This is a genomic window from Porphyrobacter sp. THAI-01a, from assembly GCF_056868655.1.
This window is the reverse complement of the sequence record NZ_CP180579.1, coordinates 110,551-222,803: the sequence shown is the minus strand read 5'-3', so window position 1 is coordinate 222,803 and position 112,253 is coordinate 110,551. Positions and strand designations below refer to the sequence as shown.

108 protein-coding genes and 2 pseudogenes (2 of these 110 only partly in view) are annotated in these 112,253 nt (G+C 66.7%); 41 read left to right on the top strand and 69 right to left on the bottom strand.

Annotation, left to right across the window (positions count from 1 at the left end):
- Positions 1–344, bottom strand: partial view of an HAD family hydrolase gene (locus ACMX37_RS01080; RefSeq protein WP_483147126.1) — the 5' portion only. It extends 277 nt beyond the left edge of the window; the window shows 344 of its 621 coding nt (coding positions 1–344); the start codon lies at positions 342–344; its stop codon lies off the left edge, out of view.
- A complete protein-coding gene (locus tag ACMX37_RS01075) occupies positions 341–577 on the bottom strand; it encodes a DUF3572 family protein (protein ID WP_088912681.1) in 237 nt (78 codons plus the stop codon). The genes ACMX37_RS01080 and ACMX37_RS01075 overlap by 4 nt, the downstream gene beginning before the upstream one ends.
- 95 nt (positions 578–672) lie before the next feature.
- On the opposite strand from ACMX37_RS01075, the gene ACMX37_RS01070 reads away from it, so the two are divergent.
- Both ACMX37_RS01070 and ACMX37_RS01065 read left to right on the top strand, forming a co-directional pair.
- Positions 673–1,035, top strand: coding sequence for a response regulator (locus tag ACMX37_RS01070; RefSeq protein ID WP_483147125.1), 363 nt, complete (start codon positions 673–675; stop codon positions 1,033–1,035).
- Positions 1,036–1,120: 85 nt separating this feature from the next.
- The gene (locus tag ACMX37_RS01065; protein ID WP_483147124.1) at positions 1,121–2,050 is read left to right on the top strand and encodes a hypothetical protein; all 930 of its coding nucleotides are present in this window, start codon (positions 1,121–1,123) and stop codon (positions 2,048–2,050) included.
- Between the two features lie 3 nt (positions 2,051–2,053).
- On the opposite strand, the gene ACMX37_RS01060 is transcribed toward ACMX37_RS01065, so the two are convergent.
- Positions 2,054–2,629 carry a Pycsar system effector family protein gene (locus ACMX37_RS01060; RefSeq protein WP_483147123.1) on the bottom strand — a complete coding sequence of 192 codons (576 nt, stop codon included), beginning with the start codon at positions 2,627–2,629 and terminating at the stop codon, positions 2,054–2,056.
- 134 nt (positions 2,630–2,763) lie between these two features.
- On the opposite strand from ACMX37_RS01060, the gene ACMX37_RS01055 reads away from it, so the two are divergent.
- Positions 2,764–3,006: an acyl carrier protein gene (locus ACMX37_RS01055; RefSeq protein ID WP_483147122.1), complete on the top strand. Its 243-nt coding sequence runs from the start codon at positions 2,764–2,766 to the stop codon at positions 3,004–3,006.
- Between the two features lie 2 nt (positions 3,007–3,008).
- Positions 3,009–4,247: a serine palmitoyltransferase gene (spt, locus tag ACMX37_RS01050; RefSeq protein ID WP_483147121.1), complete on the top strand. Its 1,239-nt coding sequence runs from the start codon at positions 3,009–3,011 to the stop codon at positions 4,245–4,247.
- A gap of 38 nt (positions 4,248–4,285) precedes the next feature.
- Here spt and ACMX37_RS01045 read toward each other — a convergent pair whose 3' ends face one another.
- Positions 4,286–4,555: an usg protein gene (locus ACMX37_RS01045; RefSeq protein WP_483147120.1), complete on the bottom strand. Its 270-nt coding sequence runs from the start codon at positions 4,553–4,555 to the stop codon at positions 4,286–4,288.
- A 275-nt stretch (positions 4,556–4,830) separates the two neighbouring features.
- Here ACMX37_RS01045 and ACMX37_RS01040 point away from each other — a divergent pair, with 275 nt between their 5' ends.
- From ACMX37_RS01040 to ACMX37_RS01025, 4 genes and pseudogenes are all read left to right on the top strand, one after another.
- On the top strand, positions 4,831–5,310 hold the full coding sequence (locus tag ACMX37_RS01040) for a hypothetical protein (RefSeq protein WP_483147119.1): 480 nt from the start codon (positions 4,831–4,833) through the stop codon (positions 5,308–5,310).
- A pseudogene (locus ACMX37_RS01035) lies at positions 5,307–5,750 on the top strand (terminase large subunit domain-containing protein); the annotation flags it as partial. The gene ACMX37_RS01040 and the pseudogene ACMX37_RS01035, both read left to right, overlap by 4 nt.
- A 64-nt stretch (positions 5,751–5,814) precedes the next feature.
- Positions 5,815–6,174, top strand: a complete 360-nt coding sequence (locus ACMX37_RS01030) for a DUF2793 domain-containing protein (RefSeq protein WP_483148435.1) — start codon at positions 5,815–5,817, stop codon at positions 6,172–6,174.
- Positions 6,175–6,342: 168 nt separating this feature from the next.
- Positions 6,343–7,479 (top strand): OmpA family protein, encoded by a 1,137-nt coding sequence (locus ACMX37_RS01025; protein ID WP_483147118.1) that lies wholly within the window; start codon positions 6,343–6,345, stop codon positions 7,477–7,479.
- Between the two features lie 233 nt (positions 7,480–7,712).
- On the opposite strand, the gene ACMX37_RS01020 is transcribed toward ACMX37_RS01025, so the two are convergent.
- From ACMX37_RS01020 to ACMX37_RS00990, 7 genes are all read right to left on the bottom strand, one after another.
- A complete protein-coding gene (locus ACMX37_RS01020) occupies positions 7,713–9,272 on the bottom strand; it encodes a spinster family MFS transporter (RefSeq protein WP_483147117.1) in 1,560 nt (519 codons plus the stop codon).
- 51 nt (positions 9,273–9,323) lie between these two features.
- Complete coding sequence (gene queC / locus ACMX37_RS01015) at positions 9,324–10,016, bottom strand: 7-cyano-7-deazaguanine synthase QueC (protein WP_483147116.1); 693 nt, start codon at positions 10,014–10,016, stop codon at positions 9,324–9,326.
- 45 nt (positions 10,017–10,061) lie between these two features.
- On the bottom strand, positions 10,062–10,484 hold the full coding sequence (locus ACMX37_RS01010) for a DUF3617 domain-containing protein (protein ID WP_483147115.1): 423 nt from the start codon (positions 10,482–10,484) through the stop codon (positions 10,062–10,064).
- An 86-nt stretch (positions 10,485–10,570) separates the two neighbouring features.
- Entirely contained in the window at positions 10,571–11,473 is a 903-nt protein-coding gene (hslO, locus tag ACMX37_RS01005) for an Hsp33 family molecular chaperone HslO (protein WP_483147114.1), read from the bottom strand.
- A gap of 54 nt (positions 11,474–11,527) precedes the next feature.
- A complete protein-coding gene (argF, locus tag ACMX37_RS01000) occupies positions 11,528–12,478 on the bottom strand; it encodes an ornithine carbamoyltransferase (protein ID WP_483147113.1) in 951 nt (316 codons plus the stop codon).
- Entirely contained in the window at positions 12,475–13,674 is a 1,200-nt protein-coding gene (locus tag ACMX37_RS00995; protein WP_483147112.1) for an acetylornithine transaminase, read from the bottom strand. The genes argF and ACMX37_RS00995 overlap by 4 nt, the downstream gene beginning before the upstream one ends.
- Positions 13,675–13,807: 133 nt before the next feature.
- Positions 13,808–14,581, bottom strand: coding sequence for a cold-shock protein (locus tag ACMX37_RS00990; RefSeq protein WP_483147111.1), 774 nt, complete (start codon positions 14,579–14,581; stop codon positions 13,808–13,810).
- A 259-nt stretch (positions 14,582–14,840) separates the two neighbouring features.
- Between ACMX37_RS00990 and ACMX37_RS00985 the strand changes: the two genes are divergently transcribed.
- From ACMX37_RS00985 to ACMX37_RS00970, 4 genes are all read left to right on the top strand, one after another.
- Positions 14,841–15,272, top strand: a complete 432-nt coding sequence (locus ACMX37_RS00985; RefSeq protein ID WP_483147110.1) for a protein tyrosine phosphatase family protein — start codon at positions 14,841–14,843, stop codon at positions 15,270–15,272.
- 11 nt (positions 15,273–15,283) lie between these two features.
- On the top strand, positions 15,284–15,703 hold the full coding sequence (locus ACMX37_RS00980) for a hypothetical protein (RefSeq protein ID WP_483147109.1): 420 nt from the start codon (positions 15,284–15,286) through the stop codon (positions 15,701–15,703).
- On the top strand, positions 15,696–16,673 hold the full coding sequence (locus ACMX37_RS00975; RefSeq protein WP_483147108.1) for a sterol desaturase family protein: 978 nt from the start codon (positions 15,696–15,698) through the stop codon (positions 16,671–16,673). Before ACMX37_RS00980 ends, ACMX37_RS00975 begins: the two co-directional genes overlap by 8 nt.
- Positions 16,674–16,967: 294 nt before the next feature.
- On the top strand, positions 16,968–18,557 hold the full coding sequence (locus tag ACMX37_RS00970; RefSeq protein WP_483147107.1) for a GMC family oxidoreductase: 1,590 nt from the start codon (positions 16,968–16,970) through the stop codon (positions 18,555–18,557).
- Between the two features lie 271 nt (positions 18,558–18,828).
- Here the strand turns inward: ACMX37_RS00970 and ACMX37_RS00965 are convergent, their stop codons facing one another.
- The 12 genes and pseudogenes from ACMX37_RS00965 to ACMX37_RS00910 all read right to left on the bottom strand — a co-directional run bounded on the left by ACMX37_RS00965 (position 18,829) and on the right by ACMX37_RS00910 (position 31,271).
- Entirely contained in the window at positions 18,829–20,184 is a 1,356-nt protein-coding gene (locus ACMX37_RS00965; protein WP_483147106.1) for an ammonium transporter, read from the bottom strand.
- A 12-nt stretch (positions 20,185–20,196) separates the two neighbouring features.
- A complete protein-coding gene (locus ACMX37_RS00960) occupies positions 20,197–20,535 on the bottom strand; it encodes a P-II family nitrogen regulator (RefSeq protein ID WP_073973884.1) in 339 nt (112 codons plus the stop codon).
- A gap of 185 nt (positions 20,536–20,720) precedes the next feature.
- Entirely contained in the window at positions 20,721–21,284 is a 564-nt protein-coding gene (locus tag ACMX37_RS00955) for a pyridoxamine 5'-phosphate oxidase family protein (RefSeq protein WP_483147105.1), read from the bottom strand.
- A 263-nt stretch (positions 21,285–21,547) separates the two neighbouring features.
- Positions 21,548–22,417, bottom strand: coding sequence for an alpha/beta fold hydrolase (locus ACMX37_RS00950; protein WP_483147104.1), 870 nt, complete (start codon positions 22,415–22,417; stop codon positions 21,548–21,550).
- Between the two features lie 123 nt (positions 22,418–22,540).
- Positions 22,541–24,061 carry a peptide chain release factor 3 gene (locus ACMX37_RS00945; protein WP_483147103.1) on the bottom strand — a complete coding sequence of 507 codons (1,521 nt, stop codon included), beginning with the start codon at positions 24,059–24,061 and terminating at the stop codon, positions 22,541–22,543.
- Positions 24,058–24,810, bottom strand: coding sequence for an SDR family NAD(P)-dependent oxidoreductase (locus ACMX37_RS00940; protein WP_483147102.1), 753 nt, complete (start codon positions 24,808–24,810; stop codon positions 24,058–24,060). Before ACMX37_RS00940 ends, ACMX37_RS00945 begins: the two co-directional genes overlap by 4 nt.
- Positions 24,807–27,197 carry a phenylalanine--tRNA ligase subunit beta gene (gene pheT / locus ACMX37_RS00935; protein WP_483147101.1) on the bottom strand — a complete coding sequence of 797 codons (2,391 nt, stop codon included), beginning with the start codon at positions 27,195–27,197 and terminating at the stop codon, positions 24,807–24,809. The genes ACMX37_RS00940 and pheT overlap by 4 nt, the downstream gene beginning before the upstream one ends.
- Positions 27,194–28,294 carry a phenylalanine--tRNA ligase subunit alpha gene (gene pheS, locus ACMX37_RS00930; protein ID WP_483147100.1) on the bottom strand — a complete coding sequence of 367 codons (1,101 nt, stop codon included), beginning with the start codon at positions 28,292–28,294 and terminating at the stop codon, positions 27,194–27,196. The genes pheT and pheS overlap by 4 nt, the downstream gene beginning before the upstream one ends.
- A gap of 91 nt (positions 28,295–28,385) precedes the next feature.
- Complete coding sequence (locus ACMX37_RS00925) at positions 28,386–29,315, bottom strand: helix-turn-helix domain-containing protein (RefSeq protein WP_483147099.1); 930 nt, start codon at positions 29,313–29,315, stop codon at positions 28,386–28,388.
- Positions 29,316–29,448: 133 nt separating this feature from the next.
- Complete coding sequence (gene rplT, locus ACMX37_RS00920; RefSeq protein WP_482782866.1) at positions 29,449–29,808, bottom strand: 50S ribosomal protein L20; 360 nt, start codon at positions 29,806–29,808, stop codon at positions 29,449–29,451.
- Between the two features lie 49 nt (positions 29,809–29,857).
- On the bottom strand, positions 29,858–30,061 hold the full coding sequence (gene rpmI, locus ACMX37_RS00915; protein WP_026092007.1) for a 50S ribosomal protein L35: 204 nt from the start codon (positions 30,059–30,061) through the stop codon (positions 29,858–29,860).
- 461 nt (positions 30,062–30,522) lie between these two features.
- Positions 30,523–31,271 (bottom strand): annotated as a pseudogene (locus ACMX37_RS00910) (MauE/DoxX family redox-associated membrane protein).
- Positions 31,272–31,341: 70 nt separating this feature from the next.
- On the opposite strand from ACMX37_RS00910, the gene ACMX37_RS00905 reads away from it, so the two are divergent.
- The 4 genes from ACMX37_RS00905 to ACMX37_RS00890 are packed head-to-tail and all read left to right on the top strand — an operon-like array spanning position 31,342 to position 34,781.
- On the top strand, positions 31,342–31,770 hold the full coding sequence (locus ACMX37_RS00905; RefSeq protein WP_483147098.1) for a MerR family transcriptional regulator: 429 nt from the start codon (positions 31,342–31,344) through the stop codon (positions 31,768–31,770).
- A 6-nt stretch (positions 31,771–31,776) separates the two neighbouring features.
- Entirely contained in the window at positions 31,777–33,483 is a 1,707-nt protein-coding gene (locus ACMX37_RS00900) for a copper resistance system multicopper oxidase (RefSeq protein ID WP_483147097.1), read from the top strand.
- On the top strand, positions 33,480–34,373 hold the full coding sequence (locus ACMX37_RS00895; protein ID WP_483147096.1) for a copper resistance protein B: 894 nt from the start codon (positions 33,480–33,482) through the stop codon (positions 34,371–34,373). Before ACMX37_RS00900 ends, ACMX37_RS00895 begins: the two co-directional genes overlap by 4 nt.
- A 24-nt stretch (positions 34,374–34,397) precedes the next feature.
- Positions 34,398–34,781 carry a copper resistance protein CopC gene (locus ACMX37_RS00890; RefSeq protein ID WP_483147095.1) on the top strand — a complete coding sequence of 128 codons (384 nt, stop codon included), beginning with the start codon at positions 34,398–34,400 and terminating at the stop codon, positions 34,779–34,781.
- A gap of 4 nt (positions 34,782–34,785) precedes the next feature.
- On the opposite strand, the gene ACMX37_RS00885 is transcribed toward ACMX37_RS00890, so the two are convergent.
- From ACMX37_RS00885 to ACMX37_RS00845, 9 genes are all read right to left on the bottom strand, one after another.
- Positions 34,786–35,985 (bottom strand): glycosyltransferase family 87 protein, encoded by a 1,200-nt coding sequence (locus tag ACMX37_RS00885; RefSeq protein ID WP_483147094.1) that lies wholly within the window; start codon positions 35,983–35,985, stop codon positions 34,786–34,788.
- A 96-nt stretch (positions 35,986–36,081) separates the two neighbouring features.
- Positions 36,082–36,852 carry a histidinol-phosphatase gene (hisN, locus tag ACMX37_RS00880; RefSeq protein WP_483147093.1) on the bottom strand — a complete coding sequence of 257 codons (771 nt, stop codon included), beginning with the start codon at positions 36,850–36,852 and terminating at the stop codon, positions 36,082–36,084.
- Positions 36,849–37,454, bottom strand: a complete 606-nt coding sequence (locus tag ACMX37_RS00875) for a hypothetical protein (protein WP_483147092.1) — start codon at positions 37,452–37,454, stop codon at positions 36,849–36,851. Before ACMX37_RS00875 ends, hisN begins: the two co-directional genes overlap by 4 nt.
- Positions 37,441–37,806, bottom strand: a complete 366-nt coding sequence (locus tag ACMX37_RS00870; RefSeq protein ID WP_483147091.1) for a ribose-phosphate pyrophosphokinase — start codon at positions 37,804–37,806, stop codon at positions 37,441–37,443. Before ACMX37_RS00870 ends, ACMX37_RS00875 begins: the two co-directional genes overlap by 14 nt.
- A complete protein-coding gene (locus ACMX37_RS00865; protein ID WP_483147090.1) occupies positions 37,803–38,213 on the bottom strand; it encodes a bleomycin resistance protein in 411 nt (136 codons plus the stop codon). The genes ACMX37_RS00870 and ACMX37_RS00865 overlap by 4 nt, the downstream gene beginning before the upstream one ends.
- Before the next feature lie 11 nt (positions 38,214–38,224).
- Positions 38,225–39,160: a ribose-phosphate pyrophosphokinase gene (locus ACMX37_RS00860; protein WP_017665012.1), complete on the bottom strand. Its 936-nt coding sequence runs from the start codon at positions 39,158–39,160 to the stop codon at positions 38,225–38,227.
- Between the two features lie 81 nt (positions 39,161–39,241).
- Positions 39,242–41,263, bottom strand: coding sequence for a TonB-dependent receptor (locus ACMX37_RS00855; RefSeq protein WP_483147089.1), 2,022 nt, complete (start codon positions 41,261–41,263; stop codon positions 39,242–39,244).
- Between the two features lie 251 nt (positions 41,264–41,514).
- A complete protein-coding gene (locus ACMX37_RS00850) occupies positions 41,515–42,804 on the bottom strand; it encodes a glycoside hydrolase family 16 protein (protein WP_483147088.1) in 1,290 nt (429 codons plus the stop codon).
- 414 nt (positions 42,805–43,218) lie between these two features.
- A complete protein-coding gene (locus tag ACMX37_RS00845; protein ID WP_483147087.1) occupies positions 43,219–43,827 on the bottom strand; it encodes an HNH endonuclease in 609 nt (202 codons plus the stop codon).
- 143 nt (positions 43,828–43,970) lie between these two features.
- Here ACMX37_RS00845 and gluQRS point away from each other — a divergent pair, with 143 nt between their 5' ends.
- The 5 genes from gluQRS to ACMX37_RS00820 all read left to right on the top strand — a co-directional run bounded on the left by gluQRS (position 43,971) and on the right by ACMX37_RS00820 (position 47,178).
- Positions 43,971–44,801, top strand: a complete 831-nt coding sequence (gene gluQRS / locus ACMX37_RS00840) for a tRNA glutamyl-Q(34) synthetase GluQRS (RefSeq protein WP_483147086.1) — start codon at positions 43,971–43,973, stop codon at positions 44,799–44,801.
- A 25-nt stretch (positions 44,802–44,826) separates the two neighbouring features.
- Positions 44,827–45,057 (top strand): hypothetical protein, encoded by a 231-nt coding sequence (locus ACMX37_RS00835; protein ID WP_088912726.1) that lies wholly within the window; start codon positions 44,827–44,829, stop codon positions 45,055–45,057.
- Positions 45,058–45,070: 13 nt separating this feature from the next.
- Entirely contained in the window at positions 45,071–45,646 is a 576-nt protein-coding gene (locus ACMX37_RS00830) for a cob(I)yrinic acid a,c-diamide adenosyltransferase (protein ID WP_483147085.1), read from the top strand.
- Between the two features lie 90 nt (positions 45,647–45,736).
- A complete protein-coding gene (locus tag ACMX37_RS00825) occupies positions 45,737–46,606 on the top strand; it encodes a 3-hydroxyacyl-CoA dehydrogenase NAD-binding domain-containing protein (protein ID WP_483147084.1) in 870 nt (289 codons plus the stop codon).
- A gap of 86 nt (positions 46,607–46,692) precedes the next feature.
- A complete protein-coding gene (locus ACMX37_RS00820) occupies positions 46,693–47,178 on the top strand; it encodes a hypothetical protein (protein ID WP_483147083.1) in 486 nt (161 codons plus the stop codon).
- 21 nt (positions 47,179–47,199) lie between these two features.
- Here ACMX37_RS00820 and ACMX37_RS00815 read toward each other — a convergent pair whose 3' ends face one another.
- Positions 47,200–47,586, bottom strand: a complete 387-nt coding sequence (locus ACMX37_RS00815) for a hypothetical protein (RefSeq protein ID WP_483147082.1) — start codon at positions 47,584–47,586, stop codon at positions 47,200–47,202.
- A 26-nt stretch (positions 47,587–47,612) separates the two neighbouring features.
- The gene (gene mutS / locus ACMX37_RS00810) at positions 47,613–50,276 is read right to left on the bottom strand and encodes a DNA mismatch repair protein MutS (protein WP_483147081.1); all 2,664 of its coding nucleotides are present in this window, start codon (positions 50,274–50,276) and stop codon (positions 47,613–47,615) included.
- A 152-nt stretch (positions 50,277–50,428) separates the two neighbouring features.
- On the opposite strand from mutS, the gene ACMX37_RS00805 reads away from it, so the two are divergent.
- Positions 50,429–52,702 (top strand): NADP-dependent malic enzyme, encoded by a 2,274-nt coding sequence (locus ACMX37_RS00805; protein WP_483147080.1) that lies wholly within the window; start codon positions 50,429–50,431, stop codon positions 52,700–52,702.
- 45 nt (positions 52,703–52,747) lie between these two features.
- On the opposite strand, the gene ACMX37_RS00800 is transcribed toward ACMX37_RS00805, so the two are convergent.
- A complete protein-coding gene (locus tag ACMX37_RS00800) occupies positions 52,748–53,248 on the bottom strand; it encodes a DUF892 family protein (RefSeq protein ID WP_483147079.1) in 501 nt (166 codons plus the stop codon).
- Between the two features lie 144 nt (positions 53,249–53,392).
- On the opposite strand from ACMX37_RS00800, the gene ACMX37_RS00795 reads away from it, so the two are divergent.
- From ACMX37_RS00795 to ACMX37_RS00785, 3 genes are all read left to right on the top strand, one after another.
- Positions 53,393–53,797: a hypothetical protein gene (locus ACMX37_RS00795; RefSeq protein WP_483147078.1), complete on the top strand. Its 405-nt coding sequence runs from the start codon at positions 53,393–53,395 to the stop codon at positions 53,795–53,797.
- 76 nt (positions 53,798–53,873) lie between these two features.
- Positions 53,874–55,220 carry a metal-dependent hydrolase family protein gene (locus ACMX37_RS00790; protein WP_483147077.1) on the top strand — a complete coding sequence of 449 codons (1,347 nt, stop codon included), beginning with the start codon at positions 53,874–53,876 and terminating at the stop codon, positions 55,218–55,220.
- Positions 55,221–56,252, top strand: a complete 1,032-nt coding sequence (locus ACMX37_RS00785; RefSeq protein ID WP_483147076.1) for an endonuclease/exonuclease/phosphatase family protein — start codon at positions 55,221–55,223, stop codon at positions 56,250–56,252.
- 3 nt (positions 56,253–56,255) lie between these two features.
- On the opposite strand, the gene trmB is transcribed toward ACMX37_RS00785, so the two are convergent.
- The 6 genes from trmB to lptB form a co-directional block, all read right to left on the bottom strand.
- A complete protein-coding gene (gene trmB, locus ACMX37_RS00780) occupies positions 56,256–56,957 on the bottom strand; it encodes a tRNA (guanine(46)-N(7))-methyltransferase TrmB (RefSeq protein WP_483147075.1) in 702 nt (233 codons plus the stop codon).
- Between the two features lie 31 nt (positions 56,958–56,988).
- Entirely contained in the window at positions 56,989–57,309 is a 321-nt protein-coding gene (locus ACMX37_RS00775) for a hypothetical protein (RefSeq protein WP_483147074.1), read from the bottom strand.
- Between the two features lie 6 nt (positions 57,310–57,315).
- On the bottom strand, positions 57,316–57,522 hold the full coding sequence (locus tag ACMX37_RS00770) for a hypervirulence associated TUDOR domain-containing protein (protein WP_483147073.1): 207 nt from the start codon (positions 57,520–57,522) through the stop codon (positions 57,316–57,318).
- 247 nt (positions 57,523–57,769) lie between these two features.
- On the bottom strand, positions 57,770–58,465 hold the full coding sequence (gene ctrA / locus ACMX37_RS00765) for a response regulator transcription factor CtrA (RefSeq protein ID WP_483147072.1): 696 nt from the start codon (positions 58,463–58,465) through the stop codon (positions 57,770–57,772).
- Between the two features lie 212 nt (positions 58,466–58,677).
- Positions 58,678–60,177 (bottom strand): RNA polymerase factor sigma-54, encoded by a 1,500-nt coding sequence (gene rpoN / locus ACMX37_RS00760; RefSeq protein WP_483147071.1) that lies wholly within the window; start codon positions 60,175–60,177, stop codon positions 58,678–58,680.
- 130 nt (positions 60,178–60,307) lie between these two features.
- The gene (lptB, locus tag ACMX37_RS00755; protein ID WP_483147070.1) at positions 60,308–61,087 is read right to left on the bottom strand and encodes an LPS export ABC transporter ATP-binding protein; all 780 of its coding nucleotides are present in this window, start codon (positions 61,085–61,087) and stop codon (positions 60,308–60,310) included.
- A 252-nt stretch (positions 61,088–61,339) separates the two neighbouring features.
- On the opposite strand from lptB, the gene ACMX37_RS00750 reads away from it, so the two are divergent.
- Positions 61,340–61,717, top strand: a complete 378-nt coding sequence (locus ACMX37_RS00750; RefSeq protein ID WP_483147069.1) for a hypothetical protein — start codon at positions 61,340–61,342, stop codon at positions 61,715–61,717.
- 252 nt (positions 61,718–61,969) lie between these two features.
- Here ACMX37_RS00750 and ppa read toward each other — a convergent pair whose 3' ends face one another.
- A complete protein-coding gene (gene ppa / locus ACMX37_RS00745) occupies positions 61,970–62,503 on the bottom strand; it encodes an inorganic diphosphatase (RefSeq protein WP_483147068.1) in 534 nt (177 codons plus the stop codon).
- A 129-nt stretch (positions 62,504–62,632) separates the two neighbouring features.
- Here ppa and hisS point away from each other — a divergent pair, with 129 nt between their 5' ends.
- The 7 genes from hisS to ACMX37_RS00710 all read left to right on the top strand — a co-directional run bounded on the left by hisS (position 62,633) and on the right by ACMX37_RS00710 (position 71,149).
- Complete coding sequence (gene hisS / locus ACMX37_RS00740; protein WP_483147067.1) at positions 62,633–63,883, top strand: histidine--tRNA ligase; 1,251 nt, start codon at positions 62,633–62,635, stop codon at positions 63,881–63,883.
- A 94-nt stretch (positions 63,884–63,977) separates the two neighbouring features.
- Positions 63,978–65,060 carry a peptide chain release factor 1 gene (gene prfA, locus ACMX37_RS00735; protein ID WP_483147066.1) on the top strand — a complete coding sequence of 361 codons (1,083 nt, stop codon included), beginning with the start codon at positions 63,978–63,980 and terminating at the stop codon, positions 65,058–65,060.
- A gap of 110 nt (positions 65,061–65,170) precedes the next feature.
- The gene (gene prmC, locus ACMX37_RS00730; protein WP_483147065.1) at positions 65,171–65,992 is read left to right on the top strand and encodes a peptide chain release factor N(5)-glutamine methyltransferase; all 822 of its coding nucleotides are present in this window, start codon (positions 65,171–65,173) and stop codon (positions 65,990–65,992) included.
- A 262-nt stretch (positions 65,993–66,254) separates the two neighbouring features.
- Positions 66,255–66,980, top strand: coding sequence for a DUF4167 domain-containing protein (locus ACMX37_RS00725; RefSeq protein ID WP_483147064.1), 726 nt, complete (start codon positions 66,255–66,257; stop codon positions 66,978–66,980).
- Positions 66,981–66,985: 5 nt separating this feature from the next.
- Positions 66,986–68,599, top strand: a complete 1,614-nt coding sequence (lnt, locus tag ACMX37_RS00720) for an apolipoprotein N-acyltransferase (protein WP_483147063.1) — start codon at positions 66,986–66,988, stop codon at positions 68,597–68,599.
- Positions 68,600–68,697: 98 nt separating this feature from the next.
- Positions 68,698–69,933 carry a methionine adenosyltransferase gene (metK, locus tag ACMX37_RS00715; protein ID WP_483147062.1) on the top strand — a complete coding sequence of 412 codons (1,236 nt, stop codon included), beginning with the start codon at positions 68,698–68,700 and terminating at the stop codon, positions 69,931–69,933.
- Positions 69,934–69,955: 22 nt separating this feature from the next.
- The gene (locus tag ACMX37_RS00710; RefSeq protein ID WP_483147061.1) at positions 69,956–71,149 is read left to right on the top strand and encodes a DUF418 domain-containing protein; all 1,194 of its coding nucleotides are present in this window, start codon (positions 69,956–69,958) and stop codon (positions 71,147–71,149) included.
- On the opposite strand, the gene ACMX37_RS00705 is transcribed toward ACMX37_RS00710, so the two are convergent.
- From ACMX37_RS00705 to ACMX37_RS00685, 5 genes are read right to left on the bottom strand one after another with little or no spacing between them, the layout of a single operon-like run.
- On the bottom strand, positions 71,146–72,297 hold the full coding sequence (locus tag ACMX37_RS00705) for a CaiB/BaiF CoA transferase family protein (RefSeq protein ID WP_483147060.1): 1,152 nt from the start codon (positions 72,295–72,297) through the stop codon (positions 71,146–71,148). The genes ACMX37_RS00710 and ACMX37_RS00705 overlap by 4 nt on opposite strands.
- Before the next feature lie 4 nt (positions 72,298–72,301).
- Positions 72,302–73,186, bottom strand: coding sequence for an alpha/beta hydrolase (locus ACMX37_RS00700; RefSeq protein ID WP_483147059.1), 885 nt, complete (start codon positions 73,184–73,186; stop codon positions 72,302–72,304).
- The gene (locus tag ACMX37_RS00695; RefSeq protein ID WP_088912749.1) at positions 73,186–73,839 is read right to left on the bottom strand and encodes a CoA transferase subunit B; all 654 of its coding nucleotides are present in this window, start codon (positions 73,837–73,839) and stop codon (positions 73,186–73,188) included. Before ACMX37_RS00695 ends, ACMX37_RS00700 begins: the two co-directional genes overlap by 1 nt.
- The gene (locus ACMX37_RS00690) at positions 73,836–74,870 is read right to left on the bottom strand and encodes a hypothetical protein (RefSeq protein WP_483147058.1); all 1,035 of its coding nucleotides are present in this window, start codon (positions 74,868–74,870) and stop codon (positions 73,836–73,838) included. Before ACMX37_RS00690 ends, ACMX37_RS00695 begins: the two co-directional genes overlap by 4 nt.
- Positions 74,870–75,592, bottom strand: a complete 723-nt coding sequence (locus tag ACMX37_RS00685) for a CoA transferase subunit A (protein ID WP_483147057.1) — start codon at positions 75,590–75,592, stop codon at positions 74,870–74,872. The genes ACMX37_RS00690 and ACMX37_RS00685 overlap by 1 nt, the downstream gene beginning before the upstream one ends.
- A gap of 552 nt (positions 75,593–76,144) precedes the next feature.
- Here ACMX37_RS00685 and ACMX37_RS00680 point away from each other — a divergent pair.
- On the top strand, positions 76,145–78,451 hold the full coding sequence (locus tag ACMX37_RS00680) for a CDC48 family AAA ATPase (RefSeq protein WP_483147056.1): 2,307 nt from the start codon (positions 76,145–76,147) through the stop codon (positions 78,449–78,451).
- 165 nt (positions 78,452–78,616) lie between these two features.
- Here the strand turns inward: ACMX37_RS00680 and polA are convergent, their stop codons facing one another.
- Positions 78,617–81,469 (bottom strand): DNA polymerase I, encoded by a 2,853-nt coding sequence (gene polA, locus ACMX37_RS00675; protein WP_483147055.1) that lies wholly within the window; start codon positions 81,467–81,469, stop codon positions 78,617–78,619.
- Positions 81,470–81,696: 227 nt separating this feature from the next.
- On the opposite strand from polA, the gene ACMX37_RS00670 reads away from it, so the two are divergent.
- A complete protein-coding gene (locus ACMX37_RS00670; RefSeq protein WP_483147054.1) occupies positions 81,697–81,984 on the top strand; it encodes a hypothetical protein in 288 nt (95 codons plus the stop codon).
- Between the two features lie 94 nt (positions 81,985–82,078).
- Here ACMX37_RS00670 and ACMX37_RS00665 read toward each other — a convergent pair whose 3' ends face one another.
- On the bottom strand, positions 82,079–83,110 hold the full coding sequence (locus tag ACMX37_RS00665; protein ID WP_483147053.1) for a serine hydrolase: 1,032 nt from the start codon (positions 83,108–83,110) through the stop codon (positions 82,079–82,081).
- A gap of 278 nt (positions 83,111–83,388) precedes the next feature.
- Between ACMX37_RS00665 and ACMX37_RS00660 the strand changes: the two genes are divergently transcribed.
- Both ACMX37_RS00660 and ACMX37_RS00655 read left to right on the top strand, forming a co-directional pair.
- The gene (locus ACMX37_RS00660) at positions 83,389–85,677 is read left to right on the top strand and encodes a DUF305 domain-containing protein (protein WP_483147052.1); all 2,289 of its coding nucleotides are present in this window, start codon (positions 83,389–83,391) and stop codon (positions 85,675–85,677) included.
- An 80-nt stretch (positions 85,678–85,757) separates the two neighbouring features.
- Positions 85,758–86,372 carry a M23 family metallopeptidase gene (locus tag ACMX37_RS00655; RefSeq protein WP_483147051.1) on the top strand — a complete coding sequence of 205 codons (615 nt, stop codon included), beginning with the start codon at positions 85,758–85,760 and terminating at the stop codon, positions 86,370–86,372.
- A gap of 252 nt (positions 86,373–86,624) precedes the next feature.
- Here the strand turns inward: ACMX37_RS00655 and ACMX37_RS00650 are convergent, their stop codons facing one another.
- Both ACMX37_RS00650 and ACMX37_RS00645 read right to left on the bottom strand, forming a co-directional pair.
- Positions 86,625–87,524: a response regulator gene (locus ACMX37_RS00650; RefSeq protein WP_483147050.1), complete on the bottom strand. Its 900-nt coding sequence runs from the start codon at positions 87,522–87,524 to the stop codon at positions 86,625–86,627.
- Between the two features lie 239 nt (positions 87,525–87,763).
- Entirely contained in the window at positions 87,764–88,156 is a 393-nt protein-coding gene (locus ACMX37_RS00645; protein ID WP_483147049.1) for a helix-turn-helix domain-containing protein, read from the bottom strand.
- 646 nt (positions 88,157–88,802) lie between these two features.
- Between ACMX37_RS00645 and ACMX37_RS00640 the strand changes: the two genes are divergently transcribed.
- A complete protein-coding gene (locus ACMX37_RS00640; RefSeq protein WP_483147048.1) occupies positions 88,803–89,342 on the top strand; it encodes a heme NO-binding domain-containing protein in 540 nt (179 codons plus the stop codon).
- Positions 89,343–89,350: 8 nt separating this feature from the next.
- Positions 89,351–90,880, top strand: coding sequence for a response regulator (locus tag ACMX37_RS00635; RefSeq protein WP_483147047.1), 1,530 nt, complete (start codon positions 89,351–89,353; stop codon positions 90,878–90,880).
- A gap of 6 nt (positions 90,881–90,886) precedes the next feature.
- Here ACMX37_RS00635 and ACMX37_RS00630 read toward each other — a convergent pair whose 3' ends face one another.
- Positions 90,887–92,107: a sensor histidine kinase gene (locus ACMX37_RS00630; RefSeq protein ID WP_483147046.1), complete on the bottom strand. Its 1,221-nt coding sequence runs from the start codon at positions 92,105–92,107 to the stop codon at positions 90,887–90,889.
- A gap of 131 nt (positions 92,108–92,238) precedes the next feature.
- On the opposite strand from ACMX37_RS00630, the gene ACMX37_RS00625 reads away from it, so the two are divergent.
- Both ACMX37_RS00625 and ACMX37_RS00620 read left to right on the top strand, forming a co-directional pair.
- Positions 92,239–94,236 (top strand): sensor histidine kinase, encoded by a 1,998-nt coding sequence (locus tag ACMX37_RS00625; RefSeq protein ID WP_483147045.1) that lies wholly within the window; start codon positions 92,239–92,241, stop codon positions 94,234–94,236.
- Complete coding sequence (locus ACMX37_RS00620; RefSeq protein WP_483147044.1) at positions 94,236–94,625, top strand: response regulator; 390 nt, start codon at positions 94,236–94,238, stop codon at positions 94,623–94,625. The genes ACMX37_RS00625 and ACMX37_RS00620 overlap by 1 nt, the downstream gene beginning before the upstream one ends.
- 17 nt (positions 94,626–94,642) lie before the next feature.
- Here ACMX37_RS00620 and ACMX37_RS00615 read toward each other — a convergent pair whose 3' ends face one another.
- The 17 genes from ACMX37_RS00615 to ACMX37_RS00535 all read right to left on the bottom strand — a co-directional run.
- Positions 94,643–95,443, bottom strand: coding sequence for a tetratricopeptide repeat protein (locus ACMX37_RS00615; protein ID WP_483147043.1), 801 nt, complete (start codon positions 95,441–95,443; stop codon positions 94,643–94,645).
- Positions 95,443–96,099 carry an OmpW/AlkL family protein gene (locus tag ACMX37_RS00610; protein ID WP_483147042.1) on the bottom strand — a complete coding sequence of 219 codons (657 nt, stop codon included), beginning with the start codon at positions 96,097–96,099 and terminating at the stop codon, positions 95,443–95,445. The genes ACMX37_RS00615 and ACMX37_RS00610 overlap by 1 nt, the downstream gene beginning before the upstream one ends.
- A 2-nt stretch (positions 96,100–96,101) precedes the next feature.
- The gene (locus ACMX37_RS00605) at positions 96,102–96,659 is read right to left on the bottom strand and encodes an OmpA family protein (protein WP_483147041.1); all 558 of its coding nucleotides are present in this window, start codon (positions 96,657–96,659) and stop codon (positions 96,102–96,104) included.
- Positions 96,656–97,939 (bottom strand): Tol-Pal system protein TolB, encoded by a 1,284-nt coding sequence (gene tolB / locus ACMX37_RS00600; protein WP_483147040.1) that lies wholly within the window; start codon positions 97,937–97,939, stop codon positions 96,656–96,658. Before tolB ends, ACMX37_RS00605 begins: the two co-directional genes overlap by 4 nt.
- 26 nt (positions 97,940–97,965) lie before the next feature.
- Positions 97,966–98,838 carry a cell envelope integrity TolA family protein gene (locus tag ACMX37_RS00595; RefSeq protein WP_483147039.1) on the bottom strand — a complete coding sequence of 291 codons (873 nt, stop codon included), beginning with the start codon at positions 98,836–98,838 and terminating at the stop codon, positions 97,966–97,968.
- Positions 98,835–99,302, bottom strand: coding sequence for an ExbD/TolR family protein (locus tag ACMX37_RS00590; RefSeq protein ID WP_483147038.1), 468 nt, complete (start codon positions 99,300–99,302; stop codon positions 98,835–98,837). Before ACMX37_RS00590 ends, ACMX37_RS00595 begins: the two co-directional genes overlap by 4 nt.
- Positions 99,303–99,331: 29 nt before the next feature.
- On the bottom strand, positions 99,332–100,018 hold the full coding sequence (locus tag ACMX37_RS00585; RefSeq protein WP_483147037.1) for a MotA/TolQ/ExbB proton channel family protein: 687 nt from the start codon (positions 100,016–100,018) through the stop codon (positions 99,332–99,334).
- A gap of 39 nt (positions 100,019–100,057) precedes the next feature.
- Entirely contained in the window at positions 100,058–100,666 is a 609-nt protein-coding gene (locus ACMX37_RS00580) for a peptidoglycan-binding domain-containing protein (protein WP_483147036.1), read from the bottom strand.
- Between the two features lie 151 nt (positions 100,667–100,817).
- The gene (locus ACMX37_RS00575; RefSeq protein ID WP_483147035.1) at positions 100,818–105,392 is read right to left on the bottom strand and encodes a beta strand repeat-containing protein; all 4,575 of its coding nucleotides are present in this window, start codon (positions 105,390–105,392) and stop codon (positions 100,818–100,820) included.
- 125 nt (positions 105,393–105,517) lie between these two features.
- A complete protein-coding gene (locus tag ACMX37_RS00570; RefSeq protein WP_483147034.1) occupies positions 105,518–106,888 on the bottom strand; it encodes a CsgG/HfaB family protein in 1,371 nt (456 codons plus the stop codon).
- Between the two features lie 5 nt (positions 106,889–106,893).
- Positions 106,894–107,427, bottom strand: a complete 534-nt coding sequence (locus tag ACMX37_RS00565; RefSeq protein ID WP_483147033.1) for a hypothetical protein — start codon at positions 107,425–107,427, stop codon at positions 106,894–106,896.
- Between the two features lie 41 nt (positions 107,428–107,468).
- Positions 107,469–108,446 (bottom strand): EAL domain-containing protein, encoded by a 978-nt coding sequence (locus ACMX37_RS00560; protein WP_483147032.1) that lies wholly within the window; start codon positions 108,444–108,446, stop codon positions 107,469–107,471.
- A 1,059-nt stretch (positions 108,447–109,505) separates the two neighbouring features.
- Complete coding sequence (locus ACMX37_RS00555; protein ID WP_483147031.1) at positions 109,506–110,369, bottom strand: sterol desaturase family protein; 864 nt, start codon at positions 110,367–110,369, stop codon at positions 109,506–109,508.
- Positions 110,370–110,463: 94 nt separating this feature from the next.
- The gene (locus tag ACMX37_RS00550; protein ID WP_483147030.1) at positions 110,464–110,850 is read right to left on the bottom strand and encodes a nuclear transport factor 2 family protein; all 387 of its coding nucleotides are present in this window, start codon (positions 110,848–110,850) and stop codon (positions 110,464–110,466) included.
- 5 nt (positions 110,851–110,855) lie between these two features.
- Complete coding sequence (locus ACMX37_RS00545) at positions 110,856–111,092, bottom strand: biotin/lipoyl-containing protein (protein ID WP_483147029.1); 237 nt, start codon at positions 111,090–111,092, stop codon at positions 110,856–110,858.
- A complete protein-coding gene (locus tag ACMX37_RS00540) occupies positions 111,092–112,078 on the bottom strand; it encodes an alpha-ketoacid dehydrogenase subunit beta (RefSeq protein ID WP_483147028.1) in 987 nt (328 codons plus the stop codon). The genes ACMX37_RS00545 and ACMX37_RS00540 overlap by 1 nt, the downstream gene beginning before the upstream one ends.
- Positions 112,078–112,253, bottom strand: partial view of a thiamine pyrophosphate-dependent dehydrogenase E1 component subunit alpha gene (locus ACMX37_RS00535; protein WP_483147027.1) — the 3' end only. The gene runs 793 nt beyond the window's last position; 176 of the gene's 969 nt are visible here — the last part of the coding sequence; the start codon falls outside the window, past its right edge; it ends in the stop codon at positions 112,078–112,080. The genes ACMX37_RS00540 and ACMX37_RS00535 overlap by 1 nt, the downstream gene beginning before the upstream one ends.

Below are 112,253 nucleotides of genomic sequence, written 5' to 3'. Positions count from 1 at the left end.
ATCCCGACCTTGGCGAGCTGCTGCGCCCGCGCATCGCGGTGATGGTCGACGAGGTTGGTGAGGATCACAACGTCGGCCTTTTCGGCCAGCGTGTTGATCCCTTCGACCGCGCCGGCGATCGGTTTCTGCGAGTCCATCTCGTTGTCGAAGAAGAGCCGCAGCATCTTCCAGATATCGGGCGGGGCGAGCAGTTCGCCGCTGTCCTGCCAGCGCAGGGCCTCGGCGAAATTGTGGCCTTCGAGGTGGAAACTGACACCCTGGCTCGTCTCCAGCCAGTCCTTGAAGGGCGCGACCATGTGCAGCAGCACTTCGTCGCAATCGGAGATGATGAGCGGGCGGGTCATGCTGTGAGAGCGTCCTTGGCGGCGACCAGTTCCTCGGGCGTGACGGCAAGGGCCTCGGCCGCGCGGATCAGATCGGGTTCGTGGTTGGCGAGAAATTCGAGCGCCGAGGCGAGGATCACGGGATCGCCGAGACCGGTGCGCAGAGAATCGGGATCGAGACCGGTGAGTTCAAGATAGCGCGCGGCACGATCCTCGGATTCCAGCACCCAGCCGAGCGCGGCGAGCGCCAGCATCTCGGGATTGGCGGGCTCGGATGGGGGACGATGCGGGATTGTCCTGTCCTTCGGCTGCGGGTAACTGACGGAACGGGTGGCAAACGGGGCGTTCAGTGACAAAGCGGATCATGGTTGTCGAGGACAATGACCTCAACCGGAAATTGTTCTGCGATGTGCTCAGGGCCAACGGCTTCGATGTGGAACCGGTGGCCGAGGGCGATAAGGTGCTGGACACGGCGCGCGCGGTCTCTCCCGATCTCATCATCATGGACATCCAGCTCGGCGGCGTCTCGGGCGTCGACCTGATCGAGGCCGCCAAGCGCGACCGGCGGCTGGCGGCGATCCCGGTGCTGGCGGTGACAGCCTTCGCTGCCAAGGGCGACGAGGAACGCATCCGCGCGGCGGGGGCCGAGGGCTATCTCTCGAAGCCGGTGTCGATCGGACCGTTCATGAGCGCGGTCAATGCCCTGGTGTGAGCGGTCAGGGACCGGAGTTCATTGGCCATTCAGCCTTCCGCTGCTAAAATTATCTACATAAATTAGCATATTACGGGAGGTTCGAATGCGCGCCGCAGCACACGGGATCCTTGCTCTTGCTGCGGCGGTGCTGACCCATCCCGCCGCGCTGTCTGCCCACGATCAGGCTGGCCGATCCGAACAGGACATCACCGAGATCGAAGTGCTCAGCCAGCGCGAGATGGCCCGCCAGGTGTTCAAGGACAACCTGCGGCAGATGACCGAGCGTCTGAGCGTTTTCGAATCCATGCCGCGCTTTTTCCAGCCGCTGTGCATCGAGGTGGCAGGGCTGGAACCGGATCAGGCCCGCTTCGTGGCCGATCGCATCCTTGCCACCTCGCTCGAACTCGGCCTGGGAGAGCCACGTGCCGGATGTCGGGCCAATGCAGTGGTAATCGTGGTCGATGACCCTGAAAGGATGTACAAGCGGCTGGTGAGCAAGCGGCTCGATCTCGTCGGGGTGCTGCCCTTACGCGATGTGCACACCCGCCGGATCGAGAGCGAGGTGCGCGGCAAGCGGCCGGTGGTGTGGTGGAGCGTGCTCGCCACCGCCAATGCGCAAGGAGTGACCTTCAACGACCTCGGCCTCGTCGTCTCACAGAGCACTGCGGCGTCCCGCACCGCCTCGTCGACCTACCGCCCAAAGACCCTGTCAGTGGTGATGTATGATGCAAACCAGCTCGGCGGCGCAACGCTGGGGCAGATCGCTGATCATGCCGTGCTCCACATCCTCGGCATGCCCCGCCGCCAGATCGATTTCGGCGGCATCGGCCTGCCCTCGATGCTGAGCTTGTTTGCCGATGGCCCGGACCTGGCCCCTCAGGCGCTCACGGATTTCGACCGCGCCTATCTGCAAGGGCTTTACAGCCTCGGCCCGGGCGCGTTCCAAGTGCGGGTGCCGCGGGCCGTGGTCGCGGCCTATGCGGCGCAGTGCGAGGCCGACCAGAGCGACTGCCGGATCAAGTTGCAGAACTGACGCTCAGGCGATCGGCGCCGCATATTCCAGTGCGAAGGTGATCACCGTCAGCACGAGCCCGGCCATGAAGCTCTTGTAGGCATAGGCGAGGTACTTGTACTTCTTGCGCTGGAGCACCTGCCCGTTCTGGTAGATGTCGTGCAGCATGGTGCGGAACACGGTTTCGTCGGCATGGAGTTCATCGAGGATACTCTCGGCCCATTCGCGCTCGTCCATGTGGGTGAAGTAACCGAAAAACAGCTTGTTGGGCACGCCGTCATTGAGCTTGGCCGAGGCCGGACTGCTCACCGAAGGCAGCACCGCGAACACCGCGCACATCGCCGAGATGAAGGCGAACAGGGCGAGGACGGCAAGCGAGACGGGCAGCGTCCCGCCCCGCGCCTGTCCGACCGCGATGGTGAAGACGAGAAAGGTCGCCCCCATCAGGATCGAGGCCTTCTGGTCGGCCATCTGGCTCAGGGCGAGGTTGATCTGCTGCGCGGTACGCACCAGATGGATCGCATGGTTGGAATAGCCCGAGGGCGAAGGCAGCGAAGGCGCGGCCTTGGGCGTTTCGGACTGCACGGGTTCTTCAGCCATCATCCCCCCGGATCGGCTGCCGCATCCCGGATGGGCGCGGCGAAAACTTGACAAGCTGCATCATCCGCCGCTTTGCAGCCGTAATACCGGGCTAAGTCCCGCGCGACAACCGATCCGAAGAAAGCAGACCCGCCATGACCCCCGCAGACGTCGATGCCGCCATCCGCAATCTCGTCGAGCCCTTCAACAAGAAGGGCATCGCCATCGAGGACGCGACCACCTTTGCCGGCGATCTCGAATTCGACAGCCTCACGGTGATGGATTTCGTCGCCGCGATCGAGGACGAGTTCGACATCATCATCAGCATGAACCAGCAGGCCGAGATCGAAAACTGGGGCCAACTGGTGGCGGCAGTCCACAAGCTGCAGGATAGCTGATAATGGCAACCGCTATGAACGAGACCCTTGCCCAGACCGAGCCGGTCGATCTGCTCGCCAAGTTCGATCCCATCATCCAGACCCGCGAGGCGCTGCTTGCCGCAGGGGTGGAGGATCCGTTCAACCTCGTCATGGAAAAGGTGCTCTCGCCCACGCAAGCGATATGCAACGGGCGCGACACGATCCTGCTCGGCACCTACAACTACATGGGCATGACCTTCGACGATGACGTCATCGCGGCGGGCAAGCAGGCGATGGAGGATTTCGGCGCCGGCACGACCGGAAGCCGCGTCCTCAACGGCACCTTCCGCGACCACCGCGATGTCGAGGCCGCCCTGCGCGAATTCTACGACATGGACCACGCGATGGTCTTCTCGACCGGCTATCAGGCCAATCTCGGGATCATCTCGACGCTGGCGGGCAAGGGCGACTACATCATCCTCGACATCGACAGCCACGCCTCGATCTATGATGGCTGCGCGATGGGCAAGGCCGAGGTCGTGCCGTTCAAGCACAACGACGTCGAGGCGCTGGAAAAGCGCCTGAAGCGCATCCCCGAGGGCGCGGGCAAGCTGGTCGTGCTGGAAGGCGTCTATTCGATGATGGGCGACGTCGCCCCGCTCAAGGAGATGGTCCGCATCGCCAAGGCCCACGGGGCAATGGTGCTGGTCGACGAGGCGCATTCGATGGGCTTCATCGGCGAGCACGGCCGCGGCGTCGCCGAAGAGCAGGGCGTGCTCGACCAGGTCGATTTCATCATCGGCACCTTCTCCAAGAGCGTCGGCACGGTCGGCGGCTTCTGTGTCTCGAACCACCCCAAGTTCGAGGTGCTGCGGCTGGTCTGCCGTCCCTATGTCTTCACCGCCGCCCTGCCGCCGAGCGTGATGGCGAGCTCGGCCACCTCGATCCGCAAGCTGATGCACGGCGGCAACAAGCGCGCGCATCTGTGGGAGAACAGCCGCACGCTCCACAAGGGCCTGCGCGATCTCGGCTTCAAGCTCGGCACCGACGAGCCGCAAAGCGCGATCATCGCCGTCATCATGCCCGATCTGGAACGCGGCGCGATGATGTGGGAGGCGCTGCTCAAGGAGGGTCTCTACGTCAATCTGGCCCGTCCCCCGGCGACCCCGGCGGGGATGACCCTGCTGCGCTGCTCGCTGTGCGCGGAGCATTCCGCCGAACAGGTGCAGACCATTCTCGGCATGTTCGAACGTGCCGGCAAGGCGATCGGGATTATCTGAGGTCCGGCGCGGGGCGGCGATCGGCCCGCCCTTTCGGTTCAGTGGATCGAAATGATCCCGTCGACGGCGCGCCATTCCTGCGGGCCGATCAGGTGCTTGTGCGCCACCCGCACCGAATGCAGCACCGCGTCGATCTCGCGCCGCCAGAAGGCGAGGAAGCGGTCGAGCTCGGGAAACTGGGGCGCGACGTCATATTGCTGCATCACGAACTGCTGCAGCAGGTTGCGGTGATCGGGCATCCAGTAGTGGATCTCGACCGTCGACAGGCCGTAGCCTGCCATCTGGGCCAGGAACGCGCGATCTGTCATCACCTCTCCTTTCGTTGACATGACAGGAAGGGGGCGTTCGAAAAATCGCACATTCCTGTTTGTGGTCAATGGGGCAACCGCAGCTGCCGGCTCCGGCGTCCACGCGGAATCGCCGCGCGCCGCACCCTCAGTTTAACCGTATCGGTTATTTTTCTTGACATCGTGACGCTATCTGGTTATCAGAAGGCATCATCGGAAAATTGCGATTCGCCAGAAGGCGGCCCTCCGGACCGGAGCGCCGCCTTTTCGTTGTCTGCGGTCGAGGAGTATCCGCCATGGCCAAACCGCCCGGCAAGCGCATCGTCATCCGCCCCGCCCTGAAGGTCGGGGAAAGCGGGCCCATCAACAACAACTGGCGGCGCCTGTTCCTCGATCACCTCGCCGAAAGCTCGAACGTCACGGCATCGGCGGAAAGGGCCGGGATCAGCGTGAGCCGCGCCTACAAGGTGCGGCGCGAGGAACCCGAATTCGCCCGCCAGTGGCTCGACGCACTGGCCGAGGGCTATCTGCACCTCGAAATGGATGTCGTCCGGCGCCTGCGCGAAGGCGACGCGCGGACCGCCGATGACGGCAAGTTCGACTTCGCCAACGCCATCCGCCTGCTGGCCGCCCACCGCAACGCGGCCGCGCGCGGGGCCAGCGAGGTGCAGGATGTCAGCGCCGCGGAGGTGCGCGCCTCGATCGACCGCAAGATCGAGGACATCCGCAAGCGCATCGCCCGCCAGCGGGCCGCCGCGGAAGCCAGACGCATATGACCGGCCCCTTCGACGACATGATCTCCGACTTTTCGGAAGACGGGGACAAGCTGCGCCGCCAGGTCACCGAGGCTCTGGACCGGAACGAGCGCAACAGCTTCGCCTATCTGTGGGAATACACCGCGCGCAAGAACCAGCTCCCGCCCGAGGGTGACTGGCGCATCTGGATGATCATGGCGGGGCGCGGCTTCGGCAAGACCCGTTCGGGGGCCGAGTGGGTGCGGATGATCGCCGATGCCAATCCCGACGCCCGGATCGCGCTGGTATCCTCCTCGCTGGCCGAGGCCCGCGCGGTGATGGTGGAAGGCGAGAGCGGGCTGCTCGCGATCTGTCGCCCGGGGCACAAGCCGCAGTTCGAACCCTCGCTCCACCGTATCCGCTTCCGCAGCGGGGCGCAGGCGCAGCTGTTCTCGGCGGCCGAGCCGGAAAGCCTGCGCGGCCCCCAGCACAGCCACGCTCGCCGGTCAGGCGCAGAAGGAGTTCTTCGTCAATCAGGCGCTCTGCCTGCTGGACTCCCTGCAAGCCCGCGCGGTCGTCGCCTCGCGGCCGTCGCCACCGGCCGCCGCTACGGAGGGCGAAAGCTATCGGGTGACCGCGCCGGCCACGGGCGCCTGGGCCGGTCGCGAAGACAGGATCGCGGTCCGGATCGGTGGTGACTGGCACTTCGTCGAGCCGGCGGACGGCATGCTCCTGTTCGATCGCCACGCCGGCCGGATGATCATGTTTCGATCGCAATGGGAGGTCGCGACAGCCCCGGCCATGCCCTCAGGCGGTGCGGTCGTGGACGCGCAGGCGCGGTCCGCGCTGGCGGTCCTGATTCAGGCCCTGATGGCAATAGGGATACTCGGACCCGCCACACCCTGATCCGGAGAAATGGCGGAAACACGCCCATTTCGTACAAGTATTTTCAGAAGCGCCGCTTTAGCGCGACATTCTTGCAACACCGAAACGGCATTGATCGCTTGCCTCCCGTCAGGGGAAAAGATAGAGACGACCGGTGCCTCAAGTCTAACGCAAAGGGGAAATTTGGAAATGCGCAAACTCGTCATTGGGGTGGCGATGGCTTCGACCGCGCTGACCACGCCTGCCATGGCCCGTGATGGCCAGTGGTACATTCAGGGCGATGGCGGCGTGATGCTCGTCGAAGATCAGAGCCTCGACGTCAACGGCGCGCCGGACAATGCCGCCGCCAATTACGACACCGGCTACGATTTCGGCGGTATCGTCGGCTACGACTTCGGCGCGTTCCGCCTCGAAGCCGAAGCCAGCTACCGTGCAGCCGATCTGGAAGACGTGACGGCCGGCAACCAGGGCCTCGCTCTCAACCCCATCCCGGGCGGCAGCTTCAGCCGCTTCAACGGCACCCGCGAGGCGCTCGGTGAAGTGAACGCGCTGAGCTTCATGCTCAACGGCCTGTTCGACTTCGGTCCGGACGATGGCCTGCAGGCCTTCGCCGGCGGTGGTATCGGTGTGGCCCGCGTGGACATGGATGGCCGCGTGAACGCCAACGGCCCGGGCGTCTGGAACGATTCGGACACCGGCCTGGCATGGCAGCTGCTCGCGGGCATCCGCGCTCCGCTCAGCGACTCGTGGGACGTCGGCCTGAAGTATCGCTACTTCAACGTGCCGGACATCGGCATCGTCGATCCGTTCGGCCGCGCGCTGGACACGAAGCTGACCAGCCACTCGGTCCTCGGCACCATCACCTACAACTTCGGTGGTGAAGAGCCGGCTCCGCCGCCGCCCCCGCCGCCCCCGCCGCCGCCGCCTCCGCCGCCGCCGCCTCCCCCGCCGCCCCCGCCGCCGCCGCAGGCGCCGTGCAACACGGGCCCGTACATCGTGTTCTTCGACTTCGACAAGTCGGACATCACGTCGGAAGCCGCCGGCATCCTCAACAGCGCCGTCACCGCCTATGCGAACTGCGGCACCGCGAGCGTCATGCTGGCCGGTCACACCGACCGTGCGGGCAGCGCGAAGTACAACGAAGGGCTGGCCGAGCGTCGCAACACCTCGGTTCGCAACTACCTGACCGGCCGCGGTATCCCGGCTGCCCGCATCACCGGGCAGGCCTTCGGTGAAACCAAGCCGCGGGTCCCGACCGCCGACGGCGTGCGCGAAGCGCAGAACCGTCGCGTGGAAGTGACCTACGGTCCGGGCTCGGGCATGTAAGCCCAGCCTTCGAGGCTACAGAAAGAGGGGCCGGAGAAATCCGGCCCCTTTTTTTTGGCCGGAGCATGGTCGGGCACGGGAGCGCGTGTCCCAACCTTGCTTGCGGCCGCCGCCTATAGCCCATCCCCATCGGCCGATGGGCGCACAACAGCATGAAACGGAAGAGCGCGCCGCAGCACGGGTCAGTCCCGAGCTGCGGCGCGCTTTCTCGTGCGTGTGGAACGCCGCGTTGACTAGGCCGCCGCAGCTGCCGCGGCGCGCTCGGCGATGGTCGCCTCGGCCCTGGGCAGGGCGCGATAGGCCCAGATCAGCAGCGCCAGCGAAATCGGTGCCACGCCGATCAGCGACAGCACCCCGATCCGCATGCTCCCGCTCAGCTCCGAAATCTGGCCGACCATGTAGGGCCCGAGCCCCAGCCCGACGAGCGTCGTCGCCAGGAAGAATGACGCCGTGGCCGTGCCCCGCATATGCGGCAGGACGAGATCCTGCGTCGTGGCGGCAGCTGCGCCCAGCGCGGTCGCGGCAAACATCCCGGCCAGGAAGTTCATCACGTAGAACACCAGCGCACTCTCGGTGGTGAAACCGACCCAGATCGGGATCACCGGGGCGAGAATGCCGAACATGATCACGAGGATCCGCCCCGAAGGATTGCGGGCGCGCAGCCAGTCGGACATGCGCCCGCCGAGGATCACCCCCAGAAAGCCCGACACGGCGCCGTTGCCTCCGAGCACGAGGGCCAGTTCGGCCTTCGGCAGCGCGAGCACGGTCTCGGCATAGGGCGCCGCCCAGAAGGCCAGCGCATAGGCGCCGAGCGACACCAGCCCGTAGCCGAGCGCGGTGCAGATGAAGGCCGGCGTTCCCCAGATCAGGCTGAACGTCGCCGGATCATGTCGGCGCAGCGTCGCCGCCCAAGAGAACACCGCATAGTAGCCGAAGGCGATTGCCGACCATTGCGGCAGGTTGCCCGTCAGCTCGATCATCACCAGCGCAAGGACGGTCATCGCGGCCGCCATGGCGATGTTGACGACCAGCGCCTTCGGTCCGCGCTGCATCGCGTGGTAGAAGGTGAGCGGCGGCAGCAGCATCGACAGGTCGACGAAGAAGTCCGCCAGCGGGTGCCGCCCCTCCTTCCGGCCCGCATCCGGCGCACGCACAGGCTCGCGCAGCGAGGCCACCCACACGGCCAGCAGCAGCCCCGGCACGCCCACGGCGATGAACGCCGCCTGCCACCCGACCAGCCCCGCCAGACCGCCGCCCGGATAGGCTGCGTCCCACAGCTGCGAGATCTTCGCGCCGATCAGCAGCGACACCCCTCCCCCGAGATACAGGCCCGAGGAATAGATCGCGAGCGCGGTTGCCCGCTGGCGCGAAGGGAAATAGTCGGAGATCAGCGAATAGGCCGTCGGGCTGGCGGTCGCCTCGCCTACGCCCACACCCATGCGGGCGAGCGACAGCGTCAGGTAATTGCGCGCCAACCCCGAAAGCGCGGTCATCGTCGACCACAGCACCAGGCCGATGGTCAGCAACCGCACCCGGTGCCAGCGATCCGCCAGCCTGCCGAGCGGCACCCCGAACAGCGCGTAGAAGACCGCGAAGGCCGCACCTCCGAGAAAGCCCAGCTGCCCGTCGGTCAGCTCGAGGTGACGCTTGATGTCGACGGCGAGGATCGAGAGGATCTGCCGGTCGATGAAGTTGAGGATGTAGACCACCACCAGAACGCCCAGCACATACCAGCTGTAGGCGGATGCAGGTTGTTCGCTGCGGCTGGCGGCAGCCGTCGTGTCCTCGGTCAATGCTGATCCCCTCTCTCGGATAATCCCATGGCCCGGACGGGCCGCGCCGTGTCAGACGTTGTAGGCGGTGCTATCGACAATCCCCGCCTCGGCAAAACCCTTTTTCCGCAGCCGGCAGGAATCGCACAGCCCGCAGGCGCGTCCCTCGGGCGTCGGGTCGTAGCACGACCAGCTCCACGCCGGATCGAGCCCCAGCCGCGCGCATTCGCGGGCGATATCGGCCTTGGTCATGTGCTGGAGCGGTGCGTGGATCGTGAAGGGTGCGCCCTCCACCCCCGCCTTGGTGCCGAGCCGCGCGGTCTCGGCGAAACTGGCGATGAACTCCGGCCGGCAATCGGGATAGCCCGAATAGTCCAGCGCATTGACCCCGATGAACACGTCGCGCGCCCCCGCCGCCTCGGCGCAGGCGGTGGTCAGCGCAAGGAACACGAGGTTGCGCGCCGGCACATAGGTCACCGGGATGTCGTCCCCCACCCCGCCCTTGGGCACATCGATCGCATCGGTGAGCGCCGAGCCCCCGAAGGCACGCAGGTCGAGCGCGATCTGGGTGTGACGGGCAAGGCCCAGCTGCCCGGCGATGCGCGCGGCGGATTGCAGCTCGAGCTTGTGGCGCTGTCCGTAATCGACCGTCAGCGCGTGGACGGCAAAGCCCGCTTCCTGCGCGAGCGCCGCCGTCACCATCGAATCCAGCCCGCCCGACAGCAGCACCACGGCCAGCGGCTTGGTTTGTCCTGGTTCACTCATGCGCGCGGCCCTAACACGGCGGCGGGCAAAGGCAATGGAGCCGCCTCAGCACGGTCCGGTGCGGCGGGCCTCGGCGGTCATCTGGAACGGCATCCCGTCGTGGATGCCCTGGCTTTCGAGCTGCACGAGCGCGCCCGTCTCGCGGCGGATGCTGGTGCGGCCATAGCCGTTGCCGGGGCAGGTGTACTGCACCGTCACCCGCGCCGCGCCGTCCTCGACCACGAAACGGCTGCACCCGCTCTCGCGGTGCATCAGTTGAATCAGCTCGGCCCCGGACTTGAGGCAGATCTTCCGGTCCGCCGCGCCGCCGCGCTGCTTGATCGTCCATTCGCCCTTGGTCAGCGTGCCGAGCATGGCGAGCCCGGCACCCTGCGCGAGCACAGGCACGGCGAGGCACAGCGCCGCGCCGGCAGCCGCGAGGCCCCACGGCGCCAGCCTGCGCATCCGGGTTGTGTTTGCGTCGGTCATCCCGTTCCTCTTGCCAGCTTTCGGCAGCTGCGAATTGCAAAAATTGGCCTGCCGGCACGAAAATGCCCGGCCTTTTCGACGAAGGTTCAGATCGCGAGGGCGAAGGTCTTCGAGCAGAAGGCGCAATCGACCGCGATCACGCCGTCGGGGCCGCGCATGTCCTCCTGTTCCTCGGGCGGGAAGCGGGCGATGATCGCCTCGTAATGCGCTGCGGTGCAGCGGCATCCGCGCGAAAGCGCCGCGCCGGGCAGCACCCGCACTTCCTCCTCCTCGTGAAACAGTCGCCAGGCGATCGCCTCGAGCGACAGGTCCGGATCGAGCAGCTCGTCGTGGCTGATCGAGCCCGCCATCACGGCGACGTGTTCCCAGTCGGGATGATCCATCCGCACGTGGAGCCGTTCACGCCCTTCCTCGCCGTCGGGCAGGTGCTGGACCAGCAGGCCCGCCGCCGCCCGCCCGCCAGCGCCTGCACGGCTGGCGACCCGGATCAGCGTCGGGATCTGTTCCGACTGGCCGAAATAGCTCTCGCACGCCTCGGCGAGGCTGTCGCCCTCGAGCGGGACGATCCCCTGATAACGCTGGCGCCCCTCGGTCTCGAAGGTGATCGCGAGATAGCCTTCCCCGAACAGCGCCGGAAGGCTCGGGTTCGCGCCCAGTGCGGCCAGCCGCTCGCCATCGAACTCGGCATAGCCGCGCACCGCGCCGGCGCGATAGTCGCACACCAGCAGGCTCACGATCCCGCCACGGGTCTGGGCCTGCATGGTCATCTGCGCCTCTTCGCCCTTGAGCAGCCCGCCCATCAGCGCGCCCAGCACCAGCGCCTCGCCCAGCAGATGCGTGATCGGCGCGGGATAGTCATGGGCCGAGAGCACCTGCTCCAGCACCCTGTCCATCCGCACGATCCGCCCGCGCGCATTGCGCCCCGGCAGGGTGAAGCCCATCAGCGTGTCGGCGAAGGTCTCGGCAATATCGGTCGTCGTGTCAGCCATGACGCGCCATATGGGGATGCTTCGTGTCAGGCGAAAGACCCCGCTTGATCGCGCTCAGTCGCCAAGCAGCCCGAAACTCCACAACAAGACGGATTTCTGCGCGTGGATGCGGTTCTCCGCCTCGTCGAACACCACCGACTGCGGGCCTTCGAACACGTCCCCGGCCACTTCCTCGCCGACATGGGCGGGGAGGCAGTGGAGGAACACCGCGTCGGGCCTGGCCAGCGCCATCAAGTCGGCATTGACCTGATAGGGCGCCATCGCCGCGAGCTTCGCCTCGGCGTGGGCCTGCCCCATCGAGATCCAGGTGTCGGTGACGATCACGTCGGCCCCGCGCGCGGCGGCCTCGGCATCCTGCGTCAGCGTCACCACCGCCCCGCGTTCGCGCGCGAGTGCGACGAAGGCCGGATCGGGTTCGTAGCCCGCAGGAGTCGCGACGCGGACATTGAACTTCATCAGCCCCGCCGCCTCGAGGATCGAGTGCAGCACGTTGTTGCCGTCTCCGAACCACGCGACTTCCAGCCCGGGGAGCGCCTTGCCGTGCTCGATCACCGTCAGCAGGTCGGCGACGATCTGGCAGGGGTGCGACATGTCGGTGAGGCCGTTGATCACCGGCACCGTCGCGTGGGCGGCCATTTCCTCGATCTTGGCGTGATCGTCGGTGCGCAGCATGATGCCGTCGACCATCCGGCTGAGCACGCGGGCGGTGTCGGCGATGCTCTCTCCCCGTCCCAGCTGGCTCGAAGCCGAATCGAGCAGCAGCACCGTGCCGCCCAGCTGGCGCATCGCGATGTCGAAGCTGACTCGGGTGCGGGTCGAGTTCTTCTCGAACACCAGCGCCAGCACGCGGCCCGCGAGCGGCGCATCGGCATCGGGTGCGCCCTTCGGCAACCCGGAACGCGCCGCCTTGCGGTCCAGCGCGTCGCCCAACATGGCCGCGATCGCATCGCCCCCGGCATCGCCGAGGTCGAGGAAGTGGCGATAGTGCCCCCCTGCGCCGCTCATGCCGGTTCCGGCACCTTGAAGCTCGCCGCACCGGCGGAAAGCTTGTCGAAGAACTCGTCGATCTCCGCATCGCCGATCACCAGCGGCGGGATGATGCGGATGGTGTTGTCGCCCGCCGCCACGGTCAGCAGCTGGTGGTTGTCGCGCAGGTGCACGTAGAAGGGGCGGCTCTCCATCTTCATCTTGAGGCCGAGCATCAGGCCCTTGCCCCGCACCAGCTCGAACAGCTCGGGATAGTTGCCGATGAACTGTTCGAGCCGCGCGCGCAGGCGCTCGCCCTTTTCGGCGACTTCGGTGAGGAAGGCCTCGTTCGCCACGGCCTCCATCACCGCCGTCCCCGCCGCCATCGCCAGCGGGTTGCCGCCATAAGTCGATCCGTGGGTGCCGAAGGTCATGCCGCGCGCGGCCTTCTCGGTGGCGATGCAGGCGCCGAGCGGAAAGCCGCCACCGATGCCCTTGGCGGTCGCCATGATGTCGGGGGTGATCCCGTAATGCTCGTAGGCATAGAGCTTGCCCGTGCGCGCGACGCCGCACTGCACCTCGTCGAGCACCAGCATCAGGTCATGCTCGTCGGCGAGCGCGCGCAGGCCCTGCATGAATTCCTGCGAGGCGGGGCGGATGCCGCCTTCGCCCTGGATCGGCTCGACGAGGAAACCCGCCGTATGCGGGCCGATGAGGGCCTTGGCCGCTTCCAGATCGTCGAAGGGGGCATACTTGAACCCGTCGAGCAGCGGCGAGAAGCCGTGGTGCATCTTGGTCTGGTTCGAGGCGCTGATGGTCGCCATCGTCCGGCCGTGGAAGGCGTTGTGGAAGGTGATCAGCTCGTAGCGGTCCGGGTTGCCCGCATCGCCCGCGTTCTGGTGATAGGCGCGCGCGGTCTTGATCGCGCACTCGACCGCCTCGGCCCCCGAATTGGTGAAGAACACCGTGTCGCCGAAGGTGGTGTCGACCAGCATCTGCGCCAGCTTCTCCCCCTGCGGGCTGCCGTAGAGGTTCGAGACGTGCATCAGCGTCGCGGCCTGCTGCTGGATCGCGCCGATCAGCCCTTCATGCGAATGGCCGAGCAGGTTGACCGCGATGCCGCTCGCGAAATCGAGGTAGCGGGTGCCGTCCTCGTCGATGAGATGGCAGTGCTCGCCGCGCACCGGCCGGACACCGCAACGCGGATAGACGGGCATGAGCGGAGTGATCGACATGATGCTGTTTCCTGAGATTGAGAATCGCGGGTCTGAAACGCAAATGGCGGCCCTGAACCAGAGCCGCCATCTGCATTCCGTTTAATCTTCCGGCTCCCCCTGGTCAAACCGCGGGGAGCGGGTTGCGGCCGGGTCAGCCTTCGATCGGTGCCAGATTGACGGCGGAGTATTTTCCGCGTCGATCGACTTCGAGATCGAATTCGTAGCGTTCGCCCTCGTTGATGCCCGAAAGGCCCGAACGCTCGACCGCGCTGATGTGGACGAAGGCGTCCGGCTGGCCGTCATCGCGCACGAGGAAGCCGAAGCCCTTCATCGCGTTGAAGAACTTGACCGTCCCCTTGGCGCGCTCGCCGGTCAGCTCGCGCTGCGGCGCGGCGGGCTTGGCCGCCACGGCAATCACGTCGCCGACGATCTGGAGGTCCTGCGCCGACACCTTGCCGCCGCGATCCACGAGGTTGTACTGGAGCTCCTGCCCCTCGGCGAGACCTTCGAGGCCGGCACGCTCGACCGCGGAGATGTGAACGAACACATCCTCGCCGCCGCCTTCCTGCTGGATGAAGCCGAAGCCCTTCTGGCTGTTGAAGAACTTCACCGTGCCCTTGCCGGTGCCGACGATCTGGGCGGGCATGCGGCTGAAGCCGCCGCCACCGCCACCACCGCCGCCACGCGGGCCGCCGCCGAAGCCGCCGCCACCGCCGCGCGGGCCGCCGCCGCCGCCACCGCCGTAGCGATCGCCGCCACCGCCGCCGCCGTAGCGGTCACCACCGCCGAAACGGTCGCCGCCGCGGTCGCCGAAGTCGCGCGGGGGCGGAAAACCGTCCATCCCGCCGCCAAACGGATCGAAGCCATCTTCACCGAAACCGTCGCGCTTGTCTCGGCCGCGCCGGCGTCCCCTATCGTAACCCATAGATCAGTACGTACCTTGCCACACTGCCCGTCCTCCATTGTGCCGATGTCGTGGACAGTGAGCCGCACCGGACACAGACGCGCCGATCTTGTGGTCCGGAGCGCACGTTCATGGAGGTATAGCGCACAAAAGCTTGCTTTGCGAACGAAATCACCGGGCGGCCATCGGCACCGCGCCACGCCCGGCCGGCGACGCTTGTGCAAGGGGCGCGCTTTGGGCATGAACGGGGCGAGACGCCCGGTCACAAGCAGGACACAGCATGAGCGATTTCCGCCGCATCAACGAGAATGTGTTGGTCAGCCCGCAACTTGCGCTGGCGGATATCGCCGCCGCCGCAGCACAGGGCGTGACGACCATCGTCAACAACCGCCCCGACGGCGAGGAGCCTTCGGCACCGCAGGGCGACGAGATCGAAGCCGCCGCCGCCGCCGCCGGTCTGAACTATGTGGCCATTCCCGTGGGCCACGCCGGCTTCAGCGAGCCGCAGGTCGACGCCATGATCGCCGCGATTGAGCAGGCCGAGGGCCCGATTCTCGCCTATTGCCGATCGGGCACGCGATCGACCCTGCTGTGGGCGCTGGCGAGCGCCAAGCAGGGCGAGGACCCGGACGCCATCGCCCGCGCCGCCGCGCAGGCGGGCTACGACGTGAGCCCGATTCGCACCATGATCGACATGCTGGCCGCGCGCTGAGGCGCCTGCCTGTGGACTTGCTGGTCCAGACCGCCGGTTCTCTGGTCGCGATCCTCGCGCTGGCGGGGCTGGCATGGTGGCTGAAGCTCGGCGGGACGCCGCGGCTGGACAGCGAGGCGGCGGTGGCCCGCGCGGCCGGCGAAATCGAGGACGGGTTCACCCCCTCCACCATCGCCTGCGATGCCGAGGGCGCGAGCGCGCTGGCGCGCGACACCGCGGGGCGGATCATGGTGATCAAGCGCCACGGCAACCGCTTCGCCGGGCGCGTGCTCGGCCGCGGCGCGCAGGCGCGGCTGTGGCGCGACCTCGGCGAGACCGCGCTCGAGGTCGATCCCGGCGAGGCGCGCTTCGGCAAGGTCTTCCTCTCGATCCCCGACGCGCAGGCTTGGGCCGAGGCGATCAATCGGGTAGAAGCGCGGCAGGATGCCTGACTTCAATCCCACCCAATATGCCGTGCCGCTGTTCGTGGTGGCCGTGCTGGCCGAGATGATCTGGGCCAAGTTCCGCGCGCCCGAGGCCTACGAGCCGAAGGACACGCTCGTCAGTCTTGCCTTCGGCCTCGGTTCGACCGTGGCGGGCGCGCTGCTCGGCGGCTTTGCGCTCGCCCTGTTCATCAAGGCCTACGAATACCGCATCTTCGACTTCGGCCCCGAATGGTGGACCGTGTGGTGGGCATGGCCCGTGTGCTTCGTCCTCGACGATCTCAAGTATTACTGGGTGCACCGTGCCGGCCACCGCATCCGCTGGATGTGGGCGAGCCACGTGAACCACCACTCCAGCCAGCACTACAACCTGTCGACCGCGCTCAGGCAGACCTGGACCGGATCGCTGACCTTCGGCTTCCTGTTCGCGGTGCCGCTGGTGCTGCTCGGCTTCCATCCGGCGATGATCGCGATCTGCGGCGGGTTCAACCTCATCTACCAGTTCTGGATCCACACCGAGGCGATCCACAGGATGCCCGCGTGGTTCGAGGCGGTGATGAACACGCCCAGCCACCACCGTGTCCACCACGCCACCAACCCGCGCTATCTCGACCGCAACTATGCGGGGGTGTTCATCGTCTGGGACCGGATGTTCGGCACCTTCACGCCCGAGGTCGACGACGAGCCGATCCGCTACGGGATCGTCAAGCAGCTCGGCAGCTTCAACCTCCTCTGGGCGGTGTTCCACGAATGGATCGGGATGATCGCCGACATCGCCCGCGCGCCGTGGCGGCACAAGCTTTCCTACCTGCTGCGCGAACCCGGCTGGAGCCATGACGGCAGCCGCGAGACCTCCGACATGATCCGCGCCCGCTGGGAATCGAGATCGCGGCAGGCGCGGAGCGGCGCTCAGGTTGCACCACTCGCAACTTCAGTAGCTGATCGAAACGCGATTGCGGGCGGCGCGGAAGCTGCCTAAACCTTTCCCAACGAGCACGTCCCGGCCACTCCGTGTCACCGTGACGGAGCGGAATCCGGCGCAGTGCAAGGCGCGAGGAGGGAGCGATGCTGATGCATCGTGACCGACGAGCAACGCCGCAATGCGCCGGATTACGCCCGCCGCGAAGCGGTTGCGCCAGGGAGCCCGCTGGACGGCGTTGCGGCGATTGCGGGGGCAACCAGCCCCTGCTGCACGTCGCGCCTTGCCAGCGGACTCCCTGACGCAATCACGGTAACACGGAGTGGCCGGGACGTGCTCTGAAAGGGAGAGATCATGGAAAGCTTCGACTACATCGTCATCGGCGGTGGCAGCGCGGGCAGCGCTGTCGCAGGGCGTCTCGCGGTGGACGGCACGCGCCGGGTGTGTCTGCTGGAAGCGGGCGGCACCAACGACAACGTCTGGATCAAGACGCCGGGCTTCATGCCCTTCATTCCCGAGAAGTCGAACTACAAGTACGAGACCGTTCCCCAGAAGGGCCTGAACGGGCGGACCGGCTACCAGCCGCGCGGGCGGGGCCTTGGCGGCTCCTCGGCGATCAACGCGATGGTCTATATCCGCGGCAACCGCTGGGATTACGACAACTGGGCGGCCGAGGGTGCGACCGGCTGGGCCTATGACGACGTGCTCCCCTACTTCAAGCGCGCCGAGGCGAACGAGCGCGGCGGCGACGACTACCACGGCCACGGAGGCCCGCTGTTCGTCGAGGACCAGAAGCATGCCAACCCCGCCTCCCACGCCTTCGTCGACGCGGCGGCGGCGTTGCAGCTGCGCACCAATCCCGATTTCAACGGCGAGCGCCAGGAGGGCTTCGGCCTCTACCAGGTGACCCAGCGCAAGGGCGAACGCTGGTCTGCGGCGCGCGCCTATGTGGAGCCGATCCGCGATGCAGGCAACTTCGCCGTGCGCACCGACACGCTGGTCGAGAAGCTGCTGATCGAGGGTGGGCGTGTCACCGGCGTGCAGGTTCGTCGCGGGGGCGTTGTGCAGTCGTTGCTCGCCCGTCGCGGGGTCATTCTGTCCGCAGGCGCCTTCAACTCGCCCCAGATCCTGATGCTGTCAGGGATAGGCCCCGCCGCGCATCTCAAGGCCCACGGCATCGAGGTGGTGCTCGACCGCGCGGGCGTCGGCGGCAATCTCCAGGACCATATCGACTACGTCTCCGGCTGGGAGACCGAGAGCAACGTGCTGATCGGCGGAACGCTGCGCGGCACGCTGAAGATGGCGGCGGCCATGGTCGAGCACCGGCTGAAGCGCACGGGCGTGATGACCACCTGCTATGCCGAAGCCGGCGGGTTCTGGACCGTCATGCCCGATAGCCCCGCCCCCGATGTGCAATGGCACTTCGTCCCCGCCGTGCTCGAGGACCACGGGCGCGAGAAGGTGAAGGCGCACGGCTTCTCGCTCCACGCCTGCGTGCTGCGCCCCGAGAGCCGGGGGACGGTGCGCCTCGGGAGCGCCGATCCGGCAGCGGCTCCGGTGATCGACCCCAACTTCCTCGACGACGAGCGCGACATGGCGGTTCTGCGCGCTGGCGTGCGCCTGTCGCACCGCATCGCAGAGGCCCCGCCGATGCAGGCCTTCGGACCGAAGGACCGCCATCCGGTCGACCTCCATGACGACGCCGCGCTCGACGCATTGATCCGCAACCGCGCCGACACGGTCTATCACCCGGTCGGCACCTGCCGGATGGGGAGCGATGCGGATGCCGTGGTCGATCCCACGCTCAGGCTCAACGGGCTGGACGGCCTGTGGGTGGCCGATGCGAGCGTGATGCCCAAGATCGTCAGCGGCAACACCAACGCCCCGAGCATCATGATCGGCGAGAGGTGCGCCGACTTCGTGATGGCAGCGGAGCGGGTCTAACCCCACCGCAATAGACGCGCTGATCCGGCCCGCCGAAGGACGGGCCGCGAGCGCACGCGCGCGAGCCGCAGGCGATCAGGCCCGCAGGGCCTGAGACTCGCCGAGGGCGACCCCGCGGAGGCGGGGTCGCAAACAAGAAACTCAAACAAAAAAAGGCCGGAGACGCTCTGGGCGGCTCCGGCCATGTTCAGTCTGTTCGTTCGCAGGAGGAACAAGGTGAGGCGGGGGGAGGGGAGAGGGAGAGAGAGGCCTCCCCCCGCCAAACTGGAGATTAGTTGTAGGCGCGCTCCCCGTGTTCGGAGATGTCGAGGCCGTTGACTTCGCTTTCCTCGTCGACCCTGAGGCCGGTGACAGCCTTGGCGATGAAGATGGCGATCGTGGTGCCGACCGCGGCGAGGGCGATGGTGAAGGCCGAGGCGAAGGCCTGGACGCCGAGCTGGGAGACCATGTCGTAGTCCTCGCCGCCCGGACCGCCGAGGGCAGGCGAGAAGACGATGGCGGTGCCGATCGCGCCGACGATACCGCCCACCCCGTGGATGCCGAAAGCGTCGAGCGCATCGTCATAGCCGAGCGCCGGCTTCACCTTGGCGACGAAGAAGTAGCAGACGATCGAGGCGATCGCGCCGAGCAGGATCGCGCCGAAGGGGCCCGAGTTGCCCGCCGCCGGGGTCACCGCGACGAGGCCGGCGATCACGCCCGAGCAGAAGCCCAGTGCCGAGCCCTTGTGGCCCATCGCCCGCTCGGTCAGCATCCAGAACAGGCCGCCCGCCGCCGTGGCAACGAAGGTGTTGATCATCGCGAGCGCCGCCGAGCCGTTGGCTTCCAGCGCCGAGCCGGCGTTGAAGCCGAACCAGCCCACCCACAGCAGGCCCGTGCCGACCATCGTCAGCGTCAGGCTGTGCGGCGGCATCGGCTCGTTGGGGTAGCCGCGGCGCTTGCCGAGGATGAAGGCCGCGACCAGCGCCGAGATGCCGGCGTTGATGTGCACCACCGTGCCGCCCGCGAAGTCGAGCGCGCCCATCGCGAAGAAGAAGCCGCGCGCTTCCCACACCATGTGGGCGATCGGGAAGTAGACGATCGTCAGCCAGACCAGCGTGAACACCATCGTGGCCGAGAACTTCATCCGCTCCACCACCGATCCGAGCACCAGCGCGGCGGTGATCGCGGCGAAGGTCATCTGGAAGCTGATGAAGATGTATTCGCTGATGACCTCGTCGGTGAAGGTCGCCGCGGTCGAATCCGGAGTGACCCCGGCGAGGAAGAACTTGCCCCAGCTGATCCACTCGTTGCCTTCCGGACCGAAGGCGAGGCCGTAGCCCCACATCACCCACACCAGCATCGCCAGCGATGCGGCCGCGCCGATCTGGGTCATGGTCGAGAGCATGTTCTTCGACCGGGTGAGGCCGCCGTAGAACAGCGCGAGGCCGGGCAGGATCATCAGCAGCACGAGGACGGTCGCCGTCATCATGAAGCCGTTGTTGCCGGGGTTCGGCAAGGCGGGTGCGGCTTCGGCCACTTCGGCGACGACTTCGGCCACCTCGGCCGCAGGAGCAGCAGCGAGCGCGGGCGCGGCCAGCAGCAGGGCCCCCGTCATCAGGGCTGCGGTCTTAACGAGAAAACGCTTCATGAACTTGCCCCCTCAGAGCGCGGTTTCGCCGGACTCGCCGGTGCGGATGCGGGTTGCGGAGGCGAGATCGAGGACGAAGATCTTCCCGTCGCCGATCGCGCCCGTGTTGGCGGTCGCCTGGATGGTTTCGACCACCTGCGCGGCGATCTCGTCGCTGGCGGCAATCTCGAGCTTCACCTTGGGAAGCATGTTGGTGGAGTATTCGGCCCCGCGGTAGATTTCCGTCTGGCCCTTCTGCCGGCCGAAGCCCTTGACTTCGGTGACGGTCATTCCGGCGATGCCGATGCCGCTCAACGCCTCGCGCACGGTGTCGAGCTTGAACGGTTTGATGATGGCGATGATGAACTTCATCTGTGGCCCCTGTTGCGCCGGATTTTTCCGGCCATCGGAGACACAGCAACAAGCGTGCCAGATTTGTGTAACGCGTTTGACGCAATGGAATCAGCGCGATTCTTCGCAACTGCGGTAGAATGCGTGCCTAAATTTTCACCATGTGATTAACTTATGAGCAATTCCTGCGGTGAAACGCGCCGCAATCAGCCCTCGGCGTCGGCGATGAACCTGTCGGTGGCGCGGGTCGGGAGGCCGTCGATGCTGCGGGTGCGTCCGGCCATCTTGGCCGTCCATGCCGTGGGATCGGACTGGCGGTGCGCCTTCTTCAGCGTGTCGCGCTCGCCCTCGAGCGTCATGAAGGGCACGCCCCAGCCGCAGGAGGACTGCACGCTCTCGACCGCGATGTCGAAGATCTGGCGGGTTCCGGCAATCATGGTGAAATGGCCGGCGAGCTCCTCCCAGCCCGCGTCCTGCGGAAGGACAGGCCTACCCCGACCGTAGATCCGCAGGATCAGGGCCGGTTGCCGGAAGTTGCAGAACATCACCGTGATGCGCCCGTCTGCGGCAAGGTGGGCATGGGTCTCGTTCCCCGATCCGCCGAGGTCGAGATAGGCGACCCGGTCCGGCGCGATCACGCGGAAGGCGTCATAGCCCTTGGGGCTGAGGTTGATCCGCCCCTCCGCCGAGGCCGTGGCCACGAAGAACACCGGCTGGGCGGCGATCATGGCGATGTGCTTTTCGGTCAGCGTGTCGGTGAAATCGGCCATGCGAACCCTCCTCGCGCCGGCCCTAGCACAGGTGCGCGCGCGCGACAGGAGCCTTTCCTACAGCAGGTGGCGCGCGTTAGGCCGCGCGCGGCTCTTTCGCATTGTCGACGCCCCGGCAGGACACGCAAACGCCGCGCACAGTGTCAACTTCGGTTTTGCGGTCTATCGCATAGAAAGATAAAGAGAATTCCTGTAGGATTGCAAAGTTCACAGTGTCAACTTTGTAAACTTAGCGGAGCCTGTCGCCTCGCCTCCCGGCGCCATCACAGGAATTCGCGCAAGGTCGCGATGAAGCGGTCGAACTGGTCGTGATGGAGCCAGTGGCCCGCCTTCTCGAACTCGATCACCCGAGCGGTGTTGAAGTGGGCGATCCGCCCGTCCTTCTCCGGGTTCGAAGCCCAGGAGTCCGCCCCGTAGAGCAGCAGCGTCGGGCAGGTGATCGCACCCCAAAGCGCCTCGATGAATTCATCGCCGATGTCCTCGACCGGCCAGACATTGAGATGCGGATCGAACTTCCAGCTGTAGGTGCCGTCCTCGTTGCGGTTGACCCCGTGAACGGTGAGGTGGCGGGCCTGATCCTCGGTGAGGTAGGCGTTCTCCTCGATCATGCGGGCGAAGGCGGCCTCGATGCTCTCGTATTTGCGCGGGGTGCGGCCGGCGGCCTTGCGCTTCTTCTCGATCCATTCGGCGAGGCGCTCGGGATAGGGCTGGCTGCGCTGCTTCTCGCGCCATTCGGGCGAGGGGCCGAGACCCTCGATCGCGACGAGCTTCGTCACCATGTCGGGGAAGGCGCCCGCGTAGCGCAGCGCAACGTTCCCGCCCATCGAGTGCGCCACCATCCTGACCGGCCCCACGCCGAGCTGATGGATAAGCTGGGCGAGGTCATAGACCATGTCGGCGGCGGAATAGATCCCGTCCGATACCCAGTCGGAATCGCCATGCCCGCGGTGGTCCATGGCGATGACGTGGTAATCCTCACGCAGCGCCTCTGCCGTCCAGTCCCAGCTTCGGGCATGGTCCCGCCCGCCGTGCACCAGCACCAGCGGAGGCTTCCCGCGCCCTCCCCAGTCGAGATAGTTGAGGCGAAGGCGCTGCGAGATGAAGGTCTGCGAGGTCGGGCCGGCGGTCTGCATGGATGATGCTTTGGCCAAAGCTTGCGCTTTGGGCAAGTCACCCGCGCTCCCGCTCGTGTCGAGCGCAGTCGAGACACCCCGAACAAGCCTCTCGACTTTGCTCGAGGCGAATGGGGGCGGGTTCTACCGTTCCTTGGTCGCCGAGAAGGTCAGCTCAGGGTTCTTCTCCACCTGGTAGCTCACGTCCCACGGGCTCTTGGCCATGAACACGAGGTCGCCGTCGCGGTCCTTGGCGAGGTTCGCGCGGTTGAAGCTGGCGAAGTCGTCCAGTGCCTTCCCGTCACCCTTGATCCACCGCGCGGTGGCGAAAGGCGAGGGTTCGAGCACGGCCTCGACCTTGTATTCCGCCTCAAGCCGGCTGATCAGCACCTCGAGCTGTAGCTGGCCGACCACGCCGACGATGTGGGCCGATCCGATCTCGGGGTAGAAGACCTGGATCACGCCCTCTTCGCTGAGGTCGTCGAGTGCCTTCCGCAGCTGCTTGGTCTTCGTGGGGTCCTTCAATTGCACCCGGCGCAGGATCTCGGGCGCGAAGTTGGGCAGGCCCGTGAAGCGCACCTGGTTGCGCTCGGACAGGGTGTCGCCCACCCGCAGGGTGCCGTGGTTGGGGATGCCGATGATGTCGCCCGCTTCCGCCGTGTCGGCCAGCTCGCGGTCCTGCGCGAAGAACAGGATCGGGGAGTGGACCGCGATGGGCTTGCCCAGCCCGCTCGGGGTCAGCTTCATACCCCTTTTGAAGGTGCCCGAGACCTGCCGCATGAAGGCGATGCGGTCGCGGTGGTTGGGGTCCATGTTGGCCTGCACCTTGAAGATGAAGCCGGTCACCTCGTCGCGCTCCGGGCTGATCTGCTCCTCGCCCGCCGGCTGGGGACGCGGCGGGGGCGCGAAGCGGGCGATGGCGTCGATCAGCTCGGTGACGCCGAAATTCTTGAGCGCGGAGCCGAAATAGACCGGCGTCAGGTCGCCGTGGCGGAAGGCCTCGAGGTCGAATTCGGGATAGCCGCCGCGCGCCAGCTCGATCTCGTCGGCGAAGCGCTGGGGAATGGCGGCCGTGTCGCGGGTGCCGAGGAACTCGCGGCTCGGGCCTTCGGGGCGGCTGATGGTTTCGGTGGCGAAATCGAGCAGCCCCTCGAACTCGCCGCCCATGCCGATCGGCCACATCTGGGGCGAGACATCGAGCGCCAGCATGTCGGCGACCTCGTCCAGCGTCTCGAAGGGATCGCGGCCCTCGCGGTCGACCTTGTTGACGAAGGTGATGATCGGCACGCTCCGCAGGCGGCAGACCTCGAACAGCTTTCGGGTCTGCGGCTCGATGCCCTTGGCCGCGTCGATCACCATCACTGCCGAGTCCACGGCGGTCAGCGTCCGGTAGGTGTCCTCGGAGAAGTCCTCGTGGCCCGGGGTGTCGAGCAGGTTGAAGACGATCCCGTCCTTCTGGAAGGTCATCACGGAGGAGGTGACCGAGATCCCGCGCTGCTGCTCGATCTTCATCCAGTCCGACCGCGCCCGCCGCGCAGCCCCACGCGCCTTGACCTCGCCCGCAAGGTGGATCGCGCCGCCCTGGAGCAGCAGCTTCTCGGTCAGCGTGGTTTTCCCTGCGTCAGGGTGCGAGATGATCGCGAAGGTGCGGCGATTGGAGGTCACTGGTTGTCGCGTGCGACGCGGAAGCCCGCGAAGTCCTGGTTGACCGGCATCAGCTCGATCCGGTTGATGTTGAGATGCGGCGGCAGGCTGGCGATCCAGCCGATGGTGTCGGCGATGTCCTCGCCGGTCATCGGGTTGACGCCGGCGTAGAGCTTGTCGCTGGCCTCCTGGCTGCCGGTGCGCACCAGGGTGAACTCGGTCTCGACCATGCCCGGCTCGATGCTGGTCACGCGCACCCCCGTGCCATGCAGGTCGGCGCGCAGGGCGAGCGTGAAGTGGTTCACGAAGGCCTTGGACCCCGCATAGACGTTGCCGCCCGGATAGATGTAGCTCCCCGCGACCGAACCGATGGCGATGATCGCGCCCTTGCGTTCGATCAGCCCCGGCAGGAGCTTGCGGGTCAGCACCACCATCGCGGTGATGTTGGTGTCGATCATGGTCTGCCAATCGTCGAGACTGGCGTTCTGCGCGGCGGAGAGACCCTGTGCGAGGCCGGCGTTGTTGACCAGCAGGTCGATGTCGCGGAAGCCTTCGGGGAGCGATGCCAGCGCGGCATCGAGCGCGGGCGTGTCGCGCACGTCGAAGCACAGGGCATGGACCTTGTCCGCGCCCAGCTCCGCGACCAGCGCATCGAGCCGCTCCTGCCGCCGCCCGGTGGCGACGCAGCGCCAGCCGTCGGCGACGAGGCGGCGCACGGTGGCAAGGCCGATCCCGGCGGTGGCGCCGGTGACGAAGGCGGTCTTGCTCATCCGCGCAGCTCCCCGCCCAGCTTGGCGGCCGCGGCGACGACCTTCTCGGCGATGGCCTTGAGGTCGGCGTCCTTGAAGCTGGCCTCGCCCGGCTGGAGCGTGACTTCCACCGCGATAGACTTCTTGCCTTCCGGCACGCCCTGCCCGGCAAAAACGTCGAACACGCGCACGGCGGTGATGAACCTCTTGTCCGCGCCCTGCACCGCGCGCACGAGGTCGCCCGCCGCCAGCGTTGCCGGGACGAGGAAGGCGAAATCGCGGGTCACGGCCTGCAATGCCGGCGGCGTGAAGCCCGGACGCGCGAAGGCCGCGCCCTTCTTCGCCGAGATCGCGTCGAGAAACAGCTCGACCGCGGCGATCGGCCCTTCGGCGTCGAAGGCCTTGAGCGTCGCCGGATGCACCATCCCGAAGCGCGCCAGCACGACCTTGGGGCCGAGGCGCAGGGTGGCCGACTGGCCGGGGTGGAACTGCGGCCCCGCCTCGCCCATCACCATCAGGTTGGCGACCGGAGCGCCGGCCGCTTCGAGCAGCTGGAGCGCGAGCGCCTTGGCATCATAGGCGTCGAACGCCTTGGCCTTGCCGCTCTGCCAGCCGCGCGGGGTCTTCTCGCCCGCCAGCACGATGCCGAGGGTCGGCTTCTCGTCGCTGAGGCCGTTCGGCCCGCGGAAATAGCGCCGCCCGATCTCGAACAGCCGCGAGGAGGCCGCGCCGCGATCGGCGTTGCGCTTGGCCGCCATCAGCAGGCCGGGGAGCAGCGAGGGGCGCATCGCCTTCATGTCCTCACTGATCGGGTTGGCGAGCACCCAGGGCGTGTCGTTGCCGTCGGAGAAGTGGTTCGCAGCCCATTCGGGGAGGAAGGACCAGGTCACCGCTTCGTTGAGGCCGCTGGCGGCGGCGGCACGGCGCAGGCCGCGCTCCAGCTTCTGCTGCGGCGTGGCGGTGGGGCGGGCGACGCCTTCTGTGCGGGGGAGCGCGACGCTCGCGACCTTGTCGAGACCGTGGATGCGTACGACTTCCTCGACCAGATCGGCCGGGCCCTCGATGTCGTGGCGGCGCAAGGGGCAGGTGACCTGCCAATCGGCACCAACCGTGAACCCGAGGCCTTCGAGGATGCGCTTCTGTTCGCCCTCGGGCACCTCCACACCGCCGAGGCGGGTGGTAAGGGCCGGGTCGAAGGCGACGACCTTCGCCTGCGACGGGGGCGAACCGGCGCGCACCCCCTCGCTGGGCTGGCCGCCCGCAAGCTCGACGATGAGGCCGGTGAGGAGGTCTAGCCCGCCGTCGAGGAACTCGGGGTCCACCCCGCGCTCGAAACGGGTGCGAGCGTCGCTGGAAAGCCCCAGCTTGCGCCCGGTCGCGCCGATCCGCGGGGGATCGAAATAGGCGATCTCGAGCAACACATCGGTGGTCGTCTCCGACACGCCCGAATGCTCGCCGCCCATGATCCCGGCGATGTCGTGCACACCCGCGTCGTCGGCGATCACGACCATTTCGCTGTCGAGCGTGTAGGTCTTCTCGTTCAATGCCAGCACCTGCTCGCCCTTGCGCGCGCGGCGGGCAACCACTGCGCCCGAAAGCTTGGCGAGGTCATAGGCGTGGGCCGGGCGCCCGAAGCCGAGCATCAGGTAATTGGTGAGATCGACCAGCAGCGAGATCGGGCGCTGGCCCGCGCTCTTGAGCCGGGCCTGAAGCCAGTCGGGCGAGGGACCATTCTTCACCCCCGTGATCACGCGCCCGTAGAAGGCCGGGCAGCCCTCCGGATCGTCGGTGCGAATCTCCACCGGACACGCGCCGCTCGCGCTGAACGCGGGCGTGGCAATCGGCTTCAGCGTCCCCAGACCCTTTGCCGCCAGATCGCGGGCGATGCCGTAGACGCCCATGCAATCGGGGCGGTTGGGAGTCACGGCGACCTCGATCACCGGGTCGGAGCCGTGGTAGTCGGCAAAGCTGGTGCCGACCGGCGCATCGTCGGGCAGTTCGATGATCCCGTCGTGATCCTCGCCCAGTTCGAGCTCGCGGGTCGAGCACATCATGCCGTTGCTCTCGACCCCGCGGATCGCGCTCTTGCGCAGCACCATGCCGTTGGCGGGCACGGTCGCGCCGGGGAGCCCCAGCACGCCCTTCATCCCCGCGCGTGCATTTGGAGCACCGCAGACGACTTGCAGCGGCTGGCCGTCACCCGTGTCGACGGTGAGCACCTGAAGCTTGTCGGCATCGGGGTGACGCGCAGCGGTCAGCACCTTCGCGACGCGAAAACCGGCGAGCTTCTCCGCCGGGTCCTCCACCCCCTCGACCTCGAGGCCGATGGCGTTGAGCGCGTCGCAGATCTCCGCCACCGAAGCGGTGGTCTCGAGGTAATCCTTGAGCCAGGTCAGCGAGAACTTCATGCGCGTGCTCCCACGCCTGCGGAAAGCGTCGGCTGGTCGAAGGGCGAGAAGCCGTAGTGCTGGAGCCAGCGCGGATCGCCGTCGAAGAAGGCGCGCAAGTCGTTCATCCCGTATTTGAGCATTGCGATGCGGTCGATCCCGAGGCCGAAGGCGAAGCCCTGCCACTCGGCCGGATCGAGCCCGCCCGCGGCGAGCACGCGCGGGTTCATCATCCCGCTACCGCCCAGTTCCATCCACGCATGGCCCGGCGCATCGCCGTGCCCGCCGACGACCCGGCGGCCACCCTCGTTCGAATAGCCGACATCAACCTCGACGCTCGGTTCGGTGAAGGGGAAGTAGCTTGGGCGCAGGCGCAGCACGATGTCCTCGCGCTCGAAGAAGGCCTTGAAGAAGGTCTCCAGCGTCCACTTGAGGTGGCCGAGGTGGATGCCCTTGTCGATCACCATGCCTTCGACTTGGTGGAACATCGGGGTGTGGGTGGCATCGCTGTCGGAACGGTAGACGCGGCCCGGCGCGATCACGCGGATCGGCGCGCCCTGCTGGATCATCGCGCGGACCTGGACGGGCGAGGTGTGGGTGCGCAGGAGGATGTCCTTCCCGTCCGCCGTCTTGTCCGGGAAATAGAAGGTGTCGTGCATCGCCCGCGCGGGGTGGGTCTCGTCCATGTTGAGCGCGGTGAAGTTGTGCCAGTCGTCCTCGATCTCGGGGCCGGTGGCGACCGCGAAGCCGAGGTCGGCGAAGATCTCGGCGAGCTCGTCCATGACCTGCGAGACGGGGTGCACCGAACCCTTGGGAGCGGCCTGGGCCGGAAGCGTCAGGTCGATCGTCTCGCGCGCCAGCTGCTCCTCGAGCGCGGCGGCTTCCAGCGCGGCCTTCTTGGCGTCGAGCGCCTCGACGATGGCGGCGCGGGCGGACTGGATCGCGGGGGCGGCGGCGGTGCGCTCCTCGGGGCTCATGCCACCGAGGGTCTTGAGGGCGAGGCTTACCCAGCCCTTCTTGCCGAGGGTTTCGAGCCGCTCGGCCTCGAGCGCATCGAGGCTGTCAGCCGCAGCGATCGCGGCCAGCGCGGCCTGTGTCTGGGATGTGATGTCGGTCATGGTTTTCGAATGTTCCGCCCGCGGGATTTCGCCGCCGCCCGCTAGCGGCAAATCGCCACGATTGCAAAGCGCCAGTGCCGCGCCGGCGCGGTCAGCGCGGCGAGGGGGGCGGAGGCGGGTCGAGCGTCTGCGCCGCGCTCCCCCAGACCCGCGCGCGGGCCTCCATGAACGAGGTCAGGATCGGATGGTCGAGCGCGGCATATTCGCTCGGGTTCATGGTCATGAACTCGCGGAACTCGCGCGTGAACTGCGCCTGGTCGTGGTAATGGGCGTCCATCGCCTCGGTCCAGCGGGTGCCGCGGTGGAGCATGAAGGTCGTCAGGCTGCGCATGAACCGCTGGCGGCGCATCAGCAGCTTGGGCGAGAAGCCGAAATAGCGCGCGCAGATCCGCTCGAGCGTGCGGATGCTCATCGCGCAGGCATCGGCAAGATCGTGAACCGAGGCGTGATCGCCACTCACCAGCCCGGCGTGGACGCGCGCGATGCGCGGCTCGTCGCGGTTGCGGCGCATCGCGGCCGTCATCGCGGCGACGATCGCGTCATATTGCTCGTCGAGCGTCGCCTCGGGGTCGCACAGCACCTCGGCAAGGCCGTCGAAATGGGCGAAGGCGGGGTGCGCTGCGCCGTCGCAGACGATGTTCGCGCAAACACTGGCATCGGCATCGAAGAACCGCGCCCAGCCGAGCGGCAGGAAGCCCACCCCCCACATCCGCACCGGGCCCAGCGCGAACCGGCACGGCAACGCGCTCGGTCCGGTGCCGACGAAACGCGCGCCGCTCACCCTGCTTGCGGCGATCTCGGCCTCGGGCGGGGTGCCGCAGAAGAAGCGGATGTTGGCCCATTCCGGCTGGAGGTAATCGGTGACCCGCGCCGCGCCTTCGGGAAGGTCGAGCGTCAAGTGATAGAAGGTCGTGAAGCAGCCCGCGAACTCGGGCGGCGGCTCGCGGAACTCGGCTGACAGCCGATAGGCCTGTAGTGACGCGAGGCGCCGCGCGGCACGCTGGTTAATTCCATCCCCCATGGATGCAGATAGCCGCAGATGGCGCGGTTTTACAAGAGGAGTGACGGGTTTCTACAAGGCGCAAGCGAAAGGGGCAGGCTCCCCGCGGGAACCTGCCCCTGATCTGCGTGCCGGGCCGAAGCCACGGAACCGCTTACGCGGGCAGAGCGGCCTTCGCCTGCTGGATCACGGCCTTGAAGGCGCCGCCTTCGTTCATGGCGAGATCGGCCATCGCCTTGCGGTCGAGCTCGATGCCGGCGAGCTTGATGCCGTGCATGAACTGCGAATAAGTCAGGCCTTCCATGCGGACGGCAGCGTTGATGCGCTGGATCCAGAGAGCGCGGAAGGTCCGCTTCTTCACCTTGCGGTCGCGGTAGGCGTACTGCCCGGCCTTCTCGACCGCCTGGCGGGCGATGCGGATGGTGTTCTTGCGGCGACCGCGATAGCCCTTGGCCTGGTCGAGAATCCGCTTGTGCTTGGCGCGGGTGGTAACACCGCGTTTGATGCGAGGCATATCAGTATATCCTTATCTTGAGGACGCTTGGGCCGTCAGGCCGCTCGCATCAATCCAGCCCGTAGGGCGCCCACTTCTTGATCGTCGGCGTATCATTGGCCGACAGGACCGAGGTGCCGCGGTTGGTGCGGATATACTTGGCGTTGTGGCTGATCAGGCGGTGACGCTTGCCAGCGACGCCGTGCTTGACCTTGCCGGTGGCGGTGATCTTGAAGCGCTTCTTCACACCGCTCTTGGTCTTCAGCTTGGGCATTTTCATCTCCTGCAAGAGACACGTCGGAACCGGCCATGGCAGCCCTTGTCGCCAGGCTGGCTGATTGATTCGTGTCGGTGAAGTGCGCGCGCTTAGGCGGGAAGGACGCGAAAGGCAAGGCAAATGGCGAGGGGGCACGGGCCGGCGATGCCGTGACCGTGCGGCCGGTCCGGTGAACCCCGGAGCCTGCCGCCGCTCCGCTCGCACAGGGGCGTTCACCAGACCCGCTTTCGGTATACCGCTAATTTACCATCGTCGCGTTGACGCTCGTCACACAGGCGGCCGCCGCGACGCCATCATCGCCAATACCGCCTACTGAGACGCCAGCAGATAGGACTCGCAAGGTTTTCCCGTCCTGCCCCAGCGCAGTCCGATCCGTTCCGCGACGCCGTTGCGCGAACGCGCCGGAGAGGCAGGGCTGGACGCTTGCCAGGGCAGCGGCGAACGGCGGCATCAGGGCGCTACATGCCGTACGCAACCAGCATCCAGATCGCCATCGCGATCATCATCAGGTTCTCGGTCAGCGATACGAAGCCGAGCGGCACGTTGCTGTCTCCGCCGACGCAAGCACATTTGAGTTCGCGCCTGTCGAGATAGACCGCCTTGAACACGCTCACCCCGCCGATCGTGCCGATGAACAGCGCGACCGGGACCGACACCCAGTGGAGCACGCCTGCCACCATCAGCACGCCGCCAGCCCTTCGGCAAAGGGATAGATCCGCGCATAGGGCACCCAGCGCGCCGCCAGCAGATCGTAGTTCAGGAACATAGTCGCGAACTTTTCGACGTTCTGGAGCTTGAGCAGCGCCAGCGCACACATCGAGAAGGCGACGAACCACTCGCCTGCTCGGATGGAGAGCGCGGTGCCGTCCGCTGCATAGCTCGCCGCCATTGCCATCAGCGCGGTCATCGTGAACAGGGCGATCACCGGGCGGTAGGTGGTGGCCGAGGGGTCGGCGACCTTGAGGCCGAAGAACCGCCGCAGATCGTCGTAGCCGCCGATGCGCACCCCATTGATGAAGGTCTGCGGGGTGGTCGCCACGCCGTGCTCGGCCTTGAAGCGGTCAGTGTCCTCGCGCGTGGCGAGGTGGTGATCCTCGACCTCGTAGCCGCGCGAGCGCAGCAGGTGGCGGGCCTTGAGGCCATAGGGGCAGGTGTGCCCGGGCATCACCATGCGGTGGAGGACGGCAATGCGGGGTGCGGATTTCATCTCGATTCTTCCCTTGATACCTATCGGATGACCCGTATATAAGTCCCGTACTGCAGTACGGTTTCAAGAGGTGAATGTGAAGATCGGCGATCTGGCACGTGAAGGCGGTGTCTCGGTCGAGACCATCCGGTTCTATCAACGCCGCGGCCTGCTGGCCGAGCCGCCGCGCGGGAATGGCGTGCGGCGCTACACCGAAAGCGATCTCGAACGGCTGCGTTCGATCCGCGCGGCGCAGACGGCGGGTTTCACGCTCGACGAGATCGCGACGCTGCTCGGGCTCGATCCGGACGACCGCGCCGCCGCGCGCGCGCTCGCCGAGGCGCGGATTGCCGCAATCGACGAGAGGATCGCGACCCTCAAAACCATGCGGGCCGCGCTCAAGAGCCTCGCTGCCGACTGCGCGCGGGGCGGAGACGGACCATGCCCGATCCTCACCGCATTCAGCATGCCGGCCGCCACCCGCGCGGGCAGCAACCAGGCGCGAACCCGCCGCGTATAGGACCCGATGACCTTTTCCCCGATCTCCCGCCGCGGCTTCGTCCGTGCCGCCGGCGCCGCCTCTGCCTTCGCGGCCATGCCCGCCTGGGCGCAGGGCCATTCCGTGCATCGCCGCCACGGCGGCGCGCCGATCCGCGTCGGCTTCGACACCGTGTCGGGGCCGATCATCGACCTGTCGGTCGGCGAGGGACGGCGCATCGTGCAGGGGCGCAAGGGCCACGGCATCGCCGTCAACGGCTCGGTGCCGGGGCCGCTGATCCGCCTGCGGGAAGGCCAGAACGTCCGGCTCAACATCACCAACCACCTCGATGAGGACACCTCGATCCACTGGCACGGGCTGCTGGTGCCCTTCCACATGGACGGGGTGCCGGGGATCAGCTTCCCCGGGATCAAGCCGGGGCAGACCTTCACCTATGAATTCCCGATCCGGCAATCGGGCACCTACTGGTATCACAGCCATTCCGGGCTTCAGGAACAGCAGGGCCATTACGGGCCGCTGATCATCGATCCCGCCGGCCCGGAGCCGGTGGAATACGACCGCGAGTTTATCCTGCTGCTGAGCGAGTTCACCCCGCTCCACCCGCATTTCATCATGGACCGGCTGCGCAAGGGCGAGGGCTATTTCAACTACCAGCAGACCAGCTGGGCGGACGACTATCCCCTCACCGCGGCCGACCGCCGGATGTGGGCCGAAATGCGCATGCCAGCGACCGACATCGCCGACGTGACCGGCTCCACCTACACCTATCTCGCCAACGGGCGCGGGCCGAAGGAGGGGCTGGAATTCCTGTTCACCCCCGGCGAGCGCATCCGCCTGCGCGTCATCAACGGTGCGGCGCAGACCTTCTTCAACCTGCGCATCCCCGGCCTTCCCATGACGGTGATCGCGGCCGACGGGCAGAACGTGAAGCCGGTCGAGGTCGACGAATTCCAGATCGGCACGGCCGAGACCTACGACGTGATCGTGGAGCCGCGTGCCGAGGCCTACACCATCGTCGCCGAGAGCATGGACCGCTCGGGGCTCGCGCTCGCCACGCTGGCGAGCCGCCCCGGCGCGCGGGCGGCGATTCCCCCGCCGAGGAAACCCCCGCTGCTCGATATGGGCGACATGGGGATGAACCACGGAGATCATGGTTCGGGTCACTCGATGGACGGCATGAAGATGCGCGACACGCTGCTGCTGCCGCCCGACGTGAAGGTGGGGCCGGGGATCGACATGGTCTCGATGGCCCCGGTCGACAAGCTGGGCGACCCCGGGCTGGGCCTGCGCGATGTGGAGCACAGGGTGCTCAATTACCGGATGCTGTCGGCGCTCGAACCCAATGCCGACACGCGCGAACCGTCGCGCCTGCTGGAGCTGCACCTCACCGGCAACATGGAACGCTACATGTGGTCCTTCGACGGCGAGATGTATTCCGCCGTCTCCGACAAGCCGATCCGCTTCGCGTGGAACGAGCGGGTGCGGGTGAAGCTCGTCAACAACACCATGATGGCGCACCCGATCCACCTGCACGGCATGTTCTTCACGCTGGTCAACGGCGAGACGCCCGCGCACCAGCCGCGCAAGAACATCGTCATCGTCCAGCCGGGGGCGAGCGCGCAGTTCGATCTGACCGCCGACGAGCCGGGCGACTGGGCATTCCACTGCCATCTGCTCTACCACATGCACGGCGGGATGATGCAGACCGTGACGGTGATGGGGCCGGACGCATGAAGGCCGCGCTTGCCCTGCTCACGCTGACGGGCGCTGCGCCGCTCGCAGCGCAGGACGAGCATGCGGGCCACGCCATGCCCGCACCCGACCCGCACGCCGGGCACGACATGGCCGACACCGAAGCAGACCCCTCGCCCGGCCCATTGATGGAGACCCAGCCCCCGCCCGAGGCCGGCAGCGGGCCGCCACGCGCCGCCGACGCGATCTGGGGCCCCGAGGCGATGGCCGCCTCGCGGGCTGACCTGCGCCGCACCCACGGCGATTTTCCGGTGTTCTGGTTCCAGGGCGACCGGATCGAGACGCAGGTGCGCGAAGGCGCGGACCTCTACCTCTGGGACATACAGGGCTATTACGGCGGCCCGACCGAGCGGCTGTGGTTCAAGTCCGAGGGCGAAGGCGAATGGGGCTCGGACCCGGACGAGGCCGAAGTCCAGGCGCTCTATGCCAGGGCCTTCAAGCCCTTCTGGGACTTCCAGGCCGGCATCCGCCACGATATCGCCGGGCCGGACACCACCCATGCCGTGATCGGGGTGCAGGGCCTTGCGCCCTACATGTTCGAGATCGACGCCGCGCTGTTCCTCTCTCACCGCGGCGATCTCACCGCCCGGATCGAGGCCGAGGTCGACCAACGCATCACCCAGCGCCTGATCCTCCAGCCAAGGATCGAGGCGAACCTTTCGGCGCAGACCATTCCCCAGCTCGGCATCGGCGCGGGCCTCGACCGGATCGAGGTGGGCGCGAGGCTGCGCTACGAGTTCCGGCGCGAGTTCGCGCCCTATATCGGCTTCGAGCAATCATGGCGCACCGGCAAGGGCGCGGATTTCGCCCGCTTGCGCGGCGAGGACCCTTCCGCCACCAGCCTTATCGCCGGCATCCGTTTCTGGTTCTGATCAACACGAAGGACGTTACCCCCCATGCGTATCCCTGCCCTTCTCGCCGCTCTCGCCCTCGCCGCGCTCGCCCAGTCCGCGCCGCTCATGGCGCACGTCAAGCTGGCGGCATCGACCCCGGCGGCGGGTGCCAAGGCCAAGGCGACCAAGACGGTCACGCTCACCTTCAGCGAGAAGGTCGATCAGGCCAAGGCCACCGCCGCGATCGTGATGACCGCGATGCCGGGCATGGCGAACCATGGCGAAATGCCGATCCGCAACTTCACCGCCAGCTGGTCGCCCGACGGCAAGACGATGACGCTCTCGCTCAGGCAGGCCCTGCCGAAGGGCACCTACGAGGTGCGCTGGCAGGCCGCCGCGGGCGATGGTCACGCGATGAGCGGGACGGTCGAATTCGTGGTGAGCTGACCGCTCACGCCGGCTGGGCCAGCCTGCCTTCGGACGCGGGTCGCCATTCTCCCGGCACCCGCGCGCCCTCGATCGACCCGCGGTTCCAGATCAGCGCGACCATCGCCAGCGCGGCGATCGGCATGAGGTTGATCTCCAGCGGCAGCGCCGCCGCGCGGGTGGCGAGCGGGGCGAGGTAGAGACCGGCTACCAGCAGCTTTTCCCAGGGCCGCCAGCCGCGCGCGCGTCCGTCGGCGATCAGCCAGAACACCGGCACGGCGAGGAACGGCAGGTCGTAGGAGAACAGGTAGGGCGAGGCGACCGCCGTGGCCGCGAGCATCAGCGCCCCGCTCGCGAGGCTGTCGCTGGTGCGGCGGGCGAAGATCATGGTCAGCGCCAGCATCGCCAGCGTGATTGCGGCCTGCACCGCCATCGCGACCTCGGGCGTCGCGCAATAGCGCAGGGCGGCGTAGGGCGTGGTCATGCGCAGCCAGAACACGCCCTGTCCCTGCGCCATCAATTGCCGGCTGACCTCGAACACCTCGGGATAGGCAAGCCACGCCGCCGGGCCGAACACGGCGAGGCTGGCGAGGATCATGCCGCCCGCCCCCAGCACTCCGCCCGCAATCGCCTTCCAGTCGCTCCGCGCCAGCAGCCAGAAGGGCGCGAGCAGTGCGAGGTGCGGCTTGATTACCAGCATCCCCAGCAACACGCCCGCCAGCCACGGCGAGCGGCGCAGCGCCAGCACCGCACCGGCCAGCAGCGCACCGGTGACGAAGCCGTTCTGCGCATGGGCTGCGGCGAGGAAGGCGGCGGGAAAGGCCAGTAGCGGCCAGGTGAGATCGCCCCGGAACTCGCGGTGCATGGCGCCGAACCAGACGGCGAAAGTCACCGCTGTCCACACGATCCACGCGGCACCGAAGGGCAGCACCGCCAGCCAGAACACGAAGAAAAGGAAAGGCGGCGGGTTCACATAGGCGATCATCGCATCGAAGCCCGCCTCCTTCTGGACCGCGCGCTGAAGATCGAGATCGAAGGCCGCGGCCGGGCCGTGATCGGCAAGGATGCGCGCGGCGGACCAGAAGGCCTGGAAATCCGTCCCGTCCTTGTAGATCGCAAGGTAGTTGACCGTCAGCATCGCCAGGAAGGCGAGCGCGAGCATCGTCGCATAGGCGCGCACGCGCCGGGCGTTCAGCCAGTGTGCGTCGCGCAGGAAGGCGTGCATCGCGTCTCGGTCCCGTGAAACTGTCGGAGACCGGCTTAGCCGCGCGCCTCTTTAGGAAGTGCTAACCCTGTTTGCGCTGGGCCAGTCCCCCCGACCTCAGCCCATCGCCTCGAGCACGTCCTCGAGCCGCGCCGGATCGCCGAGCGCGATCACGGTGCCGTCGGACCCGGCATCGAGCGGGTTGCCCTGCCAGTCGGCCATCATCCCGCCCGCGCCTTCGACCACCGGGACAAGCGCGGCGTAATCGTGGAGCTTCAGGCCCGCCTCGATCACGATGTCGACATGGCCCGAGGCAACGAGGCCGTAATTGTAGCAGTCCCCGCCGAACACGATCTTCTTCTCCGCGACCGTCTTTGCGACTGACATGAAGGCGTCCGCCTCCTCGTTGGTGAAGAGGTGCGGGCTGGTGGTGGCAAGCACGGCGTCAGCGAGGTCCTTCAGGGGCTTGGTATGTGCAGGCTTGCCGTTGAACAGGGTCGGTTGGCCGATGCGGCCCACCCAGCGCTCGCCGCTGATGGGCTGGTCGATGATGCCGAGCACCGGCCAGCCGTCCTGCAGCAGCGCGATCAGGGTGCCGAAGATCGGGCGGCCGGCGATGAAGCTGGTGGTGCCGTCGATCGGATCGAGCACCCATTGCCGGCCCGCGCCCTCGTTGCGGGTGCCGTATTCCTCGCCGATGATGCCGTCGGCGGGGAACGCCTCCTCGATCAGCGCGCGCATCGCGGCTTCGGCGGCCCGGTCGGCTTCGGTGACGAAGCTGCGGTCGGCCTTGCGTTCCTCGGTCCACTGGCCGCGGAACAAGGGGCGGATGGCCGCGCCCGCCGCATCGGCAAGTCGCAGCGCGAGGGCGAGATCCTTATCGGTCATGGGAAGCTTTCCAGATAACGCGGCGGGATCGCCGGGTCCGTTGCCATAACGCCGACGAAAGCGGCTGCAAGAGCGATACCGAGCGCCGCGACGCAGACCGGCACCGCCCGGCCCCGCACCCGCCATGCGAGCGCGCAGGCGGCATGAACGAACAGCGCGGCGACGCCGAGAAAGTAGTAGGGCACGAAGAAGGCCGCATAACCGGCATGGAAGCCCGCGGCAGCGAAGTGGTAGTTGGTGTCGAGCCCCAGCAGCAGCCGCCCCGCCCAAACCGCGCCGACATGGTTGAGCACGAACAGCGCCAGCACCGCGCCCGATATCGCCTGCCACCGGCCCAGCCCGCGCCGCCGCTCGCCGCGGGTGCGCCAGATCATCGCAAGGCCGCTCGCCAGCTGAAACGCGAGCGCCAGCATCAGCAACGTCTCGGCGACGGGATGGCGGTAGAACGGGCGTAGCGCCGTCATCGCCGCGATATGCGCCTGCTGACCCGAGAACATCGCGAGGTGGTTGCCGACGTGCAGCGCGAGGAAGGCACCGATCAGCGCGCCGCTCGCGAGATGAAGGCGGCGCGTGGTGCGGTTGCGGTCGTCATGCGTCTCCACGGGCACCCCAATAATCGAAGGCGTCGGCCTGTCGAGCCTCGGTGTAGCGCCGCGCCTCGGGGCCTTCCCACTCCGGCGGCAGATCGTCGAGGATGCCCGTGCGGGTGACGAACCAGCCCTGCCCGGGCAGCCCGTCCGACTGGCGCACCACCAGCACGGCGAGGCCCGGCTCTCCGCAGGCGCGCCCGTCCTCGTCGATCCGGTCGAGCACCTTGCACAGCTGGCGCATCAAGGGCCGCGTGAAGGTGTGGCCGAGAAGGTTGAGGATCTCGCCGTAGGTGAAGGCATGCCGGGCACGCGCGGCCCCGATCAGGAGCGCGCGGACTTCGGCAGGGTCGAACACCGCCGTCACCCGCGCAGCCGGTAGTCCCACTGACCGGCATTGGCGCCGATCCCCTGGCCGAAGATCACCAGATTGCCGTCCGGATCGCGCACGGAAAACTCGCGCTGGCCGTGGGGCTGGTCCTCAGGCGGGGTCCAGCGCTCCGCCGCGAGCGCCTCGAGCCGCGGGGCGATCTCGGCGAAGAGCCGGTCCACGTCGAGCACGTCGACATAGGCATGCGAGGGTCCCGGCCGATCGGGACCGTAGAGCGCCGCCTCGAGCAGCCGGATGGCGATGCGATTGCGCTCGATATAGGCGTAGCCTCCGCCGGGGCGCCACGCCTTGAAACCCAGCACGTCCTCGTAGAAGACGACCGCCGGGTCGATCCGCTCGACCGCGAATGACGGCGTGACCTGCACCCAGCCATCCTGATGCATCGCCCGGCGTCTCAGTCGAAGAGCGAGCTGACGGAGCTTTCGTCCGCGATGCGCCGGATCGCCTCGCCCACCAGCGGTGCAATCGGAAGAATCCGGATACGGTCCGAGGCTTCGGCGGCCTCGGTGGGACGGATTGAATCCGTGATCACCAGTTCCTTGAGACTCGACCCGTTGATGCGCGCCACCGCGCCGCCGGAAAGGACGCCGTGGGTGATGTAGGCCGCGACCGACTTGGCCCCGCCTTCAAGCAGCGCCTCTGCCGCGTTGCACAGCGTGCCGCCCGAATCGACGATGTCGTCGATCAGGATGCAGTGCCGCCCGGAGACATCGCCGATGATGTTCATCACCTCGCTCTCGCCCGGCCGGTCGCGGCGCTTGTCGACGATCGCGAGCGGGGCGTTGTCGAGGCGCTTCGCCAGCGCCCGCGCGCGCACCACCCCGCCCACGTCGGGGGAGACCACCATCAGCTGCTGGTCGCCATAACGCGCCTGGATGTCGGCGGCCATGACGGGGGCGGCGTAGAGGTTGTCGGTGGGAATGTCGAAGAAGCCCTGGATCTGCCCGGCGTGGAGGTCCACCGCCAGCATCCGGTCAGCCCCGGCTTCCGTGATCAGGTTCGCCACCAGCTTGGCCGAGATCGGCGTGCGCGGGCCGGGCTTCCGGTCCTGCCGGGCATAGCCGAAATAGGGCACCACCGCCGTGATCCGCTTGGCCGAGGCGCGGCGCAGCGCGTCGATGCAGATCAGCAGTTCCATGAGGTTGTCGTTCGCCGGAAAGTTGGTCGGCTGGACCACGAACACGTCCTCGCCGCGCACGTTCTCGTGGATCTCGACGAAGACCTCCTCGTCCGAGAAGCGCCGCACGCTCGCGTCGGTCAGGGGGATCTCGAGATAGGCCGCGATAGCGCGGGCGAGCGGCAGGTTCGAATTGCCGGACATGATCTTCATCGCTGCGAATCCCCGTTGGCGCGTGACGCCCCCGCCTAACGCAGCGTCATGGAATTGCAACGCGCACGGGCCGCGTTCTCGTCAGAAGTCGGCAGAGAGCGACAGGTTCAGCCGTCGTGAGGGGATGAACTGGAAGCCCCCGCCGCCGGTCACGTTCCAGCCGAAGGTGTTGGTGAGGTTGGCGATCTGCGCGCGCAACACGGCGGGCGTGCGGCCCAGCTTGAAGCGGTAGCGCGTGCCCAGATCGATGATCGCGCGTTTCGGGATGAACAGAGTGTTGTCGATCCGGGCGGCGCGCGCTCCGGTGTAATTGATGCCGAGATCGACCGACAGCGCGTCGAAGGCGGGCGGCTGGTAATCGAGCCTCAAGTCGAGCGTCGTCCCCACCCGGCCGAGCGGCCTTTCGCCGAGACGGCCCTCCTCCACCGCCTCGCCCGTCACCCGGGGGCGCATCAACACCGCGCCTGCTACCATGTTGAGGCCTGCGACGGGCTTGGCGGTCAGCGAAATCTCCGCGCCCTGGTGCTTCACATCGCCGAGCACACGGAAGACGTTTTCGTTGCCGAGCTCGAAATAGGGACGCCGCACGTCGAACAGGCCAGCAATGAGCTTGACGTCGCGGGCCGGCGACCAGCGCAGTCCGGCCTCGACCTGCCGGGTGCGCAGCGCGGGCAGGGTGAGGTTGGCGTTGGCGGCAAAGGCCGGTGCGGTGCCGCTTTCCTCGAGGCCGCGGGTGGTGGCCGCATAGATCGCGATCCCCTCGATCGCGGTCAGCGCGGCCGAGGCGTTCCACAGGAACGGGGTATCCTCGGTGCCGGTCGGCGGGCGTCCGGGCGCGCGCACCTCCTTGCGGTAGCGGGTCTTCTGCACGCCGACGTTGATCTCGCCCAGCCCCTGCCAGAGCATGGCATAGCCCAAGGCACCGGTCTCCTGCCGGATTTCGTCGCGGGTGAGCGCGCCGAAGGTGACCTCGGGCTCGGGCAGCGGATCGGCAACGCCGATGGTGCCCGGGCCTATGCTGCGAAAGGCAAAGCCGCCCAGATCGTCGTCGACGCGCCGGAACCGTCCCGAGGCGAGCAGGCGGTGGCGGCGCGGGCCATCGGCGAATTCGCGCTCGACCAGCAGCTCCCCCGACCAGGATTGCGACACTTGGTCACGGCCAAGCAGCACCTGCCTTTCGGCACGACCGTCGCGCTGTGTCCCGGCAAAGAAATTGGCGCCGAAGCGGTCGATCGTGAAGCGCGAGGAGAACAGGCCCGCGCTGAACCGCCAAGGGCCGCGCGTCGCCTTGGCGATCCCGCCGAAGTTCTGCGAATGCCCCGCCCAGTCGGCCCAGTCCTGCCCGTAGAAGCGGTTGCGGGCGATGCGCCTGGGGAGGAAGGCTCCGGCGGTGAAGATCACCGGGGTCTGCTCCTCGTCGAAGTAGTCGTAGCGGCTGTAGAAGCCGGTCAGCTCGACGCCCCCGGCGGGCCGCCAGCGCACCACCCCGCCATAGCGCACGAACCAGAAGTCGGCGGCGTCAGGGTAGGCGAATTCCTCTATCGCGGCGCCGATGTTGAGATCGACACTGCCGGTCAGCGGCAGGGCGGCGTCAACGGAGGCAAAGGGCGCGAAGAAGTCGCCGAAGCCGGTGCGGGCGCTGACCACTGGCTTCTCGCCCACCCGGCGAAGGGCGAAATCGACGATCCCCGTCGGCGCGGGGAAGGGATAGCCGAGTGCCGAAATGCCGACCTGGATCGTCGATCCCGCCCGCACCGCATCGCTGAAGGCGCCCTGCGAATCGAAATAGAGCCCCTCGATCCGCACGTTCTGTGCCGCAAAGGCGGAAAAGCCGCGAACGTTTCCGCCGTTGTAGAGCCCGATGGTCTCGTCCCCGACGCTGGTGCCGAAGGCATCGGCGGCCTGAGTGATGACGTTCTCCTCGGAACGGTTGACCAGCGCGATACCCTGGGACGGGGAAGGCTGGCGGACGGCAGCCTCCGCCTGAACGTCTTCGGCGGACGGGGCTTCTGAGGGAGCGGATGGCGGTGCCGGAAGCTCTAGGTCGGCTGCGGCCGCGGAACCGGCGATGACGAGCGCGGAAACGAGGGCGAGAGGGATCACGGCGCCTCCGGAAGGCTTGCCCGAACAGGCAGAACGGCCTGCCAAGCGCAGGATCAGCCGGGCCGGTAACAAGTCCCGTGACTATATGCAATGTTATTACATAACCTAGATTGGTGGGATATGCCTTCCGAGCGGGGCAGCGGTAAGTGGTTTTCTATAGGTCTTCTCCCAGGCAGGTGTGAGGCGCGGCGGCGGCAAAGGAGAACCCGCCGCCGCGCCCGCCTCCTGCCGGAGGCTACCGGGCCTGTGCCTCAGCCCGGCACCTTCCATACCGCGAACGATCGCACCCGCATCTCGGCCGTGCCGCCGGTGTATTCGGCCGTGCCATGCTTGACCGCGACGTTCATCAGCGGGAACCAGGTAATGCCCTTGAAGGGATTGACCGTCTGGTAGGTCTCCTTGCCGTCGACGAACCAGGTGATGAAATCGGGCGCGATATCGACGGCGAAGCGGTGGTAGCTCGTGTCGAAGCCGCTGATCCCGTAGGCATTGGCGGCATTGACCTGCATGAGCGCGGTGAAGGTCCGCGTGCCGTTCGCCCCGCCATGGATGTTGCCCGAGATGTTGCGGGCGAAGTTCCAGCCGCTCGAATAGCCGAAGCCTTCATAGACATCGATCTCGGGCGGCCAGGCACCGCTCGCGGGGAGCAGCCACAGCGCGGGCCAGCCGCCGCGGCGGTTGGGCATCATCGCGGTCCATTCGTACTGTCCGTACTGGACCTGCGTGGTCGGCATGCGCTGGCCGGTGAGGATCGCCGCACCATGGTTCCAGTACTTGCTGTCGTGAAAGATCGGGCTGACGAGGTGCTGGCTGCGGATCACCACCTCGTTGTTCTCGATGGCGAAAGGTGCCGGCGCCGTGGAGTGCAGCACCGGATCGAGATAGAGCCCGCTTTCGTTGTTGGCGGGCTGGGTGCGGCCGTGGGGGAGGCGCGTGCGCCACACATCCGCACCGCCGGCATCGCTCCAGGTCACCTTGGCAGGATCGAGCTGATAGGAAAGCGCGCCGGTGGGTGCAAAGGTGCGCGGCTGGCGGAAGCCGCTCATCTTCGCGACGCCCGGCGCGGCGCCCGCGACGGCGGTGATCCGCGCCGAGGAATTGATCACGCTCCCGCCGACCACGCCTTCGGGCAGGATCAGGTCGAAGGTGCGCCCGGCATCCATGTTCACGAGCGGGATGCGCACGGTCTGCTCCAGCGCGTCGCCCGGGCGGAAGAACAGGGTGGTGACGGTGCGCTGGAAGTGCCGCCCCTCCAATCCGGCGAGCGTCCCCGATCCGTTGCGGGTCATCACCCGCACGATCACCGTGTTGGGGGTGTGGCGGTTGATGCGCACCGGAACGAAAGCCTCGGTCGCGCCCACTGGGACGCTGACGGTCCCGATGCTCACCGCCGCCTTCGCGGGATAGGCCGTGCCGTTCTTGAAATCGAAGGCGGCGAAGGGATTGGTCGTGGTGGTCGCGCCCTCGGGGAGAGTGCTGCCCAGCGAGGCCATCCTGTCGCCGGACGGGGCCAGTGCCGCCACCGGCTCCGGCGTGGACATGGCGGCGGGGGGCGCAACCTCGTCGCCGCCACACCCGGCCACGACGGAAACAATTACTGCCAGAGAGAACAAACGCTTCATGGGGGCATACTCCTGCTGCCCCTTTGTGAAGACGCCAATTCCTCACCCGTCAATGCAATCCATGTTAGAATGAGACGAGCTGCACTTTATCCTGAGTTAATATCCAAGAATGGAGTCGACAATTCTCATTTGATAAACAGCTCATCGCAGCTTCTACTTAGAACCTGTGTGTTGATGTCTTTTGACACGCCGTTTCGCGAATCAGGAATGGGCGGAAATCGGCTTCAGGCGCGGCAGGAAGCTCTCCGGTCTGGAGCGAAGACAGGAGGCGTGGACAGCAGGGCGGCTCTGGGCCCAGAAGCGGGGCGATATAGCCGGGTGACGACTTGGGCCTCAGGCTTCCAGCTCGACGTCCCAGTAAAGCCAGTCGCGCCACGTCTCGTGGAGGTAACCCGGCGGGAACATCTTGCCCGCCTGCTGCAACTGCCAACTGGTCGGGCGGATCGGCGCCTGGTACAGCGCCATCCCCGCCTGTTTCGGCGTGCGCCCGCCCTTCTTCATGTTGCAGGGCGCGCAGGCGGTGATGATGTTCTCCCACGTCGTGCGCCCGCCCAGCCGCCGCGGGGTCACGTGGTCGAAGGTCAGATGCTCGTGGCTGCCGCAATACTGGCACTGGAAGCGGTCGCGCAGGAACACGTTGAAGCGGGTGAAGGCGGGGAACTCGCTCGCCCGCACATATTGGCGCAGCGCGATCACGCTCGGGATCTTCATCTCGAAGCTGGGGGAGTGCACCTCGCGGTCGTAGCTCGCGACGATGTCCACCCGGTCGAGGAACACCGCCTTGATCGCGGTCTGCCACGGCCAGAGGCTCAGGGGGTAGTAGGACAGCGGGGTGTAGTCGGCGTTCAGGACCAGCGCCGGACAGGCCGAAAGGTTGCGGGTCGGATCCTCCTCGACCCCGCGGAACCGGGCAGCTTTCTCGATCAGTTCGGCATTGAACACGGCGCGCGTTCCTCCCTGATTGACCTCCATCCTGACCTGACAGGGCAAAGAGTCAAACCCGTGACAGGGCGGCTATCCACAGGGACAGGCAGTGGATAGGCTGTGGATAGCGCAAGGTTATGTCGTGTGGCATGGGAGCTGCGATGGATCGCCGCTCCCCGACCGTGACCCGTTTCGCACCCAGCCCCAACGGGCGGCTGCACCTCGGCCATGCCCTTTCGGCGATAGTCGCGCATGATCTGGCGAAGGCGGCGGGCGGGCGCTTCCTGCTAAGAATCGAGGACATCGACGGGCCCCGCTCGCGCCCCGGACTGGCGGATGAATTCCGTCGCGATCTGGAGTGGCTCGGGCTGGAGTGGGAGGAAGTCCCCGCCCAGTCCACCCGCCTCGAAAGTTACGCCGCCGCCGCCGAACAGCTCAAGGCGCTAGGCCTGCTCTATCCCTGCACCTGCACCCGCAGGGAGATCGAGGCGGCCGGCGCGGTCGAGGGCTCGGATGGCCTGATCTACCCCGGCACCTGCAAGCGCCGCCCGCCCGATCGGGCGCGACCCGCCTCGTGGCGGCTCGATGCGGACAAAGCCTTCGCCGAGACCGGCCCGCTCCTCTGGGAGGATGCGCTGGCGGGGGCGCAGCACGTGGATCTCTCCGGCCTCGGCGATGTCGTGCTGGTGCGCAAGGACCTGCCCGCTAGCTACCACCTCGCCGTCACGCTCGATGATGCGGCGGACGGCGTGACGCTGGTGACGCGGGGTGCGGACCTCTTCGCCGCCAGCCACGTCCACCGCACGCTACAGGCGCTGCTCGGCCTTCCCGTTCCGCGCTGGCACCACCACCCGCTGCTGCTCGGCGAAGACGGCGAGAAGCTCGCAAAGCGGCGCGGCTCACCCGCCCTGGCCGAGCGGCGCGAGGGCGGCGAGGACGGGCGAATGCTTGCGGCACAACTGAGGTTGCAACATTTCCGGCTTGGAACCTGAGGCCGGAGCGTCCATTTAGGGGCCCATGACCTATTTTCTCGTCGCCGTGCTCGTCGTCCTCATGGGACTGACCGCCTTCTCGCTGATCCGCGGGGTGGTGGCCTTCCTCCAGACCACCAAGATTGACCTCGAAACCGGCGAGGGCACCACCGCGACCGACATGCAGCTCGCCCAGAACAAGGCGATGTTCGCGCGGATCAAGTATCAGGGCCTCGCCATCGTGGTGGTGGCGATCATCCTCGCGGTCTCGCGCTGACCCTTCGCCCGCGATGGTCAAGCTCAACCGCATCTACACCCGCACCGGGGATGACGGGACGACGGGCCTCGTCGACGGCTCGCGCTGCCCCAAGCATTCCGCGCGCATCGCCGCCATGGGCAAGGTCGACGAGGCGAACTCCGCCATCGGCCTTGCGATCTGCGCGCTGGAGGGCGAGGCCGAACGTGCGCTGCTGACGCGCGTGCAGAACGACCTGTTCGATTTGGGCGCGGACCTCGCGACGCCCTCGGCGGACGGGGATTTCACCCCTTCGGAGATGGTGCTGCGGATCGTGCCCTCCCAGCCCGAATGGATCGAGGGCCGGATCGACGAACTCAACGAGCGGCTCGAACCCCTCACCAGCTTCGTCCTCCCGGGCGGGAGCGAGGCGGCAGCGCGCGTCCATGTCGCCCGCGCCACCACCCGCGCCGCAGAGCGCGCGATGGTCGCGCTGGCGGCGGAAGACGCGGTCAACCCGGCCGCGCTCGCCTATATCAACCGCCTCTCCGACCTGCTCTTCGTCCTCGCCCGCGTGGCGAATGACGATGGCCGGGCGGACGTGAAGTGGGTCCCGGGGGCGAACAGGTAGCTTCGGCGCTAGCCAAATAGGCTGCTAGCCAGCCGACATCTTCCCCGCTAGGGCGGCCTCCTTGCTGCACTTGCGAAGGAACGAGCACCCATGCGCAACATCGCCGTCATCGGCGCCGGTCAGATGGGAACCGGCATCGCCCAGACCGTCGCCGCCCACGGCATGAACGTCATGCTCACCGACGTCGACCTGCCCCGCGCCGAGGCCGGCAAGCAGGTGATCGAGAAGGCGCTCGTGAAGCTCATGGGCCGCTGCAAGATCGAGGCCGACGAAGCGGAAAAGCTGCTAGCCCGCATCACCCCCGTCGGCGACTATGCGCCCTTTGCCGAGGCCGACCTCATCATCGAGGCCGCCACCGAGCGCGAGGAGATCAAGAACGCGATCTTCGACAAGGCCGGCAAGGTACTGGCAGCCGACGCGATCATGGCATCGAACACCTCCTCGATCCCGATCACGCGGATGGCCAACCACTCGCCTGACCCCGCCCGCTTCATCGGCCTGCACTTCTTCAACCCCGTGCCGGTCATGGGCCTCATCGAGGTGATCCCCGGCCTCGCCACCGCGCAGGCGACCACCGACCGCACCACCGCCTTCGCCCGCTCGCTCGGGAAGGAAGTCGTCCTTAGCCAGGACGAACCCGGCTTCGTGGTCAACCGCATCCTCCTGCCGATGATCAACGAGGCGGTCTTCGTGCTCGGCCAGTCGACCGCGGGGATCGAAGACATCGACAAGGGCTGCCGCCTCGGGCTCAACCACCCGATGGGGCCGCTGCAACTCGCGGATTTCGTCGGGCTCGATACCTGCCTCGACATCATGAACGTGCTCTACACCACCACCCGCGACAGCAAGTACCGCGCCGCACCGCTGCTGGTGAAATATGTCGAGGCCGGGTGGCTCGGCCGCAAGACCGGGCGTGGCTTCTACGACTACACGGGCGAGGCACCGGTCCCGACGCGCTGATCCGGCGCAAGCCCGGTGCGTCCGGGCGCAAGGGCGGGCAACAATCGGCGCCGTTCGCGGGTTAGGCAGCGGGAAGGAGAACCCCTATGCCCAAGCCCGCCGACGCGATCCCCGGTCATCCCGAGGGCCTTCCGCCGGAAACCCACAACGACGAGCAGGACCCGAAGGCCGCACAGGCGCAGGACGTCGCCGATGCCGCGCGGCGCGAGGACAGCCGCACGTCGAGCCCGCTGGAAAGCACCAAGCCCCACTCGCCCGATTACGACCCCGCCCCCGATTCCACCGGCGACCTGATCGACGAAATGCGCCGGATGGAGGGCGAAGGCAGGATCGACATGTCGGCCTATGCCGGCGAGCCCAACCACGACGACGAGGAAGGCACCTACGGCGGCGAGACCACCGACGACGAGGACGACGAGTGGCTGATCGCCGATGGCGAGGACAGCGCCGAGGAAGCGGATCTGCTCGACGGCGAGGGCCTGATGGAGGAGGTGAGGTTGCTCGAGGAAGCCGAACAGCGCGACGATGATGACGTGCTGCGCGAGGACCTGCCCGACGACGAGGAGGATTGAGCGCTCGCAGGGGCGCGCGTCTCACTCCGCCTCGGGCGCGATCTCCTCGCTGGTGCCGGTGAAGCTCGGCTGGCTGTTGTCGATCCGCGCGGTGGCGGAGATCGGCGCTGTCATCGGATTGCCGACCGGTGCGGGGGCTGCGGCAGGGGCGCTTGCCGCCGGCTGGTCTGCGGGCGTGTAGTCGCCGAAGACCGAAGGCTCGGCCGCGGCGCCCTCGCCCTCGGTATCGCCGCCAGCGCCCTGCGCTTCGCCGGCGTCCAAGCGATCGCTGTTCGCCTCGACAAAGCCGGTGACGCGGCCCACGACGCCGCTGTCTTCCGAGGTGCCGACCATCGAGACGGCGCTCAGGATGGTCATCCCCGCAAAGAGGAGCGCGACCTTGCTGTTCTGGAACACGGCCTTGTACATGGCCGCGTGCCCTAGCAGGAACGCGGTTAAGCCTTGGTTGAGGGGCGCCCCGAGGCGGTCGGCAGGGCGCGCTTCCATTCGTAGAGCAGATCGAGCGCCTTGCGCGGGCTGAGCGCGTCGAGATCGGCGGCCCGCAGCGCCTCGGCGAGCTGCTGTTCGGGCGTGGCCTGCGCCGGTTCGGGGGCCCGCATCGCGGCGAAAAGCGGCAGGTCGCCCAGCCCCGCGGCGATGCCGCCGGTCGCCTCGCGGGTCGCTTCGAGCTTCTCCAGCACCGCCTTGGCCCGCGCCACCACCGGAGCGGGAACCCCGGCGAGCCGCGCAACGGCAAGGCCGTAGGAGCGGTCGGCCGGCCCGTCGGCAAGTTCGTGGAGGAGCACCAGATCACCCTGCCACTCGCGCGCGCGGACGTGGTGGAGCGAGAGCGCCTCGCAGGTCTCGGCGAGGCGCGCAAGTTCATGATAATGCGTGGCAAACAGGCAGCGGCAGGCGATCTGCGAATGCACCGCCTCGGCCACCGCCCAGGCCAGCGCGAGGCCGTCATAGGTCGATGTCCCGCGCCCGACCTCGTCGAGGATCACGAAGCTGCGATCCGTCGCCTGCGCCAGAATGGCGGCGGTCTCGACCATCTCGACCATGAAGGTCGAGCGCCCCCGCGCGAGGTTGTCGGCCGCGCCCACCCGGCTGAACAACCTGTCGACGAGGCCGATACGGGCTGCCGATGCAGGCACAAAGACCCCCGCTTGCGCCAGCAACACGATGAGGGCGTTCTGCCTGAGGAAGGTCGACTTGCCGCCCATGTTGGGGCCGCCGATCAGCCACAGGCGGTTGTCGCCGGAAAGGTTGCAGTCATTGGCCACGAAACGCTCGCCGGACTTCGCCAGCGCCGCCTCGACCACCGGATGTCGCCCGCCGGTGATGGCGAGCCCCGCATCCTCGGCAATCTCGGGACGGCACCAGTCGCCCTCCGCCGCCCGCTCGGCATTGCCCGCGCCGACATCGAGCCGGGCGAGCGCGGCGGCGGTCGCGGCGATGCTCTCGCGCGCGGCGACGACTTCGGCCACCAGCGTCTCGAAATGCGCTTCCTCGCAGGCGAGCGCATGACCCCCGGCCTCGGCGATGCGGGCGGCTTCCTCGTGGAGACGCACCGAGTTGAACCGCACCGCGCCCGCCATCGTCTGGCGGTGGGTGAAGCCGCTGTCCGGCGCCATCAGCGCATCGGCATGGCGCGCGCCGACCTCGATGAAATAGCCTAGCACCCCGTTGTGGCGGATCTTGAGCGAGGCGATGCCGGTTTCCTCGCGGTAGCGCGCCTCCATCGCCGCAATCGCGCGGCGCGCATCGCCCGAGGTGGCGCGCAACTCGTCGAGCGAGGCGTCGTAGCCGTCGGCGATGAAGCCGCCATTGCCGCGCTCGGTCGGCGGCGAGGGGACGAGCGCGCGGCTCAGAAGATCGGTGAGCGCGCCGTGGCCGGTCAGGCGCGCGGTGACCTCCTCCAGCAGCGCAGGCGCATCGGGCGCACCCGCCAGCCATTGGTGGAGCCGCGCCGCCTCGGAAAGTCCGTCGCGCAGCTGGCCGAGATCGCGCGGCGAACCCCGCCCCGCCACCACCCGCCCGAGCGCGCGGCCGAGATCGGGTATGGCGCGCAGGATATCGCGCAGCTGCGCCCGCTCGATGGGCCGGTCGCGCCAGAACTGCACCAGCGCGAGCCGCGCCTCGATGGCGGCGGCATCGAGCAGCGGCGCGGACAGGTCCTCCGCCAGCAGACGCGAGCCTGCCCCCGTCACGCAGCGGTCGACCGCGCCGATCAGGCTCCCCGCGCGGCCCCCGTGGGCGGATTCGAGGATCTCGAGGCTCCCCCGCGTCGCCGCGTCCATCGCCATCGTGCTCCGGCTCTCGCGCACCACCGGGGGGAGCAGCAGCGGCAGATTGCCGCGCCCGACATGGTCCAGATAGCTCACCAGCCCGCCTGCCGCCGCCAGCATCGCGCGGCTGAACGCCCCGAAGGCATCGAGCGTGGCGACGCCGTGCACCGCCTTCAACCGCTCCGCCCCGGCATCGCTGGCGAAGGTCGAGCGGGGGCGGAAGATCGCCTCGTCCGGCCCGTGCGGCCAGTCTTCGGGCACCACCACCTCGCTCGGGGAAATCCGCGCCAGCACCGCACCGAGGTGATCGGGCGCACATTCCTCCAGCACCATCGCGCCGGTCGAGACGTCGACCGCCGCCACCCCCACCGCCTCGCGCAGTTCCGCCAGCGCGACCAGCACGTTGGCGCGGCGCGGTTCGAGCAGGGCTTCCTCGGTCAGCGTCCCCGCCGTGACCAGCCGCACGATGCTGCGTCCGACCAGCACCTTGGACGAGGGCGTGCCCTCGCGCTTGGCCCGCGCCTTGGCCTCCTCGGGCGTTTCGACCTGCTCGGCAATCGCGACCCGCTCGCCCGCGCGGATCAGCCGCGCAAGGTAGCTCTCCGCCGAATGCACCGGCACCCCGCACATCGGGATCGGCGCCCCGCCATGCTCGCCGCGCGTGGTCAGGGCGATATCGAGGATTGCCGCGGCGCGCTTGGCATCCTCGAAAAACAGCTCGAAGAAATCGCCCATCCGGTAGAACAGCAGCGCATCGCCCGCCTCCTCCCGCAGGCGCAGATATTGCGCCATCATCGGGGTGGGTTTCGGATCGTCGAGCGCGGCCATCGCCCTCGCCTACCCCCATGCGGCCCGATTCGGGAATGAGGACACTTGCAGCTTTCCCCGAACCTGGTGCGATAAACGGCCTATCGCATCGGCCTCACCGGCGCTAAGCGAGGCGCGATTGACCTTGGGGAAAGCAGAAGGGATCGGGCACCATGGCCGAGGAAAACGCGGGACAGAACCGGGGCGGCTTCACCGCGCGCGAGGCGCTGTTCTATCACGAGACGATCCGCCCGGGTAAGCTCGAGATCGTCGCCACCAAGCCGATGACCTCGCAGCGCGACCTGTCGCTGGCCTATTCGCCCGGCGTGGCCGTGCCCGTGGAAGCGATCGCCGCCGACCCCTCATTGGCCGCGCGCTACACCGCCAAGGCGAACCTTGTGGCGGTGATCTCCAACGGGACCGCGATCCTCGGCCTCGGCAATCTCGGCGCGCTGGCGTCCAAGCCGGTGATGGAGGGCAAGGCGGTGCTGTTCAAGCGCTTCGCCGACGTCGATTCCATCGACATCGAACTCGCCACGGAAGACCCGGAAGCCTTCATCAACGCCGTCGCCCTGATGGAGCCGACCTTCGGCGGCATCAACCTCGAGGACATCAAGGCCCCCGAGTGCTTCATCATCGAGGCCGCGCTGCGCGAGCGGATGAAGATCCCGGTGATGCACGATGACCAGCACGGCACCGCGATCATCACCGCGGCGGGCCTGCTCAATGCCTGCCACCTGACCGGGCGCGACATCAAGGACGTGAAGGTGGTGGTGAACGGCGCGGGCGCGGCCGCCATCGCGTGCACCGCACTGGTCAAGGCGATGGGGGTCAAGCACGACAACGTCATCATGTGCGACCGCTCCGGCCCGATCACCCCGGGCCGCGAGGGGATGGACCAGTGGAAGAGCGCCCATGCGGTCGCCACCAGCGCGACCAGCCTCGAAGAGGCGCTGGTGGGCGCGGACATCTTCCTCGGCCTGTCGGCGGCGGGGGCATTGAAGCCCGAGTGGGTCAAGAAGATGGCCGACCGGCCGATCATCTTCGCGATGGCGAACCCCGTGCCCGAGATCATGCCCGACGAGGCCAAGGCCGTGCGCCCCGACGCGATCATCGCCACGGGCCGTTCGGACTTCCCCAACCAGGTCAACAACGTCCTCGGCTTCCCCTTCATCTTCCGCGGCGCGCTCGACGTGCAGGCGACCACCATCAACGAGGAGATGAAGGTCGCCGCCGCCCAGGCCATCGCCGAGCTCGCCCGCCAGCAGGTGCCCGAGGAAGTGGCGCTCGCCTATGGCAAGAACCACAAGTTCGGCACCGACTACATCATCCCCGCCCCCTTCGACCCGCGCCTGATCGAGGTCGTGTCCTCCGCGGTCGCAAAGGCGGCGATGGATTCGGGCGTGGCGCGCGCGCGGATCGAGGATTTCGAGGCCTACCGCGTCGCCCTGCGCTCGCGGCTCAACCCGACCACCTCGGTGCTCTCGGGTGTCTACGAGATCGCCAAGGCCAATCCCAAGCGGATGGTCTTCGCCGAGGCCGAGGAGGAGGTGGTGCTGCGCGCCGCGATCCAGTTCCGCGATTTCGGCTACGGCATCCCGATCCTGGTGGGCCGCACCAAGGCGGTGGTCGACAAGCTCCACCAGCTTTCGGTGAGCGATCCGGGCAGCTTCGAGATCCAGAACTCGGCCGACAGCGAGCACGTGCCGGCGATGGTGGACTATCTCTACAAGCGCCTCCAGCGGCGCGGCTACACCGAGCGCGACGTGCGGCGCATGGTCAACCAGGACCGCAACGTCTTCGCCTCGCTGCTGGTCGCGCTGGGCCACGGCGACGGGATCATCACCGGCATGACCCGCACCTTCGCCCAGACGGTGCGCGAGGTGAACCTCGTGCTCGATCCCAAGGAAGGCGCGCTGCCTTTCGGCATCCACATGATGATTGGCAAGAACCACACGACCTTCCTCGCCGACACCACGATCAACGAGCGGCCCAACGCGCAGGAACTCGCCCACATCGCCAAGGAAACGGCGGCTGTGGCGCGGCGCATGGGGCACGAGCCGCGGGTGGCGTTCCTCAGCTACTCGACCTTCGGCAACCCCTCGGGCCAGTGGCTCGCCAGCATCCGCGAGGCGGTGGCGATCCTCGACAGGGAGGATCCGGGCTTCGAATACGAAGGCGAAATGGCCCCCGACGCGGCGCTCAACCCCAAGGTGATGGCGCTCTATCCCTTCAGCCGCCTCTCCGGACCCGCCAACGTGCTGGTCATGCCGGGGCTGCAATCGGCAAACCTGTCGGCCAAGCTTCTGCGCGAGCTGGGGAGCAATTCCACCATCGGCCCGATGCTGATCGGGATGGAAAAGCCGGTGCAGATCGTGCCGATGACCGCGAGCGCGCCCGACGTGCTGACGCTGGCGGTGCTGGCGGGCGCGGGGGTGGTGGGCTGAGAACGACGCGCCAGGCCGCGGGGCCGGGCGCGTCGTCCTGCCGCATCAGGCCTCGGCAGCGGCGGGGTTGACCTCGCCCGAGGCGATCGCGGTCATCTTCTTGTCGCCGCCGCGGGTATCCTCGAGGCATTGCGACAGCACCCCGGCATCGTCCTCCAGCCCCAGCCGGCGGGCGAAGGCGGCGGCGGTGCCGTAGCCCGAGATGCCGTAATGCGTCATGCGCTGGTACTGGGCGATGATCGAGGCATCGCGCACGTCCTCGTCCGAGAAATCGGCCTCCACCCCATGCGCGCGGGCCTCGGCGGCGAGGCCTTCCATGCCCTTGCAGTGCTCGCCGCGCGGGTTGGCGTCGTGGTTCTCGATCAGGGACTTGAGCTGCTCCATCCCTTCCTCGATCCCCTCGGCCCCGGCGGAAAGCGCCTTGCGCAGCTCGCTCGAACGCGCCGTGTCGTGCAGCTCGCGGGTGACGTGCAGGGCCTGGCGGTTCGCGCTGTAGAGGTCCTGCAGCTGGTCGATGTAGAGGTCCTTGAGCGTCGAGATGGTCATGTCGGTCGTCTCCGGTGAAAGGGTTGCGCCCCCGCAGGAGACACTGGCGGACGACGGGCGGCGATGTTCTGACCTGTGTGTGCTATCCTCGCGCGGACAGGACGAGGTGCGGGCCGGATGCGGCAGGCCGAAAGGAACGGCGGGATGATGCGGACGGGACTGGCGGCGCTGGCCTACTGGGGGATCGTCTTCGCGCTCGGCTTCGTGCTCGGCACGGTGCGGGTGCTGTGGCTCGCGCCGCTGGTCGGAGTGCTCCCGGCCACCGCGCTGGAACTGCCGGTAATGCTGGCGGCGAGCTGGATCGCGGCAGGCTGGGTCACGCGCCGCTTCGGCATCGCCGGAGCGGGCGAGGCGCTGGCGACGGGCGGCCTCGCCTTCGCGCTGCTGCTGGCGGCGGAATGCGCGCTGGCGGCGGCGACCGGCCAGACGCCGGCGCAATGGCTCGCCGGCCTGCGCCAGCCGCACGCGCTGCTCGGCCTCGCGGGGCAGGCGGTGTTCGCGGTGCTGCCGTGGTGGCGGACCAGGCAGGCGCGCGCCGACCGAATGTGACCGCCGCCGGCAAGGCATTGGCTTTCCTGCGATATCGTGACATGCTCGCGCGCAACAAGGGCGAGGGGAGAACGACATGCTGACAGCTTTCCGGCGCGGGGCGCTCGCGGTGCTCTGGAGCGCGGTGATGGCCACGGCCGCCCCGCTGGCGGCGCAGGACGCGCCGGCACCCGAGGTCGTCTTCGCCAATGTCCGCGTGTTCGACGGCACCGCCGACCAGCTCTCCGGCCCCACCACCGTGGTGGTGCGCGGCAACACCATCGCCGCGATCGGACCGGATGCCGCGCCCTCCTCGCCCGATGCCACGGTGATCGACGGGACGGGCCAGACCCTGATGCCCGGCCTGATCGACAACCACGTGCACATGATGTTCAACAGCCTCTCGCCCGCGCAGATGGCCGCGCCCGACATGAGCCTCGAGAAAATTGTCCAGCTCTCCGCCGGACAGTCGCGCGCGATGCTGCTGCGGGGCTTCACCGCGGTGCGCGACGTGGGCGGGCCGTCGTTCATGCTCAAGCGCCTGATCGATAGCGGCAAGGTGATGGGCCCGCGCATCTGGCCGTCCGGCCCGATGATCTCCCAGACCTCGGGCCATGCCGACCTGCGTCACCCCCACGAACCCTCGCGCCGCTTTTCGGGCAAGATGTCCAAGGCCGAGGAAGTCTGGGCGAGCGTCATCGCCGACGGGCGCGACGAGGTGCTGACCGCGGTGCGCGAGAACCTCAGGATGGGGGCGAGCCACATCAAGATCGCGGCGGGCGGCGGCACCAGTTCGGAATACGACCCGCTCGACGTGACGCAATACACGCTCGACGAGATGAAGGCTGCGGTCGATGCCGCCTCGGACTGGAACACCTATGTCACCGTCCACGCCTACCACCCCAAGTCGGTGCGCCGCGCGATCGAGGCCGGGGTGAAGGTGATCGAGCACGGCAACCTGCTCGACGAGGATACGCTCAGGCTGATGGCCGAAAAGGGCATCTGGTTGTCGGGGCAGATGTTGGTCGAATCGACCGAGGCGATGGACCCGAAGCGGCGCGAGAAGCGCAAGCCGGTGATCGAGGGGCAGCAGATCGTCTGGCCGATGGCCAAGCGGCTCGGGGTGAAGCTGGCGTGGGGCACGGACTTCCTGTTCGAGCCCGATCTCAACGCCCAGCAGAACGCCTACATCCTGCGGCTGAAGCCCTTCTTCACCCCGGCCGAGCTCCTGAAGCTGGTCACCTCGCAGAACGCCGAGCTGCTCGCCCTGTCCGGCCCGCGCACGCCCTATGAGGGGCGGCTCGGCGTGGTCGCGGAAGGCGCTCTGGCCGATCTCCTGCTGGTGCGCGGCGATCCGCTCGCCAACATCGACCTGATCGGCGATCCGGCGGCGAACTTCACCGTGATCATGAAGGACGGCGTGATCGTGAAAGGCGGACGCTGAATGCCGCGCGGGTTCTGGCCGCTGGCCCTGATGCTCGGGGCAGGGGGCTGCGTCTCCTATCCCTCCGTGCCGCCGCTGGCCGAGGCCGTGCCCGCAGCGGACGGCCCGGCCCCGGCGACGATCAGCGTGATGACCTACAACATCGAAGGCCTGACCTGGCCCGCGCGCACCGGGCGCAGGCCCTCGCTGGAAGCCATCAGCGCCGAATTCGCGCGGATGGAGCAGGCGGGCGAGCTGCCCGACGTGATCGTGTTCCAGGAAGCCTTCAGCACCTCGGCCCTGCGCACGGCATCGGCCACTCCGCACCCCCACTTTGCACTCGGCCCGCGTGCCCGGACCCGTTCCGGCCTGCCGCGCACCCGCGATCCGGTGCTGCGCAAACGCAACGTCCTCAACGGCGAATGGGGCCTCCGCGTCATGGGCAGCGGCCTTGCCATCGCCTCGCGCTATCCGATCACCGCCGCATTCAGCCTGGCCTACGGCCCGACGAGCTGCGCGGGGCTCGACTGCCTGGCCAACAAGGGCATCCTGCTGGTGCGGATCGCGGTCCCCGGGTATGCCGAGCCCTTCGAGATCGCCACCACCCACATGAACTCGCAGGGTGCCTCGAAAGCACCGCCCGAAAAGCACCTCGCGGCGCACAACGCCCAGTCGGCAGAGCTGGCCGCCTTCCTCGACCGGGTGAGCAGTGTCGCCAGTCCGCTGATCATTGCGGGCGATTTCAACATGCGGCGCAGCCCCGCGCGGCTCGATGCCTTCGAGACCCAGAACGGCTACCAGCTCGCCCGCCGCTACTGCCTCGGGGCGCGCGACGACCCGGCCCTGCCGGCCTGCGATATCCGCATGAGCTTCGACGGGGACGAACCCTGGCTCGATACGCAGGACCTGCAGATCTACGACAATGGCGCAGCCGTCGCGTTGCGCCCGATGCGGATCGAGGCGTGGTTCGACGGGCCGGATTCAGGCGGCAGGCTGTCCGATCACGACGCCTATGTCGTCACCTACGCGATCGAACCGGCCCCCGCAGGCTAGGCCTCAGCGCCGGCGGAAGCGGAAATACCAGACCTCGTGGCCGTAGACGGTGCGGGCCTTGTGCTCGTAGCGGGTCTCGGGCCAGCCGGAGGGGCGGACCTGCCAGTTCGCGGGCTTCTCCACCACCCATTCGAACAGGTCCGTGTGGCGCTGCATCACCATCAGCGCGTGACGCAGGTAGACCGCGTGGTCGGTGCCGAAGCGGAACTCGCCGCCCGGCTTCATCTTCTGCGCGAACAGGCGCACCGGGCCATCGTTCATCATCCGGCGCTTGGCGTGGCGGGCCTTGGGCCAGGGATCGGGGTGGAGCAGGTAGAGCATCGTCAGCGCGCCGTCGGGGACCCGCTGGAGCACGTCCAGCGCATCGCCGTGGTGGAGGCGGACATTGGCGAGCCGCTGGTCGGCGACATGGGTGAGCGCCTGCGCCACGCCGTTGACGAAGGGCTCGGCCCCGATGAAGCCGTGGTCGGGCAGCAGGTCGGCGCGGTAGGCGAGATGCTCGCCCCCGCCGAAGCCGATCTCGAAATGGAGCGGGCGATCATCGCCGAACAGCACCTCGGACGTCACCGCTCCCTCGGCCGGCACGGCGATCTGGGGCAGGAGATTGTCGACCAGCGACTGCTGGTACTTGCGCAGCTTCTTGCCCACGCTGCGGCCATAGAGCCGCGTGATGGTGGTGGGATCGCCTTCCTTGAACGCCGTCATGCCGGGCGCTTGGCATCGGCCCGCGCGGGGGTCAATCCTCGAGGCTTTTCGCCTTGCGCTCCGCCCAGTCCTTCCCGGCGTCCCCGCCCCACAGGAGCCACGCGATGTAACCGGCGCTCGAATCCTTGTCAGAGCCCCATTCGTGCGTCTTCGTGTCCTTGTCGACCGCGTGGCGCGCGAAGTAGCTCTTCATCGACTTGACGTCCTCGGCGCTGACGGGATCGCGATTGGCGAGCTGCTCGGCGCGCGCGACGCCCACCTCGGTCCCGCCGCGCCCGAACTTCTCGCGCAGCCGTAATCCGTGCCGCGCTGCCGAGGCCATGCGGTGGGTCGGCGTGAAGGTCTTCTCCACCACGGCTCAGACCTTCCTGAGCGCCGAGGGCTTGTGGGCGGCCTGCTTGCCCTCGTCGGTCTCGACCAGATATTGCGGATCGTCCTGCGAGGCGGCGACCTTGTGGCCCTTGATCTGGCATTCGGAGGTGAGCCTCTTCACCACCTTGCCGTGGGCCGTGCCGCCGTGGCTCGACCACGTGACCCTGTCGCCTGCCTTGAGATTGTCGGCCATTTCCAGTGCTCCTTCATGGCTAGAGAAGGTTGGCACAGGGGCGGCAGAGCGTCGTTCCGACATCCTCCGCGAGCCGGGCCTCAGACAAGGCGAAACGCCCGGAGCCGAGGGGCCCGGGCGTTCCAATGATTGTGAGTATGAATCGGCCCGAAGGGCCGCGAGCGCACGCGCGCGAGCCGCAGTTGCTCCGTCGCGAAGCGACGGAAACGCATCGAGGACGAGGGCCCGGATGGGCCCTCGCAACCAGTTACGCCGCTTCCACCGCCTCGTCGGCATCGCGCAGCACGTAGCCGCGGCCCCAGACGGTCTCAATGTAGTTCTCGCCGCCGCAGGCCAGCGACAGCTTCTTGCGCAGCTTGCAGATGAACACGTCGATGATCTTGAGTTCCGGCTCGTCCATCCCGCCGTAGAGGTGGTTGAGGAACATTTCCTTGGTGAGCGTGGTGCCCTTGCGCAAGCTGAGCAGCTCCAGCATCGCGTATTCCTTGCCGGTGAGGTGCACGCGGGCCCCATCGACCTCGACCGTCTTGGCGTCGAGGTTCACCGCCAGCTTGCCGGTGCGGATGACCGACTGCGAGTGGCCCTTGGAGCGGCGCACCACTGCATAGATGCGGGCGACCAGTTCCTCGCGGTGGAAGGGCTTGGTGACGTAATCGTCGGCGCCGAAACCGAAGGAGCGGATCTTCGAATCCATTTCGGAAATGCCCGAGAGGATCAGCACAGGGGTCTGCACCTTGGCGACGCGCAGCTTCTTGAGCACGTCGTAGCCGTGCATGTCGGGCAGGTTCAGGTCGAGCAGGATGATGTCGTAGTCATAGAGCTTGCCGAGGTCCAAACCCTCTTCGCCGAGGTCGGTCGAATAGACGTTGAAGCCTTCGGTGGTGAGCATCAGCTCGATCGCCTTGGCGGTGGTCGGTTCGTCTTCGATGAGCAGAACGCGCATTTTCGTCCCCCGTATTCCGGTGTCTTACCCCTGGTAACCCCCGCTTAGGAGAGGTTGCCGCCTGTTAACCACGCTGCTTCTCACCAAAAAAGGTTAATAAGAGGTTTAGGGCGTTAACTTTTTGGAGTGAGTCTTTCGAGTCACACTGCCGGGCGGTGACCGGCGGAGCGACGATAGTCTTCCGGCCCGCCGGTCGCCCTCCGCACGAACCCCTAGCTAGCCCCTGCGAGCTTCTTGGCCCGCCGCCGCTCGGCGCTCGATCCGAGGCCGATCGCCTCGCGGTACTTCGCCACCGTGCGCCGGGCGAGATCGAAGCCTTCCTTCTGGAGCATCTCGGCAAGCTGCTGGTCGGACAGGATGTTCTTCACCGTCTCGGCATCGATCAGCGCCTTGATCCGCGCCTTGATCGCCGCGCTCGATGCGCCCTCGCCGTCGGCGGACGCGACGCCGCTGGTGAAGAAGTACTTGAGTTCGAAGGTTCCGCGCTCGCACCACAGATACTTGTTGCTGGTGACGCGGGAGACGGTGCTTTCGTGCATCCCGATCTGCTCGGCCACCTCGCGCAGGGTGAGCGGGCGCAGTTCGGCGACGCCCCGGCGGAAGAAGCCGTCCTGCTGCCTCACGATCTCCGCGGCGGTCTTGAGGATGGTCTTCTGCCGCTGGTCGAGCGCGCGGATCAGCCAGTGCGCGTCCGCCAGCTTCTCCTTGAGCCAGCTCTGCGATTCGCGGCTGGTCGCCCCGGCATCGAGTTCGAGATAGTAGCCGCGGTTGACGATCAGGCGGGGCAGCGTCTCCTCGTTCAAGGCAATGTCCCAGCCTCCGCCCGCATTGGCGCTGACGAGGATGTCGGGCACCACGGTGCCGGTCTCGGCCGGCGCGAAGGCGAGGCCCGGGCGCGGGTTGTAGCCGCGCAGTTCGCGCAGCATGTCGGCGAAGTCCTCGTCGTCCACCCGGCACAGGCGCTTCAGCCGCTCCACCTCGCCGCGCGCGACCAGATCGAGATTGGCGATCAGCGCCGCCATGCAGGGATCATAGCGGTCGGCCTCGCGCGCCTGGATGGCGATGCATTCGGCAAGGCTGCGCGCGCCCACGCCCGAGGGGTCGAGCGACTGCACGAGTTCGAGCGCCGCCTCGGCCTCGTAGAGTTCGACCCCCAGATCCTCGGCGATGTCCTCGAGCGTGGCGGGAAGATAGCCCGCCTCGTCGAGCAGGCCGATGATGTGGCGGGCGACGAAGGCGGTGCGGGCATCGCGGGTGTGCGCACCGATCTGGCCTTCGAGATGCTCGGCAAGCGTCACCTCGGCGGCGCGCAGCTGCTCCCAGTCGGGCGTTTCGGCAAGGTCCCCGCCCGAGGCACCCGCCGCACCCCATTCGGCGTCGCGCATCGAGGGGCCGGCCCCGTCCCCGGTGTCGAAATCGCGGTCGACCGAGGCGAGATCGAGCGGCGCATCGCCCTCGCCCCCGCCCGCCAGCATCAGCTGGTCGGCGGTCGCCTCCTCGCCCGCGGGCGCGGCGATCTCGATGCGGTCGGCTTCCGCGCCCGGATCGGCCGGCCCGCCGGTGTCGAGCAGCGGATTGGCCTCCAGCGCCTCGGCGATGAAGGTCTCGATCTCGAGGTTGGAGGCCGCCAGCAGCTTGATCGCCTGCTGCAATTGCGGCGTCATCACCAGCGATTGCGTCTGCCGGATATCGAGCCTTGGTCCCAAGGCCATGGCGATGACCTCAGACCCCGTTCGCCCTGAGCCTGTCGAAGGGCTGCACTTCCTTTTTTCCGTTGGTCAGGAAGAAGGGCAGTGCTTCGACAAGCTCAGCACGAACAGATTGGGGAGAATGGAGCATGACCTAAAGCGTGAAGCTCTCACCCAGATACAAGCGCCGCACGTTCTCGTCGGCGACCAGTTCCTGCGGGGATCCGGCGAACAGCACCTGCCCGCCGTAGATGATGCAGGCGCGGTCGACGATGTCGAGCGTCTCGCGCACGTTGTGATCGGTGATCAGGACCCCGATGCCGCGCTGCTTGAGGTCCTTCACGAGGTCGCGGATATCGCTGATCGAGAGCGGATCGATGCCGGCGAAGGGCTCGTCGAGCAGCATGATCGAGGGCTTGGCCGCCAGCGCGCGGGCGATCTCGCAGCGCCGCCGTTCACCGCCCGACAGCGCCATCGCGGGCGATTCGCGCAGGCGGGTGAGGCCGAATTCGGAGAGCAGCCGCTCCAGCTCCGAGGCGCGGGTGGCCTTGTCGGGCTCGACCAGTTCGAGCACGCAGGCGATGTTCTGTTCCACGGTCATGCCGCGGAAGATGCTCGTTTCCTGCGGCAGGTATCCGAGGCCGAGGATCGCGCGGCGATACATCGGCAGCTTGGTCACATCCTCGCCGTCCATCAGGATGCGGCCCGAATCCGGCTTCACGAGGCCCATGATCGAGTAGAAGCAGGTGGTCTTGCCCGCCCCGTTGGGCCCGAGCAGGCCGAGCACCTCGCCCTTGGCGACGCTCAGCGAGATGTCGGTCAGCACCGCGCGCTTGTCGTAGCTCTTGGCGATCGAGATCACCTCCAGCCCGCTGCCCGTCGGCTGGACGGGTTCGGCCTCGCGGGGGGTGTCGGAGAGGGTGGTCGTGCTCATGTACCTGCCATCTTTAGCAGCCCTGTCGGGGGGCGAAAGACTCGACACGCACTTGGCAGGATTTTTGCTTAGCCCTGCGGCAATCGGGCCGGAACACCGCCGCGCAGGCCAACAAGCGGGCGATTTGAAAGGCTTGCCCCGCCCCTCTTGCAAGCCGCGCAACATTGTGTCGCAGCGGCGGCGGATGTTGCAACTTGAAGACGGCTTTGCGATACTGCCTCCATCGACACAGACCGTTGGGGAGCGGCACACATGGTGAATTCGGACCGGCGCATCGGGGGGCGCGCCATCCTGGCAAACGGGACGCGCGACTGGCGCAAGGCCATGAGCGACCATGTCGCCTATGGCCTGCTGGTCTACACCGGACTGCAGATCTTCGTGACGGTGAAGGCGCTGGCCGAGGGTTCCTCGACCGCGCTGCCCTATCTCGCGCTGATCGTGCTGGTAGCGGGGATCATCCCGGTGTGCCGCTGGTTCGAGAAACGCTGGGCCGACCTCGGCGACGAGCAGGGGACCGACCCGGCGATGGCCCCCGCCTTCCGCCGCGACGTGCTGACGCTGTGGGCGCTGGCGATCGGCCTGCCCTTCGGCCTGACGCTGATCTTCAGGATGTTGCTGAGCGTTTTCTAATTGCGGGCCCGCCTCCGCGGGCCCGTCCTCGGCGAGCTTCAGGCCCTTCGGGGCCTGATCGCCTGCGGGCGGCCGGTCGGCCTTGCGGTCGCTGACGCGACCGAGGATCTCACCTCAACTGATGGGAAGCGCTGAATTCGGACGCGCAAGCGGCCGCGAGCGCACGCGCGCGAGGCGCAGGTGCCGCGTGGCGCAAGCCACGGGAACAGCACCGATTGCGAACCCGCAGAGGCGGGTTCGCAATCGGGACTCCTATTGCCCCGCCTGATACCGCTCGATCGCCTCGATGGTGATCTGGCGCGCCTCGGCGGCGTTGCCCCACTTGCCCACGCGCACCCACTTTTCGGCCTCGAGGTCCTTGTAGTGGGTGAAGAAGTGCTCGATCTGCTGGAAGATGATGCTCGGCAGGTCGCTCGTCTCGATCACGTCGGCGTAGTAGGGGAAGGTCTCGTTGACCGGCACGCAGACCAGCTTCTCGTCGCCGCCCTGCTCGTCCTCGAGGTTCAGCACGCCGATCGGGCGCGCGCGCACCACGCAGCCCGGGATGAAGGGCGAGCGCGAGATCACCAGCGCATCGAGCGGGTCGCCGTCGGGCGAGAGCGTGTGCGGCACGAAACCGTAATTGGCCGGATAGCGCATCGGGGTGTGCAGGATGCGGTCGACGAACAGCGCGCCCGATTCCTTGTCGAACTCGTACTTCACCGGCTCCCCGCCGGTCGGCACTTCGATGATGACGTTGAGATCGTCGGGCGGATTGACGCCGGTGGGGATCTTGTCGATGCGCATGGGTTGTCCCTTATGGTTGGCCGTGCGTTTTCGCTTGCGGCGGAGAGGTTGGAACGCGACTTCGCGCCGCCCTTAATGCGTGGCGCAGGATTGCGAAAGGGGCTGTGTGGGCCTAATCGCGCGGGCGTCATGAGCAAGAAAACGCCCCAGGCCATCCGCGGCACCCAGGACATCTTCGGCGCCGAGGCCGAGGCCTTCGCCTTCGTGGTCGAGACCTTCGAACGCGTCCGCCGCCTCTACCGCTTCCGCCGGGTCGAGATGCCGGTGTTCGAGAAGACCGAGGTCTTCGCGCGCTCGCTCGGCGAGACGACCGACGTGGTGTCGAAGGAAATGTATTCCTTCGAGGACCGCGGCGGGGAGAGCCTGACCCTGCGCCCCGAATTCACCGCCGGGATCGCCCGCGCCTTTCTCACCAACGGCTGGCAGCAATATGCGCCGCTGAAGGTCGCGACCCACGGGCCGCTGTTCCGCTACGAGCGTCCGCAGAAGGGCCGCTACCGCCAGTTCCACCAGATCGACGCCGAGGTGATCGGCGCGGCCGAACCGCAGGCCGATGTCGAGCTGCTGGCGATGGCCGACCAGCTCTTGAAGGAGCTGGGTATCGCGGACGTGACCCTGCACCTCAACACGCTGGGCGATGCTGCCAGCCGCGAGGCATGGCGGGCGGCGCTGATCGACTATTTCCGCGCGGTGAAGGACGAGCTGTCGGAAGAGTCGCAGGAGCGGCTCGAGAAAAACCCGCTGCGGATCCTCGATTCCAAGGACCCGCGCGACAGGCCCTTCCTCGCCGACGCACCCAAGATCGACGCCTTCCTGTCGGAAGAGGCGAGCGCGTTCTTCGCGGCGGTCACGAGCGGCCTCGACGCGGCGGGCGTGAAGTGGGTGCGCGCCGAGAGCCTCGTGCGCGGCCTCGACTACTACCGCCACACCGCCTTCGAATTCATCCCCGACGAGGGCAGCGCCTCGGCCGCGGCGCTCGGCTCGCAGAGCACGGTGCTGGGCGGCGGGCGTTATGACGGGTTGATGGAGAGCCTCGGTGGCACGCCGACCCCGGCGGTCGGCTGGGCGGCAGGGATCGAGCGGCTGGCGATGCTGGTGGGCGCGCGGGAGGAGGCCAAGGCCGATGCCGTGGTGGTCGTCGAGAATGACGACCGCCTCGCCGACGCCATCGCGTTGATGGGCCGCCTTCGCGCGGCCGGTTTCTCGTCCGAACTCGTTGCCACCGGCTCGCCGCGCAAGCGTTTTGACAAGGCGAAGAAGCTGCCTTCGCACGCGCTGGTGTCTTTTGCTGTCACCGAGGAAGGCTCGCCCATGCGTGTGATGGGCGATGGCGGAGAGCGCCATACGGCGGTCGAGAGCTTCATTCTTGCTGGTCGATAGCCCGATCGTCGCCCCGGACTTGATCCGGGGCTCGGCTTCCTTTTCAGCCGCTCGCCACTAAAAAGCCTGGGTCCGCATCAGGTGCGGGCCGACGATGGAAGAAACCGAAGTGCAAATCCCCCCCGAACGCCTTGACCAGATCGCGCACCGCTTTGCGGAGCTGGAAGCGCGCATGGCCTCGGGCACGCTGGAGGGTGAGGCCTTCGTGCGCGCCTCCCGCGACTATGCCGAGCTTGAGCCAGTGGCGAAGATCGCAGCGGAAGTGAAAGCAGCGCGCGAGGAGATGGCGGGGCTGCAAGAGATGCTCGCAGACCCCGAGATGAAGGCGATGGCCGAGGAGGAGCTCGCCCACCTCAAGGCGACCCTCCCCGATCTCGAGCGTCTCCTCGCCATCGCGCTGCTGCCGCGCGATTCGGCAGACTCCAAGCCCGCCATGCTCGAAATCCGCGCGGGCACCGGGGGCGACGAGGCCGCGCTCTTCGCCGCCGATCTCTACCGGATGTACGAACGCTACGCCGCCGAGCAGGGCTGGAAGGTCGAGCCGGTCAGCATCAACGCCAGCGACATCGGCGGCTACAAGGAAGTGATCGCCAACGTCACCGGCACCGGCGTCTTTGCCAAGCTCAAGTTCGAAAGCGGCGTCCACCGCGTCCAGCGCGTGCCCGTGACCGAGAGCGGCGGGCGCATCCACACCTCGGCGGCGACCGTCGCAGTGCTGGCCGAGCCCGACGAGGTCGATGTCCAGATCGAGGACAAGGATCTCAAGATCGACGTCTACCGCGCGTCCGGCGCCGGGGGCCAGCACGTCAACACCACCGATTCGGCGGTGCGCATCACCCACCTGCCGACCGGCACCGTGGTGACCTGTCAGGACGGGCGCAGCCAGCACAAGAACCGCGAGAAGGCGATGCAGGTGCTGCGCACGCGGCTCTACGACGCCCAGCGCGAGGCGACGCAGGGTGCCGAGGCCGAGGCGAGGAAGGCGATGGTCGGCAGCGGGGATCGCTCGGAGCGGATCCGCACCTACAACTTCCCCCAGGGCCGCGTCACCGATCACCGCATCGGGCTGACGCTGCACAAGCTGGAAGAGGTGCTCGCCGGGCCCGGCCTCGCCGAACTGGTCGACGCCCTGATCGCCGAGGACGAGGGCAAGCGGCTGGCGGCGCTGGCGGAATAGTCCCGAACCTCCGTTCGCCCTGAGCTTGTCGAAGGGCCGCACTTTTTCGAGTGCCGCGCAGAAGGAAGAAGAACGGTGCTTCGACAAGCTCAGCACGAACGGGGATTGGGATGACCGTCGGCGAAGCGATCCGCGCCACCACCGAACGCCTCGCGTGCACGAGCGACACGGCGCGGCTCGATGCCGAACTGCTGATGGCGCACGCGCTTGGCATGACCCGCTCGGAGATGTTGCTGAAGGCCATGCGCGACCCCGCGCCCGAGGGTTTCCTCGCGCTGGTTGAGCGACGCATGGGGCACGAGCCCGTCGCCTACATCACCGGAACGGCGGAGTTCTTCGGCCTCACCCTTGCCGTCACCCCCGCCACCCTGATCCCGCGCGGCGACAGCGAGACGCTGGTCGCGGCGGCGCTGGAGCGGACGGGGCCGGAGGGTCGCGCGATCGACCTCGGCACGGGCACGGGGGCGCTTCTGCTCGCGGTGCTGGCGAACCGGCCCGGCTGGCAGGGGGTGGGCATCGACGCCTCGGCGGGCGCTCTGGCCGTTGCCGAGGGGAATGCGGCATCGCTCGGGCTGGCAGAGCGCGCGGCGTTCCGCCTGGGCGACTGGCGCAACGCTGGCTGGGCCGACGAACTGGGAACCTTCGACCTGATCCTGTGCAATCCGCCCTATGTCGAGGACACCGCCGCGCTCGAACCGCAGGTGCGGAACTTCGAGCCCGCCAGCGCACTTTTCGCAGGGCCCGAGGGGCTCGACGATTACCGCGTCCTCATCCCCCAGCTGCGCGCGCTGATGAACCCGCAGGCGGCGGCAATCCTCGAGATCGGCGCGAATCAGGCCGAGCCGGTGGGGGCCCTCGCGCAGGCCTCGGGATTTGCCGTGGAGCTCCGCCGCGACCTTGCCCGGCGGCCCCGCGCGCTGATCCTGACGTGAGAGAAAAGCGCGGCAAAGGCTTGGCAAACCCCTTTTGCATCGCTACGTCGGTGTCAGGCCAGATGGATTGCGAAGGGCGCAAACCGCTGGGCCAAGCTCCTAAACTCAGCTGAGACGGCCGTCAGGGTAAGCCCCCGGCAGCGGCAGCGCGGAGCACGCGGCACGTCTCGGCACGGCCAGGCGTGGCGCATGGGCAAGGGGTCTTCAGACCGCGGGTGCAGTGGATTTTTTCGCGCCAGGTCGCTGATAAGGAACGTTTTCCTTGAATAACAATCGCAACAACCGGCGTCGCGGTCGCGGCAACCGCAACCAGGGCGGCAATGGCGCCCAGCTCAACCGGATCGACAGCCGGGCCCGCGGCAATGCCCCGCAGATGCTCGACAAGTACAAGAAGCTCGCCCAGGACGCCCAGCACAACGGCGACCGGGTGCAGATGGAATACTACCTCCAGTTCGCCGACCACTACTTCCGCGTGATCGCCGACAACAAGGCCCGCCAGGACGAACAGCGCGGCTCGCGGCGCGAGGAGCGCGAACCGGCCGAGGACTACGCCGACGACGATCTCGATTTCGACCGCGGCCGCCGGACCGAGCGGGTCCACCGCCCGCAGGAGAGCGACGAGGGCGAGAACTTCAACGTCGCCGCCGATGTCGAGGAAGGCGAGCCCGGTCAGGAGGGCGAGAGCTTCCTCACCGACGAGCGCGGCGATGACCGGGGCGAGAGCCGCCCGCGCGGCAACCGCCGCCAGCAGCAGCAGCGCAAGCCCCGCGACAACCGCGCCGAGGGCGACCGCCCCGAACGCGCCGAGAAGCGCGCCGACCGTCCGGAGCGCGGCGAAAAGCCCGCCCGCGGCCGCAAGCCCCGCAAGGGCGCCCCTGACGCAGATGGCGCCGGCGAACAGCGCGGCATCGACAGCTCGATCCTCCCGCCCTCGATCCGCGGTGACGACGCGGGCGGTGACAGCGGCGCGCTCGAAACCGTCGAGTAAGGTTCATGATGGAGCGGCTGGCAGCAGTGCCCGCGCTGGCGCAGCGCCGGCCTGCGCTGGCGGCGATCCTGCTCGGGCTGGTCGCGGCCTGCGCCTATCCCCCCCTGCACCTCTGGCCGCTGGGCCTCGCCGCGCTGGCGGGGTTCGTGTGGCTGATCCGTTCGGCTGACGGCTGGCGGCAGGCGCTGTGGCGCGGCTGGTGGTTCGGCTGGGCGCACCTGACGCTCGCCAACAACTGGATCGCGACCGCCTTCACCCATCAGGCGAAGATGCCCGAATTCCTCGGGTGGCTGGCTGTGCCGCTGCTGTGCATCTACCTCGCGTGGTATCCCGCCCTCGCCGCGCTTGCCACGCACCTTCTGGCGCGGAAACGTCCGCTGTGGGCCTTCGGGCTGGTGCTGGCGGGTGCGTGGATCGTCACCGAATGGCTGCGCGGCTGGGTGTTCACCGGCTACCCCTGGCCCCCGCTGGGCCTGATGCTTCTGGGGCGCTGGGAGATGCCGGGAATGGCGATGCTCCTGCCGTGGCTGGGCACCTATGCCCTGTCGGGCGTGACCCTGCTGGTCGCCGCAGCCTTTGTCTGGCTCTGGCAGATCCGCGGCCCGCGCTGGTCTCTGGGCCTCGCCTCCGTGGTTTTCGCGTGGATGACCTTCCCTATGTCGGCGGGCACCTTCGAGGACGACTCCGCCCTCCGCTACACCCTCGTCCAGCCCTACATCCCGCAGTCCGAGATCAACGACGGCTCCAAGTTCGAGGAGCAGTTCGCGCGCCTCACCCGCCTCACCGCGCCCGGCCAGAACCAGTCGCGCATCGTGCTGTGGCCGGAAAGCGCGGTGCCCGACTACCTCGAGGAAGGCTACCCGGACCGCTACTACTTCGAGATGACCGCAGGCGGCGACCCGGTGCTCGCCCGCAAGCGGATCGGCCAGGTGATCGGCCCGCAATCGACCCTGCTGACAGGCGTGGTCAATCTCAACATCGGCGTCCGTCCCGATGGCATCCCTGCGGCGGTCAGCGCGCGCAATTCGGTGATGGCGATCGACGGCGCGGGCGACATCGTCGGCGGCTACGACAAGGCGCATCTGGTGCCCTATGGCGAATACCTGCCGATGCGCCCGATCCTCGAACCGCTCGGCCTGTCGCGGCTGGTGGCGGGGAGCATCGACTACCTCCCCGGCCCCGGTCCGCGCACGCTCGATCTGGGCGAGCACGGCAAGGCGGGGGTGATGATCTGCTACGAGATCGTCTTCTCGGGCGCGGTCGTCGAGGACGCGAATCGTCCCGACTACATCTTCAACCCCTCGAACGACGGCTGGTTCGGCGCGTGGGGCCCGCCGCAGCATCTCGCGCAGGCGCGGATGCGGGCGATCGAGGAAGGCCTGCCGGTGCTGCGCTCGACCACCACCGGGATCAGCGCGGTGATCGACGCGGGCGGCGTGGTGCGCGGCCACATCGGGATGGGCAAGGCGGACAAGCTGGAAGGCTTCGTCCCCGCCGCCGCGCCGCCAACGCTGTTCGCGCAGTGGGGCCATGCGCTGACGCTGGCCTGGGCGACGCTGCTGATCGCGCTGGGGCTGGCGCTTCCGAGAGTGCTTGCGCTTGCCCGCGCGCGCGGCTAGGGCGGACAGCGACACAGCGGGACATAAAGGTTTCCTTATATCTCTATAAGGTCATCTTCCCCCGCGTCGCACCGCACTTTCAGCCCCCGGGGGATTTCATGCGCACCAATTACCTGTTCACCTCCGAAAGCGTCTCGGAAGGCCATCCCGACAAGGTTTCCGACCAGATTTCCGACGCCATCGTCGACCTGTTCCTGTCGAAGGACCCCGAGGCGCGCATCGCCTGCGAAACCCTGACCACCACCCAGCTCGTGGTGCTGGCGGGCGAGATCCGCTGCAAGGGCGTCTATGAGCATGGCCGCGAGGAGTGGAAGGACAACGACTACTGGGCGCCGGGCGCCAAGGAAGAGATCGAGCAGGTCGTGCGCGCAACCGTGAAGCGCATCGGCTACGAGCAGGACGGCTTCCACTGGGAGAAGTTCGAATTCATCAACCGTCTCCACGGCCAGTCGGCGCACATCGCGCAGGGCGTCGATGCCAAGGAAAACAAGGATGAAGGCGCGGGCGACCAGGGCATCATGTTCGGCTACGCCACCGACGAAACCCCGGGCTACATGCCGGCGACGCTCTACTACAGCCACAAGATCCTGGAGCGCATGGCCGCCGACCGCCACTCGGGCGCGGCGCCCTTCCTCGAACCCGACGCCAAGAGCCAGGTGACCCTGCGCTACGAAGGCTCGCTGCCGGTGGCGGCGACCGCGGTGGTCGTCTCGACCCAGCACAAGAAGGGCTTTGACGAGAACGATCCGGCCAAGCAGGCCGAGCTAGAAGCCTATGTGAAGGGCGTGATCGCCGACGTGATCCCGCCGGTGCTGCTGCGCGAGACCGAATACTTCATCAACCCGACCGGCAGCTTCGAGATCGGCGGGCCGGACGGCGACGCGGGCCTCACGGGCCGCAAGATCATCGTCGACACCTATGGCGGCGCGGCTCCGCATGGCGGCGGCGCGTTCTCGGGCAAGGACCCGACCAAGGTCGACCGCTCGGCGGCCTACATCACCCGCTACCTCGCCAAGAACGTGGTCGCGGCCGGCCTCGCCACGCGCTGCACCATCCAGATCGCCTATGCGATCGGCGTGTCGAAGCCGCTGTCGCTCTATGTCGACACCCACGACACCGGCACCGTCGGCGACGACAAGATCGAGGCTGCGATCCTCGGCATCGCCAAGCTCGGCGGACTGACCCCGCGCTCGATCCGCACGCATCTCGGCCTCAACAAGCCGATCTACCAGCCGACCGCCGCCTACGGCCACTTCGGCCGCAATGCCGAGGGCGACTTCTTCCCGTGGGAACGCCTCGACCTGGTCGACGATCTCAAGGCTGCGCTGGCCTGATTTTGGAGTAAGGGTGCTGTCCATGACGGCACCCTTACCGCCACAGCCCCGCGTCCTCGCGCTCGACGCGCTGCGGGGGATTGCGGTGGCGGGGATCGTGGGGATGAATGTCCTCGCCTTCGCCCTGCCGGGCCCCGCCTATTACAACCCGATCGCCTATGGCGGCACCGGCCCTGCCGATTACTGGGTGTGGCTGGGAAGCTTCGTCTTCATCGAGGACAAGTTCCGCACGCTCTTCGCGATGCTGTTCGGGGCGGGGTGCCTGATCCTGATCGAGAAGGCCGGAGCGGCACCTTGGCGGGCGCATTACGCCCGCATGATCGTGCTCTTCGCGATCGGCCTTGCCCATGCGATCCTCTTCGCTAGCAACGACGTGCTGCGCGCCTATGCGCTCGCGGGGCTGGCGCTGCCGCTGCTGGCGGGGCTTTCCGCGCAGGCCCTCGTCAAGGTCGCCCTCGGCCTCGTGTGCGTGCACGTGGCCCTCGGCATGACGGCCCTCGGGGGGCCGCTGGCGATGTTCTACATGGAGCAATGGGGTTCCGACCCGCTGCTCTGGGCCGAGCGCCAGTTCGGCCGCGACCCGGCGACCATCGCCATGCTGCTCGAACAGGGGCGCGAGGGACTGGGCGAGCGGGTGGTGCGCCGCAGCCTCGGGATCCCGGGACAGATGACCGCGCTGGTGGCCTCGCTGCCGCTCAACCTGGCGGCGATCGCGCTCGGCATGGGACTGTGGCGGGGCGGGATGCTCAAGGGCGAGTGGCGCACCTTCCGCCTCCAGCGCCTGGCGGGCCTTGCCGCGCTGGTGGCGCTGCCGGGGCTGCTGGCTCTCGCAGGCTGGCTGGTCGCGAGCGGCTTTCCCGCCGCGCTGGTGGGGCCGGTGGCGCTGGTGCTCTCCGCCCCCTTCGATGTCGCGCTGGCGACGAGCTACGCCGCGCTGGCGATGGCGTTCCTCGCCACGGACAAGGGCCTGACCGCGAGGCTGGCCGCGGCGGGCAGGCTGTCGCTGACCAATTACCTGATGACCAGCGTGATCCTGTCGGCGATCTTCGCCAGCTGGGGCCTCGGCCTGTTCGGCAACGTCACCCGCTGGCAGGCGGTCGCGCTCGGGCTGGTGCCGGTGGCGGGGATGCTGCTGTGGTCGCCGCCGTGGCTGGCGCGCTTCGGACAGGGCCCCTTCGAACGGCTGTGGCGCGCAGGGGCAAGGGCCCTCGGCTAGCCGTGCTCCCCGTGAATCGGCGAGGGCCGGTCGAGCGCCAGTTCGGCATCGGAGAAGACGAAGGGGCTGCGCACCCCCGGCATCCCGCCGAGCTCCACCCTGAGGCCCCGCGCCACGACCTGCGGATCGGCGAAGACCTCGTCGAGCCGGTTGATCGGGCCGGCCGGAACCCCCGCCGCATGGCAGGCGTCGAGTAGGCCCTGCTTGGTCCACGACCCGGTCGCCGCAGCGATCTCTGCGTCGAGCGCCTTCGCATTCGCGGTCCGGTCGCCATTGGCGATGAAGCGCGGATCGGCCTTGAGGTGCGCAAGGCCGAGCAGGTCCATCAGCCTGTGGAACAGCCCGTCATTGGCGGGCGCGAGGATCACGTGACCGTCGCTCACCGCGAAGACCCCGTAGGGCGCGACCTGCGCGTGGGCATTGCCCATGCGCGGCGGGTTGGTGCCGGTGGTGAGGTAATAGGTCGCCTGGTTGGAGAGCAGCGCCACCGATGAATCCATCAGGCTGATGTCGACCTGCTGGCCCTTCCCCGTGCGCGTGCGCATCAGAAGCGCGGCCTGGATGCCGTTCGCCGCCCAGACGCCGGTCGAAAGGTCGCTGATCGAGATGCCCATCTTGACCGGATGCCCCTCCGGCTCGCCGGTCAGCGACATGAAGCCGCTCATCCCCTGCACCACGAAGTCGTAGCCCGCCTCGTGCGCGCGCGGGCCGGTGAGGCCGAAGCCGGTGATCGAGCAATAGACAAGGCCGGGATTGGCGGCGGCGCAAGAAGCGTAGTCCAAGCCGAACTTGGCGAGGCTCCCGGTCTTGAAGTTCTCGATCACCACGTCGGCCCCGGCGATCAGGGCCTTCACGCGGTCGAGATCCCCGGCCTTGGCGAAGTCGGCGATGATCGAGCGCTTGCCGCGGTTGCAAGCGTGGTAATAGGCCGCCTCGCGGTGGACCTTGCCCTGTGCATCGGTGCGCTCGACCCAGGGCGGGCCCCACAGCCGGGTGCCGTCGCCCTCAGGGCTTTCGACCTTGATGACGTCCGCGCCGAGATCGGCGAGGATCTGTCCGCAGAAGGGCCCCGCCAGAACGCGGGCCAACTCGACCACCTTGAGGCCGGCCAGCGGCGCGTCGGGATTGCGCGGTTCGGGGAGCCACATCGCCCTATTCCCCAAGATGCCGCTTCAGGAAGGCAACGCTGTCCGCCAGCACCGGCCCCTTGCCCCGGAACGGCACCGAGAGCGCCATCACCACCTCCTCGTGATCGAGCGGGCCGTAATTCCTCATCTCCACCGGCGCGCCGAGTTCCCGCAGCTTGGCGCCGAGGTTGTTGGCGTTCTTCGGCCGCACCGTCTCGTCCCCGTCCGAGGTGACGAGCAGCAGCGGGGGCGCATCCTTGCGGGCGAAGGCGATCGGCTGCGTCTCCTCGGGCCGCGGCCACTGGCTGAAGGCGGCAATCGAGCGTGGCTTGTCGAACGGGTAGAAGTCGTAAGGCCCGGACAGGCCCACGCCCGCCTTGATGGTCGCAGGGTCGGCCCCTGCCGCCGCCAGCCGCTCCGTATCCAGAGCCAGCATCACCGCCTGCCACGCCCCCGCCGAATGGCCCATGACCGCCACCCGCGCGGGATCGCCCCGGTAGCGGGCGATGTTGTCCTCCACCCAGGCGACCGCCTCGGCCCCGTCCTCGAGGAAGGCGGGAAAGAGCACCTGCGGCACCTTGCGGTAATCGGGGATCACGACGAGGAAGCCGGCCTTCGCCAGCGCGCGTCCGGCGAAGGCATAGGAGGTGCGATCCCCCTTGGCCCAGCCGCCGCCATACCAGAAGATCACCACCGGCAGCGGCGCCTTCGCCATGTCGTCGGGCGCCCAGATGTCGAGCTTCTGGCCGTGGCTGCCGAAAGGCACGCCCTCGGCCGCCGGCCACGAGCCCTCGCGCCCGCCCGCCAGCCGGTCGTAATGCGACAGCAGCCGCGGCGGTGAGACGAAGGCCAGCATCCCGCCGATCACCCCTGCCAGCGCGAGAACGCCAAGCGCCGCCGCACGCAGCATCAGACCACGTAATGCGCGGTGGTGGTGGCGGCGATGTCCTCTGCGGTGACGCCCGGCGCCATCTCGATCAGGCGGAAGGGCTCGCCCTTGGCGGGGCGCTGGAACACGGCGAGGTTGGTGATGATCATGTCGACCACCCCCGCGCCGGTCAGCGGCAGGGTGCAGGCCGGGATGAACTTCGGCGTCCCGTCCTTGGCGGTGTGGTCCATCACCACGATGATCTTCTTGACCCCCGCGACGAGGTCCATCGCCCCGCCCATGCCCTTGATCATCTTGCCGGGGATCATCCAGTTGGCGATGTCGCCATTCTCCGCGACCTCCATCGCGCCCAGCACGGTCAGGTCGATATGCCCGCCGCGGATCATCGCGAAGCTGGTCGCGGAATCGAAATAGGCGGAATGCGGCAGTTCGGAGATCGTCTGCTTGCCTGCATTGATGAGGTCGGGATCGACCTCGTCGTCATAGGGAAACGGCCCGATGCCGAGCATCCCGTTCTCGCTCTGGAGCGTCACCATCATCCCTTCGGGGATGTGGTTGGCCACCAGCGTCGGGATGCCGATGCCGAGGTTGACGTAATAGCCGTCCTTCAGTTCGCGGGCGGCGCGCGCCGCCATGTCGTCGCGGGTCCAGCCGGGGGCAAGTGTCGTCGTCATGGTGCCGTGTCTCCCTCGGCGGTCAGCAGCGGATCGGTGAAGAACCAGCCGTCGCCGATGATCGGCTCGAGCAGCGCGCCGGCTTCGGGGGTCTTCAGGTAGCGGAAACGGTCGTCGAAATCGGGGCGTTCGTCACCGCCGATGGCGACGATGCAGGAGGTCGCCGCGAGGCTCTCGCGACGAACATGCTTGCCCTCGTCGCGGCGCAGCGAGATGATGTCCTCGCCGCGCGGATCGAGGCCCGACTGGGCGAGCGCGGCGCGCAGCGCGCCCGACTGCTCGACCGGCAGATCGGAGATCCAGGCGATCACCACCCGCGCCTCGCGCAGCACGGCAAAGCCGAGGATGATGCTCTGCTGCCGCTCGGGGGTGGCAGGCACCGAGAAGACGCCGCCGGCGGGATCGAGGTCGATCAGCACCACCGGCTGCGCGCCCGGCGCGCAGCGGCGGCGCTGGCCGTCCAGCGCGACGGGATCGGCGAGCATCGCCGAGACGATCCCCTTTTCGGGCGCGCGTGCGAGCGACAGGTTGCGGGCATAGCGGACCAGCCGGGCAAAGCCGGTGGCGCGGTCCGTATCCGGTGCGGGGACGCTGTCCGCGGCCGCAGGCGCGGGCGCCGCGGGGGTCGGGGCGGGGGCGGGCACCGGCGCGGCTGGTGCCTGAGCAACGGGCGCCGACGCGGGGGGCGGGGCAGTAACCACCGGAGCGGGCGCAGGCGCGGGCGGCGGCGGCGGCGGCGGCGGCGGCGGAGCGACCACCGGAGCCGGAGCCGGTGCAGGTGCAGGTTCGGCCGCGGGTGCTGGCGGCACGGCGGCCGCCACAGGTGCAGGCGCAGGGGCAGGCGCAGCAGTCGGAGCCGGCGCGGGGGCCGTGGCCTTCCGGGCCTCGTCGTTGTCATCGCCCGAGCCGACGATCTCCCGGCCCGCGAGCGCCGATCCGGCCAGCGCCGGGATCGCCACCGCCACGCAGCCGCTCAAGGCTGTCCCGGCGAGCGCCAGCAGCGGCAGAAGCACGAGATTGCGCTTCGTCATCACGCCACCTCCCGTTCCCGGACGGTGCGGAACTCGATCTTCTTATCGTAGGGCGCGCCGCAGATGATGCGGTTCACGAAGACGCCGGCAAGGTGGATCTGGTCGGGATCGAGGCTGCCCGCCGGCACCACCTCCTCGACCTCGGCGACGCAGATCTTCCCGCAGGTCGCGGCCGGCAGGTTGAAGTTGCGCGCGGTCTTGCGGAAAATCAGGTTCCCGGTCTCGTCCGCCTTCCACGCCTTGACGATCGACAGGTCCGCGAAGATCCCGTGTTCGAGGATGTAGGTCTGCATCACCCCGTCGCGGTCGGGGAAGTCCTTGTGCTCCTTGCCCTTGGCGACTTCGGTGCCGACGCCGGTGCGGGTGTAGAAGCCGGGAATGCCCGCGCCGCCTGCCCGCATCCGCTCGGCCAGCGTGCCCTGGGGGCAGAACTCGACCTCGAGCTCGCCGGCGAGATACTGCCGCTCGAACTCCTTGTTCTCGCCGACATAGGAGCTGATCATCTTCTTCACCTGCCGCGTGCGCAGCAGCTTGCCGATGCCCTCGTTGTCGATCCCGGCATTGTTGCTGGCGAAGGTGAGGCCCGTGACGCCGCTGTCGCGAATCGCGTCGAGCAGTCTTTCGGGAAGGCCGCACAGGCCGAAGCCTCCGGCGGCGATCAGCATGTCGTTGCGCAGCACGCCTTCGAGCGCGCTGGCGGCATCGGGATAGAGCTTGGTCATCGGGCCTGCCTGCCTTGTGTCGTGTCGTGCAAGGACGATCCCTCCTCTCGGGGACAGGCAGTGATTAGTGCGTTCCGGCGAGGCTGTCACGCCCGCGCGCGACACAAAGTCGAATCACCATTCATGTTGCGGTGCGAAAGGGGCCGGAAGGGCGATTCGTGCTCACTCTTTGAGCGATTGCCGCGAAAATAGGCATCAATTTGCATATTTATGCATAAAGGTGCGCCTTTCGGGCCCGTAATTGCGTTCTTTGCAACCAAATGGGCATCTTTCGCACTTGCACAATCAGCGGCTTTGCGCCATTAAGAACCTGCCTTTCAGGCATCCTCTCCCAAACTTTTCAAGCCCGGCCCTGTGCCGGGCTTTTTTCTTGCCCGGCACACATCAGGTGTGGTGCCGGGCTGCTTTCCTGTCCGGCACAAGGCGAGTGGAGCGCCGGGTCTGTTCCTTGCCTGCGGTCCGGTCGCCAGCCCCGCCCGCCGCGCCGCCGATTGCATTCGATTGGCGCGCTTCCTAGCTATCGGTCCTGCAACCCCAGCACAGGAACCCCCGATGGCCGACGCCGAAACCGCCGCCCCCGCCCGCACCGTCCGGCTCCAGGTCGCGCCCGCGCGGCAGGAGGAATCCGGCGCCGGGATCGCCCGGATGCCGCGCTCGGCCTTCCAGAAGCTCGGGATCACCGAGGGCGACGTGGTCGAAATCCGCGGCAAGCGCGTCACCGCCGCGATCGCCATGGCCGCCTACCCCGAGGACGATGCGCTCGACGTGGTGCGGCTCGACGGTCTCCAGCGCGGCAATGCGCAAGGGGGGTCGGGCGAGCATGTCGAGATCGCCCGCGGCGAATCGCGCCCCGCCACCCGCGTGGTCTTCGCCCCCGCCCAGCGCGAGATGCGGCTCCAGGGGCCGACCCAGGCATTGAAGCGCAACTTCTTCCGCCGCCCGCTGGTCGCGGGCGACCTCGTCGCCACCACCGGCCAGCAGCCGGTGCAGAACATGCCCGCCGACGTGCGCCAGCTGCTGCGTGCGCCGGCCTATGCCCTGACCCAGATCCGCCTCACCGTCGCCTCGACCAGCCCCAAGGGCATCGTCCACATCGACGAGAACACCGAGGTCGAACTGCGCGCCGAGTTCGAGGAACCGCGCGATGGCCGCGCCGTGGTCAACTATGACGATGTCGGCGGCATGGAGGAGACGATCCGGGCGCTGCGCGAGATGGTGGAACTACCGCTGCGCTATCCCGAACTCTTCATCCGCCTCGGGGTCGAGCCGCCCAAGGGCGTGCTGCTCCACGGCCCGCCGGGCACCGGCAAGACCCGCCTCGCGCAGGCCGTCGCGAACGAGAGCGACGCCGAGTTCTTCACCATCAACGGCCCCGAGATCATGGGCTCGGGCTATGGCGAATCCGAAAAGCGCCTGCGCGAGGTGTTCGAGGAGGCGACCCGCGCCGCCCCTGCGATCATCTTCATCGACGAGATCGATTCGATCGCCCCCAAGCGCACCCAGGTGCCGGGCGAGGCGGAGAAGCGCCTCGTCGCCCAGCTGCTGACGCTGATGGACGGGCTGGAGCAGCGTGCCAACCTTGTTGTCATAGCAGCGACCAATCGTCCCGATGCCATCGACGAGGCGTTGCGCCGTCCGGGCCGCTTTGATCGCGAGATCGTGATCGGCGTGCCCGACCAGCGCGGGCGGCGCGAGATCCTCGCCATCCACACCCGCGGGATGCCGCTGGAAAGCGCGGTCGACCTCGACGAACTCGCCCGCGTCACCCACGGCTTCGTCGGCGCGGATATCGCCGCGCTGGCCCGCGAGGCCGCGATCGAGGCGGTGCGCCGGATCATGCCGCGCCTCGACCTCGACGAGCGGACCATCCCGCCGGAAGTGCTGGAAGACCTATGCGTCACCCGCGACGATTTCCTCTCGGCCTTGAAGCGGGTCCAGCCCTCGGCGATGCGCGAGGTGATGGTGCAGGTGCCGAACATCGGCTGGGACGACATCGGCGGCGCGGGCGAATCGGTCGACAAGCTGAAGGAGGGGATCGAGCTTCCGCTCAAGAACCCCGACGCCTTCCGCCGCCTCGGCATCCGCCCGGCCAAGGGCTTCCTGCTCTACGGCCCGCCCGGCACCGGCAAGACGCTGCTGGCGAAAGCCGTCGCCAAGGAGGCCGAGGCGAACTTCATCTCGATGAAGTCCTCGGACCTGCTGTCGAAATGGTATGGCGAGAGCGAGCAGCAGATTGCCCGCCTCTTCGCCCGCGCCCGCGCGGTCGCGCCCTGCGTGGTCTTCATCGACGAGATCGATTCGCTGGTCCCCGCACGCGGCAGCGGACAGGGCGAGCCGCAGGTGACGGGGCGGGTGGTCAACACCATCCTCGCCGAGATGGACGGGCTGGAGGAGCTGCAGTCGGTGGTGGTGATCGGCGCCACCAACCGGCCGACGCTGGTCGACCCCGCCCTGCTGCGCCCCGGCCGCTTCGACGAGCTGGTCTATGTGGGCACCCCCGACAAGGCGGGGCGCGAGCATATCCTGAAGATCCACACGGCGAAGATGCCGCTTGGCGAGGATGTCGATCTGGCGGGCCTTGCCGCCCAGACCGACCGCTTCACCGGGGCGGACCTCGAAGACCTCGTGCGCCGCGCCGGCCTTGCCGCGCTGCGCCGCGTGGGGGGCGAGGTGAGCGCCGTCGAGGCCCGCGACTTCGAGGCCGCGCTCAAGGATTCGCGCGCCACGGTGACGCCGGAGATGGAGAGCGAATACCAGAAGATGCGCGGCGAGCTGAAGAAGCGCGCGGCGGCGGTCCAGCCGATCGGCTTCCTCTCGCCCGACATGCTCACCCCGACGCGGGAGAAGAAGCACGATTGATGTTCGCCAAATGCTTCACGTGAAGCATTTCTCGCCCCGTTCGTCTTGAGCTTGTCGAACGACCGTTCTTTCTTCCCGCCGTGGCGCGAGGCGCAAGAAAGTGCAGCCCTTCGACAAGCTCAGGGCGAACGGTGGGGGTCTTGCCCCCAATCCTCACCGCTGAGTCTAGTGCGCCGCGTCCCAGCTCAGCCCTGTGCCGATCTCGACCCCGAGCGGCACCGTCAGCGTCACCGCCGGCAGCGCGGCTTCGGCCATCACCTGCCGGATGATCGGGGTGGCGGCCTCGACGCGGCTTTCGGGCAGCTCGAACACCAGTTCGTCGTGGACCTGGAGCAGCATCCGCACGTCGGTGAGGCCCTCTGCCGCCAGCGCCGGGAGCATCCGCGCCATCGCCCGCTTGATGATGTCGGCGCTGGTGCCCTGGATCGGCGCGTTGATCGCGGCGCGCTCGCTCCCCTGCCGCTCGGCCTGGTTCTTGGCGTTGATCCGCGGGAACCACGTCTTGCGGCCGAACAGCGTCTCCGAGTAGCCGCGCGCCCGCACGCTCTCGAGCGTCTCGTGGATATACCTCTGGATGCCCGGGAAACGCTGGAAATAGGTGTCGATCATCGCCTGCGCCTCGTCCGGCTCAACCTCGAGCCGCGCGGCCAGGCCCCAGCGGCTGATGCCGTAGAGGATCGCGAAGTTGATCGTCTTGGCCCGGGCGCGGGTGTCGCGTGTCACCTCGCCGAACATCTCCTGCGCGGTGCGGGCGTGGATGTCCTCGCCGTGGGCGAAGGCTTGCTTGAGGCTGGCGACATCGGCCATGTGCGCGGCGAGGCGCAGCTCGATCTGCGAATAGTCCGCCGCCAGCAGGACGTTGCCGGCTTCAGGCACGAAGGCCTCGCGGATCTGGCGGCCTATCGCCGTGCGGATCGGGATGTTCTGGAGGTTCGGATCGGTCGATGACAGCCGCCCGGTCTGCGCGCCGACGAGGCTGTAGCTGGTATGGACGCGGCCCGTGTCGGGATTGATCGCCTCCTGCAAGGCATCGGTATAGGTCGACTTGAGCTTGGACAGCTGCCGCCATTCGAGCACCAGCCGGGCGATCGGGGCGCCCTCCGCCGCCAGCTTCTCCAGCACCGAGACGTCGGTCGAATATTGCCCGCTCTTGCCCTTCTTGCCGCCCTTGTAGCCGAGCTTGTCGAACAGGATGTCGCCCAGCTGCTTGGGGCTGCCGACGGTGAATTCCTGCCCGGCGACGGCATGGATCTCGCCCTCCAGCCGGGCGATCTCGCGCGAGAATTCCTCCGACAGCCTCGCCAGCCGGGCGCGGTCGACCTTGATGCCCTCGCGCTCCATGCGGGCGACGACGGGGATCAGCGGGCGGTCGACGCGTTCATAGACGCGGCTGCCGCCCTCGATGGAGAGGCGCGGCTTGAGGTGGCAATGGAGCCGCCAGGTGATGTCGGCATCCTCGGCGGCATAGGCGGTGGCGCGGTCGAGCGGCACCTCGTTGAAGCCGATCGCCTTCTTGCCGGTGCCGCACAGGTCCTTGAAGGGAATGGGGGTGTGGCCGAGGTGGCGCTGCGACAGCTCGTCCATCCCGTGCCCGCCGCCGATACCTTCCTCCGAGCGGCCCGCGTCGAGCGCGAAGCTGATCACCATCGTATCGTCGATGGGCGCGACCATGATCCCGCGCCGGGCGAGGATGTTGAGATCGTACTTGCCGTTCTGGAACACCTTGAGGACCGCCTCGTCCTCGAGCAGCGGCTTCAGCGCGGCGAGCGCGGCGGCCTCCTCGATCTGCTCGGGCCGCTCGGCGAACATGTCGCTGCCGCCGTGGCCCAAGGGGATGTAGCACGCATCGTTGGGGCCGAGGGCAAGGCTGATGCCGCACAGCCCGGCGCGCATCGGATCGAGCGACGTCGTCTCGGTGTCGACCGCCACCATCTGCGCCGCGCGGGCGCGGGCGATCCACGCTTCGAGCCGCTCCATGCTCTGCACCGTCTCGTAGGCCGAGTGGTCGATCGCGGCGAATTCCGGGAGCGGCTGGCGGTTCGCCTCCCCCGCCCCGGCGCCGTTCGCCCCGGGGGTGGTGGGCTTGGGCGGATTGAGCTGCACCGAAGGCGAGGGGCTTCCCGCCCCCGCATCCAGCCGCCGCAGCAGCGAGGTGAAGCCGTGCTCGGTCAGGAAGGCGGCGAGCGGCGCGGGCGGGACCGGGCCGAGCTTCATCTCCTCGAGCGGCTGGGGGAGGTCGCAATCCTCCTTGAGCGTGACAAGGATCTTGGAAAGCTCGGCATCGCCGCGCCCTTCGATCAGGCGTTCCTTCAGCTTGGAGGGCTTCATCGCGGGCGCGGCATCGAGTGCGGCGGTGAGCGAGCCGTGCTCGGCGATCAGCTTGCTCGCGGTCTTGGGCCCGATGCCGAAGATGCCGGGCACGTTGTCGACAGAATCGCCCATCAGCGCCAGCACGTCGCCGACGAGCTCGGGGCCGACGCCGAATTTCTCCTCGACCTCGGGCAGCCAGATGCGCTGGTTCTTCATGGTGTCGAGCATGTCGATGCGGGCCGGGCCGTTCGGGCCGTCCACCTCGGAGATCAGCTGCATCAGGTCCTTGTCGGAGGAGACGATCGTCACGTCCCACCCCCGGCGCTGCGCCTCGCGCGCATAGGAGGCGATGAGGTCGTCGGCCTCCAGCCCCTCGACCTCGATGCACGGCAGGCTGAAGGCGCGGGTGGCATCGCGGATCAGCGGGAACTGCGGCTTCAGGTCCTCGGGCGGTTCCGGGCGGTTGGCCTTGTAGTGTTCGTAGAGGTCGTTGCGGAAGCTCACGCCGCTCGCATCGAGGATCACCGCGAGGTGCGTGGGGCCGTCGGCCGCGTCGAGATCGGCGGCGAGCTTCCACAGCATCGTCGTGTAGCCGTAGACCGCGCCGACCGGCGTGCCCGCAGGGTTCGTCAGCGGCGGCAGGCGGTGATAGGCCCGGAAGATGTAGGACGAGCCATCGACGAGATAGAGGTGCTGCTTATCGGCCATGCCGCCTGCTAGCAGGCGCGGACGGGTGCGGGTAGGGGTTTGGGCCGGCCGCTCCCCGCGTCAATTGTGGCAGAAATGCGGCGAGATTGGGGCGCTCCGCCTCATTGGCGCTTGTCACGCCCCTGCCCCGTCCCTAGCTTGGCAGGCGAACCGGACGAGAGAGAACCCGGTCACCGCGCCCGTGTGCAAGGGTCGCGTGTCATCCGCAGGAACAAAGGAAACACATCATGCGCAAGATCATCCTCGCTGCCGCCATCGCCACCTCGGCGCTCGGCCTCGCCGCGTGCAGCAACAACACCGAAACCGAAACCGAAGAAGCCGTCGACGCCATGGCCGCAGACGCCGAAGCCAATGCCGACAGCGCGGGCGAAGCCATCGAAGGCGCCGCTACCGGGACCGCCGCCGACGTCGAAGCGGCTGCCGAGGGCGCCGCCGCCTCGGCCGAGCGCACCGCCGACGAAATCGCCGCCGACGCCGCCAACGTGGCTGCCGAAGCCGAGGAAGCCGCCGAGTAATCGGACGCTTCCCGCCACGGCGGACGGAAAAGGAAAAGGGCGGCTGCCGCAAGGCGCCGCCCTTTTTCGTGGACGCTTTCCGTGCGGAAAGGCGTCAGCCGCCGGTGGCGTAGGGGGCGCTGGCCCAGTTGCGGGTCGGGTTGGCCTGGGCCTTGACCGCGAAGCCATCGTAGAGCGCGCGGGCAATCGCCGCGATCCGTTCCTCGCGGGCAAGCTTGCTGCCCTGGCCGGTGACGTAGATCGCGACCGCGATCACCCGACCGTCGGGACATTCGATCAGGCCGATGTCGCTCGAGGTGTTGTTGAGCGAGCCGGTCTTGTGGCTCACCCGCGCCTCGAGCGGGATGTGCGCCGGGATGCGGCGCTTGCCGGTGACCGTGCGGCTCATGGCGGAAAGGATTACCCGGCGGCTCTGGTCGGAAAGATATTCGCCGCGATAGAGCCCGGCGAGCAGGCGCACCATCGCGCGTGGGGTGGCGGCATCGCGGGTGTCGATGTGGGTCGCGGGGTTGTACTCGCCGTCGTCGCGCACCAGCGTGGCGATGTCGCGGTTGATCGAGAAGGGCGCGATGCCCTTGCGTTGCATCCACGCGTTCACCGCCTGCGGCCCGCCGACCGCCGACAGCAGCGCATCGGTCGCCGGGTTGGACGAGCGGGTAATCATGATTTCGATCAGGTCGATCGCCGGCATGTACTGCCCGGGACGCACCGGCGCGCGGGCCGAAGAGAACTTGGCCGAGGCCACCGGCATCATCAGCGGGAATTCGCTGGTGAGCGAGTAGCGCCCCTGCTCGACCATCTCGAGGAAGGTCGCGGCGACCGCGATCTTGCTGGTCGAGGCCATCGGGAAGAGCTGGTCGCCGAGCACCATCACCTCCTCGCCCGTGGCAAGGTCGATCGCGGCGACGCCGATGCGGCCCATCGCCGGGTTGGCAAGATCGGCGATGCGCTGCTCGAAGCTCGAGGCATAGATCGCATCGAAGCTCTGGGGCTGGCGGACCTGGGTGCCGAAGGTGCTGTCGAAGGTGGCCTGGAGCTCGTCCTGGCTCGCCGCTGCCGGACTGGCGAGCGCCGCGAGGGAGGCGGCAAGGCCGGTCAGGACGGCGAGAAATCGGGGGCGTGCCATGCGCAAAGACTACTCCAACAGGGTTGCGGCGGGCTTAACGATGCACTTATCCACGCCCGACTCGGCGCGGCAAGGGGGCATCTTGTCGCTTGCGGTGAACGGTGCGCCGCCCACGACCGGCTCGGCACGCCGCCGGTCGGAGCGAGGCGACGTAGGAAGCCCTTGCTCGACCCTGATCGGGAGTTCGTCGATTGGGCTCTTGCGACATATCGGGGGCACTTGACTGCGCGCGGGGGCACGGCAGTCTGGCGGTCAAGACCGATCCAAGGGGACCATCCATGACCGATACCGCCACCCGCGTCGCCGGGCGCGCCGCCGTCGCCGCCCTGCTGCTCTCCGCCTCGGGGCTGGCCCATGCGCAGAGTGTTCCGATCGTGCAGCCGGGCGCGCCGGGCAAGGCGAGCAAGACGCTCTCCGCCGACGAGGCGACCAAGCTCGCGCAGGCGAGCTACACCCCTTCCGACGTCGCCTTCATGCAAGCCATGATCGTCCACCACCAGCAGGCGGTCGACATGGCGAAGCTGGTCAAGGACCGCACCAACACCGAGGAACTCCAGACCATCGCCGGCCGGATCGAATCCTCGCAGGCCGACGAGATCGCCTTCATGCGCACCTGGCTGAAGGAGCGCGGCGAGCCGGTCGAGGACCCGGCGATGAAGGGCCACGGCCACCACATGCACCACATGATGAAGGGCATGGCCTCGCCTGAGGACATGAAGGCGCTGGCCGCGGCCAAAGGCACCGATTTCGACCGGAAGTTCCTGACCCTGATGATCGCCCACCACGACGGCGCGCTCGACATGGTGGAGAAGCTGCTCGACGAGGACGGCACTGCCGCCGATCCGGTGCTGTTCCAGTTCGTCGGCGACGTCGAGAGCGAGCAGAAGGCCGAGATCGGCAAGATGGACAAGCTCCTCGCGAGCCTTTCGAGCGATCCGCGCTCGGGCCTTGCGGCAGGCTTCGACAATGCCGGCGAGGCGATCATGGGCCTCACCAAGGTCGCGAGCCTGAGGAAGCCCGCGGGCTTCTTCAACCCCGCCAACCCGGCCGACCTGCGCCCGCCGGTGCCGCCCAAGAAGGGCAAGGAGGAGAAGGCCGAGGCCAAGCCCGCCGAGACCCCGGCCGCCGCCACCGTGCCCGCCGCCGGGACCGCCCCAGCCGCTGCCCCGCCCGCCCGCGAGGAGGAGGACCTCACCGAATTCGCCGAGCGTTCGCCGCTGCTCGACTTCGCCAACACCGACATGGCCTTCTTCGGCGATGTCATGGTCGCCGGCTCCTATCACGGCTTCAACATCTACAAGCTCGGCGCGGACGGCGTGCCCAACCTGATGAGCTCGGTTGTGTGCCCCGGCGGGCAGGGCGACGTGTCGGTGGCGGGCAACATCCTCGTCATGAGCGTCGAGCAGACCCGCGGGCGGATCGACTGCGGGCTCGAGGGCGCGCCGGGCAAGGTCAACGAGGAACGCTTCCGCGGTCTGCGCATCTTCGACATCTCCGATCTCGCCCGCCCCGTGCAGGTCGGCGGGGTGCAGACCTGCCGCGGCAGCCACACCCACTCGATCGTCAGCGCCGACGACACGCGCCTCATCGTCTACAACTCGGGCACCGCCGGCATCCGCGACGAGAAGGAACTGGCGGGCTGCATCGGCGGCACCCCGGGCGACACGCGCACCGCGCTGTTCTCGATCGACGTGATCGAGATCCCTGTGGCGGACCCCTCCAAGGCCCGGATCGTCAAGAGCCCCCGCGTCTTCGCCGACGAGACCACCGGCGAGATCGCCGGCCTGTGGAAGGGCGGCGACCACGGCGACGGCACCCAGAACACCTCGCGCACCGACCAGTGCCACGACATCACCGTCTTCCCCGCACTGAAGCTGGCGGCGGGCGCGTGCTCGGGCAACGGCATCCTGTTCGACATCGCCGATCCGCTGAACCCGAAGCGCATCGACGTCGTCACCGACACCGGCTTTGCCTACTGGCACTCGGCGACCTTCAACAATGACGGCACCAAGGTGATCTTCACCGACGAATGGGGCGGCGGCGGGCGTCCGCGTTGCAAGGCCTCCGACCCCAAGACCTGGGGCGCCAACGCGATCTACGACATCGTCGACGGCAAGCTGGTCTTCCGCGCCCACTACAAGATGCCCGCGCCCCAGACCGACAAGGAGAACTGCGTCGCGCACAACGGCTCGATCATCCCGGTCCCGGGCCGCGATCTCTTCGCACAGGCCTGGTACCAGGGCGGCCTTTCGGTGATGGACTTCACCGACAGCGCCAATCCGAAGGAGATCGCCTATTTCGACCGCGGACCGATCGACATGAAGCAGATGGTGCTGGGCGGCTACTGGTCGGTCTACTGGTACGGCGGCCACATCTACGGCACCGAGATCAGCCGCGGGATCGACGTCTTCGCCCTCGCCCCGTCCGAGCACCTGACCGAGGCCGAAATCGCCGCCGCGAAGGCCGCGAAGTTCGAGGACAACCGCTTCAACCCCCAGACCCAGACCCGCGTGACGTGGGACGCGGCCGCCATCGAGGCGGCGGAGGCGAGCCGCAAGGGGGGCTAGGGCGCTTCCGCCCCCGCCCTGGGTAGAACCTGCGTTGGCGGGGCTGTGGCGATGAGGGCCGCGACGGGAGAGAAACGGTGATGCTCGCGATAATCCTGCTCTCCCTCGCCGCCAGCGATGCACCGCCGCCGCCGCGCGCAATCTTCGAACAGCCGCCCGTGGCCGTCGAGCCGGAGGGGCCGGTCGAGGCCGTGCTGCTCCACCCCCTGTTCCGCGAACCCTTCGTCTGCGGCGATCACGCGGCGGGGGAAGAGGCGATCGCCGGCGATGCGCTCGGCACGGATTGCCAGATCATCGGCGACACGCGCGGCGCGGGCCGCGGCTTCGGCCGGCTCTACCGGACCGACGGCAAACGCAACGAGGACTGGTATTCCTGGGGCGCCGAGGTGCTCGCCCCGGCCGACGGCGTGATCGTCGGTCTGCTGCCCAATCCCCGGGTCAACGAACCCGGCACGAGAGGCAAGCCGCCCGCAGGCCTGCTCCAGATCCGGACCCCCGGCGGGGTGGTGATCCTGATGGCGCACCTCACCGATTTTGCGGTCGCGCCGGGAGACAGCGTCACCGCGGGACAGGTGGTCGCGCGGGTCGGCAACAATGGCCCTTCCTATGCACCCCACGTCCACGTCGGCGCCTCGCGAGGCGCCACGCCGCTCCAGATCCGCTGGGACCAGAAGGCGATGGGCGCCACCCCCTGACGGCGGCCGCAAGCCCGGCATGATCCGCCCTTTGCGCCAGCTGCCGGCACTCCCGAAACCCGACCTTTCTCGCGCTTTCCCACCGGTGGGCTTGCCGCTAGCCTCGGGCGTTTCTTTCACATTGTCGATGCCGCGCGAGATTACCGCGCAGGGTCGCGCCTGCTCACTCGTCAGGCAGAGAAAACGCGAAACACAGTGTCAACTTCGGTTTGGCGAGGAAGCAAATGAAACACTTGGGGAGATCAGCCTGAATCACGCGGACGCAATGTTCTCGTCGTTTATGCTCCGCCAGACCGATGACAGGTATCGCAGCATGTTTTCCAGTGCTTGATCATCCAGGGCGAGAAGAGAGCGCCTTTTGTCGTCAGGATCGTCCCAACGCTTGACGATGCCGTCCTCCACAAGCCGTTTGACGTATCGCAGCGCGGTCGTCATCGGAACGTTCGCGGCGACACTTACGCTGAACGCAGGCACACTGCGGCCTTCCAGGGCAGCAGACGTCAGGTCCAGCATTATGTCCCAGGCAGGGTCAGCGAATTTGGACGTGTCCATGTATTCCGCCCGGCGCTGGCGCGCCTTGATCATCCAGCGCACAAATTTCTGCAGCGTCTCGCGATCAGGACCGGCTCCATCCTGCGGAGGGATGAAGGGATTGCGGCTTTTGATCGTGGTGACGTTGCTGAGATCCACCAGCCTGAACAAACGGAACTGCCCATAGAGCATCGTCCAGCGCGCAGAGGCGCGCCTCATGGCCGAAGCAAGCAGTGTCGGCGAGACCGGCTTCGGAAGGAAATCGATCGCCTCCGATCTCATCACTTCCACTGCAGTTTCGAGCGTTGCCATCCCTGTCACCACGATCGGGATAAGCGGGCGAAAGGGCGTAAAGCGCGCTTGCAGTTCGCTGAGCAGCGAAAGCCCGTCCAGGCCGGGCATGTCGAGGTCCGTGAGGACAATGCCGACACCGGGATTTTCAGAGATGCACTTCAATGCCGTGGCGCCGTCGGCAGCAAGATGACAGGTGTAGCCAAGCCCCGTCAGGTACTCGCAATACTCCTCGCGCGATGCGGCGTCATCCTCGACGATAAGCACCTCGCACCGCTCCCGATCACGCTCGTCTCCCCAGCTTGATAAATTCCTGTTGAAAGCGGTCATGCAGATACCACCAAGCACATCGACGCTGGTTCAGCCCACAACGCCTCTATGGCATTTGAACCTCGCAATTTAGGCCCGCTGGCTAACTTTGAACTAACGAACCTAAACATCTTGGGAATCCGGGATCGAGTTTGCTTAGCACTGCCCAGACACTAACTCAGGTTATGAATATTGGGATTATCATTTGATATACACTATGAAATTTCCTCTCATACCTGCATCCGTATTTTCACGCGAACTTACAATTCGACCGTGATGTGCACGGCATCGCTTCCTACGCCACACGCGGCTGCGATCTCGTTGCGGCAGTTTTCGAGTATGGTGTCGATATCGATGACAGGCTCCCACAGTCCTGCGAGATCATCCGCCCCAACGCCCAACAAGGTGGCAAGGCTTTCGATTCGTTGAGGGTGCGGTCGGCATTTGCCGTTCTCCCACGCCCAGACACTGGGCTTACTGACGCCAAGCGCATTGGCGATGTCACCCAAAGTCAGTCCGCGCCTGCGCCTCAACCACTTGAAACTACGTGCAAGCGGAACAAAACCCGCGGCGTTCTTGATGCGGCCAATGCGCTGGGGGGGCGGCTCAAATCCACCCGCAGGCAGGGGAATGAGACTGGATGACGTCAACATGTCCTTCGATTTCCCTTGCAGTTCGAACCACCTAATTTGCGCCCGCAGTTTGAGCAGCGCCGGCAGGCGCCCGCCCCACTTCCACTCGACCCACCAGAGGCACGGCTATCGGAGGCACCACGCTTTCGGCGGAATTCTGCGACCGCGCCTCGGAGCCGCAACTCGGCGCAATACAAGCAGAGTACCCACAGGTGCCCAAAGAGGTTCGGCGCCAAAGTGCCGGCATTTTGGTGCCGCTTTAGCACCAATTAGTCGTTAAGCAGCGGCAAGGCCTGCTAGGCGAGCAATGTCCGCGCTCGCATTCTTGTCACCTTGTGGAGCGTGCACGGCGACAAAAGGCTACCCGCTTTAACAAACGCCAAGTTAATCGGCAGATCCATGCAGTCGAAAGATTATAAGAGCTCCAGCGAACAGATCGCAGCGTTGCTTCATGAATTAAGGCAACCGCTCAACATGATGATGCTATCGTGCATCAACATTCAAAATCGCGCACGAAGTAGTCATATTGATATTGATGATATCTACATTGCAAAAAGAATGGACGACCTGATGAGACATATCAGGATCTCGTCAAATATCATTCAGAAAATAGAAGACATTTCGAGGTCTTAAGGCCAGACAGAACCGTAAAAATTTGGAGTTTTAGATGTACGGGATGATACATCGTGCAATCTACGACTTTTTGGCAGAGCAGAATGAGGAAATAGAGGAGGAGGAACTTCAGGCAGTTTTGCAAATCAGCCGGGATGAAATGATCAGCACCCATGTCTATCCTGACACCCACACGCTGGAGCTCGTCGCGAATGCGGCTGGGTTTATGGGTATGAGCTCCGACGAGTTCATGTGCCAACTCGGTCGTTTCTGGCTGAATTTTGCCGAGCGTAGCGCCTATCGCCATATCCTGGATTTTACCGGAAACGATCTGGTTTCCTTCATCGAGAACCTAGACAGGATGCACCGCTCCGTGGTGCTGGCCATGCCCCATGCGAGGGTCCCTTCCTTCTCCTTGGTCGAAAGCGATGCGGACGGCCTGGTCATAGATTACCGTTCGAGCCGGACCGGGCTGGAGCCATTCGTACTAGGGCTGATGCAGGGACTGCTCGATCACTTCGAGCAGGCCGGCACCGTCGATTGCATCGGTACCGCCGGATGCGCCTCGCGCTTCGTGATCCGATATTGCGATTGAGGCTGCAGATGCCGACAGTCAGCCTCGAGGTGGAGAACCTCTTTCAGCTTCATCCGAACGCGATTCTGGTCGACAAATCGCTCAACGTCATTTCCATTGGAGGGATCGCGCAAAAATATTCGCCCAGTCTCGAGCGCGGTCGTCACCTGGCTGAGTATTTCGAGATCAGCCCGGTTCTGACACCACGCAACGCATGCGATTTCGCTGCGCAGCGCACGGCATTGATGCTGTTCTCCAGATCTCGGGGCATTCAGCTCAGAGGCACGGTGACGACGTTGGACGCAGGTTATCTTATCGTCGCCAAACCCGCGATCACGGGCGGCCCACATCCAACGAGTGGGCTCCATATCGGCGATTTCCCCGCAGACGATCCGGTTGTGCAATGTCTGATGCAAATTTCTCTGCTGCAGTGCCTTCGTAGCGAGGCCGAGGAAAATGCGCAGGATCTCAAGCTGGCGTGGGAGGAGAACGGTGACATTCTCCTCATGCTCCGCCGGATTACCGGCTTTATCTCACATGAGTTCGGCAATCTGCTCTCGATCATCCAACTGAATTGCGATCGCATCGTGTCTTCGGCAGCGGCGGGTTCCGAGCTCACGCGCGCGGTCGGCCTGATTAAGGAAACTGCAATCCGAGGCGGAAGCGTGTCTCAATGGTTGCGGGCCATCTCGGGTGATGCCGATCTCTCTCATCGTGAACCGCTGGACGAGTTCCTGAAGGCCAATCTGACCCTGGTAAAGTCCCTGTGCGGGCCCAGGGTGTCGCTCTCGTCGTCATTCGCGGCCGGATCCGCCAATCTGGATGCCCCGATCTGCAGTCTGCTGAACGGCCTTGTCAGCCTTTTGCGAAACATCGCCGGCGCCGGGGAGGCCAACGTTTTCGCAGAAATCGCCACGCGGATGGCGCACAGCGCTTGCGGGGAACAGGAGATGGCCGAACTGTGCATGTCGGTCAGAGCCGGGCACGGTTTCGACGGCATCGCGCTGCTGACGTGCCGCAACCGCTCTTTTCTCGGTCAGAATCTCGGCCGATCGAGCATCGCGGAGTTCGCACGATCGGCCGGGGGTACGGTCAAGTACGAGACAATCGGGCCCAACCACGGTCGCTTCACGCTTCGCCTCCCGTGCCTGTCGGGGGCATTCGACGGACCCGCGTGGGTCGGGACGACGACCTTCGTCAGGCCGGGCCAGCAGCGGCACCTGATCGTCGTGGAAGACGAACCCGCAGCACTGGAAGCGCTGGTGGAGCTGCTCGAGTTTGACGGGTTTGCCACAACGGCCTGCAGGAATGCGGAAGAAGCCCTGGCCGCGATTTCGGCTTGGCCCCATGCCATACTGGTGACCGATGTGGTCTTGCCGACGATGGACGGCCTCACATTGGCTCAGAAAGCCACGCGAGCAAACCCGCAGTTGAATGTGATCGTCATGAGCGGCCACGTTCCCGACCACGGGCAATACGACCCCCGCTGGGCCTTCATTCAGAAGCCGCTCGATGCCGGTGAACTCATGGCTGCGATCGAACGGGTCGGACAGTGTTAGCCCGGTTCAGCTTTTGCTGCCGCGCCGCTCGGGCGGCGACGAGACATTCGGGCGGATCGGGAGGACAAGCTTCAGCGTTGCGCCCGGCCCTTCGGTTTCCACCGCGCTGATCTCCCCGCCATGCGCTCTGACAATTGCCGCCACGATATACAGCCCCAAGCCGGTGCCGACACGCTGACCCACGTTGCGGCCGCGAACGCTTTCGGCAAACACGCGTTCACGCTCCTCGGGCAGTATGCCGATGCCCCAATCACGCACGCTCAGCTCGACGCTGTCCTCGGCAACCTTGGCGGAGATACGTATCCGCGCGCGATCTACGCTGTATTTGATCGCGTTTTCGATGAGGTTGGAGAAAGCCTGTTCGATCAGCATCCGATCGAACCACATGTCGGGGAGATCGTTTATCGTGCCGTCCAGCTCGATGTCTGCCAGATCCTCGAATACGACGACGACACGCGCGATGACCTGCCCGATCTGACCGAACTCCGGGCGGAAGTCGATTTCGGCTTCGTTCTTTCTCACGCGTTCAAGCGTGTTGGTCAGCACGCTGTCGAGCCGGGTCACGAATTCGCGCACCCTCCTGGCAAGCTCCTGGATCCGCTCAGGGGGAGCGATGCCGGCACTTCTCTCGATCCGTTGCGCCGCACCGTCGATCACCGCCAGCGGCGTTCGAAACTCGTGCGATGCGATTTCGAGCATCTTGCGCTGCCGACGTCGCACATCCCGTTCGATCTCGAGAGCACCCTTGAATTCGACCAGGGCCCGTTCGAATTCGTCGGTCTTGACGGCCGCAGTCACGCCGGCCGCTCCAGGGCTTGCCATCATGAAGGGCCGATCGGCGCCACATGTCGGCTGCATTGCCGAGGCGCTCCGATGGAATTCGAGCAGCACGGCGTCAGAATATCCGTCGAACCTGACCTTGGTGCAGGTGACAGAAGCATGCTCTGTGTCACCGCCCGCTTGGTCGGCGAGGGCGATCGTCCGTCGATAGCCCGGCACCTGGCTTGCAGCCAAGCCGGCGAGCAATTCCTCGATGGCGGGCCGCAGACCGGCAGGAAGCGGGGATTTCGCCTTGTCGAGCGACTCCATTCCCCAAAGAGCCATGGCCGATCTGTTCGCCCAGACCGGACGGCAATTCCCGATGCGAACAACGGCGACCGGCGTTTCGAGCAGGTCCCATGCCGAGAGCATTGCGGAGCCGACGCTTGGAGAAACGACGTCAACCATGACCACCGGCCAGCGGCCAGCCAGCCCCTAAACCCCCACACAAAAAGATCATTTTCATGACGAAATCTCTTCCTCCAGCGACAAAGCGCCTCGAGAGCGTTCAGCTTAGACGCCTTCTTTGGCGTTCCTATATGCGGACCGCCCTGATTCCGCTGTTCGTCATTGAAGTCGGCTTTCTCGCCACATACTGGGTGAGCGAGACCGTCGTTTATCGCAAAAACGTCGAAGCGGTATCTGAACTCTCCCACCAATATTTCAACGACATTGCGAGGCGAGAAGCCGCCACAATCAGTGCCAGTCTGGAAGCAATCGCCTCGCATACGAGGGTCTTTGCCCACGAAGCCCGCACGGCGCTCGACGGGAATTTCGTACCTCCGGCCGCCGAGCGCGCACGCTACAGGATGCCTCCCGAGGGCGGCCTCTACACGACGTTCGACAATGGGACCACCGCCAGCTTTTACGCAGGCTCATCGCCATTGAGTAAAGCGCAAATCGACAAGGTTTGGCGCCTGTCTGCGCTCGACCCCTTCATGATCGCAGTCAAAAAAAGCAATGACAACATTGCATCCATATATTTCAATACATTCGACAGTTACAATCGCATCTACCCATATGTCGATGCGGGGTCCCAGTACACTCAGGATATGGTGATCCCGGAATACAACTTCTATTATGAAGCGGATGCAAAAAATAATCCGGAACGGCGTGATGTGTGGACTGATGCCTATGTCGATCCCGCCGGTCATGGCTGGATGGTCTCGTCCATCGCGCCGGTCTGGAGGGGCGACAAGCTCGAGGGAGTGGTCGGCATCGATGTCACCCTGCAGACCATCATCGACACATTGCTCGATCTGGATCTGCCCTGGAACGGCTACGCCATACTTGTCGATCAGAACGGCGGCATCATAGCCCTCCCCCCCGCCGGAGAGCACGACTTCGGCCTCGATGAGCTTACCGACTACGACTACTCCCAAGCGATCCTGTCGGACACCCACAAGCCGGAAAACTTCAATCTCAACCTGAGGGCGGATACCAAGGCATTGGCCGAGGCCATGAAGCGCGAGACGGAGGGTGACGTCGAACTGGATCTGGGCGGCGCTCGTCTCGCCAGCTTCTCGACTGTCCCGCAAACCGGCTGGCGCCTCGTCATCATCGCGCCCACGGATGCGATCTTTGCCCATGCGACAGCGCTGCACGACCGGCTGGAGCTCGTCGGGTACGCCATGCTCGGATCTTTGTTTGCCTTCTATCTGCTATTCTTCGGCTTTCTGACGCAGCGAGCGCGCAGGATGAGCCGGATGATCGATAGGCCGCTCACCGAGATCACGGGGCTCATCGACGAGATGAGCAACAGCCGCCGCGAGCCGCACTTCGGGGGTTCGGAGGTGCAGGAACTCGATAGGCTTGGGCACCATCTGGTTGCCACGCGCCAGAAACTGCTCGCCGCCGAGGATGAAGTCCGGCGGCAAAGCCGCATAGCCCGCATTGCGCTCGCCGAGTTGCGCGAGGCCAACACTGAAATGGTCAATTTCACGCGCCTCATGTCCCACGAAATCCGCACCCCGCTCTCGATTATCGACGGCAGCGCCCAGATCATTCACCGGAAAGCCGATACACTGAGCCCGGTGGAGCTGCGGACCCGCGCCGACCGCCTGCGCGAGACAGTCGCGACCGTAGCCAATATGCTGACGAAGCTTCTCGCCCGTTTTGACGCAATCGGCGAAAAGACGCCGGCGGCTCTCGACGAGGTGGCGGTTGACCCTTGGGCGGAGGTCTGCGCCCTGGCTGAAACGACCTTTCATCCCGAGCAGCTGCGCCTTCACGAACCTGTCGAATGTCCGGCAGTGACCGGCGGGCTCGACACACTCATCGTCGCGCTGAAGGATGTCCTGGAACATGTCGCCAAGCACGCGCCCGCCGACAGTCCGGTAGAACTTGCGCTCGAATGTGAGCCGGAAAAACTGACCGTCGTCATGACGGTCACAGGGGATGGCGCGCATGACCTGACCCCGGTGGCAAACCGGGTAGAAGAAACGGGTGCAACCGTGGAGGTAACCTGCTCCAATGGAGTGATCTGCATCAATATTTCGGTTTCAACCACGACTGATGCGGCTTATAGCTTGGACTGATGGAGGCTCCACTTATCCTGCTGGTCGAAGACACCGCCGAACTTCGGGAAGATCTTTCCTATGTCATGCTGGATGCCGGATACCGGGTCGTTGCAACCGATTGCGGGGCCGCCGCACTGACGGCGTTTCAGGAAGCACGGCCCGATTTCGTGATTTGCGACATCCAGCTTCCCGACACGGATGGTCTGTCCCTGATCGCCGCCATGAGGGCCTGCCGCAGCGGGGCCGGCAACACGCCGGCTCTGGTCGTCTCGGCATTTTCCGATCCGCAGTTGCAGAGCCAGGCCGCCGGTCTGGGCATCGACGGCTTCCTCATCAAGCCGGTCGATTATTCCGACCTCCTCGCGCTGGTTGGCCGATCGTTCGAGCAGGCGAATTCACGGCCCTAGAACCGGCGCAACCCCTGCTAGGTGGCGCATCCGTCGGCGAGCCGCAAATCGAGCAGTTCCTCCCGGCGCGATGCCGACAGTTCTGCACCATGCGCAGCCTCGATTTCAGAATAGACACTGCAAACCTGCGCCGCGTCCACGTTGCCCAGTGCCTTGAGAGCGCGGGCGAGAGCGAACAGGTTGTCGGCACCGAATCCCTTTGCGGCGCCGGTCTCGAACAATGCGAGGAAATTCCGCGCGGCTTGGCCGGGCTGACCCTGCTCGAGGTAGACGAGACCGAGCCGGTAACGCGCTTCGGCATTCCGTGGATCGTCCGGGCTGTTCGCGATGAACGTGGCCAGTGCCAGCTCGGCATTGCCCCACTGCTTGCGCTCCATGAAGTTCACCGCCTGTTCGAAACGGTCCACAGGGACCGGCTCCGACGCCTCAGGTTGCAGCTTCGGCGCGATCACTTCAGCAGCCCGAACATCATCGGGCGAGGACGCTGCCGGGACCGCTGCGGCACGTGCGGCGAGATCGGTGCGAAGTCGAGCTATCTCGTCCTGCGCAGCCGTCAGACTGCGGCGGTCCTCATCCTGCTGCGAGACCAATTGCACAATCAGACGCTCGAGCGACGCCAAGCGATCATTCAGACGCATCAGCTCCGCACCGAGCGACTTGGCCCAGTCATCCGCGCTGGCGGGAGATCGCGCCCCTGCCGCTGCGACGGAAGCGCCACGGGCAGCAGGTTCCTGACCGGCGCCACCGGTGGACCAGAGGAAAGCTCCTGCCAGGACGGCTACCGTAGCCGCCCGGGCGATGACATGCCCGCCCATCATCAGAACCGGAAGCCCACGCCCGCGGCAAGGATCAGCGCATCGACGCGGCGAGATTCGAGCGTGCGCGCCTCGCGTTCGATCAGCACCTCGGTCTTGCGGGAGGTGTATTTGGCATCGAGATTCACGTAAAATCGCTTGTCCAGCGCAATATCGACACCGACTTGTCCGACTGGTGCAAAACCGCCGGTGAGCTTCGTGCTGTACGAGCCGAACGGGTCGGGCGCCGCATCGAGAAGTGCAACTTCTGCCTCATCTCCATAGAGATTGAGGTGCGTCAGACCTGCCCCGACATAGGGGCGCACGAGCTTGCTGTCGGGGGAGAAATGGTACTGCACGGTCACCGTCGACATCAGCAGATTGGCCGAAACCAGCGCATTTCCCCCCGGTTCGCGAAGCTGGTAGCCAGTGCTGCCGAGCGAAGCTTCAAATGCAAGCCGATCGGTCGCGAACATCGTGATTGAGGCTTCGGCGCCGACGGAATCCTTGATGCCGGTCTCGATGGTCTGGCCGCTGTTGGGCGGCATCAGTGTCAATTCGTTGAACCGGTTGTGATGGGTCGCCCGCCCCTTCATGAGTATGTCACCTGAGTCGGCGACCGCGGGAGCCCCGCCCAGCAGAGTTGCCAAACCAGCCGTAATCAGCACCAATCCACGCACCGCTATTCCCCTTTGTCGTTCGGTCTTGCGAGACCCTTGAAGATTGTTTCGCCACGTCGATTGCGACGCCGGCTCTCCTGATCGAGCGATGTCGCGACGGGCATCTGCTTGCCAAAAGAGGTGGTCTCGACGCGGTCGGGCGATATGCCGCGGCCCACGAGGTACCGTCGCATCGCCGCCGCACGTATCTCGCCGATCGCAAACTGCCGAGCGCGGCTACCGATCACGTCTCCATGCCCCTGAAGCATCACCGAGACGGAAGGATTTCGAAAGAGCCATTCGGCTTGCCGGTCGAGCGCCGCCTGGGCGGCGGCATCGAGGACGGCAGAATCGCCATCGAAATAGACGACGGTCGCACCTCGAAACGGCACAAAGGCAGGCTCTGCGGGGACCGGCGCGGGCGGGCTCTCCGCCGCAACCATTCGTGAGGCCGAAAGTGAAAACAGCGGCGGCGGCGGAAGTGCCTCCCCCGGACGTTGGCACGATGCGACGGCGCACGTGGCCAGCCCGAGCAATGCAGCGCGCGCAGCCTGCAAACGGATCGAGGTGCCCCGCTTCATGGCAGCAACTCCGACCAGAAAGGTTCGGATCCGGCCATCGGCAACGCGACGCTCCGCTGCACGCGTCCGCTCACATCGGTGATCATGATGTCGGGCGGGCTGCCGTCCGCACGCAGGCGCTGGAAGGCTATTGCCCTCCCGCTCGGAGCCCAGGTCGGGTCCTCGTCTTGCGCTCCGTCTGTGAGCAGTTTCTTGTGACGGCCCTCGGGCGTCATCACGCCGATCCGGCGCCCTGTGGCCGTTGCAGCCACGAAAGCAATGAGCGAGCCATCCGGGCTCCAGACCGGCGAAGCGTGTTCACCTTCGAAACTGATCCGCCGCTGCTCGCGCCCGTCGCGGCGCATGATGTAGAGTTGCGGCTGACCGGAACGGTCGGATTCGAACACGATCGACTGACCGTCAGGCGAGAGGGACGGATTGGTATCGATCCCTGTCGTGTCGGTAAGGCGCAGCGTCCGAGCCGTGGCAAATTCGTACTCGTATATGTCGGTGCTGCCATCGTGGGACAATGCAAACACCGCGCTCCGCCCGTCGGGCGAGAAGCGCGCCGCGGATGGAAGGCCGGGGGGAAGCTGCAACCGGGTCCTGGTTCCCCTTGCCAGATCGGCTAGGATGAGCTGCGGCATGTCTTGCGCGTATGAGACGAACAGCAGCAACCGGTTGTCCGGACTGAGCCGGGGCATCGTGACGATTTCGAGATTGCTTGCCAAGTCGGTCGGGTTCGCACCGTCGCTGTCGACAGCCACCACCCGGCCGCCCTGCCGACCACTCGCTCCGGCGGGCGATACAAGCGCAAAGCGCGTGTCGAAGTGGCCCCGGTATCCCGTGACGCGGGCAAAGACCATGTCTGCGCATTTGTGGGCCGCTCTGCGCCACTGACGGAGCGGTACCCGGAACTGTTGCGCTTCTTCCACGCCGCCGCTGAAGACATCGTAGAGGCCACAAGCGTAGGTCAGGATGCCATCGCCGCCAGATTCTGCGCGGCCGATGACCAGCGCCTGAGTTCCGACCGAAGCGGCCGCACTAAGCAGGCCCTCCTCATTGGAACCGGCGGCCCGGGGTACAGCAACGATGCGGAAGAATGGGCTGCTCGCAAGGTCGGCGCGCACGATGTTCGCCAAGCTCACACCGAGGTCTTCACCGGCATCCGGTCGAACCTGAGGGCCGCTGGCGCCATCCACGACGCTGATGGGAAGCGGTGCCGCAGCGCCTTCCGTGATGTCGACGAACAGTGGTTCGTCGGCGGCCGCCGGCACGGCAAAACCGATCGCAGCTGCCAAGGTGATATGAATTGCAAGCTTCGGTCTCATCGCAGCCCTCTGGGATCGAATTCAACTTCGACGGACGCCCATGCCTCGTAGAGCTCGGGCGGAAGTTTGAACGGAGAGCAGAGCATGACCGCTCGGCGCCCGCTGTTCGTCAGCAGGCCGGCGTAGGCGCTGGCCGCGTACCTCTGGTCGCCTGCGCCGCTTCCCACCGGTTGACCGACCACGCGCCCATTCCGGTCCAACCGAAATCTGAGGCGAACGCTGACCGACGGCGGCGCATCGAGTTCGGGCGGATTCCAGCACGGCATGATCTGGGCGCGGATCATCGCGGCCAGATCCACTTTCTGGCGAAAGGTGAGGCCCCGCACACCGCGCGGTGCTGCTTTGCCGACAGCCGAACCAAGGGTGGCGGAATCGAGCCTCGAAGGACCCACTTCGTTGCCCGCCAGCGCCGGAAGTCCGGACAAGGCTTTTGTGTCGAGCCGGCCGGGATTGCCGGCGTTTGTCCCCGCCGGTGCGGCTGCCGGCGCGTTCGCCGCGCGCAAAACGCTATCGGATACGGGCGTCGGCTCCGGAACGGGCGAGGACAGGGGCTTCGGCGCAACTTCGGGTTCGCCCACCGGCGTGGCGGTCGTCGCAACGACGTCTGACTTCGGCAGAGGGGTTTCGGCCGGTTCGGTCGCGGCTGCGGTCGCACGATCGGTGACCTGCGCATTCGGTTGCCGGACCGGCGAGGAACTGCCGATGCGCGGTCTGGGATCCGGCAACGCATAGGCCAGATCGCTGATCTCGATCTCCATGCCCTTCTTGCGCGGCTCCGACACCACGACTGCGAAGCTGATTCTGCCAACCAGCAGAATGAGGCCGACATGCAGCGCGATCGCCAGCGTGTTTGCAATTCGGTTGATCACGGCGCGGCGGCGGCGCTTGTTCCGGTCGTCGGAGGATCCGAGACGAAGGCGACCTTGGTGAAACCGGCCTCGGCAATCTGCGAAACGACAGTCATGACGCTTCCGTAGGCGAGCGTTCGGTCGGCGCGGACCAGCACCTGCTGTTCGGCAGGAGATCCGGAAGCTATCGCGAGCTCGGCGATCGCTTGGGCAAAAGCCTCGGGGGTTAGAAGCGTGTCACCGAGATAGATGTTCTGGTTGGCATCGATGCTGACCTCGATCAGCTCTGCGGCCGATGCGATCTTGTTTTCGGTGACGTCGGGGAGGTCAACTTCCATCCCGTTGACCAGCACTTGCCCCGTGACCATGAAGATGATCAGCAGCACGAGCATCACGTCAACCATCGGGGTGACGTTGATTTCCGAAAGCAGATGATCCTGCGGACGCTTCACGCGGGATCCGGATAAGATCGACTTGATTGCCATCGATGGGTCCTTGGCTGTCCCCTGACGGTTCAGCGAATGATGCCGTAGTGACGGGAAATCGCGATCTCGACGCGGCCGGCAGTGGCCCGCCAGACCTGGTCCGTCGCTGCGAGGGACTGAACGATCCGGTTGTACCCCATCGCCGCCGGTATCGCGCAGAAGAGTCCGACGGCGGTGGCGAACAATGCCTCGACCATGCCGGGCGCGACCACGGTCAGCGAGATATCCTGCGCCTGGCTGATGCCTATGAAGCTGTTCATAATGCCCCAGACCGTGCCCAGCAGCCCGAAGAACGGGGCTGAGTTGCCGATTGTCGCAAGCCAGGCCGAATTGCCGGAGAGTTCGAGATACTGACGCTCGATCGTCAGATCCGCTGCCGACGCAAGGCGTTGGCGGATGTCCTCGTAGTCCCGCCCGGCGTGCTTGGCGGACCATTGCCACTCCTGCGCCAAGGAAAGCAGGATCTCGTGAACCCGGCCATCGCCGGCTCCGGCCAGTTCGCGCAGCTCATCGAGCGTTTCGACGGTGCGTAGAGACTTGCCGACCGCGCGGATCTTGCGGCGTTCGATGGCGATGGCCAATGCCCGCGAAATGATGATGGTCCATGAATACACCGATGCCAGCAGCAGCAGCACGATGATCGATTGAACCACCAGGTCTGCATCGAGGAAGATCTGCCAAGGCGTCGTACCGGACGAAAGGGCTGCGTTTTCCATATAGAATTTCTTTCCAGGCCTCGGTCCAGGTGAAGAAGCTTAACGGGTCTTGGGAAGGAGAGCGCGGAACAGCGTCGAGAGGTCTGGAAGCCCCGTGACGGTGATTTTCTCCGTCTTCTGGAATTCGGCCACGGCTGCTGCTGTTGCCCTGGTCCATTCTCCGTTTGCAGGACCTGCGAAGAGGCCTCGTCCGGAAAGGCTCTTTTGCAGAGCGACAAGCGCGCCCTGCCGTATCGCCAGGGTGCGGCCCGCATGCTCGGCCGTGACGGCGGGGCTGGCGGCACGCTGATGGAGGGGGGCCGCGGCGCGGATGATTTCGTCGGCTGCCTGTTCGACCGTGATGGCTGGCTGGTTGGCGCAGACCGCCGCAACCGCCCGCATAAAAACGATGCCGTCGGGAAATGGAAAGAGGTCGAATGTATCGCTCTGCAACCGGTTCCGCGCTGTGGCATAGCCCATGAGCCACGATCCGTAATTGGCAGCGTGAGTTGCGTCCGAGATTTCGGTGTTGAGCGCTTCGCAGGTCTTCGACCCGTATCCGCGTAGCGCGAAATCCCCTGCCGCATCGGCCGCACAGGCTTGGGAATGGACGGTCGTCACAGCCACCATCGCGGCGATCCCGGTGACAACTCTAAAAGCGGTTTGCATGCTTTTGTGCCTCGTCAGAATGCGAAATCCGGGGCGCGATTCATGCGCGCGCCGCGCCCCGGACGTCGTCTTGAGTGTGGTGCTGATCCGTGAGGATCAGCACCACGTGCTCTCCGCAGACTAGGGGAAACAAGCCTGCGAAGTCGGTCGCTTACCGGGTTCCGATGATCGAAACCGAGCTGTTGCCGATGGCAGTCGCCGAGGCAGCGTTGCCGCTGTTCTGCACGCTGCTGGCTCCGTAGGTGCCGAAGGAGCCGACGGTGTAGGTCACCGTGCTGGCCGTTGCGGTCACCGCACCGGTGTTGGTCTGCTGGCTCGCAAGCGCAACGTTGGCCATGCCGGTGTTCAGCGCGCTCAGCATGACAGTGTTGGCTGCCGTGTTACCGACCGCGAACGCGGTGGTGCTGTTGTCGCTGTTGCTGATGCTGGCGTTCAGCACCCCGGCAACGGTTCCCGCGCTCGTCGCGTTCAGGATCACTGCGGTCCTGCCGGTCGCGTTAGCGGTAACCGGACCGGTGTTCACCTGATCGTTGAGCAGAGCAGCATCACCCTGCGTTCCGACTCCGACGTTGAACGAAGCAGCGCCAGCCTGAGCCGTGTAGGTCGCGCCAGCGGTGTAGTTCAGCGTGTTGGAAGCGCTGTTGCCGCGGGCCAGGGCCAAGGTCGAGTTGCCTTCGATCGAGAGCGAGCTGTTCTCGAGCGACTCCAGCGGGGAAGTACCGCTGATGCCGACCGAAATGGTGCTCGTCGCGTCGGCGACGGTCGTCACGCTGCTCCGCTGCTGATTGACCAGCGCAGCCGTCGACCCAAGGTTGGCATCGGCACCGACCGAGACGGTGTTGGCCGCACGGTTGGCAGTCGATTCCGACCGGGTTGCGTTGCCCGACATCGAAGCGCTGCCGTTCACGAGACCGGTGGTGGTCGCGTCAGCCGAGCCGATGTTGAACATTTCGGTGACAGCCGTGGTGTTCAGCGTACCCGAAGCGTCCTGACCGTTCAGGAGGACGAACGAACCGATACCGGTACCGTATTGTCCACCATTAGCATTGCTGAGAGCAGTGGCCTGCATGGTCGAGGTCGAGTTCGTCGACGACGCGGTCAGGGTGTTGTTCGCGTTGTTCACCACACCCAGAGCGTTGTTGACGTTCTGGTCCATGGCGATCGACGAACCGCTGGACACCACGTTCGAGACGACCTGCATGTCGCTCAACGCCGAGATCACAGCATTGGCGCCATCCTGGACGTTGGCAATGACGCCCGAGGTGGCCGTCCCGCCAAGATCCTTGCCCGCAACCGTCAGGTTGTTGGTCACGGTGTTGCCGATCGCTTCACCATAGGCGCTGTTGCGCGAGACGCTCAGGTTCGAATCGGTGATCGCCGTGTCGAGCGCACCATCGATCCCGAAGGTGGTGAACACCTCGGTAACGCTGCTGCTGCCCGCGAGCAGCAACTGGGCCGAAGCGATGGTGGCATCGCCATCGGCTTCGGCTTCAGGCGAACCGACCGCGGCCCACACCTCACCCGAACCGACCGCGACCACGCCATCGGCAGACACCGAGAGGACAGTCACGCTGTTGTTGGCCGAGTTGCCGATCGCCGAACCCTGCACCGCGTTGCCTTCAACGGCGAGGCGGCTGGAGGTGATCGTGCCTTCGATGTCCATCAGGACACCGCCGGCATTGAACGAACCATTGGTCCCGTCGACAGCCAGCGACACGGTCCCGCTGCCGGGCGTGGAGTAGCTGAATGCTCCGGTTCCGGCGTTGTAGGTCCAGCCGGCCGTGCCGCTGTACGCCGCGATGAAGGCGTCCCGCTGAGCCGTGCTGAGGCTCGAGAGGTTGCCCGTGGCGGTCCCGCCCGAGATCGTGGCGGTCACGCTGAACGGCGCGACGGGCGGCGAGCCCTCGTAGCCGACGAGCGCCGACACATCCTGCAGGCTGGTCTGCGTGTTGGCCACACCGGCGGTCACCTGGTTCAGCGTGTTGCCATCAACCGACGCCGTGTTGGTGGCGCGGTTGCTCGACGCCAGCGCCTGCAGCAGGTTGCCGTTCGACTCGATCGTCGAGGACGAAATGCTGCTGTTGATGTCGGTCACAACGCCCGAGCTGGAGCCGAAGCCGCCAGTGGTGGTTTCCCTCAGGCTGGCCGTGACGACCCCGGTCCCTGCGACCTGCGTGTTGGCAACACCGAACTGCGCGCGCGCAGAGGTGGTGTCGGCGCCCGGGTAAGCATCGCTACCCGCAAGAAGCGCGCTGCCCGAAAGCGACGTGCCCTCCACCGAAAGGACGTTGCTCGCACGCGCGGATTCGGCACTCGCCATGATCCGGTTGTTCGAGGTTTCGACCGAGCTGCGCAGAATGGCAGCGTCGATCTCGGTTTCGACCACCGAGTCCCCGTCACCGTTGGCGGTGGCGAGAATGCTCGCGCCCGCAACGTTCTGCAGGTTTGCGATAGCCGCATCGCCGAGGCTGGCGGTCGAGGTCAGGCTGCCGACTGCAAGCGACAGGCTGTTGGCCGCGACAGTGCCCTGCGCCTGCGCCATCAGGGTGTTGGCGTTGACCATCGTCGTGGCATCGGTCAGGCCGCCCACCACATCCATGCGGAACGCATTGGTGTCGTCCGGCTCGGCCGAGGCGGTGACGTTGGCGAGCACCTGCTGCACGTTGACAACGCCGAAGGCGGCGGTGGCATCGGCATCCAGCGTGTTCGGCGCGCTGGTAACGGCCGTACCGCCGGCACCGAGCGTGACGATCTGCGCGTCGACCGAGAGCGTGTTCGAGGCAACGGTGCCGCGAGCGATAGCCGACTGGCTGTTCCCCGCGATCTCGCTGGAGCCCGAGACGAGGCTGCCGGCATAATCAACGTCGATCGAACCCTGCTGCGTGGCAGTCACGGTCGAGGTCGCATCGTTGATCTGGAGGTTGGCGATACCGGCGGCCGACCCCACGTCAACACCCGCAAGCGAGATGCGGTTGCCCGCATCGCTGCCGACCGCGAAGGCCTGCTGCGCGTTGCCGGTCACGGCCACGGACGTGTTCAACGCCGTGCCGCTCAGGTTGTCACCAGTGTCGACATCGATGTCGTTGATGGTGTTAGAGGCCGAAACGGTCGAAGCCGTGTTGATCATCGCGCTCGCGATGACCACTGCGCCTTCGGCACTGACGGACTCGCTGTTTGCATCCGGCGTGAGGTCGACGGAGAGAACCGCCGAACCGCCGTCCGATGCGTTGAGCGCGGTCGCTGCCAGATCGATCGACTGCCGCGCGCGGTTGCCCACCGCGCTGGCGGCAAGCACGTTGCCGTCAACCGTGATGGCGCTGTCGACGAAAGTCGCATTGGTGCCCGACCGACCGACATTCACGAGGATATCGCTATCGGAAGACGACGCGGAGACGCTGGCAGACGAGAGCTGCTGGCGCGAAGCGAGGGCAGCCGAGGCGTCGAACACGGCCGACGAATCGCCGCTCGCGATTCCGGCGGTCAGGTTGTTGCCGGTGGCGGTAGCGGTCAGGCGGTTCCCCGCCACGTCGATGCTGCTGCCTTCGGGGCTTGCGACGTCGACTTCAACGCTGGCGTCCAGGGCAGCCGCGAGACGACCAGTCTCGACCAGCTGGGTGTTCACGCCCACCAGGCCTGCGGTGGCCGAAATGTCGGCGATCTTGACGGAGGTGCCGTTAAGCTCGTCGATCTCCACGCTGGCGGTGTTGCCGGCAGCGGTGTTGTAGGCGAGACCGTCGGCCAGCGAGATCCTCGTGGTCGCGGTGTTGCCGTTGGCTTCTGCCGAACCGGTGTTGCCGGCAACCGAAAGCGAGCTGTCCTCGAAGGAGGTCGTGGTGCCAGCCAGGGCGCCGGGAGCCGCGCCGATGCGGGCCCGGAAGGTGCCGGTGACGGTCGCGGAGTCATCGGTGGCGTTCGCGTCGAAACGCTGCGCATTGCTGATCGCGGCAGTCACGGAAGTGTTGCCGTCGTCGGCCGCCAGACCGATCGAGGCATTACGCGCGTTCGCCGTGAAGGTTGCCGAAATCTCGTTGTCGTCCAGCGTTGCGGTGCCCGTGATGTCGGCACTGGCGGTCGTCTGCAGCGTCAGGAAGGTCAGAGCATTGGCCGTGCTCGCAGTGGAATCGGCCGTCGAATCCGCGACCTGCACCGAGGAGACGATCAGGGTGCCCGACAGATCGGCCACGTTCGCGGCCGAAGCCGACAGATCGGTGGTCACGGCCGCGTTGGCAGTCGCGAGGTTGGTGTAGTCGACGGGCTCCGACCCCGTGATGCTCATCGCGAAGGTACCGCTACCTTCGTTGATCACGACATTTGCCGAGGTGGTGTTCCGCGACACGTCGACAGAACCCGTCGCGAAGTTGGTCGCGGTGGTGCCGATCTCGGCGGCCGAATTGGTCGCATCGACCGCGGCGGTGTTTTCCGAAACGCCGGCCAGCGCGACGCCGTCATCGAGAAGCGAGGAGCTTCCGATGTTCGCGAGCGAGGCGGTCACGCCGTTGCGGTTGGCGATCGCGGTGGCATCGGCCGTGTTCTCGTTGTTCTCGAAAACGCCATTGGTGGTCACGCCGGTGTTGGTGGTGACGGCCTCGAAATCGAGGTTGGTGGCGGTGATGGCGCCAGTGTTGCGCTGCGGAAGGGTGTTGCCGGCTGCGACGTGTGCTTGCACGACCGAGGTGAGGTCAGGTGCAGTCACGATCGATTGGGCGTTGGCCGGCGAGGCGATCATCGCCGTAGCAATAATGGCGGTACTTGTCCCAGCAAAAAGCTGTGACCGCCTATTTATTGATTTATGTGTCATATTACCATTTCTCCTTCTTGGGGTATCTCATTTATTATTAATGGCACACTATGCTATTTTTTTACTTGTATTTTTGCGATTTCCTGGAAGCCAGGCCCGTCACGGTAGATTGCGGAATCCCCGGCAGACGGGCGCCAGACCACGAGGATGGCTGAAGGTGGTACTCCCCTGTTTGAAAGCGCCGCGACCACCGCGGCAATGCGCTGGTCCAGCAAGGCATCCCGCCGCGCCGGGTCCCAATTTTCAGTGTCCCGGGCGATCAAGGTCGCCGAGACGGTGCCCTCGCCTGCCAGCTGGGCAATCATGTCGAGCGCCGACTGGGAGCTCGACATGAGATTTGCGTCCCCGAATTCGAAGCCGAGCTGCAATGCCGCCGCTGCCGCGGCCGGACCGCCTCCGGTCAGCTCGTTGAGCGAGCGGGCGCTCGCCGGGGCCTGCTCGGGCGGAAGAAGCCGGACGGGCGGGGGTGCAGGCATCGCACCAGCCACGTCGTCGACCGCCAGGGATCGACCGCGCAACTCGTCAGCAGACTTCTCGGGGATCGTATCGAGGCGCTGCGCCATACAGGTCGCCGGATCGAGGTTCTCGACCGATGCGACCAGCTTCAGCACCCCCTCTTCGAGAGCTGTGCGGATACCGAGCTGCAAGGGCTCCTGGCCTTTTGCGCCGATGTTGATGTCGAACAGTTCCGTGCCGAAGAAACGGAAGATTCCGGCGCCAATCTCGTAGCCGCTGAACTGCTTGGTCAGACTGACAGTCTTGAGAACCAGCAGCGAACGGGTGTCCACGATCCGCAAGTCGATCGCGACACTCTGCGTGTAGACGCGCGCCTCGGGCCCGACATTGTTCACACTGATCTGAGCACCGCCGGAACGGATGTTGTAGTTCACCTCGGTGATGCCGCCGACGATGTAGTAGTCGGATTGGCTGATCGTCCCGCCGAAATAGGGAAGCCACGGAACCCGGTCGCCATTGACTTGGTGAACCTTCCCGTCGCCGAGCTGGCGACGGTCGGTGTAGCCGAGTTCGCGCTCGGCGATGGTCGGATCGAAGCGTTCAGCGATCCTCAGCGGCCCGCCGATCTTGCCGAGCGCCGAATAGACCATGAGCGATCCGCCCTGGGTGATCGCATTGCCTTCGTTGATCGAGTACTTCCCGGTATAGTCGCGCACTTCGCCGACTGCGATGACGATCGGCTTTCCGGCCTTGGCGGTCAGCTGATCGCCAAAACATGCCAGCGCCCCCTCCATCGGAGACCGGTTGTCGCGGACCGGCGCCCCGATGGCGATCGGCACCTCTCCCGGCGCGACGCGCTGGCTGTCGATTCCAATGCCGGTGGCCGCACAGCCCGAAAGGGCCGCAGCCGACACGGTGGCCAGCGCCGCGATAGCGGCGCATCGGACCTGACGATTTGCGAGATGCATGGCCCTTACCCAGCACTCGCATACTGGCAGGCCGAGGAGCCGTTGATCACGGAGGACTGGTTCCCCGAGTTCGTCTGACGGGTATTCAGTGCCTGGAAATTGTCGCCCCTGACGCTGGTGGACATCTGGCCGGTGGTGCCGGCGACAACCGCCCCGGAGTTGCCCTGGGTGGCGCTCGCGGTGCTCCCGTCGCCGGGGCCGCCATCCGCGTAGGTGGTCTCGTTCAGGTTGCCGGTCGCGTCGGTGTTGTGTCCGGTCGTGCTGGGCGAATTGGCAATCGCGTTCGATGCGGAATCATTGGCGGTCGCAGTCGAATTGACAGAGCAATTGTATTGCCGGTCGATATAGGTGTTGTAGACTGGCGCAGAATAGTAGCCGTTTTTCCCACGCTGCCGCACCTCTTCGAGATACATGAGAGCTGCTCGTTCGGCAGGCGTGTGGAATTGCCAAGCCGCATTCTCCCCTACATTGTTGGCAAGAGATGGTTTTGCGAGCGCCAAGCTCAGTAGCGAAATTGCGATGTAGATCTTCTTTGGCATTCTCAAATCCATTCAGGGGGAGTTTTATTTACAAGACTTGATTAGATTGAGGCTTCATGTTCGCGGACTGTGGGGCAGTCCTGGTCTTCATCTCTCCTCGATCTGTTTGCCCAGGACCTGTAGAAGCGAGCTCCGCCGCACCACGCGCCTTTCTGGAACGACGCACCGGCATCGCGCGCCAGCCTTGCCGACTCCCGGCAGTCGACGCCCTCGGCGATCACGTCTGCGCCGAGCGAGCGCGCCAGTGCGATCAGGTTCGCCAAGGGCGCCTGGCCGTGCTCGGCGAGCAGGCCGCTGGAAACGAAATGTCGGTCGATGGTGACGAGGTCAGGGTCAAAGGCCACGAGATCGGGCAGGGACGTCGCCCCCACGCCGAACCCGCCGAGGGAGACCCGACAGCCGCTCCGCTTGATACGCGCCAATGCGGCGCCCTTGGAGCCCGTCAGGGTGCCAGCACTTGCGCCCCTGACCTCGATGGTCAGATCGCAAGCCACGCCGCCGCTGAAAGCAAGCTTGTCGAGGACAGCATCCCAGAAGCCTGAATCGGACAGGCTCTCGGCGGAGACCGCAACCAGCAATGCGGTCGCGCCGCGAGCCTCGTTCAGTTCGTCAATCGTGCGGGTTACAAGATACTCGTCAATCTGCCTCGCAAGACCAAGCCGGTCGGCCGCCGCGATCACCTGGTCGCTCGCAAGAGATTGACCGCTGAGCTTCGTGAGGGCGAGCCTCGCTTCGAAGAAGGCAGGGTTGCCTGACGCGCCGACCGGCCTGATCGGCTGCCACGCCACGCCCACATCGATCTGGTCCTTGGCGCATCCCGATGGCGCGAAACCGCCGAGAGCCGCGAGTACGGGGGAGACCAGCGACATGTCGGAACGGTAATCGCGCCCCGGATCGTCGGGCGAATTGTGACCCGCTTTAGCCGGAAGGGAACCGGACGCCAGAACCGGAAGTTGCTCGGCCAGCCCGAAGGCTCTCGTGGCGACCTTGACGTGAACCGGCCCGCGCGCCGTCTTCACCGGTTCGAGCGCGACGCCCTGGACAAGAGCCTCGATACCGTCGCCGTCGCCGTCGCCGAGCCGGTCACGCGATCGTCACACTTGTCCCTGTCGTGCGCCTGAGCTTCTTCGCGCAGATCGGGCTCTGCTCTCTGGCAGCCCGGCGAGACCGCACCCCTGGTGGATCGACCGAGGCTCGCCTTGACATCGGGCCCGAATGAGCGACTGCCGCGGGGCTGTCTGGAGAGACGCGTTTCAGGAAGGGTGGTCGGACGCATTTTCTTCCTCTTCAGGAGGGCACCATCCGAACAAGCCGAATTGGGCGGGTCCGTCGCGAAGAGAAACAACCGATCTGATGGCGACTGCGCCCACCTTGCCGATCAAAGCGGCTCCAATGGGACCACAGCCGGAATGACGCATCGCGCTCCGGCTTGCCGAACCGATGCAGGTCTTTCCGGACCCAATGACGCTTCACGGTGCGCAACGCGTTGTTGAACCGATCTATTCAGTCCCCCGAGAGCCATGCCAGCGCCGCATCGAGCCGCGCCCGCGAGCCATCGGGACATGCGCTCGGCTGGTCGCGAGGGATCCATGTCGGCTTGCCGAATTGGGAGCTTTCAGGGCCCGCCCCAGCCGCCGATGCCGTTCCGTACCGAATGGCACAAGCCGAGTCGGGGACGATGGCAAGGGCGACCGCCGCCGCCACTCGTCCCGGGTGCGACGAGCTTCATGATCTCCGGAAACCGGCAGGCGGGAGTGTCGGCGCCGGTGCTGGATGATCTCGTCCGCCACCGGCGTTCCGCTCGCCATCCGCCAGCCGCCATTCGCGCCAACTGTCCGTGTGCCCGAGCGCGGACGCGTGTCGCTTTCCTACCGGTGGGCTTGCCGCTAGCCTCGGACGGTTCTTTCGCATCGTCGATGGCGTGCGGCCTTGCCGTGCAGGAGTGCGCGCGCACCCGGTCAGACGGAGAAAACGCAAAACACAGTGTCAACTTCGGTTTTGCCGAGCAAGCAAATGAAATATAGCAGGAAATCGCGTAGGAAATCGAAGTTTACAGTGTCAACTTTGTAAACTTCGCCCTACCCTTCCGCCGCCTGCTTCTTCTCCAGCCACGGGCGCAGCGGGAAGAGCCATTGCTCCTTGATCGAAAGGCGCTTGCGATCGTCCTGGCCGACAATCGCGCTCTCGCCCTCCTTGTAGGTGCCGAACACCCGGTCCCAGAAGATCACCGAATTGCCGTAGTTGCAGCGCGTGTCCTCGTAGCTCAGCGCCGTGTGGTGCAGCGAGTGGTTGCGGATGGTGGTGAAGAAGAAGCCGTACCAGATCGGCGGATCGGCCTTGACGTTGGCGTGGGCGTAGGTCGCGATCGCCCCGCCGACCGTGAAGCTCGCGAACAGGGCGTTGAGATCGACATCGAGCAGCGCAATCACCCCGAGGCTGATCAGGAACAGCTCGATCGGATTGCCGATATAGCCCTTCATCGCGTTGAGCTGGGTCACGTGGTGGTGCGGCGCGTGGGTGAGCCACAGGGGCGTCCAGTTGTGCATCGCGCGGTGCATCCAGTACTGGCCGAACTCGAAGGTGAACAGCACCACCATGACCTGCACGAGGAAGGGCAGCTCGGCGAGCCAGGGGGTGCCGATGCCCCAGGCCTCCTTCAGCTCGCGCAGGGGCGAGTTGACCAGCGTGTCGGAGAGATAGCCGATCACGAGGAACCCGAAGGCGGTGTAGAAGATGTCGGTCGCCAGTTCGGTGCGGTTGATGCGCCAGCCCTCGTGCCGCTCGAACACCAGCTCGAGCAGCTGGACGAAGACGATGGTCGTGACCGCCACCAGCGGGAGCGTCCAGGGTTGCTCGACCAGCCAGGCGGGCGCGAGGCCCCAGAAGGCGAGGATCGCCGCGAGCGTCGCGGGCGGCAGAAGGTTGACGAGAGACTGTTTCACCGGATCGCACCCCACATTGGCCCCACGCTGTAGGGCCGCGTCCCGGGGCGCGAGAATACGCCATTATGCGCAGGGCGTCGAGAGGGGGCGCCGGTCACGCCCGGGCGGCCACCTCGGCGGCGTCGAAGTAGTGAATGCGGAGGGTCCGCAGGAGCCCGTCCTCGAAGGTCCCCGCCTCGCAGATCGTCTGGGTGAAGGGCTCGGAGCCGTCCTTGGGGTGCATGGTGAGGCGGATCACCATCACCGCGTGGGTCTCGCCCCCGGTGCAGTCGAGGATCTCGAGGTCGGTGTTCGCCCAGGTGCCGTACATCGCGGCGGCGCAGCGCTGGAGCGCGTCCCTGCCCCGCCACTCGCCCGCGAAGGGCAGCGAGTTCGCCTCGTAGAGCACGAAATCGGGGTGGATCAGCGCCTCGACCGCGTCCCAGTCCCGGGTGCCGGCAGTGGCGTAGACCTTCGCCAGCATTTCCCGGGGACCAGCCACGATGATCAGCCCTCCTCGATCGTGCCGATCAGATCGCCGACCTTGTAGACCGCGCCTTCCTCGCCGGTGGGGTGGATGATCCCGCTGGCCTGGGCCTCGATCTCGGTGGTGCTCTTGTCGGTCTCGACGGTGTAGATGATGTCGCCCTTCTCGACCCGCTCGCCGGCGCCGAACATCCATTCGACGAGGGTCATTTCGACGGCGCTCATGCCGAGCTTGGGGATGCGGATTTCCGTGGCCATTAGAGCTTTCCGAGAGAGGCTTTGATCTGTTCGACGATCTGCGGCTTGGTCGGGATCCAGGCCTGTTCGAGGTGGCTGGCGAAGGGCACCGCCGAGAAGGTCCCGCCGATGCGGCGTACCGGGCCCTTGAGCTGGTCCCAGCACTTCTCCTGGATGTTGGCGGCGAGCTCGGCGCCGGTGCCGAAGGGGCGCACCGCCTCGTGCAGGGTGAGCGCGCGGCCGGTCTTGCGGACCGATGCCAGCACCGTCGCCTCGTCGTAGGGGGCGATGGTCCTTAGGTCGACGACCTCGACGCTGATGCCCTCCTTGGCGAGGTCCTCGGCCACCGCCAGCGCATCGAGCACGGTGCGGCCATAGGTGATGATCGAGATGTCGGTCCCCTCCCGCGCAATCGCCGCCTTGCCGAGCGGCACGCGGTAGCCCGGGCCGGGGTCCTCGGCCTTGAGGCCGTAGCACAGGATGTTCTCGATGAAGATCACCGGGTCATTGGCGTCAATCGAGGCGCGCATCAGCCCGCGCGCGTCGGCGGGGTTGGAGGGCGTGACGACATGGATGCCCGCGACGTGCGCGAACCATGCTTCGAGCATGTCCGAGTGCTGCCCGCCGAAGCCGACGCCCACGCCGGTGGTGGTGCGGATCACGATCGGGCACGGGGTCTGGCCGCCGCTCATGAACCGCAGCTTGGCGGCGTGGTTGACGATCTGGTCCATGCAAACGCCGACGAAGTTCATCAGCATGATCTCGGCAATCGGCCGCTGCCCCGCGAGCGCCGCGCCCACCGCCGCGCCGACGATGGCGGTCTCGGAGATAGGCGTCGCGCGGATGCGGTGTTCGCCGTATTTCTCGGTGAGCCCGGCGGTGACCTTGAACACCCCGCCGCCCTGCTTGGCGGAAACATCCTCGCCAAGGCAGAACACGCCCGGATCTTCGGCCATCGCCTCGTCGATTGCGAGGTTGAGCGCCTGGGTCATGGTGATCTGGGCCATCAGGCGGTCTCCTCCAGCACGTCCTTGTAGATTTCGTCGGTATCCGGCAGCGGCGCGGCGAGCGCGTGCTCGACCGCCGCGTTGATCTGCGCGTCGATGTCGGCGACGATGGCGTCGAGCTCCTCCTCGGTGAACTGGTGCTCCAGCATCACCTTGCGCAGCTTGGGCAGCGGGT

Coding starts and splice junctions, on each gene's coding strand:
- prfA (WP_483147066.1), top strand. CDS start 63,978: ATGGAAGAAACCGAAGTGCAAATCCCCCCCGAACGCCTTGACCAGATC.
- hisN (WP_483147093.1), bottom strand. CDS start 36,852: ATGACCGATAAGGATCTCGCCCTCGCGCTGCGACTTGCCGATGCGGCG.
- ACMX37_RS01060 (WP_483147123.1), bottom strand. CDS start 2,629: ATGGCTGAAGAACCCGTGCAGTCCGAAACGCCCAAGGCCGCGCCTTCG.
- ACMX37_RS00585 (WP_483147037.1), bottom strand. CDS start 100,018: ATGGAAAACGCAGCCCTTTCGTCCGGTACGACGCCTTGGCAGATCTTC.
- ACMX37_RS00575 (WP_483147035.1), bottom strand. CDS start 105,392: ATGATCGCCTCGCCGGCCAACGCCCAATCGATCGTGACTGCACCTGAC.
- rpmI (WP_026092007.1), bottom strand. CDS start 30,061: ATGCCCAAGCTGAAGACCAAGAGCGGTGTGAAGAAGCGCTTCAAGATC.
- ACMX37_RS00805 (WP_483147080.1), top strand. CDS start 50,429: ATGGCCGAGGAAAACGCGGGACAGAACCGGGGCGGCTTCACCGCGCGC.
- ACMX37_RS00660 (WP_483147052.1), top strand. CDS start 83,389: ATGACCGATACCGCCACCCGCGTCGCCGGGCGCGCCGCCGTCGCCGCC.
- ACMX37_RS00965 (WP_483147106.1), bottom strand. CDS start 20,184: ATGAAGCGTTTTCTCGTTAAGACCGCAGCCCTGATGACGGGGGCCCTG.
- ACMX37_RS00850 (WP_483147088.1), bottom strand. CDS start 42,804: ATGTCCACGCCGGAGCCGGTGGCGGCACTGGCCCCGTCCGGCGACAGG.
- ACMX37_RS00710 (WP_483147061.1), top strand. CDS start 69,956: ATGACGGCACCCTTACCGCCACAGCCCCGCGTCCTCGCGCTCGACGCG.
- ACMX37_RS00565 (WP_483147033.1), bottom strand. CDS start 107,427: ATGCCAAAGAAGATCTACATCGCAATTTCGCTACTGAGCTTGGCGCTC.
- hisS (WP_483147067.1), top strand. CDS start 62,633: ATGAGCAAGAAAACGCCCCAGGCCATCCGCGGCACCCAGGACATCTTC.
- ACMX37_RS00785 (WP_483147076.1), top strand. CDS start 55,221: ATGCCGCGCGGGTTCTGGCCGCTGGCCCTGATGCTCGGGGCAGGGGGC.
- ctrA (WP_483147072.1), bottom strand. CDS start 58,465: ATGCGCGTTCTGCTCATCGAAGACGAACCGACCACCGCCAAGGCGATC.
- ACMX37_RS00635 (WP_483147047.1), top strand. CDS start 89,351: ATGCCGACAGTCAGCCTCGAGGTGGAGAACCTCTTTCAGCTTCATCCG.
- ACMX37_RS00680 (WP_483147056.1), top strand. CDS start 76,145: ATGGCCGACGCCGAAACCGCCGCCCCCGCCCGCACCGTCCGGCTCCAG.
- ACMX37_RS00630 (WP_483147046.1), bottom strand. CDS start 92,107: ATGGTTGACGTCGTTTCTCCAAGCGTCGGCTCCGCAATGCTCTCGGCA.
- ACMX37_RS00895 (WP_483147096.1), top strand. CDS start 33,480: ATGAAGGCCGCGCTTGCCCTGCTCACGCTGACGGGCGCTGCGCCGCTC.
- lnt (WP_483147063.1), top strand. CDS start 66,986: ATGATGGAGCGGCTGGCAGCAGTGCCCGCGCTGGCGCAGCGCCGGCCT.
- ACMX37_RS00825 (WP_483147084.1), top strand. CDS start 45,737: ATGCGCAACATCGCCGTCATCGGCGCCGGTCAGATGGGAACCGGCATC.
- ACMX37_RS00950 (WP_483147104.1), bottom strand. CDS start 22,417: ATGCAGACCGCCGGCCCGACCTCGCAGACCTTCATCTCGCAGCGCCTT.
- ACMX37_RS00770 (WP_483147073.1), bottom strand. CDS start 57,522: ATGGCCGACAATCTCAAGGCAGGCGACAGGGTCACGTGGTCGAGCCAC.
- ACMX37_RS00685 (WP_483147057.1), bottom strand. CDS start 75,592: ATGACCAAGCTCTATCCCGATGCCGCCAGCGCGCTCGAAGGCGTGCTG.
- ACMX37_RS00670 (WP_483147054.1), top strand. CDS start 81,697: ATGCGCAAGATCATCCTCGCTGCCGCCATCGCCACCTCGGCGCTCGGC.
- ACMX37_RS00815 (WP_483147082.1), bottom strand. CDS start 47,586: ATGTACAAGGCCGTGTTCCAGAACAGCAAGGTCGCGCTCCTCTTTGCG.
- mutS (WP_483147081.1), bottom strand. CDS start 50,276: ATGGCCGCGCTCGACGATCCGAAACCCACCCCGATGATGGCGCAATAT.
- ACMX37_RS00665 (WP_483147053.1), bottom strand. CDS start 83,110: ATGGCACGCCCCCGATTTCTCGCCGTCCTGACCGGCCTTGCCGCCTCC.
- ACMX37_RS00570 (WP_483147034.1), bottom strand. CDS start 106,888: ATGCATCTCGCAAATCGTCAGGTCCGATGCGCCGCTATCGCGGCGCTG.
- ACMX37_RS01045 (WP_483147120.1), bottom strand. CDS start 4,555: ATGACAGATCGCGCGTTCCTGGCCCAGATGGCAGGCTACGGCCTGTCG.
- queC (WP_483147116.1), bottom strand. CDS start 10,016: ATGAGTGAACCAGGACAAACCAAGCCGCTGGCCGTGGTGCTGCTGTCG.
- ACMX37_RS00645 (WP_483147049.1), bottom strand. CDS start 88,156: ATGTTGACGTCATCCAGTCTCATTCCCCTGCCTGCGGGTGGATTTGAG.
- pheT (WP_483147101.1), bottom strand. CDS start 27,197: ATGAAGTTCTCGCTGACCTGGCTCAAGGATTACCTCGAGACCACCGCT.
- hslO (WP_483147114.1), bottom strand. CDS start 11,473: ATGGCTGACACGACGACCGATATTGCCGAGACCTTCGCCGACACGCTG.
- ACMX37_RS01075 (WP_088912681.1), bottom strand. CDS start 577: ATGCTGGCGCTCGCCGCGCTCGGCTGGGTGCTGGAATCCGAGGATCGT.
- ACMX37_RS00985 (WP_483147110.1), top strand. CDS start 14,841: ATGAGCGATTTCCGCCGCATCAACGAGAATGTGTTGGTCAGCCCGCAA.
- rpoN (WP_483147071.1), bottom strand. CDS start 60,177: ATGGCCTTGGGACCAAGGCTCGATATCCGGCAGACGCAATCGCTGGTG.
- prmC (WP_483147065.1), top strand. CDS start 65,171: ATGACCGTCGGCGAAGCGATCCGCGCCACCACCGAACGCCTCGCGTGC.
- ACMX37_RS00545 (WP_483147029.1), bottom strand. CDS start 111,092: ATGGCCACGGAAATCCGCATCCCCAAGCTCGGCATGAGCGCCGTCGAA.
- ACMX37_RS00890 (WP_483147095.1), top strand. CDS start 34,398: ATGCGTATCCCTGCCCTTCTCGCCGCTCTCGCCCTCGCCGCGCTCGCC.
- argF (WP_483147113.1), bottom strand. CDS start 12,478: ATGAGCGGCGCAGGGGGGCACTATCGCCACTTCCTCGACCTCGGCGAT.
- ACMX37_RS00960 (WP_073973884.1), bottom strand. CDS start 20,535: ATGAAGTTCATCATCGCCATCATCAAACCGTTCAAGCTCGACACCGTG.
- ACMX37_RS00820 (WP_483147083.1), top strand. CDS start 46,693: ATGCCCAAGCCCGCCGACGCGATCCCCGGTCATCCCGAGGGCCTTCCG.
- ACMX37_RS00705 (WP_483147060.1), bottom strand. CDS start 72,297: ATGTGGCTCCCCGAACCGCGCAATCCCGACGCGCCGCTGGCCGGCCTC.
- ACMX37_RS01025 (WP_483147118.1), top strand. CDS start 6,343: ATGCGCAAACTCGTCATTGGGGTGGCGATGGCTTCGACCGCGCTGACC.
- ACMX37_RS00640 (WP_483147048.1), top strand. CDS start 88,803: ATGTACGGGATGATACATCGTGCAATCTACGACTTTTTGGCAGAGCAG.
- ACMX37_RS00615 (WP_483147043.1), bottom strand. CDS start 95,443: ATGATGGGCGGGCATGTCATCGCCCGGGCGGCTACGGTAGCCGTCCTG.
- ACMX37_RS00695 (WP_088912749.1), bottom strand. CDS start 73,839: ATGACGACGACACTTGCCCCCGGCTGGACCCGCGACGACATGGCGGCG.
- ACMX37_RS00540 (WP_483147028.1), bottom strand. CDS start 112,078: ATGGCCCAGATCACCATGACCCAGGCGCTCAACCTCGCAATCGACGAG.
- ACMX37_RS00975 (WP_483147108.1), top strand. CDS start 15,696: ATGCCTGACTTCAATCCCACCCAATATGCCGTGCCGCTGTTCGTGGTG.
- ACMX37_RS01055 (WP_483147122.1), top strand. CDS start 2,764: ATGACCCCCGCAGACGTCGATGCCGCCATCCGCAATCTCGTCGAGCCC.
- ACMX37_RS00990 (WP_483147111.1), bottom strand. CDS start 14,581: ATGGGTTACGATAGGGGACGCCGGCGCGGCCGAGACAAGCGCGACGGT.
- ACMX37_RS01010 (WP_483147115.1), bottom strand. CDS start 10,484: ATGACCGACGCAAACACAACCCGGATGCGCAGGCTGGCGCCGTGGGGC.
- ACMX37_RS00940 (WP_483147102.1), bottom strand. CDS start 24,810: ATGAGCAAGACCGCCTTCGTCACCGGCGCCACCGCCGGGATCGGCCTT.
- ACMX37_RS00860 (WP_017665012.1), bottom strand. CDS start 39,160: ATGAAGATCATGTCCGGCAATTCGAACCTGCCGCTCGCCCGCGCTATC.
- ACMX37_RS00750 (WP_483147069.1), top strand. CDS start 61,340: ATGGTGAATTCGGACCGGCGCATCGGGGGGCGCGCCATCCTGGCAAAC.
- ACMX37_RS00700 (WP_483147059.1), bottom strand. CDS start 73,186: ATGCTGCGTGCGGCGGCGCTTGGCGTTCTCGCGCTGGCAGGGGTGATC.
- ACMX37_RS00830 (WP_483147085.1), top strand. CDS start 45,071: ATGGTCAAGCTCAACCGCATCTACACCCGCACCGGGGATGACGGGACG.
- ACMX37_RS00800 (WP_483147079.1), bottom strand. CDS start 53,248: ATGACCATCTCGACGCTCAAGGACCTCTACATCGACCAGCTGCAGGAC.
- ACMX37_RS00655 (WP_483147051.1), top strand. CDS start 85,758: ATGCTCGCGATAATCCTGCTCTCCCTCGCCGCCAGCGATGCACCGCCG.
- ACMX37_RS00590 (WP_483147038.1), bottom strand. CDS start 99,302: ATGGCAATCAAGTCGATCTTATCCGGATCCCGCGTGAAGCGTCCGCAG.
- ppa (WP_483147068.1), bottom strand. CDS start 62,503: ATGCGCATCGACAAGATCCCCACCGGCGTCAATCCGCCCGACGATCTC.
- lptB (WP_483147070.1), bottom strand. CDS start 61,087: ATGAGCACGACCACCCTCTCCGACACCCCCCGCGAGGCCGAACCCGTC.
- gluQRS (WP_483147086.1), top strand. CDS start 43,971: ATGGATCGCCGCTCCCCGACCGTGACCCGTTTCGCACCCAGCCCCAAC.
- rplT (WP_482782866.1), bottom strand. CDS start 29,808: ATGCCTCGCATCAAACGCGGTGTTACCACCCGCGCCAAGCACAAGCGG.
- ACMX37_RS00835 (WP_088912726.1), top strand. CDS start 44,827: ATGACCTATTTTCTCGTCGCCGTGCTCGTCGTCCTCATGGGACTGACC.
- pheS (WP_483147100.1), bottom strand. CDS start 28,294: ATGACCGACATCACATCCCAGACACAGGCCGCGCTGGCCGCGATCGCT.
- ACMX37_RS00925 (WP_483147099.1), bottom strand. CDS start 29,315: ATGGGGGATGGAATTAACCAGCGTGCCGCGCGGCGCCTCGCGTCACTA.
- ACMX37_RS00790 (WP_483147077.1), top strand. CDS start 53,874: ATGCTGACAGCTTTCCGGCGCGGGGCGCTCGCGGTGCTCTGGAGCGCG.
- ACMX37_RS00580 (WP_483147036.1), bottom strand. CDS start 100,666: ATGCAAACCGCTTTTAGAGTTGTCACCGGGATCGCCGCGATGGTGGCT.
- spt (WP_483147121.1), top strand. CDS start 3,009: ATGGCAACCGCTATGAACGAGACCCTTGCCCAGACCGAGCCGGTCGAT.
- ACMX37_RS00650 (WP_483147050.1), bottom strand. CDS start 87,524: ATGACCGCTTTCAACAGGAATTTATCAAGCTGGGGAGACGAGCGTGAT.
- polA (WP_483147055.1), bottom strand. CDS start 81,469: ATGGCCGATAAGCAGCACCTCTATCTCGTCGATGGCTCGTCCTACATC.
- ACMX37_RS00625 (WP_483147045.1), top strand. CDS start 92,239: ATGCGGACCGCCCTGATTCCGCTGTTCGTCATTGAAGTCGGCTTTCTC.
- ACMX37_RS00885 (WP_483147094.1), bottom strand. CDS start 35,985: ATGCACGCCTTCCTGCGCGACGCACACTGGCTGAACGCCCGGCGCGTG.
- ACMX37_RS00970 (WP_483147107.1), top strand. CDS start 16,968: ATGGAAAGCTTCGACTACATCGTCATCGGCGGTGGCAGCGCGGGCAGC.
- ACMX37_RS00995 (WP_483147112.1), bottom strand. CDS start 13,674: ATGTCGATCACTCCGCTCATGCCCGTCTATCCGCGTTGCGGTGTCCGG.
- ACMX37_RS00605 (WP_483147041.1), bottom strand. CDS start 96,659: ATGAAGCGGGGCACCTCGATCCGTTTGCAGGCTGCGCGCGCTGCATTG.
- ACMX37_RS00900 (WP_483147097.1), top strand. CDS start 31,777: ATGACCTTTTCCCCGATCTCCCGCCGCGGCTTCGTCCGTGCCGCCGGC.
- ACMX37_RS00865 (WP_483147090.1), bottom strand. CDS start 38,213: ATGCATCAGGATGGCTGGGTGCAGGTCACGCCGTCATTCGCGGTCGAG.
- trmB (WP_483147075.1), bottom strand. CDS start 56,957: ATGACGGCGTTCAAGGAAGGCGATCCCACCACCATCACGCGGCTCTAT.
- metK (WP_483147062.1), top strand. CDS start 68,698: ATGCGCACCAATTACCTGTTCACCTCCGAAAGCGTCTCGGAAGGCCAT.
- ACMX37_RS00955 (WP_483147105.1), bottom strand. CDS start 21,284: ATGGCCGATTTCACCGACACGCTGACCGAAAAGCACATCGCCATGATC.
- ACMX37_RS00620 (WP_483147044.1), top strand. CDS start 94,236: ATGGAGGCTCCACTTATCCTGCTGGTCGAAGACACCGCCGAACTTCGG.
- ACMX37_RS01040 (WP_483147119.1), top strand. CDS start 4,831: ATGGCCAAACCGCCCGGCAAGCGCATCGTCATCCGCCCCGCCCTGAAG.
- ACMX37_RS01065 (WP_483147124.1), top strand. CDS start 1,121: ATGCGCGCCGCAGCACACGGGATCCTTGCTCTTGCTGCGGCGGTGCTG.
- ACMX37_RS00795 (WP_483147078.1), top strand. CDS start 53,393: ATGATGCGGACGGGACTGGCGGCGCTGGCCTACTGGGGGATCGTCTTC.
- ACMX37_RS00690 (WP_483147058.1), bottom strand. CDS start 74,870: ATGACGAAGCGCAATCTCGTGCTTCTGCCGCTGCTGGCGCTCGCCGGG.